General features: G+C 44.4%; 98 protein-coding genes and 2 tRNA genes (1 of these 100 only partly in view). 40 read left to right on the forward strand and 60 right to left on the reverse strand.

The features are described from left to right. Window positions 1–76 precede the first annotated feature (76 nt). Window positions 77–985 (reverse strand): N-acetylglucosamine kinase, encoded by a 909-nt coding sequence (nagK, locus tag L1D31_RS10125; RefSeq protein WP_239836989.1) that lies wholly within the window; start codon window positions 983–985, stop codon window positions 77–79. 142 nt (window positions 986–1127) lie between these two features. Next, window positions 1128–1868: a tRNA-uridine aminocarboxypropyltransferase gene (locus L1D31_RS10130; RefSeq protein WP_239837370.1), complete on the reverse strand. Its 741-nt coding sequence runs from the start codon at window positions 1866–1868 to the stop codon at window positions 1128–1130. An 84-nt stretch (window positions 1869–1952) separates the two neighbouring features. On the opposite strand from L1D31_RS10130, the gene L1D31_RS10135 reads away from it, so the two are divergent. Beyond that, on the forward strand, window positions 1953–2741 hold the full coding sequence (locus L1D31_RS10135) for a sterol desaturase family protein (protein WP_239836995.1): 789 nt from the start codon (window positions 1953–1955) through the stop codon (window positions 2739–2741). A 24-nt stretch (window positions 2742–2765) separates the two neighbouring features. Here the strand turns inward: L1D31_RS10135 and L1D31_RS10140 are convergent, their stop codons facing one another. Next, window positions 2766–4793 carry a methyl-accepting chemotaxis protein gene (locus L1D31_RS10140; RefSeq protein ID WP_239836996.1) on the reverse strand — a complete coding sequence of 676 codons (2028 nt, stop codon included), beginning with the start codon at window positions 4791–4793 and terminating at the stop codon, window positions 2766–2768. 95 nt (window positions 4794–4888) lie between these two features. Between L1D31_RS10140 and L1D31_RS10145 the strand changes: the two genes are divergently transcribed. Further along, window positions 4889–5401, forward strand: coding sequence for an NlpC/P60 family protein (locus tag L1D31_RS10145; protein ID WP_239836998.1), 513 nt, complete (start codon window positions 4889–4891; stop codon window positions 5399–5401). A gap of 2 nt (window positions 5402–5403) precedes the next feature. Here the strand turns inward: L1D31_RS10145 and L1D31_RS10150 are convergent, their stop codons facing one another. After that, entirely contained in the window at window positions 5404–5748 is a 345-nt protein-coding gene (locus tag L1D31_RS10150) for a DUF3802 family protein (protein WP_239837000.1), read from the reverse strand. A 353-nt stretch (window positions 5749–6101) separates the two neighbouring features. Between L1D31_RS10150 and L1D31_RS10155 the strand changes: the two genes are divergently transcribed. Together L1D31_RS10155 and L1D31_RS10160 are read left to right on the forward strand one after the other, a co-directional pair. After that, the gene (locus L1D31_RS10155) at window positions 6102–6968 is read left to right on the forward strand and encodes a fructosamine kinase family protein (RefSeq protein ID WP_239837002.1); all 867 of its coding nucleotides are present in this window, start codon (window positions 6102–6104) and stop codon (window positions 6966–6968) included. Between the two features lie 279 nt (window positions 6969–7247). Then, on the forward strand, window positions 7248–7451 hold the full coding sequence (locus L1D31_RS10160) for a CPXCG motif-containing cysteine-rich protein (RefSeq protein WP_019276122.1): 204 nt from the start codon (window positions 7248–7250) through the stop codon (window positions 7449–7451). A gap of 33 nt (window positions 7452–7484) precedes the next feature. On the opposite strand, the gene L1D31_RS10165 is transcribed toward L1D31_RS10160, so the two are convergent. Further along, window positions 7485–8099 (reverse strand): riboflavin synthase subunit alpha, encoded by a 615-nt coding sequence (locus L1D31_RS10165; protein ID WP_239837005.1) that lies wholly within the window; start codon window positions 8097–8099, stop codon window positions 7485–7487. Between the two features lie 178 nt (window positions 8100–8277). Between L1D31_RS10165 and L1D31_RS10170 the strand changes: the two genes are divergently transcribed. Then, window positions 8278–9648, forward strand: a complete 1371-nt coding sequence (locus tag L1D31_RS10170) for an MATE family efflux transporter (RefSeq protein WP_239837006.1) — start codon at window positions 8278–8280, stop codon at window positions 9646–9648. Between the two features lie 88 nt (window positions 9649–9736). Then, complete coding sequence (locus L1D31_RS10175) at window positions 9737–10732, forward strand: DUF3080 domain-containing protein (protein WP_239837007.1); 996 nt, start codon at window positions 9737–9739, stop codon at window positions 10730–10732. Here the strand turns inward: L1D31_RS10175 and L1D31_RS10180 are convergent. Next, window positions 10722–11582, reverse strand: a complete 861-nt coding sequence (locus L1D31_RS10180) for a DNA ligase (RefSeq protein ID WP_239837008.1) — start codon at window positions 11580–11582, stop codon at window positions 10722–10724. The two genes, L1D31_RS10175 and L1D31_RS10180, sit on opposite strands and share 11 nt — an antisense overlap. Before the next feature lie 290 nt (window positions 11583–11872). On the opposite strand from L1D31_RS10180, the gene L1D31_RS10185 reads away from it, so the two are divergent. From L1D31_RS10185 to L1D31_RS10280, 20 genes are all read left to right on the forward strand, one after another. Continuing rightward, a complete protein-coding gene (locus L1D31_RS10185; RefSeq protein WP_239837009.1) occupies window positions 11873–12190 on the forward strand; it encodes an STAS domain-containing protein in 318 nt (105 codons plus the stop codon). Between the two features lie 41 nt (window positions 12191–12231). Beyond that, window positions 12232–13071 (forward strand): OmpA family protein, encoded by an 840-nt coding sequence (locus tag L1D31_RS10190; RefSeq protein WP_239837010.1) that lies wholly within the window; start codon window positions 12232–12234, stop codon window positions 13069–13071. Beyond that, window positions 13061–15151, forward strand: a complete 2091-nt coding sequence (locus tag L1D31_RS10195; RefSeq protein ID WP_239837011.1) for an SLBB domain-containing protein — start codon at window positions 13061–13063, stop codon at window positions 15149–15151. Before L1D31_RS10190 ends, L1D31_RS10195 begins: the two co-directional genes overlap by 11 nt. Next, window positions 15151–15846, forward strand: coding sequence for a chromosome partitioning protein ParA (locus L1D31_RS10200; protein ID WP_239837012.1), 696 nt, complete (start codon window positions 15151–15153; stop codon window positions 15844–15846). The genes L1D31_RS10195 and L1D31_RS10200 overlap by 1 nt, the downstream gene beginning before the upstream one ends. 9 nt (window positions 15847–15855) lie before the next feature. Further along, the gene (locus tag L1D31_RS10205) at window positions 15856–16656 is read left to right on the forward strand and encodes a phosphate/phosphite/phosphonate ABC transporter substrate-binding protein (RefSeq protein ID WP_239837014.1); all 801 of its coding nucleotides are present in this window, start codon (window positions 15856–15858) and stop codon (window positions 16654–16656) included. A 22-nt stretch (window positions 16657–16678) separates the two neighbouring features. Further along, on the forward strand, window positions 16679–18973 hold the full coding sequence (locus L1D31_RS10210) for a response regulator (RefSeq protein WP_239837016.1): 2295 nt from the start codon (window positions 16679–16681) through the stop codon (window positions 18971–18973). Between the two features lie 21 nt (window positions 18974–18994). Continuing rightward, window positions 18995–20482, forward strand: a complete 1488-nt coding sequence (locus L1D31_RS10215) for a sigma-54 dependent transcriptional regulator (RefSeq protein WP_239837018.1) — start codon at window positions 18995–18997, stop codon at window positions 20480–20482. After that, a complete protein-coding gene (locus L1D31_RS10220; protein ID WP_239837022.1) occupies window positions 20460–21527 on the forward strand; it encodes a glycosyltransferase family 4 protein in 1068 nt (355 codons plus the stop codon). The genes L1D31_RS10215 and L1D31_RS10220 overlap by 23 nt, the downstream gene beginning before the upstream one ends. Before the next feature lie 99 nt (window positions 21528–21626). Beyond that, window positions 21627–22829, forward strand: a complete 1203-nt coding sequence (locus tag L1D31_RS10225) for a glycosyltransferase (protein ID WP_239837024.1) — start codon at window positions 21627–21629, stop codon at window positions 22827–22829. Further along, window positions 22822–24018: a glycosyltransferase gene (locus L1D31_RS10230; protein WP_239837025.1), complete on the forward strand. Its 1197-nt coding sequence runs from the start codon at window positions 22822–22824 to the stop codon at window positions 24016–24018. The genes L1D31_RS10225 and L1D31_RS10230 overlap by 8 nt, the downstream gene beginning before the upstream one ends. Window positions 24019–24028: 10 nt before the next feature. Beyond that, window positions 24029–25480, forward strand: coding sequence for a lipopolysaccharide biosynthesis protein (locus tag L1D31_RS10235; RefSeq protein WP_239837026.1), 1452 nt, complete (start codon window positions 24029–24031; stop codon window positions 25478–25480). Continuing rightward, entirely contained in the window at window positions 25477–26868 is a 1392-nt protein-coding gene (locus L1D31_RS10240) for an O-antigen ligase family protein (protein ID WP_239837030.1), read from the forward strand. The genes L1D31_RS10235 and L1D31_RS10240 overlap by 4 nt, the downstream gene beginning before the upstream one ends. A gap of 80 nt (window positions 26869–26948) precedes the next feature. Beyond that, window positions 26949–27674 carry an acyltransferase gene (locus L1D31_RS10245; protein ID WP_239837031.1) on the forward strand — a complete coding sequence of 242 codons (726 nt, stop codon included), beginning with the start codon at window positions 26949–26951 and terminating at the stop codon, window positions 27672–27674. Further along, window positions 27674–28789, forward strand: coding sequence for a glycosyltransferase (locus L1D31_RS10250; protein ID WP_239837033.1), 1116 nt, complete (start codon window positions 27674–27676; stop codon window positions 28787–28789). The genes L1D31_RS10245 and L1D31_RS10250 overlap by 1 nt, the downstream gene beginning before the upstream one ends. After that, entirely contained in the window at window positions 28786–30222 is a 1437-nt protein-coding gene (locus L1D31_RS10255; protein WP_239837034.1) for a chain-length determining protein, read from the forward strand. Before L1D31_RS10250 ends, L1D31_RS10255 begins: the two co-directional genes overlap by 4 nt. 118 nt (window positions 30223–30340) lie before the next feature. After that, the gene (locus tag L1D31_RS10260; protein WP_239837036.1) at window positions 30341–31432 is read left to right on the forward strand and encodes a glycosyltransferase; all 1092 of its coding nucleotides are present in this window, start codon (window positions 30341–30343) and stop codon (window positions 31430–31432) included. Beyond that, the gene (locus L1D31_RS10265) at window positions 31429–32613 is read left to right on the forward strand and encodes a glycosyltransferase family 2 protein (RefSeq protein WP_239837037.1); all 1185 of its coding nucleotides are present in this window, start codon (window positions 31429–31431) and stop codon (window positions 32611–32613) included. Before L1D31_RS10260 ends, L1D31_RS10265 begins: the two co-directional genes overlap by 4 nt. Before the next feature lie 13 nt (window positions 32614–32626). Continuing rightward, entirely contained in the window at window positions 32627–33265 is a 639-nt protein-coding gene (locus L1D31_RS10270; protein WP_239837038.1) for a sugar transferase, read from the forward strand. A gap of 158 nt (window positions 33266–33423) precedes the next feature. Further along, window positions 33424–33500: transfer RNA gene (locus L1D31_RS10275), tRNA-Val, on the forward strand. Window positions 33501–33533: 33 nt separating this feature from the next. Next, window positions 33534–33610, forward strand: a tRNA-Val gene (locus L1D31_RS10280). A 70-nt stretch (window positions 33611–33680) separates the two neighbouring features. On the opposite strand, the gene L1D31_RS10285 is transcribed toward L1D31_RS10280, so the two are convergent. The 12 genes from L1D31_RS10285 to L1D31_RS10340 form a co-directional block, all read right to left on the reverse strand. After that, the gene (locus L1D31_RS10285; RefSeq protein ID WP_143696923.1) at window positions 33681–33899 is read right to left on the reverse strand and encodes a hypothetical protein; all 219 of its coding nucleotides are present in this window, start codon (window positions 33897–33899) and stop codon (window positions 33681–33683) included. A gap of 159 nt (window positions 33900–34058) precedes the next feature. Then, on the reverse strand, window positions 34059–34184 hold the full coding sequence (locus L1D31_RS10290) for a hypothetical protein (protein WP_345772837.1): 126 nt from the start codon (window positions 34182–34184) through the stop codon (window positions 34059–34061). Window positions 34185–34354: 170 nt separating this feature from the next. Continuing rightward, window positions 34355–35647, reverse strand: a complete 1293-nt coding sequence (locus L1D31_RS10295; RefSeq protein ID WP_239837040.1) for a SidA/IucD/PvdA family monooxygenase — start codon at window positions 35645–35647, stop codon at window positions 34355–34357. Window positions 35648–35721: 74 nt separating this feature from the next. Continuing rightward, window positions 35722–36690, reverse strand: coding sequence for a GNAT family N-acetyltransferase (locus L1D31_RS10300; protein ID WP_239837043.1), 969 nt, complete (start codon window positions 36688–36690; stop codon window positions 35722–35724). After that, window positions 36680–38902, reverse strand: a complete 2223-nt coding sequence (locus L1D31_RS10305; RefSeq protein ID WP_239837045.1) for a TonB-dependent siderophore receptor — start codon at window positions 38900–38902, stop codon at window positions 36680–36682. The genes L1D31_RS10300 and L1D31_RS10305 overlap by 11 nt, the downstream gene beginning before the upstream one ends. Window positions 38903–39039: 137 nt before the next feature. Then, window positions 39040–44460, reverse strand: coding sequence for a non-ribosomal peptide synthetase (locus L1D31_RS10310; RefSeq protein WP_239837046.1), 5421 nt, complete (start codon window positions 44458–44460; stop codon window positions 39040–39042). Beyond that, window positions 44457–55355 carry a non-ribosomal peptide synthetase gene (locus L1D31_RS10315; protein WP_239837048.1) on the reverse strand — a complete coding sequence of 3633 codons (10899 nt, stop codon included), beginning with the start codon at window positions 55353–55355 and terminating at the stop codon, window positions 44457–44459. Before L1D31_RS10315 ends, L1D31_RS10310 begins: the two co-directional genes overlap by 4 nt. A gap of 73 nt (window positions 55356–55428) precedes the next feature. Continuing rightward, window positions 55429–55632 carry an MbtH family NRPS accessory protein gene (locus tag L1D31_RS10320; protein WP_006962378.1) on the reverse strand — a complete coding sequence of 68 codons (204 nt, stop codon included), beginning with the start codon at window positions 55630–55632 and terminating at the stop codon, window positions 55429–55431. 57 nt (window positions 55633–55689) lie between these two features. Continuing rightward, window positions 55690–57345 (reverse strand): multidrug ABC transporter permease/ATP-binding protein, encoded by a 1656-nt coding sequence (locus tag L1D31_RS10325; RefSeq protein ID WP_239837049.1) that lies wholly within the window; start codon window positions 57343–57345, stop codon window positions 55690–55692. Between the two features lie 99 nt (window positions 57346–57444). After that, window positions 57445–59421, reverse strand: coding sequence for a Fe(3+)-hydroxamate ABC transporter permease FhuB (fhuB, locus tag L1D31_RS10330; protein WP_275666113.1), 1977 nt, complete (start codon window positions 59419–59421; stop codon window positions 57445–57447). Further along, complete coding sequence (locus L1D31_RS10335; RefSeq protein WP_239837050.1) at window positions 59418–60299, reverse strand: ABC transporter substrate-binding protein; 882 nt, start codon at window positions 60297–60299, stop codon at window positions 59418–59420. Before L1D31_RS10335 ends, fhuB begins: the two co-directional genes overlap by 4 nt. Further along, the gene (locus tag L1D31_RS10340; RefSeq protein WP_239837051.1) at window positions 60293–61057 is read right to left on the reverse strand and encodes an ABC transporter ATP-binding protein; all 765 of its coding nucleotides are present in this window, start codon (window positions 61055–61057) and stop codon (window positions 60293–60295) included. Before L1D31_RS10340 ends, L1D31_RS10335 begins: the two co-directional genes overlap by 7 nt. A 176-nt stretch (window positions 61058–61233) precedes the next feature. Between L1D31_RS10340 and L1D31_RS10345 the strand changes: the two genes are divergently transcribed. Next, a complete protein-coding gene (locus L1D31_RS10345; RefSeq protein WP_239837052.1) occupies window positions 61234–61947 on the forward strand; it encodes a 4'-phosphopantetheinyl transferase superfamily protein in 714 nt (237 codons plus the stop codon). A 36-nt stretch (window positions 61948–61983) separates the two neighbouring features. Here L1D31_RS10345 and L1D31_RS10350 read toward each other — a convergent pair whose 3' ends face one another. The 7 genes from L1D31_RS10350 to L1D31_RS10380 form a co-directional block, all read right to left on the reverse strand. Further along, window positions 61984–63120, reverse strand: coding sequence for a glycerate kinase (locus tag L1D31_RS10350; protein WP_239837053.1), 1137 nt, complete (start codon window positions 63118–63120; stop codon window positions 61984–61986). 121 nt (window positions 63121–63241) lie between these two features. After that, a complete protein-coding gene (locus L1D31_RS10355; protein ID WP_239837054.1) occupies window positions 63242–64345 on the reverse strand; it encodes a sugar diacid recognition domain-containing protein in 1104 nt (367 codons plus the stop codon). Window positions 64346–64491: 146 nt separating this feature from the next. Beyond that, a complete protein-coding gene (locus tag L1D31_RS10360) occupies window positions 64492–65424 on the reverse strand; it encodes a LysR family transcriptional regulator (RefSeq protein ID WP_239837055.1) in 933 nt (310 codons plus the stop codon). A gap of 165 nt (window positions 65425–65589) precedes the next feature. After that, window positions 65590–66501: a VirK/YbjX family protein gene (locus tag L1D31_RS10365; RefSeq protein WP_239837056.1), complete on the reverse strand. Its 912-nt coding sequence runs from the start codon at window positions 66499–66501 to the stop codon at window positions 65590–65592. A 91-nt stretch (window positions 66502–66592) separates the two neighbouring features. Next, window positions 66593–67369: an outer membrane protein OmpV gene (gene ompV, locus L1D31_RS10370; protein ID WP_239837373.1), complete on the reverse strand. Its 777-nt coding sequence runs from the start codon at window positions 67367–67369 to the stop codon at window positions 66593–66595. 82 nt (window positions 67370–67451) lie between these two features. Next, a complete protein-coding gene (locus L1D31_RS10375) occupies window positions 67452–68759 on the reverse strand; it encodes an ATP-binding protein (protein WP_239837057.1) in 1308 nt (435 codons plus the stop codon). Window positions 68760–68777: 18 nt separating this feature from the next. Then, window positions 68778–69497: a response regulator gene (locus L1D31_RS10380; protein WP_239837058.1), complete on the reverse strand. Its 720-nt coding sequence runs from the start codon at window positions 69495–69497 to the stop codon at window positions 68778–68780. 602 nt (window positions 69498–70099) lie between these two features. On the opposite strand from L1D31_RS10380, the gene L1D31_RS10385 reads away from it, so the two are divergent. After that, the gene (locus tag L1D31_RS10385; protein WP_239837059.1) at window positions 70100–70297 is read left to right on the forward strand and encodes a DUF2986 domain-containing protein; all 198 of its coding nucleotides are present in this window, start codon (window positions 70100–70102) and stop codon (window positions 70295–70297) included. Here the strand turns inward: L1D31_RS10385 and L1D31_RS10390 are convergent. From L1D31_RS10390 to nirB, 5 genes are all read right to left on the reverse strand, one after another. Then, window positions 70277–70759 (reverse strand): NYN domain-containing protein, encoded by a 483-nt coding sequence (locus tag L1D31_RS10390; RefSeq protein WP_239837060.1) that lies wholly within the window; start codon window positions 70757–70759, stop codon window positions 70277–70279. The genes L1D31_RS10385 and L1D31_RS10390 overlap by 21 nt on opposite strands. A 97-nt stretch (window positions 70760–70856) precedes the next feature. Then, window positions 70857–71615 carry a uroporphyrinogen-III C-methyltransferase gene (gene cobA / locus L1D31_RS10395; protein WP_239837061.1) on the reverse strand — a complete coding sequence of 253 codons (759 nt, stop codon included), beginning with the start codon at window positions 71613–71615 and terminating at the stop codon, window positions 70857–70859. Between the two features lie 124 nt (window positions 71616–71739). Next, window positions 71740–72588, reverse strand: a complete 849-nt coding sequence (locus L1D31_RS10400) for a formate/nitrite transporter family protein (RefSeq protein WP_239837062.1) — start codon at window positions 72586–72588, stop codon at window positions 71740–71742. Between the two features lie 118 nt (window positions 72589–72706). After that, window positions 72707–73030: a nitrite reductase small subunit NirD gene (gene nirD, locus L1D31_RS10405; protein ID WP_239837063.1), complete on the reverse strand. Its 324-nt coding sequence runs from the start codon at window positions 73028–73030 to the stop codon at window positions 72707–72709. A 13-nt stretch (window positions 73031–73043) separates the two neighbouring features. Then, a complete protein-coding gene (gene nirB, locus L1D31_RS10410; protein WP_239837064.1) occupies window positions 73044–75599 on the reverse strand; it encodes a nitrite reductase large subunit NirB in 2556 nt (851 codons plus the stop codon). Between the two features lie 673 nt (window positions 75600–76272). On the opposite strand from nirB, the gene L1D31_RS10415 reads away from it, so the two are divergent. From L1D31_RS10415 to L1D31_RS10425, 3 genes are all read left to right on the forward strand, one after another. Next, on the forward strand, window positions 76273–77316 hold the full coding sequence (locus L1D31_RS10415) for a diguanylate cyclase (protein WP_239837065.1): 1044 nt from the start codon (window positions 76273–76275) through the stop codon (window positions 77314–77316). 195 nt (window positions 77317–77511) lie between these two features. Continuing rightward, the gene (locus tag L1D31_RS10420) at window positions 77512–78618 is read left to right on the forward strand and encodes a M20/M25/M40 family metallo-hydrolase (protein WP_239837066.1); all 1107 of its coding nucleotides are present in this window, start codon (window positions 77512–77514) and stop codon (window positions 78616–78618) included. Between the two features lie 197 nt (window positions 78619–78815). Continuing rightward, the gene (locus tag L1D31_RS10425; protein ID WP_239837067.1) at window positions 78816–79337 is read left to right on the forward strand and encodes a hypothetical protein; all 522 of its coding nucleotides are present in this window, start codon (window positions 78816–78818) and stop codon (window positions 79335–79337) included. A gap of 232 nt (window positions 79338–79569) precedes the next feature. Here the strand turns inward: L1D31_RS10425 and L1D31_RS10430 are convergent, their stop codons facing one another. The 12 genes from L1D31_RS10430 to L1D31_RS10485 all read right to left on the reverse strand — a co-directional run bounded on the left by L1D31_RS10430 (window position 79570) and on the right by L1D31_RS10485 (window position 85818). Further along, entirely contained in the window at window positions 79570–80091 is a 522-nt protein-coding gene (locus L1D31_RS10430; protein ID WP_239837068.1) for a GNAT family N-acetyltransferase, read from the reverse strand. A gap of 5 nt (window positions 80092–80096) precedes the next feature. Next, window positions 80097–80606: a GNAT family N-acetyltransferase gene (locus L1D31_RS10435; protein WP_239837069.1), complete on the reverse strand. Its 510-nt coding sequence runs from the start codon at window positions 80604–80606 to the stop codon at window positions 80097–80099. A 23-nt stretch (window positions 80607–80629) separates the two neighbouring features. Next, window positions 80630–80854, reverse strand: a complete 225-nt coding sequence (locus L1D31_RS10440; protein ID WP_021456438.1) for a hypothetical protein — start codon at window positions 80852–80854, stop codon at window positions 80630–80632. Window position 80855: 1 nt separating this feature from the next. Continuing rightward, the gene (locus L1D31_RS10445; protein ID WP_239837070.1) at window positions 80856–81626 is read right to left on the reverse strand and encodes a nucleotidyltransferase domain-containing protein; all 771 of its coding nucleotides are present in this window, start codon (window positions 81624–81626) and stop codon (window positions 80856–80858) included. Further along, window positions 81619–82173: a GNAT family protein gene (locus tag L1D31_RS10450; RefSeq protein ID WP_239837071.1), complete on the reverse strand. Its 555-nt coding sequence runs from the start codon at window positions 82171–82173 to the stop codon at window positions 81619–81621. Before L1D31_RS10450 ends, L1D31_RS10445 begins: the two co-directional genes overlap by 8 nt. 9 nt (window positions 82174–82182) lie before the next feature. Continuing rightward, window positions 82183–82647 carry a GNAT family N-acetyltransferase gene (locus L1D31_RS10455; protein WP_171353406.1) on the reverse strand — a complete coding sequence of 155 codons (465 nt, stop codon included), beginning with the start codon at window positions 82645–82647 and terminating at the stop codon, window positions 82183–82185. A gap of 72 nt (window positions 82648–82719) precedes the next feature. After that, window positions 82720–83142: a DUF6232 family protein gene (locus tag L1D31_RS10460; protein ID WP_239837072.1), complete on the reverse strand. Its 423-nt coding sequence runs from the start codon at window positions 83140–83142 to the stop codon at window positions 82720–82722. A gap of 157 nt (window positions 83143–83299) precedes the next feature. Then, window positions 83300–83818 carry an NAD(P)H-dependent oxidoreductase gene (locus L1D31_RS10465; protein WP_239837073.1) on the reverse strand — a complete coding sequence of 173 codons (519 nt, stop codon included), beginning with the start codon at window positions 83816–83818 and terminating at the stop codon, window positions 83300–83302. Window positions 83819–83842: 24 nt separating this feature from the next. Further along, a complete protein-coding gene (locus L1D31_RS10470) occupies window positions 83843–84244 on the reverse strand; it encodes a DUF2007 domain-containing protein (protein WP_021456444.1) in 402 nt (133 codons plus the stop codon). A gap of 23 nt (window positions 84245–84267) precedes the next feature. Further along, window positions 84268–84831, reverse strand: coding sequence for a DUF6817 domain-containing protein (locus L1D31_RS10475; protein WP_239837074.1), 564 nt, complete (start codon window positions 84829–84831; stop codon window positions 84268–84270). An 18-nt stretch (window positions 84832–84849) separates the two neighbouring features. Continuing rightward, window positions 84850–85326, reverse strand: a complete 477-nt coding sequence (locus L1D31_RS10480) for a GNAT family N-acetyltransferase (protein WP_239837075.1) — start codon at window positions 85324–85326, stop codon at window positions 84850–84852. Between the two features lie 9 nt (window positions 85327–85335). Next, entirely contained in the window at window positions 85336–85818 is a 483-nt protein-coding gene (locus tag L1D31_RS10485; RefSeq protein WP_239837076.1) for a GNAT family N-acetyltransferase, read from the reverse strand. A 330-nt stretch (window positions 85819–86148) separates the two neighbouring features. Between L1D31_RS10485 and L1D31_RS10490 the strand changes: the two genes are divergently transcribed. Then, entirely contained in the window at window positions 86149–86670 is a 522-nt protein-coding gene (locus tag L1D31_RS10490; protein WP_239837077.1) for a DUF2058 domain-containing protein, read from the forward strand. Window positions 86671–86769: 99 nt separating this feature from the next. Here L1D31_RS10490 and L1D31_RS10495 read toward each other — a convergent pair whose 3' ends face one another. The 5 genes from L1D31_RS10495 to L1D31_RS10515 all read right to left on the reverse strand — a co-directional run bounded on the left by L1D31_RS10495 (window position 86770) and on the right by L1D31_RS10515 (window position 91528). After that, window positions 86770–87435 (reverse strand): DUF2726 domain-containing protein, encoded by a 666-nt coding sequence (locus tag L1D31_RS10495; protein WP_239837078.1) that lies wholly within the window; start codon window positions 87433–87435, stop codon window positions 86770–86772. Window positions 87436–87533: 98 nt separating this feature from the next. Next, complete coding sequence (locus L1D31_RS10500; protein WP_239837079.1) at window positions 87534–88340, reverse strand: hypothetical protein; 807 nt, start codon at window positions 88338–88340, stop codon at window positions 87534–87536. 36 nt (window positions 88341–88376) lie between these two features. Then, entirely contained in the window at window positions 88377–89138 is a 762-nt protein-coding gene (locus L1D31_RS10505; RefSeq protein ID WP_239837080.1) for a transporter substrate-binding domain-containing protein, read from the reverse strand. Between the two features lie 87 nt (window positions 89139–89225). After that, window positions 89226–89912 (reverse strand): response regulator, encoded by a 687-nt coding sequence (locus L1D31_RS10510; RefSeq protein WP_239837081.1) that lies wholly within the window; start codon window positions 89910–89912, stop codon window positions 89226–89228. Beyond that, the gene (locus L1D31_RS10515) at window positions 89909–91528 is read right to left on the reverse strand and encodes a sensor histidine kinase (RefSeq protein WP_239837082.1); all 1620 of its coding nucleotides are present in this window, start codon (window positions 91526–91528) and stop codon (window positions 89909–89911) included. The genes L1D31_RS10510 and L1D31_RS10515 overlap by 4 nt, the downstream gene beginning before the upstream one ends. Before the next feature lie 346 nt (window positions 91529–91874). Between L1D31_RS10515 and L1D31_RS10520 the strand changes: the two genes are divergently transcribed. Then, on the forward strand, window positions 91875–92099 hold the full coding sequence (locus tag L1D31_RS10520; protein WP_239837083.1) for a hypothetical protein: 225 nt from the start codon (window positions 91875–91877) through the stop codon (window positions 92097–92099). Window positions 92100–92148: 49 nt separating this feature from the next. Here L1D31_RS10520 and L1D31_RS10525 read toward each other — a convergent pair whose 3' ends face one another. The 8 genes from L1D31_RS10525 to L1D31_RS10560 form a co-directional block, all read right to left on the reverse strand. Then, window positions 92149–93324: a tetratricopeptide repeat protein gene (locus L1D31_RS10525; protein WP_239837084.1), complete on the reverse strand. Its 1176-nt coding sequence runs from the start codon at window positions 93322–93324 to the stop codon at window positions 92149–92151. Next, the gene (locus L1D31_RS10530; RefSeq protein ID WP_239837085.1) at window positions 93321–93938 is read right to left on the reverse strand and encodes an energy transducer TonB; all 618 of its coding nucleotides are present in this window, start codon (window positions 93936–93938) and stop codon (window positions 93321–93323) included. Before L1D31_RS10530 ends, L1D31_RS10525 begins: the two co-directional genes overlap by 4 nt. Further along, window positions 93938–94342: a biopolymer transporter ExbD gene (locus L1D31_RS10535; RefSeq protein ID WP_239837086.1), complete on the reverse strand. Its 405-nt coding sequence runs from the start codon at window positions 94340–94342 to the stop codon at window positions 93938–93940. The genes L1D31_RS10530 and L1D31_RS10535 overlap by 1 nt, the downstream gene beginning before the upstream one ends. Continuing rightward, complete coding sequence (locus L1D31_RS10540; RefSeq protein WP_239837087.1) at window positions 94339–94896, reverse strand: MotA/TolQ/ExbB proton channel family protein; 558 nt, start codon at window positions 94894–94896, stop codon at window positions 94339–94341. The genes L1D31_RS10535 and L1D31_RS10540 overlap by 4 nt, the downstream gene beginning before the upstream one ends. After that, on the reverse strand, window positions 94896–96254 hold the full coding sequence (locus tag L1D31_RS10545) for a MotA/TolQ/ExbB proton channel family protein (protein ID WP_239837088.1): 1359 nt from the start codon (window positions 96252–96254) through the stop codon (window positions 94896–94898). Before L1D31_RS10545 ends, L1D31_RS10540 begins: the two co-directional genes overlap by 1 nt. Then, window positions 96255–97019, reverse strand: coding sequence for a DUF3450 domain-containing protein (locus L1D31_RS10550; RefSeq protein ID WP_239837089.1), 765 nt, complete (start codon window positions 97017–97019; stop codon window positions 96255–96257). It lies immediately after the preceding gene. A 163-nt stretch (window positions 97020–97182) separates the two neighbouring features. Continuing rightward, window positions 97183–97959, reverse strand: a complete 777-nt coding sequence (locus L1D31_RS10555; protein ID WP_239837090.1) for an MBL fold metallo-hydrolase — start codon at window positions 97957–97959, stop codon at window positions 97183–97185. Window positions 97960–98073: 114 nt separating this feature from the next. Beyond that, on the reverse strand, window positions 98074–98946 hold the full coding sequence (locus tag L1D31_RS10560) for a DMT family transporter (protein WP_239837091.1): 873 nt from the start codon (window positions 98944–98946) through the stop codon (window positions 98074–98076). A 460-nt stretch (window positions 98947–99406) separates the two neighbouring features. Here L1D31_RS10560 and L1D31_RS10565 point away from each other — a divergent pair, with 460 nt between their 5' ends. Beyond that, the gene (locus L1D31_RS10565) at window positions 99407–99802 is read left to right on the forward strand and encodes a hypothetical protein (RefSeq protein ID WP_239837092.1); all 396 of its coding nucleotides are present in this window, start codon (window positions 99407–99409) and stop codon (window positions 99800–99802) included. Between the two features lie 194 nt (window positions 99803–99996). Then, entirely contained in the window at window positions 99997–101100 is a 1104-nt protein-coding gene (locus L1D31_RS10570) for a phosphoribosylaminoimidazolesuccinocarboxamide synthase (protein WP_239837093.1), read from the forward strand. A gap of 68 nt (window positions 101101–101168) precedes the next feature. Here the strand turns inward: L1D31_RS10570 and L1D31_RS10575 are convergent, their stop codons facing one another. After that, window positions 101169–101651 carry an EF-hand domain-containing protein gene (locus L1D31_RS10575; protein ID WP_239837094.1) on the reverse strand — a complete coding sequence of 161 codons (483 nt, stop codon included), beginning with the start codon at window positions 101649–101651 and terminating at the stop codon, window positions 101169–101171. A gap of 160 nt (window positions 101652–101811) precedes the next feature. Here L1D31_RS10575 and L1D31_RS10580 point away from each other — a divergent pair, with 160 nt between their 5' ends. After that, entirely contained in the window at window positions 101812–102723 is a 912-nt protein-coding gene (locus tag L1D31_RS10580) for a LysR family transcriptional regulator (RefSeq protein WP_239837095.1), read from the forward strand. On the opposite strand, the gene L1D31_RS10585 is transcribed toward L1D31_RS10580, so the two are convergent. The 4 genes from L1D31_RS10585 to gyrA form a co-directional block, all read right to left on the reverse strand. Continuing rightward, window positions 102720–103589 carry a YjjW family glycine radical enzyme activase gene (locus L1D31_RS10585; RefSeq protein WP_239837096.1) on the reverse strand — a complete coding sequence of 290 codons (870 nt, stop codon included), beginning with the start codon at window positions 103587–103589 and terminating at the stop codon, window positions 102720–102722. The genes L1D31_RS10580 and L1D31_RS10585 overlap by 4 nt on opposite strands. Window positions 103590–103598: 9 nt before the next feature. Next, window positions 103599–105140, reverse strand: coding sequence for a YjjI family glycine radical enzyme (locus L1D31_RS10590; protein ID WP_239837097.1), 1542 nt, complete (start codon window positions 105138–105140; stop codon window positions 103599–103601). Between the two features lie 151 nt (window positions 105141–105291). After that, a complete protein-coding gene (locus L1D31_RS10595) occupies window positions 105292–107175 on the reverse strand; it encodes a methyl-accepting chemotaxis protein (RefSeq protein ID WP_239837098.1) in 1884 nt (627 codons plus the stop codon). Between the two features lie 308 nt (window positions 107176–107483). Next, a complete protein-coding gene (gene gyrA, locus L1D31_RS10600) occupies window positions 107484–110189 on the reverse strand; it encodes a DNA topoisomerase (ATP-hydrolyzing) subunit A (protein ID WP_239837099.1) in 2706 nt (901 codons plus the stop codon). Window positions 110190–110476: 287 nt separating this feature from the next. On the opposite strand from gyrA, the gene ubiG reads away from it, so the two are divergent. The 4 genes from ubiG to yfaE all read left to right on the forward strand — a co-directional run. After that, window positions 110477–111184, forward strand: a complete 708-nt coding sequence (gene ubiG, locus L1D31_RS10605) for a bifunctional 2-polyprenyl-6-hydroxyphenol methylase/3-demethylubiquinol 3-O-methyltransferase UbiG (RefSeq protein ID WP_239837100.1) — start codon at window positions 110477–110479, stop codon at window positions 111182–111184. A 467-nt stretch (window positions 111185–111651) separates the two neighbouring features. Beyond that, on the forward strand, window positions 111652–113934 hold the full coding sequence (gene nrdA / locus L1D31_RS10610; protein WP_239837101.1) for a class 1a ribonucleoside-diphosphate reductase subunit alpha: 2283 nt from the start codon (window positions 111652–111654) through the stop codon (window positions 113932–113934). A gap of 81 nt (window positions 113935–114015) precedes the next feature. After that, window positions 114016–115149 carry a class Ia ribonucleoside-diphosphate reductase subunit beta gene (gene nrdB / locus L1D31_RS10615; protein WP_239837102.1) on the forward strand — a complete coding sequence of 378 codons (1134 nt, stop codon included), beginning with the start codon at window positions 114016–114018 and terminating at the stop codon, window positions 115147–115149. Continuing rightward, window positions 115149–115343, forward strand: the 5' portion of a protein-coding gene (gene yfaE / locus L1D31_RS10620; protein WP_239837103.1) for a class I ribonucleotide reductase maintenance protein YfaE. It continues 84 nt past the right edge of the window; the window shows 195 of its 279 coding nt (coding positions 1–195); the start codon lies at window positions 115149–115151; its stop codon lies beyond the right edge, outside the window. Before nrdB ends, yfaE begins: the two co-directional genes overlap by 1 nt.

Here is a 115343-nt window from a genome sequence, read left to right on the forward strand (position 1 = left end):
CGTGCAAAGTCATTGTGATTACCATAAAAAAGAGCCTGCCTAAGCAAGCTCTCAAATTTATGCAATCAAATCAAGACTATTTGATGTTGAGGAAGGCAGCCCCACGTACACCACCAGAATCGCCATGTTTTGCTTTGATAATCTTCGGACACTTAGCAACAGATAGTAAATACTTAGGCACACGCTTTGGCATCTCTTCGTAAATGAGTTCAAAATTAGACAACCCACCACCTAGTGCAACAACATGTGGGTCATTAGCAGTAAAGATATTAGCAAAGCAAATTGCCAACAACTCCATAAAGCGCTCAACATGCTCAGCAGCTTTAGCTTCGCCTTCCTTATAAGCATTGATGATATCAATCGCTTTCTTCGCTTCGCCGTAATAGTGCTCGTATATTAACTCGAAGCCACGACCCGATAAGTAGCTGTCCAAGCAGCCTTTTTTACCACAGCCACAACCTAGTAGTGGCGCGTTGTCTCCTAAGTGGAACCAAGCATCAATCGGTAAACGCATATGTCCAAGCTCACCCGCAACGTGGTTACGACCGGAAAATACTTTGCCGTCGTAAATCAATCCACCACCAAAGCCAGTGCCAAGAATCAGCCCCATAACCGAAGGCTCATCTTTAAGCTCTTCATCCCACGCTTCAGAAAGTGCAAAGCAGTTCGCATCGTTTTCAATTTTAACGCTACGGCCTATTTTGGCTTCAAGATCAGCACGAAGTGGCTTACCTTTGGCCGCAGGCACATTGACCGTCAGAACGGTAGCATCATCGGCATCTTCCATTCCAGGTAGACCTAGACCGATCTTTCCTTCGCAGCCGAACTGTGTGTCATACTTATTCACCAGTTCAGCTATCGTGCTCACTAATAAAGAATAGTCTTCCGTTGGCGTTGGTACGCGCTCTGTGGCAACACGCTCTAATTGTTCATTAAACGCACCAAATTCAATCTTAGTGCCTCCAACGTCAAAGCCGTAGTACATCGTATCTCTCCCAGAAACAAATATCAAAAAGTCAAAATCGGTTCATTATCCACATTGGTACGCCTACAATCCGTGACGTGGAACGAATTTAACCACTACCTAGACTTAACTGTGCAGACTATCGCCGACAAACCGATTATTTTCAGACTGAATTCTCGTTTTTCACCTTCTGAAGATAATGTTGCAGCAGTGGTCGGTCGAAATTTGGCTTAATTCTGGTCTTACTTAACAGGTAGCTTTCTTTAAATACGTCAAACCACAGTTTAAGCGTTTGACCCGTCTGTTCTTCACCTAGCTGTTCAAGTACCAATGTGGCGACTTCCGCCGTAGCAAGGTGTTGTTCATTGTCGGAACGCCTCATAACATACTGAGAAATTGATTCTGGCGACACTGACAAAACAGGAAGCGCGTTCAGATATGGCGACTTTCGAAAAATGCGCCTAGCTTCTCTCCAGCTTCCATCAAGAAAAATGAGTAGTGGTTTTTTATCACCACACTGCTGACGGGCGTCTTCTCCAAGCAAGCGAGACTTATCTTCAACATATTCATCAGGAAACACGACGATGGGCTGGTAATCTTGATGATTGAGCAACGACAGCATCGCCTGATCAGGCTCTGTGCGACTCCATTGATACACATAACCTTCTTTTACCGTATCAAGGATAAGCCGCCCAGTGTTGCTTGGCTTGAAGACTTCGTTTTCAGACACTAGCAGCATCACCGCCACTGAACTGGAGACATCTGGCTGATATGCACAGATACAAAAGTGTTCAGCTACCTGACAGTACTGACAACGCTGGACTTTACAGCCTCTTGCATTGAACGGCTTAGTCGAGTGCTCTAGGCGATGTTGATAGAGACGGTGAAAAGCGTGGATTCTCATGTAAGTTGATGGATAATGATAAAGGGTGCAGAGTTTACCTTGAGACAAATCCGTTGCAAGTTCCATGTGGGAGAAAAACATCGTATGCAGAATCCAGATCTTATTCGCTTAAGCTTTTTTCTTTCTGTGCTAATACTGTGTGGATTGTGGGAGTGGCTAACTCCACGAAAAAAGCTGACCCAGAATAAGCTCTATCGCTGGATCAACAACCTTGGCTTGGTCGGCTTTAACTCGCTTTTTCTTAGCCTATTTATGCCAGTATTGGCATTCGAAGCCGCAAACGTTGCTCTCAAACAGCAATGGGGCTTACTCAATCACCTAGACTTCCCGTTATTAGTAGAACTCATCATGTGTGTCATCTTTCTCGATCTGGCGATCTACCTCCAACATCTGGTCTTTCATAAAGTCTCTTGGCTATGGCGATTACACAGAATGCATCATGCGGATCAGGATATTGACGTAACGACAGGCAGCCGCTTCCACCCGATTGAAATCGTGTTGTCCATGTGGGTCAAAATTGCACTGGTGGTTTCACTTGGGATCCCACCAATAGCAATTCTAGTATTTGAAATCGTTCTCAATGCAAGTGCGATGTTTAATCACAGTAACGCCAAGCTACCAATCAAAGTGGATGCTGTTCTACGCAAAGTCATTGTCACACCAGACATGCATCGCGTGCACCACTCAGTAATACCGCGAGAAACCCATTCTAACTTTGGCTTTTCTCTCTCTATCTGGGATCGCTGGTTCGGTACTTACATCGATCAACCTGAGCGTGGACACAACGATGTAAAGATTGGCATTCCACTTTTCCAGACGCCAAACGAACAAAGGCTAGATAAGATGCTTACCCAGCCTTTTAGAGAAGAATAATAAACCTAATACCTATCTTAATAGTTAATGCAGCAGTTTATATTTATGAAGCATTGACTGTTGATGCCCTGCAATGTCTGCCACTTGCTCTGAGTTTTCGACCATAGATTCGAGCTGAAGCTTGGTTTGCTCTCCCTGATCCGATACATGAGTGATAGACTGGCTTACATCCGCTGTTGCCCTCTCCTGTTCTTCTGTCGCTACAGTAATTTGCTCCACTCGAAGACGTATCTGATCCACCGCTTGCTCGATATCTACAAAGGTATTTTTCACTTGCTCACTAGATTCCAACGCATAAGTCATTTCTTCACGACTAGCTGATACTGCTGTACGTGACTTTTCAGCTGCTGCTACTAACTCATTCATTCGATCACGTATGTTTGATGTTTGCTGGGAAGTATCACTGGCAAGCTTACGAACTTCGTCGGCGACAACCGCAAACCCTCTACCCTGTTCACCGGCTCTGGCGGCTTCAATAGCGGCATTTAACGCCAATAAGTTGGTGTTTTCAGCAATACCAGAAATCATATCAACCATTTCACGAATCTGTTTAACTCGGCTATCCAATTCCACCATAGAGTCTTCATTGACATTGAGTGTCCCTTCTAAAGATTGCAGCCTACTCTGGTTCTGTTCAATGACGCTGACACCATTACTCGACAGTGCAGCAGCTTGCTGAGATTCTGTGTAAGACTCATTCGTTACAGTCGCTATTTCTTTGATCGATGCTTCGAGTTGAGTAACAGTCGCCACCATACTGGCTAAAGATTCATTTTGTCGAGCTAAGCTCAGGTTTGATTGTTCGGCCGCATCATGGCTAATTTCAGCGGTCTGATAAAGCGTTTCGCAATTTCGAGTAACTGTCGATATAGAATCTCGAGTTGACTCAATAACCTGATTAAGTTTTCGGGCAACTTCCTTCATTTCAAAAGGTCCGATCAATTGCACAGCACTCGTTAAATCGTGTTCTGTCAGCTTATTCAAGCTTTCTTTAATATTATTAAGACCGCGATTTATCCAAGTGCGTAAAGAGGCCCACGACACTACGATGATGCCAACCAGAACCAAACTACTCACAATAAGTATTGTCGTCATTGAAGAAATAGTGCCATTAACAACAGCTTTACTGTCATCAATTAAGTCTTCCGCAGTATGAGAAATATTGTTAAGCAATGTAATCGTCTCATTTGCTAAGATTGCGGCTTGAGCAATTTGAGCTCTTTGTTTTTTTACCAACTCTAACTTGGTTAATATTTTTTTCAGTACCCCGGATTCAGAAAAACCAGCTTGTACCATATCGTAGGGGGCAATTAAGCTCGCAAACTCTTTAACATCCGGATGCCACTCCGCAAAGTCATCAAACGCCAGATTGATCCCTGCAATTCGACTTCGCATTTCTTTGTATTCAGACATCGCTTTGTTTAAGTCTGTTTGCATCATAAGCACTAAAAATGTGCTCTCCATTGAGCTCGCACTGGCAATGAACCGATTCGCCGCATCCGATGACTCGGGGTTATCCACGGCAAGAAATGAGCTAATACGATTCATTTCTGGGCCAATCGAACTGAGCCCGTATCGAAACTCTGTCACTTGAGCATCAATACTTGACTGCATTGTGAGTAGCGACGACTGTGTCATCAATATATTGCTGGTTAATTTAGACAGCGCGTCAACATTTCCTCTCAGAGCCAACTCCTGATGTTGGGATATCGCTTGGTTAAAATTTGACGATATTTCAAATACTTGCTCTGCGAGCCCCAAGGTCTCATCTACGCTGTTTTCGGCTTTAGCCTTTATCGCGTTGAGCTCTTCAATGTCACTGGCTTGAGAACCATAACCTAACTGTTTGACCTGCTCCAAAATACTCTGTGTCAACTTTGCGTTTGTCATGGCTAAAGGCAGGGCTTGATCTGAAAGAGTGTTAAATTGGGCACCGACTCTCTCAATGCCTCTTAAGCTAGTGACAGATAAACCAATGACCAGTAAGGTAATCGTTAAAAAAACGACACTGATAGTTTGAATGAGTGAGTAACTCGTCTTTTGTTTGGGCATAAATTTGAACCAACATCATACAAAAGTTTAATCAGTGTGCGATTTTATGTAGACAATATGACAGGCAAATGTCATCAACAAATGGAATAAGCACCATGAATAGAGTTGCTTCGCAATTTTTGAAGGCTTTTTTAATTGTCCTCTTATCGGGTTGCTCAAGCCCACCACCCTCTGAAAGTTTTAATGACTTAGGAGCGACTCAAGCACTCAGCTCTTACGAAAAAAATGTTCAACAAGAATTTCTTGATGTCTATCGCGGTTGGAAAGGTGTCCCTTACCGGTTAGGAGGAAATAGCTACAACGGCATTGACTGTTCAGCCTTTGTTCAAATCGCTTACAAAGAAGCACTTAACATTCATTTACCACGTACAACATTAGCTCAAGTCAATATTGGTAATGAACTGAATTACGATCAAGTCAAGGTGGGAGATTTGGCTTTCTTTAAAACTTCAAGCAAAGTTCGTCATGTCGGTGTTTACATAGGCAACAAGCAGTTTATGCATGCTTCGACTTCGAAAGGTGTCATTATTTCAAGATTGGATAACCCTTATTGGGCATCAAAGTTTTGGCATTTCAGACGGGTTGCCACGCCGTCTGCAATTGATTGAAATTAGTCGTATTTAGCGACTGCGGAATCAAATAAGTTTTTCACCAGAGCGATATACTCATCAAGGAAAGCAATCTGCTCGTTTGTTGCAGGTTTAGCCCATACACCAGCTAACACTTCGCTCAAATCTTCAACCACCGAATCGGCCTCTTTAAGCAGTTGGAAGCGAACGCTTGAGTGTAGCTCTGGGTTTTGCTCAAAAATGGCCATGATGTTACTTGCTACCATATCGGTAACCACATCTTCGACACTTTCAGCACCTACGTCTCCATCTTCAGATGAGAAGACATCAAGATTAAATGCCAGATGCTCAATAAGTGCTAGGTAGCCATCGGTTTCAACAACCACTGTCGTTCTCCATTCGTTATTCTGTTTTGCGAGTCACTTTCTAATACTAAGACATATCAATGAGTTTTCACAACTCAACTCGACTCGGATACTCATAAAATTCGAACGTTGGTTATACCTCAGTTCACGGATTTGACTTAATTCGCGACTGATGGCTTTGAACTAGGATCAAGTTTTATCGAGCGAAACCATTTTACTCACTAACCCTCACCATATGGATATGACCAAGCTCACAAATTAATAAGCTTAATGAAAACCTCAACTAAATGATTGAATTTTTTGCAGTCTGATTCAGAATTAACCAGCGCCTTATTCTACAATGTTAATACTCAACTGCGAAAACGGATCGAGATATGTGGCAAGCCATCACTAAACAACTGTCTGAAACTCTCTTGTTTTCTTTTGATATTGTCGAAAAAAACCGTCTCAGTGGCGGAGATATCAGTGACTGTTACATGATTAGCGATGGTGAGCAGCGCTATTTCGTTAAGATCAATCAGAGAGACTTTTACCCTAAATTCGAAATAGAAGCCGAAAATATCCGCATATTAAGAGAAAGCTCCAGCGTTTTCGTTCCTGAGCATATACTCACAGGTAAGTGTAAAGAACATGCCTTTATTATCTTAAATTATTTACCGACTAAACCGCTCGACGATAGCAGTAACAGCTTCAAGTTCGGTCAACAACTTGCCAAACTTCATCAATGGGGTGAACAAAGAGAGTACGGTTTTGACCAAGATAATTTCATTGGTTCTACCTTGCAACCCAACAAGTGGGATAGAAAATGGGGGCGTTTTTTTGCTGAGCAACGGATTGGCTGGCAACTTCAACTTATGAAAGAAAAAGGCGTTACTTTAGTCGATATTGGTGATTTCACTCGCCTGGTTCAAGATAGGTTATGCAATCATCATCCTCGTCCTTCTTTACTGCATGGCGATCTTTGGCACGGTAACGTTGCAAACTCGGTTTTTGGGCCTATTTGTTATGACCCAGCTTGTTATTGGGGAGATAGAGAATGCGATATCGCAATGACGGAACTGTTTGAAGGTTTTCAACCCGAATTTTACCAAGGTTATGAGAGCATCCTGCCATTGGATTTAGCCTATAACGAACGCAAAGATATATACAATTTGTATCACCTACTCAACCACTACAATCAGTTTGGTGGGCATTATCTGGATCAGTGTGAAAGGACAATCAATAAAATACTGACCTATTAATCATGGTAGTTCCTTATTTAACAATTAGTTAAATACATCCATTAGCGAAACTGTTAATACTTATTCCAACACCGAGCTCTATCTTGGTGTTTTTTATTAGCCACCTCAAACTTTGAACTTAATTTACGTCTATTACTAACTTAACGACTTAAGATTAATGTGTCGGAGCCACAAAGAATGGATTGCCATACCCCAACAAAATCGACAAACACCAATATTACACCCACGGGTATGGATGGCTTGGGCATTGATCTCATCAAAGACGTAAGGAAGAGAACTATGCGAAAATACACTGAAAAAAGAGTTACCTGCCCTCACTGTGGGCACTCGATTGGTATCACTTTAGATGCGACCAACGGAAGTCAAAACTTTTATGATGACTGCCCTGCTTGCTGTAATGCCATTCATCTCAGCATGATGGTTAACGAACAGTTGGACGAAATAGAACTCTCAATAGACGCTGACGACGAGCAAATTTTTTAAAAAAGCGCCGTTAGGCGCTTTTGTACATCTCAACTAAAGGTGTTTCTTAGCCGCTAGAACACGTTCTACCGAATCCACAATAGCCTGTGTTTGCGGGTCAAACTCAACATTCACTTTATCGCCTTTTTGGCGCTGACCAAATAGCGTTCTTTGCAAAGTTTCTGGAATCAAGTGAACTGAAAAGCGATTCCCTTCCACTTCACCAATCGTTAACGAGCAACCATCAAGCCCAATAAACCCTTTAGGCAAAATATATCGCATGTTTTCTTCAGGAAGTTCAAACCACACGGTACGGTTATTTGGTGTATCGATCACATCTGACACTTCAGCAGCTAAAGCAATATGCCCAGACATAGTGTGGCCACCAATTTCATCACCAAACCTCGCCGCACGTTCGATATTAACAACATGACCAACATCTAATTCACCTAGGTTAGTTAACCTCAGAGTCGACTGAATCAAATCAAAAGACACATTTTCGCCTTCGATTTTCGTCACTGTCAGGCAACAGCCATTATGAGCAACCGAAGCACCAATAGATAAGCCTTGGCTCATTGATGAATCTAATCGAATAACATGAGTTTGAAACGACTCTTTCTTTTCAATGGCAATCACTTCTGCCATTCCCTGAACAATTCCAGTAAACATTGCAAATTCCAGCAGTTTTTCGTGGAGGTTAGTGTGACATTTAATTATCATTTAGCACAACAGCACCATGTATAAATTATCGATAATAATCTGGTGCTCTCCTCTTTGATTTTCGAGTTGATTCCATAGTTTGATTCTGCAGAAATCAAAACACTTTTGCTTTCATTGGAGTTTTTACGTGCATCGATACAAACAAGAAGCGAATACGTTGGTCAAACTGGCAACACCGGTATTGATCGCCTCTGTCGCCCAAACGGGCATGAGCTTTGTTGATACCGTCATGGCTGGTGGCGTCAGTGCCATAGATATGGCTGCCGTATCCATTGCTTCAAGCATCTGGCTACCTTCTATACTTTTTGGTGTAGGCTTACTGATGGCGTTGGTTCCGGTCGTCGCCCAGCTCAATGGCTCTGGTCGTCAGATTAAAATTCCATTCGAAATACAACAAGGCATCGCGATGGCTCTACTCATCTCGATTCCAATCATTGGCGTATTATTTCAAACCAAAGCCATCATGGGTTTGATGGATGTCGAACAGCTTATGGCAGAAAAGACCAATGGCTACATGCATGCAGTTATGTACGCCGTACCTGCCTTTCTCTTGTTCCAAACACTGAGAAGCTTTACAGACGGTATGTCGCTGACCAAGCCCGCAATGGTTATCGGATTCATTGGTCTACTGTTTAACATTCCACTTAACTGGATCTTTGTTTACGGTAAATTTGGCGCACCAGCACTTGGCGGTGTAGGCTGTGGTGTTGCGACAGCCATCGTTTACTGGCTGATGTTCTTTATGCTGTTGTTTTATGTCATTACATCAAAACGCGTTGCACACATTAATCTTTTCGGACAGTTCCACAAACCTCAACTGAAACCCCTTACGCGCTTGTTCAAACTCGGTTTTCCAGTGGCTGCAGCGCTCTTTTTTGAAGTTACCCTATTCGCTGTCGTTGCCCTACTGGTTGCTCCGCTTGGATCATTGATTGTTGCAGCACACCAAGTCGCCATTAATTTCTCTTCGTTAGTGTTTATGTTGCCAATGAGTATTGGCGCAGCAACCAGTATTCGTGTCGGCCATAGCCTTGGGGAAAACAATGTTGAAGGGGCAGCTATTGCGTCTCGCGTTGGCATCATTGTGTCGGTCGCTTTGGCTCTTTCTACCGCGCTCTTAACCGTGCTGTTCCGAGAACAAGTTGCGTTACTTTATACTGACAATCGAGCGGTCATTGATATTGCTTTGCAATTGTTATTGTTTGCTGCAATTTATCAGGTCACAGATGCCGTTCAAGTTGTCGCGGCAGGTGCATTGCGCGGTTACAAAGACATGGCTGCTATATTCAATCGTACTTTTATCGCTTACTGGATCTTGGGCTTACCTATTGGTTACATCTTAGCTATGACGGATTGGATTGTTCAACCTATGGGCGCGCATGGCTTTTGGATAGGTTTCATCATTGGTCTATCTTCCGCTGCACTTATGCTCGGTCTTCGCCTTCGGTGGATGCATAGGCAACCCGATAACATTCAGCTGGAGTTTGCCTCCAAATAACAGTGAAAGGTCAGCCATGCTGACCTTTTTTGCATTTTACAGGTAGACTAATAGCAGACCTTGATTATTTTTACTACACAACCAACGTATGCGTTTCTTATTTGTTTTTATATTGACTCTATCCCTGACAGCATGTGATTGGCTAAAAGATCCAATAGAGGTAAGTCTAGATACCTACCTAGAGCGTATTGCTAATATCCAAAACCGCGACGCGCCCTCAATGCCAGCCAACATCAATATTCTGCTCCCTGAGAAGCGAGAGTTACTCATTACTATACCCAGTATCAGCATTGGCTTACTAGACAGTTATGAACTGCGCAAATGTGGGCTATTTAATCTGGTCGCGGAGAAAAATTCAGTTCTTGGTAAGGTACAAGACCAATTTCGTAACTTCGATTATCAAATCAAACTCGGCTACGGTATAGAACGTTGCTTGATGAGCCCTGATATTTCACAAGCACTGAAAGCACAATTAACCCCAATCAAACAGCAAAAACTCGATCAATTGCCCGAACATTTTGCAAACTTAGCCTTTACTAGCGAAGCAATGCGTCATCAACTGGAAGCGACGGAATGGCTTTCGATTGAACATGGCAGAAGTAGCACTCAAATAATGCAAGCCATTAATCATATTGATTGGGGCCATGCTGCCAGTAAAGCTTTAAGTGACGGTGACACCCTAAACGCACTCACACCTTATCAAGAAGCGTTAGAGAAACATCCTGTTCTCGGCCCACTCAGTTATTCAATGCTTAACGCCAGTAATAAACTTAATATTGTCACTCAACAGCTTAAAAATCACGACGGGACCATTCTCTGTAGCCGAGGAAGAAACACTACGAAATTCCGTTATTTAAGAAATGTATTTAATCAATTCTATATTGGTGAAATACAGCCATATCTTGCCAAAATTGACAGTATGTATAACGAACTCAACCCTATGATTGATTTTGTCGAAAGCGGCCATCCCAATTATCAATACCCTATTAGGCAATATCACCAAACGTTCAGGCGCGCGACTAAAGAGCATGTTCAATATTGGCAAGGCTTATTCAAACGTTGTGGAGCGCCACCTACTCGCTGACGTAATCAGGCCTCTCTCTCATATAGCGAGCAAACTTTGGAATACCATTTTGTGTATAACCGTTGTACCTAAATGTAATGGTTGAACCGAGTTTTGGTGGATGGCGGCGCTGCTCATCAGTAAAGCCACTGCCGATATAAAATTCCACGCCTGAGTTCAATTGAATGAGTAAGGCACCCATCTTACCGCTGTACTTCCCCTTACCCACCTTATAACCCACTACAATGCCTTCGGCATCCTGATGCTTCTTCATTTTGAGTAAATCACTGCTGCGGCCAGCTTGATAACGACTAGTGATTTTCCTTAACATTAGCCCTTCACCCTTTTGCTCACTGACATTGTCGAGAAAGTGAAACAGTTCTTGCTCTGAGTGAATTGGAGTATGTTCAACGAGTTTAATGTGTGAAGTCTTCAGCGTATGGACTAAATGGCGAATATTGTAGTAACGCTTTTGATAGTCACCAGCAGCATAAGGCATATCAAACAACATGAAATCAATCTTCTGCCAGGCTACATCTGACGGCTGTTCATCTAATACCGTTTTTTGAACAATATGAAAATTCCCGCGCCCAGCCCAAAGCTCGCCTTCTACTGCATAATCCGGTAGTGGCTTGATGAACCAGTCAGGCGCATGAATGATCTTACCATTTCGAGTCGTAAGCTGAGTGCCATTCCAAATCGCTCTGATACCATCTAGTTTTTCACTTTTCCAATAATCTTCGACATTAGTACCATATTCATAAGCATTTGCTTGAGTGACAGGAATAAAGCCGTGTGAATAGTGAGCATCCGCCAGAGCATTAAAAGAAAGCGCCACTCCTATCGCTATACAGGTCAATTTTATTTGCATCCTTACCTCCAAAGTCTCCATTCAAAGTGATTCTCAGGGCTTGGGACATAAGTTCAATCAATGCCAACTGACATTACGAGCGACCTCAAAAGTTACTTAGACCTATAAATGTGTCAGTTACAACATCCAGTAAACCATTTTTACTTACAGGCATGATTCTCAGTCTGAGAAAACGTATTTCTCAAATTGAGAATCATTACAAGCCATATCATAGCTCATTGATTTTATTAGAGATATTTTCTGGCACATTACGTGCTCTTCTTAAGAAAACTGACTGAGGAGATATCGTCATGGAACTACGTAAAATTGAACTCACTAATGAAACTCTTACCCTTCAAATTGATGGCAACCTAGATGCTGAAGGCAGCCGATACGCTCAAAAGCACATTGATGAGATTATCGCCGATCAGCATGGCGAGGTTGAAATTGATTTTCGTAATGTTCGCTTTCTTGATTCTTCCGGTGTCGGCGCTCTGGTTTACCTTTACAAACGCTTAGTAGAGCGCGAGCGCCAGATGCGCATCGAGAATGTCACTGGTCAGCCACTGGAAATTATCAATCTACTTCGTATCGACAAAGCTATCCCAGTGAACTCTCAAACTCATTAAAACAACAATTGAGATCTCACCCACTAACTAAGGAAGTTGGCATGATTAACTACATAAAGCACATAGCCCTAATTGTACCCATCGTAAGCGTGATTGGCTGTAGCAGCCACCCTGAAGCCGGACGTGGAGGCATTGCTGAGCAATACATCCAATCAAACTTCACTCCTGTTATGCCAAACGAACCACTCGGCCCAGAGCATGGCTTGCGCTTTGACTGGCAACTGGCAAAACTTCATCTCGATGCACTCATCCGCGAGGGGGCTCGTTGGTGCTTCCCCGCTGCCGTCGTTCAAGCTATCGAAAAACAGAACAGAATCGCTAGAGAATTAGAAGGTGGTTTGTTGCTAGATGCCGCCAACGATATCGTCATTCAACGCAGACGATTGGACGAACTAGAGCGACAGCTAGATTACGTCACATCTCAATCTAAATGCGTTCCACCGCACAATGAATTCTCATTCCAACAACAATTGGCCATCATCGACAAACTCTACAATCTGTTAAACGTTGATAATCAATTTGCCTTCAACTCAACAGAAGTTAACCCGAAATACATGGGTCACCTTGCGCAAGCAGCCAACATTTTACGAGAGCATAAATCGCTACATTTGACCGTTACCGGCCATGCCGACTCGGTCGGGGACGAGCTAGAGAATCAGCAGCTTGCAATGGGTAGAGCAAAACAAGTGAAACGTTATCTAACCATTTTTGGCCTAGAGCCGAAAAGAATAGAAACGAAATCCCTCGGTGAATCCCTCCCGCTTTTTGAAGGTGAATCAGATGGCGTTCGACTCACTAATCGCAGAGTCAGCATCGAGGTTGTTGAAACCAACGAGCTTGCAGAGAACAAATTGAATGGAGGCTACTCTCATGTGGAATAAATTTATCTTAATCACCCTAGCTTGTTTGTTCGCAGCCTCTGTTAATGCCGAAATAGAACGCGTGCAGGTTGGCGATATGATTCAGGTTAACCTGCCAGGCGAAGAAACACTAAATAAAGGATTCCAAGTCGACAAGCGAGGCCGAATCAGCCTACCAGAAGTTGGCGCACTCTACGTCGCTGGATACACTGAAAGCCAGTTGCAGCAATCCGTGCTCAACGCGTTAAGCAAAGTCTATCGAGATCTTTCTACTGCATCGGTTTACATTTCAGAGCAACAAGTGCTTATCTCTATCCAGGGTTACGTAAACTCCCCCGGTGAGTATACTTTGTCGAAAAGCGCAGATGTTCAAATGGCAATTCACGCTGCCGGTGGATTACGTTCGGGGGCGCAGTTAAATAATCTGCTTCTTAAGCGCGGCAAAGACAAGTTTCCGTTTAACTACAAACGGTTTTTGGATACGGGCGATGAGTCTCTACTGCCTAAGCTTAAGTCTTTGGACACTATATTCGTTCCTGCCTCACCCTTGGTTGGCAACATTGAGCAACAGTTTGATGCCAGTAAGTTGGCCAACTCCGGTGATAGTGCAGACAACAGAACCGCGATTAAAGTGTTTGGTGAAGTCAATGCCCCCGGCTCCTTCACATTCAAAAATACTGCCGACTTAGTCGATATCCTGATGCGCGCTGGTGGTGTTACCCGGTACGCTTCTGTGGAACAGATTCGTGTTATCAGCAACAACAAGCCTCAAATTTTCAACCTGAAAGAGTATTTAGATAGCGGAGATACCTCTCTTCTTCCTAACCTTCAGCCTGGCACTACGATTTTCGTCCCTAAACAAGAAGAAGAAATTCGTGCAGGCTCAAACGTTATTTACATCATGGGAGAAGTCAAACACCCAGGCGCTTACGAAGGTAAGAAAGGCGCTTCTTTCATGGACATTCTGGCTAATGCAGGCGGTCCAACTCGTTATGCAGAATCTCGCCAGATTCGTCTTATTAAGGCAAATGGGCAGGTCATCAAGTTTGATCTAACCGCCTATACCGAAGGTTTAACGACTCAAACACCTCCTCAGATCCATGCTGGCGATGCGATTTTTGTCCCCGAAAAGACCGATATGAACGAGAAGTCATGGCTCAAAATCTCGCCAGATCGTGCTGTTAATGTCATTGGTGAAGTAGTTCGCCCCGGACGTATCGAATGGTCAGACGAAATGGATATGATGCACCTACTTGCACACGTTGGTGGACCGACTCTTCGAGCAGACACGTCCAAAATAGAAGTAGTGACACCTAACGGAAAAATGGAAACGTTCAACCTTGACGAGTTTATCTTGAATGGTGCGCAAATGGCTGAGCTGCCTGTCATCAGCGCTGGCACCATCATTCGCGTTCATGACTTACCCCAAGATCCATCTGACAACAAATCCCAATGGGTACGTCAGAGCTCAGATGCATCTATATACGTCTTCGGCCAAGTCAATGCTCCGGGTCGCTACCGCTTTACCAAAGAGATGCATTTTCTGGATATCTTGTCTGCGGCAGATGGCCCAACCAAAGATGCCGACATTCATAACATCAAAATTACCCACAGAGACAAAACGTATTCAAAGGTTAGCAAGCTTAACTTGTCACTGTATTTCGAAACTGGCGATGAAAGCCTGCTGCCCAAAGTCACTATGGGTGACACGATTTATATCCCAGAAAAAGACAAGATCTGGCTGGACACAAGCAAAGAGTCGACAGTACGAGTCTTGGGTGCTGTCAATAGCCCGGGTCGCTATGTATTTGACGACAACATGACAATCCTAGACATTCTGGCGGAGGCAGGCGGCCCCTCTGACAGAGCCTATTTAGAGAAAATATCCATTGTCAATATGTCTTGCTGCCAAGGGCAGGCACGTACTTTTGACTTAATCGACTTCAGTAAAACCGCCAATATTTACAAGCTTCCAGTGCTTCGTGCAGGTGACACGATTTACATCCCAGACCGCAGCGAGAGCATTCTTGAAAGAGCACGAGTAGGCCTTGAAGACATCCTACGCTTGACGACCACCATCGTATTGATAGGAGCGCTGTAATGATGATTCCTGCTACATTAACCGAGGTAGAGCAAATCTACCTCGCGGCCGAATTGGCCGAGGCGCGTTCAGTTTGTCTCACAGGCTGCAATTCAGGTGACGGCGTCACGTCAATTGCATCTGCTTTGGCGGAAAGATACTTACTCGGTGGGCATAAAACCCTTCTGGTGGATCTGAACTTATTCCATCCTGCGTTTGAACCTGCACTAGTCAACGCTGACCAGGGTGATGACATAGGTGTGTTACTGGAACATAAATCATCCCACCAGCTTTTCACGGGCTTACCTGCACCGGAACAGACTTCGACGCTTCTAGCTTATAAAGATCCAAGTGTTTTGAGCAACTCAGTAGATAAATGGTTACAGCACTACGATAGAGTCATTTGCGACACCTCGCCTCTGCTTCATGTAAACCGAGGGAATATACCCGCTCAGGTCGTCGCCAGCGCATGTGATCAAACAGTATTAGTGGTCATGGGAGGGAAAACATCAACCGGTCAAATCCAGAAATCGCAAGAGCTCCTCCAAAGCCCGAAAATCTCACTACTAGGCTCCATTTTGAACTTGAAGAACCAAGCAACACTGGGGCAGGAAATGGCGAGAGAGATAAGAAGACTGAGATTTCTTCCTCAATCATGGAGAGAAAAATGGGCACAAAAACTCCTTACTAACGAGTTTCTGGCTCATTCAGCCTAAGAATTGATTATGAAAAAATTTACTTATCTTGTTCTGCTTACACTCCTCTCGGCGTCCTTACATGCTGAATCCATCACTTTTGGTGTTGTTCCCCAGCACTCTGCGAGCAAGCTTGCCAAACAATGGGCCCCTATCATTGAGTATCTCTCAGAGAAAACAGGGCAAAAGATCGTATTCAGTACAGCGCCTGACATACCCATGTTTGAACAGCGTTTAAGAAATGGAGAATACGATCTCGCTTATATGAACCCCTATCACTACACGATCTTCAGCGTATCTCCCGGTTATGATGCTATTGCAAAAGCCAGAAACAATCGACTTAAAGGCATTATTGTCGTACGCAAGGACAGTGGCTTTTCAGCGCCTAAGCAACTCAACAATGCAGAAATAGCTTTTCCTTCACCTGCAGCCTTTGCCGCCACCGTACTCACTCAAACCTATCTAAAACAAAATGAGGTTAACTTTCAACCATCTTATGTGTCGTCTCATGACTCCGTTTACCTATCTGTCGCCAAGGGGTTCTTCCCTGCGGGAGGCGGCATATTAAGAACGTACCTGTCTCTATCGGATGAGATACGTCAGCAACTGACGCCAATATGGACCACCAAAGGATATACCCCTCATGCAATCGCGGTTCATCCCGAACTTGATGGGAAGTTAAAAAATAAAGTTCAGCAAGCGCTTATCGAGTTTGACCTTTCCCCTGAAGGACTAGCGCACCTAGATAAACTCAAGCTCAAAGGTTTTGTTACAGCCCAAGATAGTGACTGGAACGACGTTCGAGCACTCAAGATTACAGTATTGGAATAATCAGCAACGGGAGTGCCATGCTATGTCATTAAGAATGAAAACCATACTTGGGATCGCCTTTATTGAGATCGTTATGCTCGTAGCGCTTACATTGAGTGCAATGAGTTTTCTCTCCAACTCAAATGAAAAGCAACTCATCCAGCGCGCAAACTCGACGGCTTCGATGTTCGCACACGCTGCTAAGGACGCAATGATTACCACCGACATTGCGACTTTAGATGATTTGGTCAAAGAGTTCATGACCATTGAAGATATTGCTTATATCAGGGTAATGCGCGATGAAAAAGAGCTGTCATGCGATGGAGATAAAGCATTATTGCAACGTACTATGTCGATTGATGACGACTTAAATTCTGTCAATGATGGGATTTTCGACACTCAGGTACAAGTCAAAAGTGGCAATGTAAGTTACGGCACTATAGACATAGGTTTCGAAGTATCTGATATCAACTCTATGCTTACCAGCGCTCAAAAAACAATAATAGGAATAGCTTCCATTGAGGTCGTTCTGGTCGCTATATTCTCTTTTTTCCTCGGAACCTACTTGACCAAAAGCTTAGTAAAACTCATCGAGGCAGCCAATACGGTCAGTCAACACGGCCCGGGATTTCAGCTCAACGATCACTCCAAAGGCGAGCTGGGAGAGGTGGCTAGAGCGTTTGACGACATGTCGATGAAACTCGAAAAAAGCTATCAAGATCTGAAACACGCACGTTTCGAAGCCGAACAAGCAAATGACTCAAAAAGCCGCTTTTTAGCCTCGATGTCACACGAAATCCGCACACCAATGAACGGCGTTTTGGGTATTTTAAATATTCTTGAAGAGTCAAAACTCACTCGCGAGCAGAAAAAATTGGTCAATACCGCCACCGAGTCAGGACAATTTCTACTCAGCATTATCAATGACATTCTGGATTTCACCAGAATGGAATCCAACACGCTGCGACTTGAGCATAAACCATTTAATTTGCGTCATTGCATTAAAAATGTCGTTGAGACCTTTCAACCATCAGCGAAAGTACGTTCTCTTGATTTGAACTGCCTCATTGATGGTTCTGTTCCCACAAATGTTCAGGGCGATGAAAACCGCGTTAAGCAAATCCTGCATAACTTGCTCGGTAATGCGATGAAATTCACCAAAGAAGGCAGCGTAACTATTCAGGTGGTAGCTGAGATTGATGAAGGTCATAAAGCCAAGATCGTTTGCAGTGTCATAGATACGGGTGTCGGCATTAACCACAACGCAGTGGAATATCTGTTTGATGAATTCACTATGGTTGACCAGACCTATTCAAGAAGCCAGGAAGGCTCTGGGCTGGGTCTTGCAATATGCAAACGCTTATGTGAGTTGATGGACGGTAACATTGAGGTGGAGAGTACACCTTCTATTGGTAGCACCTTCTCCTTCTCAATCAAATTGGAACTCGCAGACCAGTTGATCAGTGCATCTCATCAGAGCCCAAACAATAATGAGTTACGGGTATCGGATGTCAGCATATTAGTGGCTGAGGACAACAAAGCCAATCAGCTGGTCATAAGCGAGATGTTTAAGCGCATGGGGATTGCAATGGACATCGCTGAAAATGGCCGCCGTGCTTTAGAAATGGTTGAGCAATACCATTACGACCTTATCTTTATGGATATCTCTATGCCAGAACTTGATGGTATGGAAACCTGCAAAGCTATTCGCTCGATGACGGATGAAACAGCTCGGCAAATCCCTATCGTTGCATTGACCGCCCACTCATTGTCAGGTGATAAGGAGCAGTTCCTCGATGCAGGGATGAACGACTATTTGTCAAAACCGATTCGCTTGTCACAACTAATTGAAAAAATTAATCTATTCTTAAGTGGTGATGCGAACATCTCTGCTGAAAAATCTGATAATTTAAAGATTGAATCGCATACGCAGGGTATTAACAACCATTCTATAAGTCAGGACATACAAGTGGATTTAGAACTCGTCGACGAACAAGTGCTAGAGCAAATGATAGAAGACACCAGTGCTGATGTTCTTCCTATGCTAATTGATCATTACATCGAAGAATCCAATGAGCGCTTGAGTAAGATTTACCAAGCCATGGAAGACCGAGACAAAGAAACGCTTGAGTTTGAAAGCCACACGTTAGGCAGCTCCTCTCTGGCTTTAGGAAATAGAGTGTTATCCAACCTTGCGAGAAAGATTGAGCGCATGTGCTTAGAAAATCATGAACAGCAAGCCTTTGAACTTTCTGAAGAACTAAAAGAACTGGCTGAGAAGTCACTTGCCGCTCTTGAATATAGAAAAACGCTGGGCTTCATCGAACCAGCAGGCTAGATATTACAAGGATGACGTCACATGAGAGCAAAAGTACTACTGATTGAAGACTCCACTTCTCTGGCAGTCCTTTACAAACAGTATGTAAAAGATGAAGCGTTTGATCTGTTTCATGTAGAAACAGGTCGTGATGCCAAAGCATTCATAGAGCGCAATGTGCCACAGCTTGTGATTTTAGATCTCAAGCTTCCGGACATGAACGGTGAAGATATCTTAGACTGGCTCAACGAGAACCAAGTACCTACCGCCGTGGTCGTCGCGACTGCCCATGGTTCAGTGGATGTTGCAGTCAGCTTGTTGCAAAAAGGAGCTAAAGACTTCCTCGAAAAGCCAATTCAGGCAGACCGACTCAAAACATCGATAAATCTCCACTTACAGCAAGCTAAACTCGAACACTTAGTCGAAGATATCGAAGCGAAATTCGACAGAAATCGCTTCCACGGATTCATCGGCTCGTGCCTGCCTATGCAGGGCGTTTACAAGATCATTGACTCTGTTGCTCCGACTACCGCGAGCGTTTTCATTATCGGAGAAAGCGGCACAGGTAAAGAAGTGTGCGCGGAAGCCATCCATAAAGAAAGTAAACGAAGCGACAAGCCTTTCATAGCTATCAACTGTGGTGCTATTCCCAAAGATCTTATGGAAAGCGAAATTTTTGGCCATGTAAAAGGTGCATTCACGGGTGCGACTACGGACAGAAAAGGCGCGGCATCTTTAGCTCATGGAGGAACCCTTTTCCTTGACGAGTTATGTGAGATGGAGCTGGAAATGCAGAAAAAACTGCTACGTTTCCTACAGGCAGGGACTTTCACCCCACTCGGGGGCTCGAAAGAAATGAAGGTCGATGTGAGAATAATCTGCGCGACCAACCGTGACCCATTGCTAGAAGTTGAAGAAGGCCGATTCCGAGAAGACTTGTACTACCGCGTTCATGTTGTGCCGATTGAAATGCCGCCTCTAAGAGAACGCGGAAATGACATCACAACGCTAGCGACTCATTTCCTTAAGCTGTTCGCTAAAGAAGATAGGAAGAAATTTAATGGCATCAACCGAGATGCCGAATCGTTGCTCAAGCGTTACTCATGGCCGGGGAACGTAAGACAACTGCAGAATGTCATTCGTAACATTGTCGTTCTTAATGATGAACCCAAACTTTCTGTGTCTCAACTACCCGAACAAATTTCAAAAAATAGTAAACCTTCAAGGCCTAAAGTCACACAATCAACAGTCAACCATGAAGTATCAGCTCAAACAGACCCCATCACGCCAGTCGAAATGCCAGCACAAGAGACCGGTCGAATGATTGAGAGTGAGAGTCCACAAAATACTATACCAGCTACGATACGCCCGATGTGGCAGGTTGAAAGAGAAACCATTCAACAAGCCATTGATTTTTGCGATGGTAATGTCCTCAACGCAGCAGTATTACTCGAGTTGAGTCCATCAACCGTTTATCGTAAAAAACAGGCTTGGGAAGCCGAAGAAGATGAGCAGCAATACGCGGATTGATGTTTGGCTAGTCATCGATAGCCTGACGTTTGGCGGCATTGAAACCTACGTACTTGAGCTCGCTAAAGGGCTCAAGCATCACAACACAAGTGTTGAGGTGTTGCTGATAAAACGTTATCAACAGCGTTCTCCCCTCGTAGAAAAACTGGAAAAAGAAGCGATCCCTTACCAGTACTTATCTGACCTGGCCACTCAACCTTTGTTCGCACTTATCCAGAAAATTAAACATTCACCAACAACTCTTATCCATGCTCATGGGTACAAAGCTAGTCTGCTGTCTAAATGTGCACGTGTTTTGACTGGAGCCAAACAAATAACCACCTATCACGCTGGCGAAACACCAACAGGTAAAGTCTGGGCTTATGATTTTGTCGATCGCTACACGGCGTTTATTTCTACGCTCTCACTTGCCGTCAGTGAGAAAGTGAGCCAAAAGATCCCAGCGACCACCCTTAGGTTGAATAATTTCATTGATGATTCAAAAGCCTGTGCGAGCACCGGAGAGCAGATCGCCTTTGTTGGTCGCCTAAGCCATGAAAAAGGACCAGACAGGTTCATTCGATGCGCTAAGAGCTGCCCCGATTTATCTTTTCACATCTATGGCTCAGGTCCGTTAGAGCCAGAAATTTCTCAATTAGCGCCGCAAAATGTGCAACTCCACGGTCATCAAAGCAACATGGATGTGGTTTGGAAACACATAGGTGTACTTATCATTTGCTCTCGATTTGAAGGCTTGCCTATGGCGGCACTTGAAGCCATGTCCAGAGGGTGTATTGTCATCGCGTTAAGGGTTGGAGACCTTCCTAAACTGATTACCAGTGGTCAGAATGGATATTTAGTTGATACGGCTGCTCAGATTGCTAATGTTTTACGAACTCTAGAACAGTTAACAGACGACGAAAGACAAAAGATATCTCAGCAAGCGATTGGCACAGTTCGAGAACAATTTTCCTCTTCTGCAATCATTCCTAAATTGCTACAACTCTACAAAAAATCTGGTCGTCAATCTGCTTCTCATATTGAGAAAAACACTCTCATAAAATAGTTAAATTATTTTTTATATATTTTTCATAAAGTTAGTCAACCTTAAATCTTGGCATCTCAATTGCGTTGTTCCTCGTATAAATGGCAAAGGGGAATAACAATGAAGAAAAAAATACTGTTTGTTCACTACGGAAATGACTGGATTCGCGGAAGCGAGCAGTGCCTCATTGACCTAATGGAACAGTGCTCTGACCAAGGGTTCTCTGTACATCTATGGACCAATAACTCTTCTTTGCACCGTTACGCCTTACGCAACAACATCTCATCCGAAGCTGACGCATTCCCTCTCCTACTTGGCTGGCTCGCCCCCAGATTCGATTTTCTAGGTTGGGGCTACCTGGTCCGTAAAGCTTGTAAAATCCTCCAAAGAGAAAGCATTGACGTCGTTCATGTCAACAGTGGTGCTCCATGTCAATGGATGGTACTCGCAGCCCGAATCAAACAGGTTCCAATGGTGACTCAGCTACACAGCCCCTATCCTGCCAGAGACCGATTAACACTAGGCCTGCATTTATCCCCACACATCATCTCTGTCAGTGAATATGTTGCCAGCCAGCTCAAATCTGAGGGGTATCCTCGTGAGCACTTGTCAGTCATTCATAATGGATTGCATGTTTCTAAACTCAACGAGCAACAGACTGTCGAAACGAAAAAAGTACTCGGAATAAACGACGAAGACTTCCTTTATGCGACAGTCGGTTCTCTAATCCACCGCAAAGGTATCGATCGGCTTATCGTAGCGTTAAGACATTTGAACTTTGAATATCCGAATACACACCTTTTAGTCATTGGCGACGGTCCACTCAGAAACGAGCTAGAGAAGCACGCCAAGAAGTTGTACTTGGAAAACAGGGTTCACTTTGTCGGTGAACAAAGCAATGCTGTAGGTTGGTTGAAAGGCTGTGATGCCTTTGTAAGCGGTGCTAGAAGCGAAGCTTTTGGACTCGTTATTGCTGAAGCCGCTGTCGCTAAGATTCCAGTTGTAGCACCGTTCGAAGGCGGTATCCCAGAGTTTGTTCAACATGGTGAGACCGGTATTCTCTACCCCAACAGGGGTGTAGGTCCATTAAGCAAGGCCATGAAAGTATTAGTCGACAACCCTGACTTTGGGCGACAACTCGCCAGTAATGCCAGTGAACACATCGGTACCAAATTCAATGTTTCGCTATCAAGCCATCGTATCATCGGTGTTTACAAGAGAATTATGGTATCCCACCAACCCTCCGTCTCTTTCTGGCGTACATTTATCCCGCTAAAAACCTATTTGGCAAAGCGCATTGCTATGGGAGGTCAGCATGGTTAATTCAAACGTGACAAAAACACTGGTCTTCGATCCAATAACATTCAAAGGTGGATCAAAAATCGCCACTGTCGAAGCGTTAAGTTTGTGCCGGGCCGATATCAACTACTTTGTTATCGCCACAGCTGATGTGGAATTCTGGAAGAGCTGTAAGCTTACAGCATCACACTCAGTAGATATAGTTGCACTGCCTCTTATAAAACCATTGGCTAAGCAGCATTACGGCCTCCTATATTGGCTAAGCCAGTGTTATACCGCCCTATGCCTTCTATTTTTCTTGATCAAGTACAAGAGCATTGACAGAGCTATCGGTGCATCTGGGCCCGGTATGGACATGCCACTTTACATTGTAAAGTTATTAAAAAACATTGAATTAGTTCAGTTCATTCATGGACACGTTGGAAACTCAAGGTCTATCGGTTACTGCTTAACTGTTGCTGACAAAGTGTTTTATCTGCCCTCCTGCAGACCAAGTATTTCTGTCGCGCTGAGAACATATCTGGAGCGCAAAACGTCCATAGAAGACTCAGGTTCCCTTGTGGAGATGTATTTGACGTCTCGCAAATACCATACCTTCGTTAACGGTTTACCCGAGGACAGATGGCCAACACGCTGCCAAACAGATTTCCCCGTCGGCTTTTGGGCTGCATCTTTATTAAAATGGAAAGGACTGGACTTGTTTGTCGAGGCACTTAAACATGCTGCACATATCAAACCAATCGCATCTAACATCTGTTACATCAGGCCCGTTGATACAGCCATTCCGACAAGTACCGCACCCGTTGTAATTAAATACACGAATTGGTACCAAGACCCGCAAGAATTAGACACGATTAGAAGCCAATCCAATATCTTTGTTTCCACCAGCCACAAAGAACCGTTTGGTTTGTCCATTTTAGAAGCCCTAGCTGCAGGGATGTGCGTTGTTATCCCTCAGGATGGTTCTTACTGGGATAAACGCCTGACACACAATCTGAACTGCATCAAATATTTACCTGACGATGCTAACTCGTTGTGTGATGCCCTGCTATATGCCGTTAAAGATCGCACCAACTTCAAACGCTGTATTGATAATGGAATGATGATTGCTGAAGAGTATAGAGCAGAACATCGCTACTTAGACTTCGTCAAAACAATAGACCCTAATCCATACCTAAAGCTATCTCGTGAGCCTAAACCTCAGAGCCACTAAGGAACATGTTATGCGACATAGAATATTGCAGTGGTTTAAACAAGACAACATCACCAGTATGGCGCTTTATGCTCTGAGCCTGCTTATGATGAAAGGGACATCACTACTCATGCTCCCCTTCATGGCAAGTTACTTAACGCCATCACAATTTGGCCACCTTGAATTACTTTCTATCACCACTGTTTTTTTCAGCCTGATGGTCGGTTTAGCAATGCACGAAAATCTTTATCGCTTCATCGGTACGATAAAGGATGCATCAACTCGCTTTGCTCGAGTATGCGAATTGTACTCCAGTTCTTTTTCGACATCCTTGCTACTCGCAGGGGTATTATTCGCAGGTTATTTTGCCGTGTCTAATGCAACGTTAACCATCAACACTGAACAAATGGCATTGATAACAATCGTAGTAATAGTTGAGGCCCCTCTCGCAATTTGCTTAGCTTGGTTAAGACTAAACAACAAGGCGGTGACTTTTTTCAAAATCAGTTTTGTTACTTTGCTCATTCAGGTCTCTCTGGTCATTTTGATACTCACCAACAATCCAGATGTTACTTTATTATTTAGCGTTGGCGTTCTGTGTGCCGTACTTCAGGTAACGTATCTCCATTTCCACAACAAGCTTTCTTTCAAACTGCCTACCCTTGTTCACTACAAACGCTACATCCAATACTCGTTCCCTTTGATGTTATCAGCCGTAGTCGCATTTGGACTTTCTGGTGCCGAGCGATGGATCATTGCCGAAGCGCACACATTAGAAACCTTAGGTATATACGCAGTGGCCGCCAAATTTGCCCTTGCGTTGGGGATTCTGATTCAACCCTTCCATATGTGGTGGATGCCAAAGCGCTTCGAAGTACTTGAAACTCTCGGTAAAGAAAAAGTCGCGCTTAACACTCAACACGGCATTATCACTTTGTGTTTCCTGAGTGTCATTGTTATGTGGATGAGCCAATGTTTTATCAGCCTTGCGCTACCCAGTGACTACCAATCTGCTGGTCAGCTTGTTGTTCTGTGTATTGTAATAATGTTACTCAAAGAAATGGTAGAAATGCTCAATATCGGAGTGTTGTATGCAAAGCAGACAAGCAAGCTTTTTGTCATCAATATTGTTGCGACAGTAGTGGCACTCGTCAGTGCTTGGCTGACTAAAGAAACAGGCGTGACAGCTATCCTACTCTGCCTGTGTATGGGCCAATTTATTCGCCTTACTTTGATATACCACTTAAGCCAGTCACTATGCCATATTCCCTATAGATATGGCGCATTGTTGGCGTTTGTCCTTATTAGTTCACTATTCACGATCAGTGGGTGGTTCAATCATTCATTAGAAACGGCTGGAGTAATGCTTGTATTGCAACCTATGGCGCTAATCGCATTGCTGCACAAACTAAGATTTATTTCGCTTTCTGCAAATTCTGTCCAAAAAGCTCATCGTCATAATCATGTGGAGCGCACACTATGATGCATGCAGATAAGCTTTATCCAGCCGTCATTACCTCTGGCGTGTGTATCTTCATTGCACTGGTTTGGAAGCTCGTCCCTCATCCTGCTGTTGCCATTGTGCTTAGCATGATGCCGCTTGGGATACTTTTCGTGCTAAACCAAACTTTTTGGTTGGTCAGCTTATTTGTCCTGTTTTCATTTTTCAGAATTCACGAAGCAATCCCTGCTCTTTACTCGCTAAAAATCCCTTTGTTACTTTCAGTCGGAGCCTTAAGTGCTCTGCTGTGGCATAGTTTAATCAGCAAAAATCTTCAGATGTTCTGGCATCAGAGCCTGACTTGGTTCGCAGTGTTTTGGCTGTTGGTGCTTGTTGGAGCCGTATTATCATCCAATCCCGGTTTAGCTATTACCTACTTCAAGTCGATCTATTGGAAGATCATCGTCATGACTCTGGCAATCGCATGGCTCGTAAATAGCGTTCAAAATGTCAAACGCATTAGTATTCTAATCGTATTAGCAGGAAGCCTGATTGCATTTGTAGCCTTATCCAACTCCATTAATGGCATTGGCCTAGTAGAAGGAACACGTGTCACCATTGGCCGTCAACTTGGTTCAGTTTTGGGTGACCCAAATGATTTGTCACTAGTGCTTATGTTCCCCCTTGCCTTTGCCATCAGTTTGATGACCACAAAAAATCTTGGCAGCGTTCGACCTCTAGGTTTAGTCGCTACGATATTGGCGTTGAGTGCTGTTATCGCAACCCAAAGCCGAGGTGGGTTACTCGGATCAATCGCGGTATTCGGAATATTCGGCTTGCGTATTATACGTTCCAAGTTTCTACTCGCGTTGATTGGAACTATCGGTTTACTTGTTCTGTTTGCAGCTGCGGGGATTTCTGACAGACAATCAGGAGGCGCCGCTGAAGAAGGCATTGATGCTTCGGCGATGGGCCGGCTCTATGCTTGGGAAGCGGCTTTTGGTATGGCTGTCGCCAATCCTTTAACAGGCGTTGGACTGAACAACTTCTACGCCAATTACTTTTTCTATAGCCCTCACTGGGATGGACTAAACCATGCCGTACATTCGACCTGGTTTGGTGTGCTTGCAGAAACAGGTTTCCTTGGCCTGTTAGTATTCATTGGGTGTATCTACTCACTGGTCAAAACCAGCAAACAAACGCTGTCACTTCTAGATGCAGTGCCAGATAATTACTCTCCTTACCTTCATGCAACAGCCGCAGCAGTATACGCTGGCATTATGGGGACAATCGTGTCGGGCACATTCCTCACTCAAGGCTTTACCTGGCCTATTTATATCCTTGCCGCTCTATGTATCGCCCTGAATCGTATTGTTCAAAACCATTCTCAAAATGAGAATACGCAGAATAACGACAAGATTTATACATAAATAATTGTTTTTAATGAATTTAATTTTTGGCACGTTACGTGTAACACCTCCTATTGAAATATAAAAATGCGGAGGCGCTTATGCTGGCTACACACATTAACGAGGTCAAGATTTGGCTAAAAGAGAACCCGAACCCTGTTTATCGCAAATTGTTTATCATTTTGAAAAACATTCGCGCTTGCGACCTTCCAACTCCAAGTATCTTCAATAAAACAACTGCTTTTCTGTACAACGGAAGCAAAGCCCTCTTTGCCAATATGGTTAGAATTCTGATTCACACGCCAGCCTTTAAAGGCCGCCTCACTCAATTTGGCAAACGACTTTATCTATTTGGTGGTGTTCCACTCGTAACCGGCCCCCTTAAAATTTATTTGGGAGACGACTGCAGGATCTCAGGACAAAGCACATTCAGCGGTCGAACCCAATCATTAGAAACAGAGCTTATCGTTGGCAATAACGTCGACATCGGATGGCAAACCACAATAGCGGTTGGTAAACGCATTGTTATTGGCGACAACGTAAGAATGGCCGGTAGAGCGTTTCTCTTTGGTTATTCAGGCCATTCTTTACACGCGGGGAAAAGAGCCTTGGGGGCTGGCGACAGCGAAAGAGACATTGGCAACATCACCTTAGAAAGAGACGTTTGGTTAGGTACAAATGTTACCGTCTGCCCGAACGTTACTATCGGTCAAGGTACCATTGTAGGGGCTGGCAGTGTCGTAACGAAGAGTCTCCCTTCCCTTGTCGTCGCTGCAGGAAATCCCGCCAAAGTAGTTCGTAAACTAACGAGTAAGGAGATGGAATAATGCGTGACCTCATCGTATTTGGCGAAGACTTCGGAGGCTTACCTTCAAGCACACAGCACATCGTTTCTCGACTAGCTGCGAATAGAAAAGTGCTTTGGGTTAACTCAATCGGCCTACGTCAGCCTAAGCTCAATAAGAAAGATTTTGCTCGGGCTTTCGCCAAGCTACTAGGCCAAAGCAAAAAAGGCTACTCATCGAAGAATGAGCAACTGAGTACAAATATCACTGTCGTAAATTTAAAAACCATCCCTGCTCCAAAATCTTCGTGGGCAAGGGAAATAGCAAAGTCCATGCTATTAGCTCAACTCAAGCCCATCATCGAAAAGCTGGGGCTAACAAAACCGATTTTGTGGACTTCTCTTCCGACTGCTGCGGATTTATGTGGCAACCTAGATGAAGCTGCGGTTGTTTATTACTGTGGAGACGATTTCAACTCGCTTGCTGGTGTTGATCATGAAACAGTGAGTAATCATGAGAGAAGGCTGGCTGAGAAAGCTCACCTTATCTTGGGTGCAAGCGAGGAAATCTGCAAAAAGTTTGACGGATTAAAAACCGCGCACATCCCTCATGGCGTAGACTATGAATTATTTAACACCTCAGTAAGCCGTGCTCGAGACCTTCCCTTAGACGGTAAGCCCATTGCTGGTTTTTACGGCAGCATATCCCAATGGCTGGACTATAAATTGATAGCTCAAGTCTGTTTGGATAATCCTCACTGGAACTTCGTTTTTATCGGGCCATTGGAACTAGATCATAATCCTTTGCCGAATTTTCCAAATGTATTTTACTTGGGCCCCAAACCACACCGAGAGTTGCCTCGATACAGTCAGCACTGGGATGCGAGCATGCTGCCTTTCTTGTTCAATGATCAGATTCAAGCCTGTAGCCCTTTAAAACTGATGGAGTATCTAGCAGCCGGAACACCTGTTGTTACAACGCCGTTTCCAGCACTTGCTCCTTATCGATCACACGTCAGTATTGCCAACGATGCGAGACAGTTTAGCCAATCACTCAATCAGGTTCTCAGTAAAGAAAACACTGATACTGAGATTGTTCGTCGCGACAGCTGGGATGCTCGAAGTCGAGTTGTCAATCAGCTTCTGGAGTCACTATGAATGAACTGAAACTGCGCTTTATCATTATCCTTAATGCAGCTTGGAGGCAGAGGTACGTAATTGTTCTACCAATGCTGATCATGCCTTTTGCTGGATACTTCGTCGGGAAAATGGCTCCGGAGAAATACGTTTCCCATACCAGTATGCTGATTCAGGAAACAGCAAAAATGAACCCGTTTCTGGAAGATATCGCAGTTTCAACCATGCTCAAGGAACGTTTGGCAGCTCTGAGTACCTTGCTCAAGAGTCGGCATATTTTAAGATCCGTTGCCAAAGAGCGTGGACTGATTGACGATTCAATGTCCCCTTTTCAAGTGGATCAAGTCATCGCAGAGCTCGCAGCAAGCTTAACGGTTACCCAGCCTGGAAAGGATTTTCTTAAAATCCAGCTATCTTCTACTCAACCTCAAGGCATGAAAGAACTATTAGAATCTGTCAGCGAGCACTTTATAGAGCAAATGCTGGCCCCAGAACGCTCTTCAATCAAAGATTCAAGTGAGTTTCTCACCATGCATATTGATAAGCGAAGAGAGGAGCTCGATTTAGCGGAAACAGCACTTGCTGACTTTAAGAACAAAAACGCCTCTGTTACACCTGAAATGCAGAGTCAGAGTCTTGCGAGGCTTGCTAGCCTGAAGCAAAACTTAGCCGAGAAAGAGGCGGAACTTGCTGGGGTTGAGCGGAGTCTGGGCTCACTCGATCAGCAACTGTCTAAAACCAACCCCGTCGTTGGTAAAATTGAAGATCAAATTATAGAAATTCGCAGTGAGCTAACTTTACTAAGAGCTAAATATACTGATAATCATAGCGCTGTACTCGGCAAACAGCGGGAACTTCGTCGACTTGAAAACGAACGTTCGGAACTTCTTAAAGTTGAGCAGCCAAATATCAGCAGCGACCAGCTTTGGGATATCGCGAGTAGCAACACTTTGTCTGACATCAGCCAAATTCAACCTTTGCTCGTTACCCAGTTACACAGCCTTCAGCTAGTGCGGGGAAGATTTGAATCCCTGAGTGAAGAAACCAAAAGCTTGCGTAAAATGATTGAAGATCTTGAGCAACAAGCGAACCGCTTCGGCGACAACGCAAAAGACATGTTCCAGTTGCAGAGAGATGTTCAAATCAAAAGACAACTCTACGATGAGTTGATTCAAAGGTATGAGATGGCTCAACTTACAGGATCACTAGGTATTTTTGAGCAAAACAAGCGGGTCAAGATCATTGATTTACCTTATACGCCAAGTTCACCAGCTAACCTACCCATAGTCATATTCATTATCGCAGGGTTCGTCGCAGGTATTGGCCTAGGCTGTGGTATCGCTACGCTCATTGAGCTTTTTGATACTTCGGTTCGAAGCGCGAGTGAGTTGCAATCTCTAACAGGCAAACAGGTGATCACTGCAATTCCTAAAATAAAACCGTTTCAATCATAAAGAATCTCAAAATAAAACACCTCACACATGGAAACTTAAGACACTGTTATATAGGGACTTTTTTTTGGCACAGGTTATGCTATTTCTAATTTAAACCATCGAACACCAAGGAAATCGCATGACCAGTCAACCGAAAACAACCATACATGTTGTTCAGCATTTGGCACCAGGTGGATTAGAAACATTAGCCATCAACATGCTCAAGTTTGCTAAACCAGACGAGAACGTTTTCCTTATCAGTCTCGAAGGAAGTCGCTGCGAAACATTGGCAAACTGGCCTAGCTTAAAGAACGTTGAAGATAAACTTATCTTTCTAACCAAGAAGCCCGGTTTTGATTTTGAGGCGATATCTAAACTGCGTAAACTATTCAAACAAATTAAACCTAGAGTCGTTCACACTCACCACATTGGACCTCTAATTTACGGAGCGACTGCAGCTAAACTGGCAGGTGTTCAACACATAGTCCACACAGAACACGACGCTTGGCACCTTAACAACCAAAAACATCTTCTGTTGCAAAGCCTTGCCTTAAAGCTATCCCGTCCTAATCTGGTGGCAGATGCTGGGCTAGTTAAAGAGCAATTAGATGAGAAGCTCAACTATGCCAATATCACTGTAATAAAAAACGGCATAGACTGTGAAAGATTCAAACCGGGATCTCAGGCACAGGCACGCTGTGAGCTTGACCTACCTACGCATGGAAAAATCATAGGTTCCGCTGGACGCCTCGAAAAAGTAAAAGGTCACGATATCCTTCTCAAGGCCCTCCCTCTCATTAATAGCAATGTGACTCTCGCTATTGCAGGCATAGGAAGCCAAAAGGACGCATTAGCACGACTGGCTGAAGACTTATCTATCTCTCATCAAGTACGGTTTCTCGATTTAGTTGAGGACATGCCAACCTTTTATCGTGCTCTCGATGTATTTTGCATGCCATCAAGATGCGAGGGTTTCCCCCTTGCTCCACTGGAAGCTCAAGCGTGTGGCGTTCCTACAGTCGCGACAAACGTTGGTGGCACCAATGAAACGTTATGTCCTATAACAAGTCAACTCGCCGAAGCAGAAAATAGTAGTGAGCTTGCTTTAAAGCTATCCCAAATGTTGCTTGAGTCCCCTCAATCCTCACCACGCCAGTTTGTTGTCAACAATAACGACATTCGAAAAATGGTGGATGCCTATAGCGCAATAACACAGGAGGAATACGCATGATTGATCTGACCATTGGAATTTTCATCACAATTTGTGCTGGGCTCATCGTCTATCACCATGTCGGCTACCCTCTTGTGCTTGCTTGGTATTCTAAGCGCCACCCTGTGGAAGAAGTAAAGCCAATCGAACGTGGTTACAGGATCGCTCATTCAGATAGACAATGTGCTGACATCACCATTCTTATCCCTGCATATAACGAAGAACAGTGGATCGCAGACAAAATTCGCAACTTAGCCTGTCTGGATTACCCGAAAGAACATTATAACGTCATCGTCGCTTGTGATGGTTGTACCGACAATACTGCTCAAGTGGCTCAGAACACGATTCAAGAAGCCATTTGCTGTGATACACATTTTGAAATTCGAGTCTTTGAAGAGAACCGCGGAAAGGTTGCACTAGTGAATGAGCAGATGCTAACGATATCAAGTGACATTACAGCATTGAGCGATGTATCAGCTCTGATTTCTGTCGATGCCCTGCTGGTCGCCAACCAGCACTTCAAAGATAAAACTGTAGGTGCTGTTAACGGACATTACCAATTGCTTTCTAGTGGTAGTGAAGGTGAAAGCAAATACTGGCAATACCAAAGCAGAATGAAACTACATGAGGCCAGTTTGGGTAGCACACTTGGCGCTCATGGGGCTTTCTATTTGTTCAGAACTCACTTGTTTGAACCGCTCAAGCAAAACGTTATCAACGACGATTTCATCATTCCGATGGAGATTATTCGTAAAGGATATAGAGTGAACTACGACAAGGACATGATTGCGTTAGAGCTTGAAGCGACCAACACCGACAACGATTTCAAACGTCGACTCAGAATTTCTGCTGGCAACATGCAGCAAGCCCTGCAATTGGCGGAATTGTTTTTGCCACGATACAAAGGCGTCGCATTTGCTTTCTTTTCAGGCAAAGGTTTAAGACTGATAACACCATACCTCATGATTCTGTGTCTGGCGCTTTCTGTCGTACTTATTCACCACCCAATATTTTTCATCGGGAGCATTGCACAACTCGCTGTTTACTCAATTGCGATTCTTGGGCATGTGTTCCCACACTTATTTAGCCATAAATACTGTCAGTTAATCACATACATAGTAGCAGGACACTTTGCCAACCTAATTGGTGGCTTACGCTATTTGTTCGGTTTCGAAGCCACTCGTTGGACAAGAATTCAATGATAAGGAGCATCTTATGAGCAACGTATCTTCTTTATATTCAATCTGGTTAGCAAAACGTATCTTCGATTTTCTATGCGCTGTAATCGGGCTTTTGATGCTGTCACCTATCTTGCCCGCGATTGCCTTAGCCATAAAAATCGACTCCAAAGGCCCCATTTTCTATAAGCAGCTGCGTGTGGGTAAATCGACACCAGAACAAATGATGTTCTTTGAAATCATTAAGTTTCGTACCATGTATGTCGATGCCGAAACACGTACAGGCGCAGTCTGGGCGACAGAGAACGACCCAAGAATTACTCCAGTCGGTCGCTTCCTGAGAAAGACACGCCTAGATGAGATCCCGCAGTTGTTTAATGTCATCCAAGGCGATATGTCATTGATTGGCCCACGCCCTGAACGCCCTAGCTTTTATAACAAGCTAGAAACGGCCATCCCTTACTTTGCTGACCGTACCTATGGAGTAATGCCAGGCATCACAGGGTTAGCGCAAGTTAATCAAGGCTATGACACCTGTATCGATGACGTTCGCAGAAAGGTCGGCTTTGACCATAGTTATGCCTTATCACTGCGTTCGCTAAAATCTTGGATTCTGATGGATATCAGCATCATTACCAAAACACTCATCGTCATGGTCGACGGGCGAGGACGATAAAATAATCACTTAGAGGAGAGCAATCCCGCTCTCCTTTTCTAATTTGGTATAAAAAAACGCCAATTCGATTAGTTGTGAAGCAAACAGTTTAAAAACCAATAATTTGCTCTTGCACGACCCAAAAAGTCTCGGTAATATCCATCTCGTTCTTAAGGAATGGGTCCGTAGCTCAGTTGGTTAGAGTACTACCTTGACATGGTAGGGGTCGGCGATTCGAGTTCGCCCGGACCCACCACTCCTTGCTTAAATGCACTAAGAACAAAAATTTGGGTCCGTAGCTCAGTTGGTTAGAGTACTACCTTGACATGGTAGGGGTCGGCGATTCGAGTTCGCCCGGACCCACCAAATTTTATAACAAAGCCCGCTTATAGCGGGCTTTGTTGTTTTTGGAGATATCTCATTAGATTGAGTTAATCTAATGCGCTTCCTCTAGCCGTTTTTCATTACCGAGTATCGTGTACTCTTGGCTAGCCTGCTCTAGCGTGTTCTGATACCCATCATAAGAACACTCTCCAATATCGTTTCGCGGACATATGGAAACATGATTCTTGTCGATCATCTCTATTCCACAGTTCGGGCAATATCTATCCATGGCAACCTCCTGACGTTGTCTGCCTTGTACATACAGGTTCATACCCTGCACTAGTCACTCTAGCCTTTTTCCGCTTCGAAACCAGCGATACTGCTCTCAGGTTTTCATCTTTTTACACTCTATTACAGTATTTGCTGTACCCATGTTCAGGTTTGCATAACAAATATGATTTTCAGCACAAGCTAACTTTGTATAACTAATTCAGGCTTGGCTTGTAACGTTCTTGCAATAACAGGCAATGATCAAGTGATTAACGATAAGTATCACAGCTCCAATTATACCCGGGTGATGAATCAGGCCATGCATTTCGAAAGGCACGTAGATCACACAACCGATCAGTGCTAGCCACTCCGCCCAACGAAGCCCTTTCCATAAGCCTCACCCCATCGAACAACTGTGTATGCCAATGCCCCAGCATAAGCCCTTGGACAAATAATCCCAAAAAACAAAAAGGCCGTAACACTTTATGTTACGGCCCTCATAGTCTGTTTGATGCTTTAAGCTTCTTCTGCGACTTTTTCTGTTTCAAAGTTGGCGAATAACGAGTCCACAATCTCTTTCGAACGTACTGCCAGAACAGAAAGCAAAGTATCACTCAGGCCATGGGATGATTCACAGCAACCTTGAAGGAATACGTTCACTTTGCAAGATTCCTGCATTGGTAGACGATAATGACGCTCAACCTGCTTGTCCGACATTAGTGGTTCTAGTTTGTTCAACATTTGGTTGAACTGGTCGTAACGATAGCCAGTAGCAAGGACAACCGCATCGTAGTCGTGCCAGTTTTGCTCACTATGAATGCGATCATTATAACGAAGCGCAATCTTACCTTCTTTCTGCCCTACTTCTTGAATATCATGACAGCGTAGATGTTGGTGCTTGCCTTCGCCAGTCACGCGCTGAAGGTATAGACGCTCATAAATAGCGCTAAGCTCTTCTGTATCTACAACGGAATAGTTTGTGCCATTGAAGCGAGAAAGGATGGTTTTACGCTCTTCATCAGTGCTCTTGTATACGTGATCCGTGAACTCAGGATCGAAGATCTCGTTAACGAATGCACTGTCATCTGCTGGGTGTAGAGCAAAATTACGGTTGACGAGGTGAACTTCACCTTCTTCATAACGGTTTGTCAGGTCAACGAAGATCTCGGCAGCACTTTGACCTGCACCGACAACCGCAATCTTAGGCGTTTCCGTACCAGCATTAAACTGTTCACGCCACACCTTGTATTTCGATGAGTGGATCACCTTCTCGTCATTCAGGCCGCTAAACAGCTCTGGAAGTTTCGGCATACCACCCATACCAATCAATAGGTTTTTCGCAATACGTACTGTTTGGTTGCCATTGATATCCGTTGAAATAACGCGAACTTTGGTAATTTCGCCATCAACTTCAATCGGTTCGATGTCGATAACGCGTTGTCCATAAGTCACGACAGAATCAAACTGGTTTGCAACCCAAGTCAGGTAGTCATTGAATTCGACGCGTGAAGGGTGCAAAGAGCCCAAGTTGATGAATGAACTTAAGCGGTCATGTGAATGTAGGTAGTTCACAAAGGAATAAGGGCTGATTGGATTGCGCAGCGTCACCAAATCTTTTAAACAAGAAATCTGCATTCGAGTGCCATCTAGCAACATGCCACCATGCCATTCGAAATGAGATTTTTGCTCTAGGAAGCAGTAACTTAATTCTTGGTTCTGCGCCGTTTCTTCTAACGCAATCGCAATTGATAAGTTAGCAGGGCCAAAGCCCACGCCAAGCACATCGTATTCCTTAATCTGGTCTGTCATTTTTGTAACCTCATGTTTTCCGTTGAGCTCTTTGGCTCTCTATCCCCGAGACACCCTAAAACTGGGTTGCGATACTAAAAGCAATCGCTAAAGAAGGTATCTCTCAACTGACACATTAGAGCTGCCCTCTTATGAGGGAAGTCGAATTCTTTTAATTTGGCGAAACCGAATTTCTGCAGATAACCAATCATCTTGGCATTATCTGCTCTTGGTTCGCTGACGATTTTCTCTGTCCTTGGATCGGACAGATAAAGGAAGTGGCATACTGAAGGAAGCCAAGCGGCGACCTTGTGACTGCCACGGTGATGCTCTTCACCAACAAGCATGTGAATACCGCGATCGTAATCGCCTGCTGCATAATACGGCGCGATGCGATCTTCTTTTGTCCAATAGGCTTCAATGTAGGCAAAGGGTTCGTTAGTAAGGCACACAATCAATAGCTGGTTTTTATCATTGACCAACTGCTCCTCTAGATAAGCTTTATGCTCTTCTAAAGTGCCTGTCTGCTCCCAAAACGCGGCCACTCGTTCACTGTTTTGCCATTTGGAAAACAGCTCTGCGTGTTGCTCTACATCAAGCCCAACCAGAGACAGCGTCTGCTCTAATTCTGGAATATAGCGGCTGTATAGCTCACCTTTTTGAGGTCTTGGGCGAAGAGGATGGTAGCCATTAGAAGCGAGAATCTGCTTATGTGGAATAGCGCGACGCTGCTGTTTTAGCCAAAGCTCTGGCAACTGCAGTAAAGCTTCTCGCCAAACCAGACGAATACCTTCATCTGTGACATGAGTGATGTCGTTTAATGATGAGAAAGTAAACTCGCCGAGATCAATACAGCGAATATCCGTACGGTGCTCAAGCATAAGCACAAAAGCTTGAACCACTTCCTTATCATTGATGGCACTGCTGGTCACACGCCAATAACCGCCACTTTCCTTGCTAAGTGTTAACTGACCACTTGGCATCTCAACGCAACATGTATCCCCTTGTTGCTGAACACTCTGCCCAAAGGGCAGAGTGTTGTGGGTATCACGGTTACCAGTCATAGCTCAGACTCGCGATCACATTGCGGCGGTCACCGTAGAAACAGTTGCTACTTGTACAAGTAGCTATATATTCCTTATCAAAGATGTTCTTTGCTGCAACTTGGAATTTATAGTCATCAAATCGGTAACTAACTGTTGCATCGTACAGTGTGTAAGATGGCACTGTATTGGCGTTGTTGTTACCAGCGTATGTATCATCTGTATAGCGGAAGCCTCCACCGATACTCATACCGTCAAATGTGCCACCAAAGAATTGATACTTTGCCCAAGCGGACGCTAAGCTGTCTGCTACTTGTTGAGGTTGATTACCTATAATAGAAGTGTCCGTATCATCTTTGATTTCAGAGTCAACATAAGATAGGTTACCGATTAACGTTAAGGCCTGCGTTACATTGGCAACCGCTTCTAGTTCCATGCCTCGGTTGCGAATCTCACCTACTTGCTTGACTGCAGCACCATCAATTTGAACAACGTCTTTCTTAGTGGCTTCATAAACAGATACGTTAAAGTAGCCATCAAAGCCTCGAGGCTGAAACTTAACACCTGCTTCGAAAGCTTCACCACGCTCTGGTTTCGATGCTTGATTGTCGACAGTTTTAACTTGAGGTTCAAAGGATTGAGAGTAGTTTGCATATGGAGTAAAGCCGTTACTCATTACATAAGCCACACCTACGTTAGATGTCCACTCTTCATAGTCTGCTTGATACGTATTGCCTGTCGTCTGATTACTTTGCTTATTCGAAGTATCATCGTAACGAACACCAGCTTGTACTACCCAGTCATTGAATCGCACTTGATCTTGTAGGTAAAAACCAATCTGTCGATTTTTGGTAACCGTAGTTTGAAGATCAGCGTCTGTTAATTGTTGAAATGATGTAGGATGAAGCAGGACCACATTACTGCTATAACTTGGATTAAAGATATTGAACCTTGGCTCTGCAATCGTACCAGCTAACGGAATAGTGAAAGAACCATTGCCATCAGCGACAGTAGGATCGGCTGCATAATCCTGACTATCTATTTCAATTTGTTGATAATCAAAACCCGCTAGTAATGTGTGCTCAACATCCCCAGTTTGGAATTGATACACTAAGCGGTTGTCCACATTAAATGCATCAGACTGCCCTTTATCAGTTGATGCCCTTCTCACAATTGTTTGTCTTGAGCCAGTAGGATCTAGCAACGGCCCCAATTGATCCACATCAGCCGCATACGCCGCGAAATACATCTGACGAAGTTCAATATCCATACGGCTATAACGAGCAGATTGACCAAAGCTCAAAGCGCTATTGAACTGATGCTCAAACTCGTAACCAAAGGAAAGTTGCTCGCGTTCAAACTTTTCCCAATCGGTATTACCAACTGCTACATCATCACTAATCTGGCCGTTAGGGTTGCTGGTCAATGTACCTTCGACTGGCAAAAACTGTAGATAAGGGTTGGAATCGTCTTTTTGGTAACTTGTCAGAAATGTAATACTGTTCTTATCGTTAATATTCCACGCTAATGATGGTGCAACTAGAATACGCTCTGCATCAACATTGTCGACTTTGGTACCATTCTTACGTCCCATAGCGACAAGACGGAAAGCAACATCTTCACTCAGTTCACGGTTGACGTCCAAGCTAATCTGAGTCCTGTCATATGAACCATATTCAACTGATACTTGACCTGAACCACCATCAAACTGAGGACGTTTGCTTACCGTGTTGATGACGCCGCCCGGTGGGTTTTGTCCATATAAAACAGATGCTGGGCCACGCAGAATTTCTACACGCTCCAAACCAAACGGGTCAATCTGCCAGCTGTAGAAGCCTGCCGAATATAGGCGCGTCCCATCTTGGTAAAGCCCGTTATTAGCTTGCTGAAATCCGCGTATAACAAACCAATCTTGCTTATTGTCATCGCCGTAGAAGTTGGTCTGGATACCCGGTGTGTACTGAAGTGCGTCTGAGATGCTGATTGACGCGCGATCATCCATTTGTTCGCGAGTAACCACTGAAACCGCTCGTGGTGTTTCATGGATTGCTAAATCTGTTTTAGTCGCTGTACGACTTTTTTGGCCTAGGTAACTAAAGTCTGGGCCTACAGCACTGTCGTGCTCTTGACCGATTACCACGACTGTTTCGTCTTCTGCTGCGTTTACTGCACCAGCAGATAGAGCGAACGCGACTGCCAAACAAGCTGGGCTCAGCAAAAACTGCCGATTCATGTCTCTCTCCTTAACTTTCGGTTTTACCGAATATTATATTAATAATTATGATAACCATTATCATTAGCATTTCGAATGCGAATGGAGTTTAACGAGTTTTATAGAAAAATGGAATCTATAAATTAGTCGTTATGGATCTATAATGTATTGATTATTAATAAGTGGCGTAATTTCTCGATCAGTGCACTTTCTTGCACTATTCCTAAATGATCCGTATCCAGCACTTCACTGCTTAGCTGGGTGTTAACTTTTGACAGCTCCGAACTCAACAGCTTGTGTCGACCTTCAGGTTGCCCAGCCCAATATGCGGTTGGTTTGGTATTAATTTCAGGTAACTGATACTCATGACACAGCGCTCTCATGTGCTGCTCTACCGCCCAGCTATACAGCATTTGCTGTGCACTTTCAGATAGATAGTGATCGAAGTTTTGTTCAGCCAACCAAGATGAGAATACGTTTGGCCATTTATCTGGTGTCGATTGGTCAAATCCTGCAAGGCAGGTTTGCTTTTGCCCTTCCGACAACTTACCCAAGAGCAATTCTAGATGCTCAATCAGCTTAGCTTTTGCTTTCGGTGATTCCCATTGATCTTCGGCAATTTCAGTGCCCGGCACATAGCAGTCCAATAACCCGAGGAAAGCGACACTTTCGCCGGCTGCTTCAAGGCGAGCTGCGACTTCCTGACTGAGCGCGCCGCCGAGCGACCAACCAATCAATGTGTAAGGCCCTGATGGCTGTATTTGACGAATAGTCGCGCAATAAGTATCAGCCATTGCGCTAAACGAAATGTCAAAGCGATTTGGATAGACGAAGCTCTGAGACTGAACACCATAAACGGTGCGTTTGCCCGCTAATGCTTGAGCCAGTTTCTGATAGCCAACTGTTCTGCCTGTCACTGGGTGAATGCAGAATACAGGTGCAATCCCGTCAACATCGGTATTAAGCTTTTCGATCAATTTGAGGTCAGCTTTGGCTGCTATCGCCTCACCTTTTTGCGATTTAGATGCCGAGTGTGTTAATTCAAGTTTTTCTTTCCATGCATTGGCTTTGGTCTCGATATCTGATTGCGAATAATGACTCGTTGCATATTCAAAATCAGCGCTCAATACACCATCCACAACTTGAGCATTAATGACCAAAGGCGTCAACATGATGTTTTCATCTGCTTGATCACGCGAGTTTGACGACACTGGTTGGCACCAATGAGCAAAACTATTGCCTTGATACTGCCCTAGGTAATTGAATGTTAGCTCCGCAGTTTGTTCTTGAGGCTCAGCGTCTAAGAAGCGCAGCCCGTAGCCAATGCCTGAATCTTGGTTCAATAGCGCCATACGCTCAGCGATATCGTCTCGAGAATCTGTGGTATTCAAAGTCATCGGATATAGGCTCGTCATCCAGCCCACCATGCGACTGAGATCTAGCCCTCCAAAGACAAACTCGTCACGACCATGACTTTCTAAATACACGCTTTGAGTCTCTTGGTTTCTGTCCGCAATCGCAGATAAAGCAGAGACAAGTTCAGCTGTGATATTTTCACAGCTCAGTAAAGCTGACGTCACCCCACGGCTTAGCTCAACCTTTTGTGAGCGCTTGTTGCCATAGATTGCTTTAGCGTGTGTATTTTCCGCATGCAAAGCTTGTCGATCCCAAACTGCTTTTCTAGCTTTGCCTTGTTCTGTTAATGCCCATGTGTTGAGGCTATCCACAGCCATATCCAAAGAGGTGTAAACAGGCGGTAGCTCAACTGTTTTCGTTGAACTTTCGTCACTAGAAAGCGTTTGCTGATAAGCACGCCATAAGTCATCCATCAGGACTCGCCACGAAACGCCATCTACAGCTAGGTGATGAATTACAATCATCAAGCGAGATTTCTGCCCCTCAATTCGAGCGTAGCCTGCCTGAATCAGTCGGCCTGCTTCGATATCAAGGCTTGTTTGCAACTCGTGAGCAAACACTTCGAATGCTTCTAAGCTATTTAGCTGAGTTTTCCATAGAAGATCATGAGAAACATTCTCGACGTATTGCTGCTGCCATTTACCTTCAGTTTGAGAAAACGACAATCTCAACGCGGGATGGTGCTCCACTAACCCTTTAAGCGCAGTATCCAGTGCCTGAATATCCATATCCTGCTTCAACTCAACACACACATGCTGGTTCCAGTGATTTGGCTGAGCAAAGTTTTGCGCCATGAAATGAGCCTGAATTGGCATCAGACCAAATGGTTCTTTTGGTAACTCTCTTTGCTCTTGCTCAACCGCTGCTTCAAGTACTTGTGCTAACTCGCTCAGTACTGGCGCTTGGAATACTTGTTTTGGAGATACGTTTAGACCTGCCAGTTTCAATTTACTCACTAGCTGAAGGCTCAATATAGAGTCTCCACCTAACGCAAAGAAGCTATCTTCTCGGCTGACAGAATTAATACCCAATAGCTCTTGCCAAAGCTCAGCAAGGAGAGTTTCTTTCTCACCTTCTGGTGGCAAGCCTTGCGACAACTCAGATTTGAATTCTGGTTCGGGCAACGCTTTTCTATCCACCTTACCTGCTGGAGTTAACGGCAACTCTTCTAGCACCACGAGATGCGCTGGCACCATATACTCAGGCAGATGCTCAGCAAGCTCAGATAATATCGAAACGCTATCAGCCTTGTTTGCATCAGCACCATGCAGGTACCCCACAAGGTGGGTCATAGAGCCATGACGATGCGCCGCAACCACGCAAGTCTCTACACCGGATATTTGCTGAAGCCTTGATTCGATCTCACCCAGCTCGATTCTGAATCCACGGATTTTTATCTGTTGGTCAACACGGCCAAAATATTCCATGACACCGTCTTCTCGCCAACGAACTAAGTCACCAGTGCGATACATACGCTCGCCATTATTGGTAAATGGATCCGGAATAAATCTTTCTGAGGTCATATCCGGCTTGCCCAGATACCCGCGTGCCAAGCCGACTTCTTCACCAATGTACAACTCCCCGACTGCGCCTTCGGCAACTTGGTTAAGCAAACCATCCAACACATAAAGTCTACGAGCCCCAACAGGTTGACCGATAGGTGCATAGGCACTGGTCAGCTTATCGTGTGGGTAAGCACGCCAGATCATTGGTGTCACCACGGTTTCTGTAGGCCCATAGCCATTGATAATACGTGGTGGGTTTACGACCGACTGAAGGCGGTCATAGGTTTCACGAGTAAAGGCTTCACCACCCAAAGTCCAAGAACGTACATTCAACCGAGGCTGAGTCGTCTCTATCCAATCCAGCAACGGGCCAACATAACTTGGAGGGAAACAGGCTACCGTAATCCCTTCTTGCTTGAGTACATCACAGGTTTTCTCCGCACTCCACAGTTGTTGGTCGCGAATCACCAAGCGAGAACCAAACGCCAATGGCACTGTCCAGCGCTCTACTGCCCCATCAAAACTGATTGACGCAAAGTGAAGCTCAACGTCATCTTGCGTCATTCCATATTGAGTACCAATCGTCTGCACATGCATACTCAGGCCATCGTGGGCAATCGCGACACCTTTAGGTTTACCCGTCGACCCTGATGTGTAGATGATGTAAGCCAACTGCTCTGGCAAGAGTTCTACTTCTGGCTTGGCTTTTGATAGGCCTTGCCAATCTAACGTATCCATATAAAGCGGTGAAACTGAAGCCGCCTGATCCGAATGTGAGAGGACGTGTGAATCAATCTCTTCCCAACGTGAGCGCAATGATTGATCACTGATTACTAGACTCGCAGCAGAATCCTCGATCATGTAAGCCAGTCGGTCAGTAGGATAATCAGGGTCAAGCGGTAGAAACGCCCCACCAGCCTTCATAATGGCGATCATCGCTATGATCATATCGTTGCCGCGATCAAAAAGAACGCCCACAGCTTGATCGCGAACGACACCCTGTTCTACTAACTGGTTCGCCAGCTGGTTCGATTTTTCTTCCAGCTGTTTAAACGTGACACTTTGCTGGCCATGTTTTAATGCAATAGCTGACGGTTGCTCAATACCCTGAAGGTCGAACAACTCAGTGACGGGTTGATAACGCCACTCACCTTCTGGCTGCGACAGTTGCGATAATCTGGCGAGTTGATCCTCATCCAGTGAGTTAAGCGCTGCCAATGGTGTATTCAGGTTTTGCTCTGCTTGCGAGACTAACAGGTTCAGAGTGCTAGTAAGCGAAACCATCATCTCGGGGTCGATACGGTCTTTGGCATAGGTCAGCGTTACCTGAGTACCGCTCGAAGATTCCAACACATCCAAAGCAACATCAAACAGTGCGAAGTTACCTTTAAGCGCCAGCGGCTTTACCGCTATACCCGGAGCAAACTCAATCGACTCGGTTTGATTGACCTGATGGTTAAACAACACTTGAAAGTAAGGCGTTTCTCCAACCAACCTTTCCCTCAACAATGACGAAACCACACGATCAAACGGCAATAGTTGATGTTCCTGAATCTCCAGCACTTTGCTGTGAGCTCTAGTCATGATTTGACCAAAGCTCTGTTCAGGTTGTACGTCTTGAGCAACCACATTAGTGTTTACAAAAAAGCCAATAACGTCAGATACTTCTGGTCGGGCGCGGTTAGCCATTGGCATACCAATGTTGATATCGTTACGTCCTGTCAACTTGAACAGCGCAGCCTGCCAAATGGCTAGCCAGAAGCTCGAAGTGGTGACGTTATTTTGCCTTGCAAGGCGTGCAATGCGTTCAGAAACATTACCACCAAATTTTAGGCTTACCTGCTGTGCTTCTCGACGCTGATTAGGTTCAATATCGCCCGTCCACTCAAACAGTTTTTGCGGCTGCTTCTCACCCAGCTCTTGCTGCCAGAATTGAAGTTCCTCATCCCCTTTACCCGCTTTTAGCAGTGCATCCTGCCAGACAGAAAAGTCACTGTACTGGATACTCAATGGCTCTAGAGACTCTCCCTGATAAGCGGTGACCAGATCCCGCATAAATAATCCGATAGACCAGCCATCAGACACAATATGATGCATCACGATGATCACATGGGTTTTGTCTTCAGATGTACGAATACACGCCATTCGTACTGGCATCTCATGAAGCAAATCAAACGGCTTGGCAATAAATTTTGATGTCCATTCGCCCAGCTGATTTTCCGTTAAGTGTCTAGCATCTTTAAGCTCAACGTGAGCAATACAGTGTTGGTCAACATGTTGCTTCGGCTCACCTTGGCCCGAAACAACAAAGCGTGTTCTCAAGGCGTGGTGCTTGCTCATGACTTCAGCAAGCGCCAGTTCCATTTTATCGGTAGATAAATCACCAGTGAGCTCAAAACCACCACTGATATGGTAAGCACTATTACCAGCATCAAGCTGGTAGATGTCCCAAAGTCGTTTCTGCGCCGGAGAAAGAGGCACATCGCGCACCTCTTCTGCTGGGACTATCGGTAGCTTTTCAAAGCTCATTCCTTTGGCGTCAAGCAGAGCGATAAATTTCGCCTGCTCCTGCTCACCAAGGTTTAGAAAACGTTTTGCTAATGCAAATTTGTCTATTTTTGGTTTTTGTTGCGCTTTTGAATTTGATTCTTGGGTCATAACAATTCCAACTCGTCCATTAGTGCTGCCATGGCGTCGAGTTCATCCTGTTCTTGTTCATTGTTTGCCTGATACTGAGCTTGAAGTGCATCCGTTAATGCCTGTAACGTCCCAGCGGCAAAGAAGTCTTTTAATGAAATCGCTAAGTCGAGCTCTTTTTGTGCTTGAGCGACGATACGTGTAGCCAACAGAGAATGGCCTCCGAGCGCAAAGAAGTTATCGTCTAAGCCCACTTTTTCTGAGCCAAGGACTTGCTGCCAAGTGTTGGCAAACCAAATTTCCAGTTCACTCTCTGGGGCGCGATATTCCACCTTACTCCACTCTGGAGAAGGCAACGCTTTGCGATCACGCTTACCATTTGGTGAAAGAGGCATTTCATCCAGTGCAACGTAGATAGCGGGAACCATGTAGTCTGGAAGGTGGTCATTCAAGTGCGCTTTAACAGCGGTTTCTTTTTCTGATTCCCACTCACCACACACCACGTAGGCAACAAGCTGCGTACCTGTTTGATGCTCATAAGCAATGACTGCCGATTCATCGACGTCATCGTACTGGTTGAGAACATTTTCAATTTCTTCCAGCTCAATACGAAGCCCACGAATTTTTACCTGATGATCTAATCGGCCCAGATATTCAAGTCTGCCATCTGGCATGCGGACCACTTGGTCACCGGTGCGGTACATACGAGAACCGATGTTTCCATCTTGCTCGCACGCAAACGGATTTGGCACAAAGCGATCGGCGGTCAAATCCGGTCTGGATAGGTACTCACGCGCGAGGCCATCCCCCGCAAGGTATAGCTCACCAGGCACACCGACTGGGACGGGATTCCAACAATCATCCAATACATGAAGCTGAGTGTTGCTAATCGCATGACCAATCGGGATGCGCTTACCGACAGGTAAATCACATTGCCAGTAAGTCACGTCAATAGCCGCTTCAGTCGGACCATAAAGGTTATGTAGCTGGCAACCTGGCGCGCCCGTCAACACTTTTTCAGTCAACTCAGCAGGTAAAGCTTCACCGCTACAAATAATGCGGCGCAGGCTGCTGCACTCTCCAATATCCGTTTCACTTTCAAAAGCATGAAGCATCGAAGGAACGAAATGGATCGTCGTTACGCCCTGCTCGCGAATGGTGTTGTGCAATAACTCAGGTTGTCGGTGATGATCTGGCTCAGCAATCGCTAGTCTTGCACCATACATAAGCGGCCAGAAGAACTCCCATACAGAGACATCAAAGCTAAACGGTGTTTTCTGGAGGACACAGTCACTGGCATCTAACTGATACTCGTTCTGCATCCAAGCCAAGCGGTTGTGTAGTGCCGACTGGGTATTTACCACACCTTTTGGTAGTCCTGTAGAACCAGAAGTAAAGATGACATACAGCGACTGGTCAGCCTGCCAATTTACTACCGGAGCCTCAGTGCTCTGCTCGTTGACTTGCTTTAAGATCTCAGCCTGATTTAACGCCACATACTGACATTGAGGGTTTTCCGGCCATTGTGGCAAGGTGTCACTATCGGTCAGTAAAATGGATACGTCCGCAGACTCAAGAATGTAATTCAAACGTTCTGCTGGATAACTTGGATCCAATGGCACATAAGCACCACCAGCACGAGTAATCGCATGTAAGCCAATCACTAGTTCAAACGAACGTGGTAAACCAAGGCCAACTCTGGTTTCTTCGCCCACACCTTGTTGACGTAGCCACTGAGCCAACTGATTCACTCTGCGGTCGAATTCAGCGTAAGTCATCGACTGCTGCCCCATTGACAAAGCAATCGCCTCTGGGGTGCGCTGTGCTTGAGCTTCAACAGCGACTGGTGGAGGAAGCATGTCACCCCATGATTTCTTCGTCGCGTTGAATGCTTCAATTTGTGCGAACTCGTCAGAATCAACCAACCTCAGTTCAGACAACGTCGCGTTGGGATTCAAGGCAACTTGTTCAAGCAGCTTAAACCAGTGACCAAGTAATGTTTTGACAAACGTTTGATCGAATACTGGTGCTGCATAGTTAACAAAACCACTCCATTCGCCGTCATCATAGGCCTGAACATCTAAGCTCAACTCTAACTGAGCCGCGACCACGCCCGGATCAAACGCTTCTGCTTGTAATCCTCCCCATTCAGCGAGAATTGAGCGCTCAATACGTTGGAAGTTGAAACTCGTCTGGTACAACGGATGGTGCTGCAAATTACCCGTCACACCAAGAGACTCTACCAATACCTCAAATGGCACATCTTGATGGGTCAACGCCTGCTCAGTAAAACGTTTTGTCTCTAGGAGCAGATTGTCGTAACTCATTGCCGCGTCTAACTGCGCAGGGATCACCAAGTTGTTAATGAAGCAGCCTTGCATCTGCTGAGTGTCTGGCTGTGTTCTGCCTGCGACAGGGATACCGACTCGAATTTCATCACGCCCAGAATACTTGTGAAGCAATAAGTGCCACAGGCTTAACATAACGTTAAACGGAGTCGTTGCGCTTTGTGCAGCAAGAGTCTCAATCGCGTTGACCTGCTGCTTGGTCAGAGTGAAGTGATGACGCTGGCCGGTGGTTTCGAGCTGGTCTCTCGCGACATCGCTATGGAGAACAAGCGGCTCAATATCTTTCGCTAACGCCGCTTTCCACCATGACAGTGATTCTTTGGCGCTATCTGACTTTAACCACTCCTGCTGCCAGCTAGCGTAATCGGCGTAATCCAGCGCGTCAGTCTCTACGCTTGACTCAAAGTGTCCAGAATGACTGTACGACGAATAAACAGCCGACAACTCTCGCATTAGGTTTTGAATCGAAATGCCATCAGAGACGATGTGATGGACAACCAGAAGTAATTCAAATTCCTGTTCTGAATGCTTGATTAAGTAAGCTCTCAACAATGAAGGCGATGACAAATCAAAGGTTTCACCGATCCAGTTGAGGCGCTGAGCCTCTATGTCGGAGAACTCATCAGCTGAGTATTCTGCTAATGCAAATTGACTTACATCGTCATCAGAATGGATAGACTGCATCAGCTCGCCATCTACCTGATCGAAGCTGGTACGCAGAGCCTCATGGCGGCCTATCACAGTGCGCAACGACTGCTCTAACCACTCTCTATTCACTTCGCCTTTTAACTTAAGTCCAAGCGGCATGTGATAAGCAGAACTTTCAGGCATCAGCTGTTGAACAAACCATAAACGCTTTTGCGAAGCGCTCACTGGCATGTATTCCATGCGCGGCACTGCTTTGATCGTGACTGCGGGTTCTTTGAGTGATGTACACTGAGTTGCCATCACATCTAGTCTTGGAGAATCAAAGACACTCTGAAGTAAAAGACGAATCTGGTGTTTTTGCTGCAAACGTCCAACAAGCTGTGTAGCAAGTAATGACTGACCACCCAGAGCAAAGAAGTCGTCATTACGACTCACCTTCTCTAGCCCGAACAAGGCTTGCCATTCTTGTGCAAGAAGCTGTTCAATCTCACCTTCTGGCGCTTCATAGGCTTTGTGCTGAACATGGTTATCAGGCTGCGGCAGTTTTTTCTTGTCGACTTTACTTGCTGGCGTCAACGGCATTGACTCCATGACTACAAGCTGTGAAGGCACCATATAGTCAGGCAGTACTTTCGCCATTTGAGCGAGAATATCATCGCCGTTTATTAGGTCAGCGTGACCTTCTGCGTAGCCGACCAAGTACTTTCCAGCTGAACCTTCAAAGGCGGTTACAGCACTCAGTTTACTGCCACTGATACTCTGTAATCGTGACTCGATTTCACCTAATTCGACACGGAAGCCTCGAATTTTTATTTGGTCATCTGCCCGCCCCAGATACTCCATCACGCCATCTTCGCGCCAGCGAACTAAGTCGCCAGTGCGATACATACGCTCTCCGTTATTTGCGAATGGATCGGGAACAAAACGCTCGGCCGTTAAGTCTGGACGATCTAGATAACCGCGAGCTAAGCCAACTTCTTCACCAATGTACAATTCGCCACTGACACCAGACGGAACCGGACGAAGGTCGCCGTCCAATACATAGAGACTACGTGCACCGACAGCAGTACCGATAGGTGCGTAAGCACTTTCTAACGGCGTTTCAGGATAAGCCTGCCAGATCATTGGCGTCACGACTGTTTCCGTCGGGCCGTATCCATTGATAATGCGCTTCGGATTCAGTACCTGCTGAAGCTTGAAATAGGTCTCTCGTGTAAAGGCTTCACCGCCCAGAGTCCAAGAACGTACCGCTAATGTTGGCTGTTCAACCTCTATCCACTCTAGCAGTGGTCCAACATAGCTTGGCGGGAAACACGCGACGGTCACCGCTTCACGCTCGAGTACTTCACATGTTTCTTGTGCACTCCAAAGCTGCTGGTCTCGAATCACCAACTTTGAGCCGAAGGCTAGAGGGACAGTCCATCTCTCAACGGCACCATCAAAACTGATCGAAGCAAAATGCAGCTCGATGTCTTGTGGTGTCATGCCATATCGTTGACCAATGGTTTGAACGTGCATGCTCAGACCTGAATGAGAAACACACACACCTTTAGGTTTACCCGTTGAGCCCGAGGTATAGATCACATACGCCAGCTGCTCTTCCAAAATTTCAGGGCGATTTAAAAGAGGTTGCTGAAGGTCGATTTCAGAATACGCAATGATGTTATCTCGCAGACAAATCTCACGTGCCAATTGTTGCGAACTACCGTCAGAAATCAGCCATTGAGCATCGCTATCTTCAACCATATAAGCCAGTCGGTCTTGAGGGTATGAAGGATCTAAAGGTAGGAATGCAGCTCCGGCTTTCAACACACCGATCATTGCCACCAGCATGTCGGATCCACGGGCAAACATCACACCAACCCGTTGGTCTCGTTGAATTCCACGTGCGATTAGCTCAGCGGCCACACCATCACTGAAGTCATCTAGCTGTTGGTATGACAAAGCAAGCCGTTCCGAACCATTAGTTGATAAGGCCGTTCCCCCAAGAGGATTCGCCACAAGCGCTTCACTATCTGGTTGAGCAAGCACCTGCTCTTTTAATAGTTCAGTGAAAGGTTTGTAAGTCCACGGTTCAGACGCTTTTACATGATCAGATAAGCGAGCCTGTTGTTCGGCGTCCAATACATCAATATCACACAGGTTTTGCGTCAGCTTATCGACAAGCTGCTCAAGATAATGAGACGTCGTTGCTGACAGCGCATCAATATCTGACTGTGAGAATTTCGCTGAGTCGTACGCAAAAACAATACGTAATGATTCACCTGGCAATACCGCCAGCGTTAACGGGTAATGCGTAAACTCATAGCTGTCAGGCTCGCCAATCTTAAGGCCAGTTTCACTAAACAGACTCTCATCCAATGGGTAGTTTTCAAACACCACCAACGAATCAAACAGATTCTCACCAGCAAGTGGAGATTGTGCTTGTACCTCTGACAGAGAGACATGGCTGAATTCACGCTGTGCGCTCGCCTGCTCTTGTATCTCGGCAAGCCATTGATTGGTTTTCGCCTGCCAGTCCACCATCGCTGTAACAGGCAAGGTATTAATGAAAAGCCCAACCATGGCTTCACTGTTTGCTAGTGACGATGGTCGACCCGCAACCGTATTGCCAAAAACAGGCTGAGACTGACCCGTGTAACGTTGAAGCGTCAGTAGCCATGCGCCCTGAATGAGAGTGTTTAGCGTGATGCCAGATGACTTCAGTTGAGACTGCCAACTGCCTAGTACCTCAGCACTGTAATCCACGTTGTGACGCACATGCCCTAGTTTATCTGTGTTCGAACCGTATTGTTCAACCAACATTGTTGGTGCTTCAACACCATTCAGATAACCACGCCAGTACTCTTGAGCACTTTCTGGTTCTTGCTGTACAACCCATTCTAAATAGTCAGCAAAATCATGGCTGACAACAGGCAGGCTCATATTTTGGTAGTGAGCAAATAGTTCGCTGAGTAAAACGCCGGTGCTCCAGCCATCCATCAGAATGTGGTGAATCGTGAAAATACAGGCGATCTCATTGTCGCCCGTTGTCACTAGATCTACTCGCCACAAAGGTTTTAGCTGCTGGACGCTCGCATCTTGTTCCAGTTCGAAACCTTGTTCAATGAGCGAACGTTTATACGACTCTAACTCAAAGCCTACTTCCTCTCGCCCATCAAAGGCTCTGCTAGTGATTCGCAGGTCATCCCATACATACAGGTGCGCCTTACCTTCAACTTGATGCAGCGTACTACGTAGAATCGAATGACGCTTCATCAAGGCTTTCCAACCCTCTTCTAACTGGCCAGCATCAGCACCAGATATTGGTAAGGTAATTTGGTTGACGTAGGTGCTTGTGTCTTGCGATAGCTGAGCGTGGAAGTACAAACCTTGCTGTAGCGTAGACAACGGTAGAATTTGATTCGGAAGTTGATGAGCGTTACCACTTACATGGCTTAGCGTCGCGAGACTCAGGTGAGTATTTGGCGCATCCGCTTGTGTCAAAACGGCGGAGTTAGACGTACAATGTTCCGTCACTACTTTGATTGCCGACTCCAAGTGACGAACATAGGCATCACACTCAGATTGCGACAGAGCAGAAAGTGAAAACTCAAATTCGACATCAAAGCCATCATTAGTTTCACTGATATTCAATGCAATTGCGGCATCAGCTTTGGCATTTTCTGATCGCCATAAGCCAAACTCACCCAGTTCAGCCCCTTTCACATCAGCCTGCGTTGCTCGGCCTAGGAAGTTAAATAGCACATCAACATTGTCTTGATACTGCCATTGCTGCTGAACTACACCCGCTGAATAACTCAAACCACCATCGGTGATTGCATGAGAGCCATCTTTTACACTCGCTAATAGTTCACTGATGCTGTTACTTAGCACAACTTTTTGCGGGAACAGCGCAGTATGCCAGTTAACACTGCGTGAAAGATCCAATCCAAACGACTCACTGAAGCGACCATGGCTTTCGCGATGAATGACAATCTCATTTGCAGACGTTATTTCTTTCACTGCAAGTGCAGACAATGCCATTAACGTCTGCTCCTTGCTCATTCTGGCAAAAGCCTGAGTCGATGCAAATAGAGGTTCAGCGAGTTCTTTAGCAATGTGGTAGCTGTACTTATGAATTTCTTTACTTTCGCTTTCTTGATCTTTACCTTCAGTTAGCGCCGTTGGGAAAGCAGGTTCTGCTCGCTGAGCATTCCAGAATTCGGACTGTTTATGACTGATATGAAGATTCTCTAATGCCTCATACCAGTCAGCCTGATTGTGAGTTTTAGAGGCGAAAACATAAGAGTCGGCTCCCATTTCTTGCTGGTAACTCCCCAGCAAATCTTGAATAAGCACAGGCCAAGAAAGCGCATCAATGACAAGGTGGTGAACGGCAACCAGCATTTCACCCGTCTCAGTATTCAAGCCGACCGACAATGGCTTACCAACAGCAGGATTAATCGCTCTCTGCACAGCATCGATGTCTATCTGCTCTGCATAAAGGTGGAATGCAAAATCTGCGGTTGTCACATATTCAGCTAGATACTTTGCTGCGTCAGATGTTGTTGTATTAGGAGCCTCGAAAGAAAGGCGCAAACTATCGTGATGTTGCACCACTTGCTTAAGTGCTCGAACAATCGCGTCTGCATTGACCGGAGCTAGCAAGTTGAGTTTTGCGTACTGGTTACATAGTTCTAGCTGACCATTCTTATCCAGATAGTTCTCAATGAATCGCTTCTGCATTGGCAGCAAGGATACTTTGCCTTTAAGCTCACCTTGTTCAGCTGGTTTGATTTGGCTATCGAGAACACATAACGCCATTTCACCAAGCACAGGGTAGTCAAACACTTGCTTTGGTGTCAGCATCAAACCTCGTTGACGAAGCTTTCCTACCATTTGCAAAGCGGTAATTGAATCTCCACCAAGTGCAAAGAAATGGCTGTCAGAGCCAATAGACTCTAGTTTAAGGAGCTCACGCCATATTTCAGCCAGCTGATGTTGGATGTCCCCTTCCAGCGGTGCTCCCGCTTTCTGTTCTTCTTCCCAATCCGGTGCGGCAAGTTGCTTGCGATCCACCTTACCAGCAGGTGTCAAAGGGAGTGTCTGGCTAACAATGATACGTGACGGCACCATATAATCTGGCAACTGGGTGGCTAACTCTATACGCCATTGAGATTCAGATTTTTGCTCTGTTTCACTCAATTGAACATAACCGACTAGGCGCTTCCCTGTCGGCGACTCGTGTGCGACAACCGCACAAAACTCAGCATTAGCAAGCGTCTGTAGGCGAGATTCAATCTCTCCAAGCTCAATACGGAAGCCGCGAATTTTTACTTGTTGATCGGCACGGCCAAGGTATTCAACAACACCATCTTGTCTAAATCGAACCAAATCACCAGTGCGATACATACGCTCGCCGTTAGCGGCAAATGGATCCGGAATAAAACGTTCAGCGGTCAAGTCAGGTCGTTTCAAGTAACCGCGAGCAAGGCCAGATTCCATGCCAATGTATAGTTCGCCAACCGTTCCAAATGGTACCTGCTTAAGGTTCTCATCCAGCACATACAACTTACGGTCACCCACAGGCTGACCAATCGGCGCGTACGAGCTTTCCAGTTTATCTTCGGGATAAGCACGCCAAATCATCGGAGTGACGACGGTTTCTGTCGGACCATAACCATTGACGATGCGAGGTGGATTGACCACCCGTTGAATTCGTTCAAACGTTTCTCGGGTAAATGCTTCACCACCTAGAGTCAATGAGCGAAGAGCCAAATCTGGCTGAGTTTGTTCAACCCAATCTAGCCAAGGTCCTGCATAACTTGGCGGGAAACAAGCGATGGTGACTTTCTCGTCTACCAATACTTGAGTCGTTTTTTCTGGTGTCCACAACTGTTGGTCTCGAATGATCAGCGTTGAGCCAAACGCCAGTGGAACAGTCCAACGCTCAACAGCACCATCAAAACTGATAGAAGCAAAATGCAGCTCTGTGTCTTCAGGCGTCATGCCATACTGCTCGCCAATCGTCTGGACGTGCATTGTCAGTCCGCGATGACTCACTGCCACGCCTTTAGGCTTACCTGTTGAACCAGAGGTGTAAATCAAATACGCCAGCTGGTCCAAGTGGATATCTTGATATGAACACTCAGCAAGCTCAGATGCTGCAACCTCAGCTGCTAACAAAGATTCAATAGCAATGCACTCTTGAGCACAATCGGATTGGATGAAAAGACCTTGAGCCTTATCCATCAAGTGTTGCTGAGTCAGTAACTGCTGAGCTTCGCTGTCTTCAAGCATAAAGCTAATGCGCTCAGCAGGATAATCCGGATCAAGCGGCAGGAATGCGCAGCCTGCTCTCATAATGCCCAACATGGCGACCAGCATATCGGTGCCACGCTCCATCATCACACCGACAACACCTTCTGATTGAACCTTTCTTTGACGCAGTGAATCTGCAACTAAATTCGATTGAACATCTAACTCTGCGTAAGTCAGCGTTTTATCGCCATGTTTCAAGGCAATTTTTTCAGGACGCAGTTTTGCTTGCTCAGCCACCAGTGCCATAAAGGTCACTGGATTCCATGTTTGTTGTACCGCTGAGTGCGCTTCCAAGGCCACTGTATCTGAGCTAGATAGCGCGTTAGTCTGTGCTAGAGACTGTTGGGGAGATTGGCAGATCTGGTTCAGAACGTTCTTGTATGTACTTAAAATGCTGTCAATTTGAGCTTGAGTGAACTTCTCTCGTGCATAAACAAGTCGCAGCGATAGCTGCTCTCCTGCAATAGCGTCAAGGACAAGTTCAAAGGGTGTTTCGGTCACCGGGAATTCTTCAAAAAAACCTTTAATTGTGTTGCCATCCTCGCCGGTGCTTTTCACAGCGAGCTTATGCCCGTGACTACGGTAATTGAATGCAGCAGTAGGAAGAGGCGTCTGGCCTAAAAGTTTCTCAATGGGTAGGTGAGAGAACTTCAATGAGTCGCGCAGATTACTTTTCACCTGCTGCACAACTTCTCTCAAGTTCAACTCTGGATTTGCCTGAACACCCAAGACCACATTATTAACGTAAAAACCGATATTCCTTCTATTCGCAGAGTCTCGATTCAATGCTGGTACGGTGATCGACGGATGAGAATTGTTGGCATATGAAGATAGAGTTAACAACAATGCACAAGACAACACCTCGAATTTGGTCACACCAAAATGTTTGGCAGCCTTTTCGACCAAGACTGATTCATCAATACCCAATGACTCTTCTATATGCCCGGCGGTATAAGCGCTCTGCTCCTGAGTCGTCTTGCCTTGAAGAATACAGGGCTCCTCGCCCACTAACTTCAGAGCTTCCCAATCCGCCTTCTCTTTTACAGGATCGAAGTCATTTTGACTTTCAGAAAAATCAAAGTAACTGACCCCTTTTGGGCTTTTGGGTGGCTTTCCTGATACAAATTGAACAATGGAGCTTACAAACAACTGTAATGACCAAGCATCGGTAATTAAATGATGCGCAGCAATGCTCAAAGCAAATTTATCTTCAGCTAGCTGGTATAAGTGAAATCTACACAGTAGCTCATTTCCTAAGTCATACGTCTGGTAAGTCTTAGCTTTGGCTTCTCGCTTTACAATGTCAGCAGAGTCAGCTTCATCGGTCAAATCGACAAAAGCCACTGGGATTCGGTCATAATGCGCAGACTGCTGAGGTTGTCCATCCCTTTGTTCGATCTTAATACGAAAGACTGGGTGCATTTCTAATATCTTAGAAAGTGCGCCTAGGACTTTTTCTTTAGTGATCCCCTCACCCGATAACCATGCAACACCGCCTAAGTTATACGCAATACTTTCTGGCATGAGTTGATGGAACAACCATAGACGTTGCTGAGAATGAGAAAGTGGACTCCAACCACCATTGGCCGGAGTCATCGTGATATCATCCACTGACATACATATACCTAAAAACTGTTAAATGTCAGGTACCTAAACAGCAGGTACCAAAATTAAGCAAAAGCGAGTGATGTTACTCTGCTAAAGCTTCTCGCAGGCTTTTCGGACGCATGTCAGTCCACACTTCATTTATGTGGGCAAGGCAAGTTTCCTTATTGCCAGTAACACCAACGGCTTTCCATCCATTTGGAATTGGATGATAAGTAGGCCAAATGCTGTACTGTTCTTGTGGGTTAATAACGACGGTAAATTCTGTGTTTGGGCTGTCAATACTCATAATATCCTCAACTAGATCGTTGTTGTTATTGTTTTGATTTTCTGGATGGTTGTTTCGTTAAGCGACGACACTTTCTACTGCTTGTTGAGCTTGTGATTTATCCGCAGTATCCAGTTCCGTCAGTTGCCCACTGTCCATTTTGAAAATGCGATCTGCCGCATCGAAGTAACGGTCATCGTGGGTAATAGCAATTACAGTCACACCACGCTCTTTAAGCAGAGGCAGTAGCTGTTGGTAAAAGACTTTTCTAAAGCGAGGGTCCTGATCTGCCGCCCATTCGTCGAGAAGCATGCAACCTCGCTGTTCAGCAACGGCCATCAGTAGCGCAAGACGCTTACGCTGCCCCTGTGAATAACGAACATCCGACAAGCGACCATTCTCTTGAGTCACTTTGTGGCTCATTTCTAGACGCTCCATCCACTCTTTGATATCGGCCTCTGGAACATCCTGACCTTGTCCATTGGTTATCTGATGGAACAAGTAGAAGTCACTGAACACCGTAGAAAACTGCTGGCGATAGTGAGGCCAGTTGAGCTCAGTCATAGGTTGACCGTTCAAGAAAACATTACCTGTATGCGGGCGATAAAGGCCGGTCAGTAAACGAGCAAACGTTGATTTTCCGCTGCCATTACCACCAATGATGAAGATCATCTCACCTTTCGAAGCTTTAAAATTGATCGGGCCAACTTTAAACGGACGGTCATCGCCATCGGCGCGGTATTCATACGTCACTTGCTGGAGATCGATGCCTTCAAAGACTTCTGGTTGTTCATTAGCCTCAACAAGGTTTTCATTGTCACTTAAATCGAGCGATTCAAGCTTGCGCATAGAAATATTGGCGCTAATAAGACCTGGCAGCGCACCGACTGCCGCCATAAGCGGCATGCGCATAAACAAAATGACCAGAGCAAAGGTAGAGGCGACGTCAAAACTTGCCCAACCTAAACCCAACGCCAGATAAAAGTTGAGACCAATCAGTGCCAGTACAATCGTGTTAGCCATGTTGGCTGCAAAACCATTGTAGATGTCCGCTCTTGTGACTTCGTCTCTATAACCCTTAGCATTTGGGCTGAACTCATCCTCGAAATAACGACGAGCACGATTTGGGTTAAGTGATAGCTCTTTGCGACCGTCAATCAATGCCTGATAATCGTGATAAAGCTTGTCTTCAAAGTCACGAACTTGACGTACATGGAAAGTGATTCGAGTCACCAGTCCATAACCAATAATACCAGTCGCGCCTAACATCAGCAGGCTTACACCAAATAATGGTAGTGAGAGGAACGCGAGATAGGATAATGCCACTACGGTAAGTACCAAGCCATAAATCATTTCCGGCAAAGTAACGAAGGCAATAGTAATATTACGAATGTCAGTGTTCAGTGATGCCAGAACCCCGGCACTACCGACATCTTCTATTTGTTCAATATCCGTGTTGATCAATTGCTTAACCAATTGACAGCGCTTCGAATAAACGAACTGGTGACCTAACTTGTGCAGTGACACCTGCGCAACGGTTGCGGTGATCAACAAAAGTACCAGTAAACCAGCAAATTGCCAGATAGCACTATGAACACTGGTTGTCTGACTCAATAGTTCATATTGAATAAAAGCAATCACGCCAATACTGAGAAAGGCACTTGCTACACTCAACAAGATAACCAAAGCGAGCGCTTTATGTTGTTTATGGGCCAACTGAAAAAGTAATTTCATCTCAAATCCATATATTGATTATTATTGTGATTATCATTATCAACAAATTTTAAAACAGCATTGAGGAAAGCTGAGCATTGCCTCCCTCATGACTAAAAATTAAAGTCTGCGAAGTCCCCACATCAGGTACATACCGCCAATCAAAGACGCAACCAAACCGGCTGGGATTTCTTGTGGGTACAACATTTGGCGCCCTAGCCAATCTGCCAATAGCATTAATCCCATACCGACAAGCGCCGAACAAATCAGATGTTCTCGAGCTCGGCTAAAGCCAAACAAACGAGCGAGATGCGGCGCCATCAAACCGATAAAACTCAATGGGCCAACAACGAGAGTGGCACTAACTGTCAGCAATGCCACCAGCAGTAATAGCAAACCTCTCGCCTGCCCTACTTTCACTCCAAGTGCGCGAGAACTGGCCTCTCCCAAAGGTAATATGTCCAGCCAACGAGCCGTTAAGAAACTGAACCCAACAAGCACGAAAGTCGCAACCGCTAAAGGAAGTAAAGTCGCCTGTGTAACAAAGTAAGTAGAGCCAGAAAGCCAGGCTAGAACTTGATAGCTCCTAGGGTCACCGCCCGCCAATACGAAGCTTTGTACCGCGTTCATAAGAGCTGTGATAGCCACACCAGTCAGCAGTACTCGTTCCGGTTGGAAGCCAGACTTACGGTTCAAGAGCACAATCACCGAAAGTGACGCCATCGCGCCCACTAGTCCACCTAGATACAAGCCAACGAGACTAACGCCAATGCCAGAGAACATGGCAATGATCAAACCCAAAGCGGTACCCGAACTGATTCCGATCACTTCAGGACTCGCCATTGGGTTGCCACTTAGACGCTGGATCACAGTACCTGCGGTAGCCAACATCACACCAGCCAAGGCGGCGGCAACAAGCCTAGGCCAACGCCACTCAAGCAGGTTCCACTCGCCTGAGAACACTAGCCACTGCCAACCAGAGCTTTGGATTGAAATGGTACTAAAGATAAATAAAGCGGCTGGGATGACGAGCGCAACCAATGCAATGGCATGACGATTCAGGCTCTTCACCTGCTCACTATGACGTGTCATGACCGTTTGCGTCTGGGTTTGACTGCGCATCGACAACCTTGGCAGTAACCACAATAAAAGAGGAGCACCTAATGCAGCAGTAGCAGCGCCCGTTGGCACAATCATAGCGGCAATACCTGGGAGCTGCTGGATAAGCAGATCCGTAAGCGTTAGTAGTAAGCCACCTAACAGCATGGAGACGATTAACTTAGGCACAAGGCGATGTACACCGGTTGCACGAGCAATCGCTGGAGCAGCGAGGCCAACGAAGCCAATCACTCCAACTTTAGCAACCACCCAAGATGTCAGTAACACTGCAAGACCAAGACATATTACGCGCAGCTTTGCCAGAGACACGCCGAGACTCTTTGCGCCTTCTTCAGATAATTCCAACAAGGTTAATGGTTTAACGAATAGGAATGAAACACCAATCGCTAAAGCAAGTCTTGGGGTGAGATAAGCAATATCAGACCATCCGGTTTGGACAAGTGAGCCCGCACCCCAAATCATTAAGCCTGCCAGCTTATCCTGATTCATCATCAACAGAACTGTGCTGACAGCGCCGAAATAAAGGTTAATCACCAGACCCGACACCACCACAACTGTCGGTGAAAGTGCGCGACGCCATGACAGTGCAAACACCAGTGCCATTGTCGCTACGCCACCTAGCAAAGCAATCAGTGATTTAGAAAACGCCAGTAACCAAGGGGCATACAAGGTCGCCATCATAAGAGCAAAACTGGCACCACTTGCCACACCCAAAGTGGAAGGTGACGCCAAAGGGTTACGCAATACTTGCTGCATCAGTACACCAGCAGCAGCCAAAGCCGCACCTGCTATCAGTGTCGTGAAAAATCTAGGCCACCAAGTTAGATGCAATCTAACCGATTCTGGCGACATCCAGTCTGCTTGGAAAAGGCTATTCACGCCTGCTAAGAAATTGCCAGAAGCATTTAATTGAAAGCCTGCAATGGTCAGCATAAATGCCGCGAGTGTCGCGACAAGACTCAAAGATAAGATTCTCATCGGGTGAACTCCTCAGTCAGTGCAGAGGTGACCAAATTAGCGAAACGCATCGCTGATGGTAAACCACCAAAACTCCATGTCGCTTTTACGGTGATTACCGGACGACCCGTTTGCTCAATCAAGTACTGCCAATACTGATCTTGCGTTAAATGTTCCTTAACACCCGCCGGGAGAGGCTCAATGACAATAAACTGCGCATCGATACCCTGTAACTTATCAACGCCTGTGAGGGCAAAACCCCACGCGCTAGTCGCTTTGTCCCAAGCATTCTGAATGCCTAACTGATCCAATGCCACTTTATAGATGCTGTTCTCACCAAATACTCGAACATGTTTGGTATCCATAAACTGTACTAAAAGCACTGGATCTATGTTGTCAGGCAGTGTTGCTTTTAGGTCATTCAATTCAGCTTCACTATTGGCTATAAGCTGTTCAGCTTGCTTATCAGCGTTAACCTCTTTTGCCATGCGGCGTGTGAAATCAGTGACGGCATCCCAGTTAACCTCACCCACTTTATACAGACCAAGGATTTTTACGGGTGCAATACGAGATAACTGAGTCTCCAGCGAAGCAAAACGAGGAGAAAGGAAAATGGTGTCGAGGTTTAGCTCAGATAACCTTTCTAGGTTAGGCTGAGTTCGCAGGCCAACGTCCACAGTCTCATCCGGTATTTTCGGACTTCTGACCCAGTCGTTGTAATCCGATTGTTGAGCCGATGCCACAGGCGTAACGCCAAGAGCGATCATGGTTTCCGTCTGAGACCAGTCAATAGACATCACTCGCAGTTTATCTTGTAAAACCTCTGCTCCAGCCATGGCAGGCATTACTGCGGTCAACGTAGTAAGACAGGCGATTGTCATTCGTTTAATGTTTAACATGGCATTGCTACCGGGTAACCTGCAGCGTGGTCGGTGATCTGCATTTCGATACCATATATATCGTTTAGCTGCTGTTCGTTAAACACTTCAGAAACAGAGCCCTGAGCGATCATTTTCCCGCTATGAAGTGCCACTATGTGGTCGCAAAAACGAGCGGCCATGTTGATATCGTGTATCACGATAAGAACGCCTAATTCGAGTTCAGTTGCCAGTTTCTTTATTAGTTCAAGCATTTCTACTTGGTGAGCGATATCCAGAGCAGATAAGGGCTCATCCAAAAGCAGATATTGAGTTCTCTGAGCCAGAAGCATGGCTAGCCACACTCGCTGACGTTCACCACCTGACAAAGTATCAACCAAGCGGTCTGCATACTTTTCTGTATCTGTCATCTGCATCGCTTGTTGAATGAACTCTTTATCTTTCGCACCTAAACGCCCAAGTAAGCCGTGCCATGGGTAGCGACCAAAACTCACTAGGTCTTTTCCTGAAAGGCTATCGGTCGATGGTAAATGCTGAGGAAGATAGGCAATTTGCTGAGCGAATTTCTTATCTGACCAATCGGAAACTGATTTGCCTTGTAGCAAGACATCTCCGCTGGTGGCATTTTGCTGCTGTGCGAGAAGTTTAAGTAACGTTGATTTACCTGAGCCGTTGTGACCGACAAGCGCATAAATCTTGCCAGGCTCAAAATTCATATCAAAATCTGACAACAAGTTTCTGTTGCCAACGCTAAATGCTAGTTTTCTAGCTTCGAGCATATTATTTCCCTTAAACTCTCTTTTTACATAGGGTTAATCAATAAAAACTATCAATTAACAAGGTGGGATTTATATAACAGTAAATAGATAAATGCAAACCATTTTCATTTGCAATACTGTTCACAAATGATATTGTACCCCCTGTTTTATAAGGGTTAAGCTTAAAGATTTAAGAAATGAACACTCTGCTTAAAAGCGAACAAAATTGGCTTCAAAGTCTTCCACACCTGCCATTTACTGTTAATAAAATGAAACTGGTTGTTTGCATGGTTTCATACGATAAGTCTCTGTTTCCCAAATCACTTTATTCAATTTGTGTTCAGCCCAATTCAATACGAAAGGCACATTTTTCACGTCAGGCTGAATTTGTTGCAGGTCGCACTGCAGCTGAAAACGCCATGGCCCTCCTTGGTGAGTCGCACAAGGTAGGCATAAATTTAGATCGCTCTCCCAATTTCCCATCTCACTTGACTGGCTCAATTTCTCACTGTGAAAACTACGCGCTTGCCGTCGTAGAGAGGAAGACAAAACTAGCGGATCATCACCTAGGCGTGGATATCCAACGTGTTCTTTCAGATCAGGAAGTACAAGATACTCAGGCTTTTATTGCGAGAGAAGAGGAAATAGACTTGCTTGTTCAAACAGGTCTAAGTCGAAATGAAGCGGTCACATTATTGTTTTCAGCGAAAGAGTCACTCTACAAAGCTATCTACCCTCAAGTTCAGGAGATCCTTGAGTTCGATGTCGTTCGTTTAGTGAAAAGTGGTGAAAATAGTTTAAGGTTCGAATCGAGCCAATATCTGATTTCGAAGGGAATTTCTAGGACTTTGGAGAGTCACTATACATGGTATCAACAGTGTGTGATTTGTCTCTCTAAAGTGGCAGTATAAAGACGGCAGTGCTATCCACTGCCGTATTCGCTGAACCTAATGACTTATCTGATAAGTTCGAGCTACGTTTTCTGCAACGTTTGCTATGTTAGTAGCGGCTTCATCAAATGCTTCTTGCAGCGACATTGGCCTAGGTAAACAGGCATAGACAGCATCAATACCGTGCTCATAGACCGCTTGGAAATTATTCCCTGTGCAGCCCGCAATCGCAATGACAGGAAGATTAAATTGCTTAGCTAGCTTTGACACCCCTACGGGAGTCTTGCCATGAACCGTTTGGTCATCAATTTTACCTTCACCAGTGATCACTAAATTCGCACCCATCAGTTTCGACTCTAGCTCAACCGTATCCAGAACAATCTCTATACCCGGCTTTAACACTGCATTAGCGTAGCCAAGTAAAGCCGCACCCATTCCACCAGCCGCACCAGCACCAGCCGCAGTAAGCACATCAACGCCAGCATTTTTTTCTGTTACTTGGCCAAAAATCTCTAGAGATTTATCCAGCAGGGCCACATCTTGCTCAGTTGCCCCTTTTTGTGGTCCAAATACAGCGGATGCACCTTTATCACCACAAAGAGGGTTATCTACATCACATGCGACGATTACTTCACATTGTCGTAGCCGCGGATCCAGCTTGGAAGTATCAACACTTTCTAGGTTTGCTAGACTTGCACCGCCAACAGGCACAAACTCTTCGCCTGTTTTATCTAAGAAAGTAACACCTAATGCGGCAAGCATCCCAGCGCCAGCGTCATTAGTCGCGCTGCCCCCCAACCCAACAATCAGCTTGGTTACACCTTGATTTAATGCGTGCTTAATCAGCTCACCAGTTCCGAAGCTGATTGTGATCTTAGGGTCTCGTTTTTCTGCTGGGACAAGATGTAAACCACTTGCTTCAGCCATTTCGATCACAGCGGTTTTGCCGTCACCCAAAACGCCATAGAAAGCTTGCACTGGTTGACCTAATGGTCCTGTTACCTCAGTGAATACTTTTTGTCCTGAAGTGGCGTCAATTAAAGACTGAACCGTCCCTTCACCACCATCTGCCACTGGCACTTTGACAAACTCAGCATTAGGCCATACTTTTTCCAACCCTGTCTGGATTGACTGAGCAACTTCTATTGCGGATAAACTTTCTTTAAATGAGTCTGGAGCGATAACAATCTTCATATTGGCCTATTCCTTTCCACTGATCACTGTAGACATTATGGAACAAAACAAGAGCCACAGCATTGTGCAAACCAACAAAATTAAAGCTATATAAAACTTAATCATGGTAACTATGCACAATTCAACTAAGTTTACCAAGCTGAATAGCCAGATAAAGCTGTGCCATATGAGAGAAATCTGTTGTCTCAAATCCGGTGATTTCAGTGATCTTGTCCAAACGGTATTTAAGAGTATTTCGATGGATAAACAATTTGGAAGCCGTATCATTTGCGCTGCCATTAGCATCAAAGTAGGCCTCCAAGGTCGCGACAAGCTGGCCTGATTTATCATGCTCGGTCAAGGTTGCTATCATTTGTGACAGTTGCTCTCCCTGCCAAGTACCATGCAACGGTGCTAATAAAACTGGCAACTGATACTCTTCAAGAAGATAAACCGCATTCTTAGGGCGAGCCGCTTTGCCTATTTTCATTACCTGAAGTGCTGAGTGGTACGCGGTTTGCCATTCATCTAGACTGTGGGCAAACTTTCCCGTTGAGATCTTTAGATTTCGACATGGTATTTGCTCTAACCAATGAAGCCACTCGTTCACTTTGCCTACGCTCAAAGGCTGTTCAGTTGGAACAAATATAACTAAATGGCGAGCAGACAAGTGAGCGCAGAGATGATGTCCCGACTTTTGGTACAGATGCTCCGTAAGAGTTGTGGTTGAGCTATCTTGATTTGGCATCTCGACCAGCAGTAGCTCCCATGAATCACTCGGATTCACTGATATTTGTTCAGCACCATCGCGCATTTCCGATGGAGTCAAACGCCCTGTTAAACAGGCTAGGATAAATTCATCTTTATATCGCCTGTCACGTTGAACTTTTTCCAGCAGGTCAGCTTGATCAATAATCAGCTCAGCCGTCATTGCCACAAGTTCAGCTACACCACGAATCTCACTAGGCTCCCCTGTAATCCCCACCACACCAAGGATCGCATTCTTATGCTTCAGTAACAGGTTAACACCGGGTTTAACCCCAGATAAGAGTTTGCAGTCTTCTGAAGAGACTTCAACTGACGCTTTTCGGTTTAACGCTAGCAATGCCCCGTCATGGGTCTGGCCAATGCGTGATTTCTCTCCACTCGCGACGACCATTCCAGCATTGTTCATTACGTTAATGTTGTGACCAATAATTGGCATTGTGCGATCAACAATTCGTTGAGCAAGCTGAGCATCTAACATGATCTTCCCTGAACTCTTTGATTTTTAAACTTTAGAGAGTCTGACAGATCTCTACTCCTGCTCCTACAAGATTTTCATTGTTTTGCATAAAAGTGACAATAGAAGAAAATGAAACATATACCAGTGGCATCAATTTAACCAATGGCTCATGAAGCATCCACTTCAGCAGAAAAAGCAGCGATCAAGTGCTCCAAAAACAGTTTGAGACGTTTAGGTTGATATTTACGGTCACGGTAGACGGCATAAAGCTCAGAGTCATTCATTGAAGAAATGGGCTTAAAGTCGACGCGAAAATCTGGTAATAACACCTGCAATGCACCCATTTTTATATCAGTCTCAACATCTAACCTTGATTTAAGCGCAATTCCCATTCCTTCCCTAGCCCAATGACGTATTACCTCACCATCATCTGAACAGCGAAAACTCCACACTTGCTGGGATGAATTACTCTTAGACTCTCTGTGCTGAAAGTACCAAAGCTTCATCTCTTGCTCATTTCTCAGCAGAGATAAGCATTGGTGTGTTTGGAGTTGTTCAGGAAAATTGGGCCGACCATGGCAGTCAATATAGGCGGGTGATGCGACCAAAACACGTTCACTCACTGCTAGCTTTCTGGCAATCATGCCACTGTCGGGAGGAGAACCATAACGTATCTGAAGATCAAGGTTACTTTCCGACAAGCTAGATAAATTATCATGCAGTAATAGATGAGGCACAACTTTGGGATATAGCCGCTGAAAGGTATCGATAGCAGGCATAACGAACTGCTTCCCAATATCTTTAGGTGCTGAAATTCGTATTTGCCCCTCTATTTGAACAGCGGTGTTCTGCAATTTCGCTTCTGCTTCACGGACGCTTTCTAAAATCTGTACACACGACTCGTAATAGCTGAGGCCTGAATCTGTCAGCGCGATATGTCGCGTACTGCGATTGAGGAGTTTAACGCCGTGTCGCTCTTCAAGCCCTTGTAACCTTGCTGTTACAGTGGCAGGTGATAATCCAAGCTCTCTACCGGCACTTGCCAACCCTTGATGTTTGACGATCAGAGTGAACAATTCCATATCAGCTAGTTTATCCATATACCTTTTCACACCATTGTTCGGGGTAGCTAAATTATAAATTTTACTTTCACTCAATTATCAATTAATAGCAAACAAATAAAATGCACTCATCGCCCGATAAAGTGAAAAAACGAATGATAGCCAAACTCTTAAGCCACGTGAAAACACTTTCTATATCGATGTTCAGCCCAACAATTCATCTAGGCGTATTCGAATTGTTTTTTGCATCTCTTCAAGCCAGGCGTAACGTTTTGTGTAAAGGCGTCGCTTGGCTTTTTTCAATGAACTTGGATCTTTACGAGCAGGACAAAGAGGTATTTGATACAAATATTTTGATACCTCTACACCACCATATTCTGCCCACAATTCAGAATAGTTATACGTGATGCTTGAGCGCTTAGAGCCCGTATACCTTAGTGCTTGGTAGACATGGCCTTTGTTGGTAATACCATAAACCGATTCAACACCCCACTCACGTGCAAGTATCAGAAGTACCTCTAGCATAAGCGCTTTGGGGCGAAGCCCGTGCATTCCGCGCGTCAGGCTTTTAATAATTTCACCACGACCAGTGATATGATCGCCTGGACCTTGCAAGGCTCCAATGTGGATTTCGCGTTTTGGTGACGAAGAAATATTGAAGGCTAAAGTAAATAAATCCTGTTTATTTTCATCGACCAACTTCAAAGCCAAAGACCCTTCCCTTTCTGGACCCGCACACAGTATAAGACTGCAACCCTGAACATCCAGCAACCACCACCCTGCTTCCGAGTAAAAATCGAGGAATGCGCGTCCGTACATTTGGTGTAGTGTCTGAAAATGCTCATATATTTTTATGGCGCGTTGCTTAGGGCGCCACTGTAGACAAACAAATGGCTTTAGAGGCTTTTCAAACATCCTTGGATTTGTCTCTGTAATTGGACGAAAGTCAGGGTGTTCAAATAACCGCTGCATTTGTTTAAGCGCATTGGGTTTTAACATTGACCACAAACAGAAACGAACGTTATATCGGACTTTCTTTAAACCATGGATTTCAGGATAAACCCTCTGTGCGACAAGCGGCAGAGATCGTATAAAAGTAAAATAATCGGACAGCATGGTTTCACTTAAATTCAGAATGGTGTGGAACTTGAAGAACGAAGGTATGTGAGCCTGACTAATACAGTCAGGCTTCGAGCGGAACTTTTTATTAGAAGTGATAAGCGACGGTTGCACCCACCATCCATTGATTAGCACTATCAACAATCGGAGAGTCTGAGATATTGTCACCTAGGCGAGTGTAAGCTGTCGTTTGGGTAACTTCCCAACTGTCATTAATTGGCATGATCAGTTTATAACCTAGGTTATAAGAGACATCGCCACTTCCTTTATACGCCTTACGTGTTTGAGTCGCTTCTTTATCTTTAACACCAAAATAGTAATCGACGTAGTCTTTGCTCTGATAAGTTAAGCCCGCAAATGGAACAAGGTCCATGCGTCCTACACTCATAGGTAAGAAGTAAGTGACACCTGCAAGGTAACCATCATAAGTATCCGTCACGTCATGCTGAGCGTAAGTAGAGATGGTACCTTGAGATAAGTGGAAATCAGCATTAATACCCAAATCCAAACTCGCTTTGCGCTTATCCATCCCCTTTAGGAAGTCAGAGGTGTCATGGTCATACATCAAGCCAGAAGTACCCAAGTAACCACTCATATTGAACATGTCACCGGTATTCCCAAGGAATCGGTAGTTGACCCCTTGCAGGCTCGCATTGAAGTCTTCGCCTTGGTAACCAAAGTTACCAAGAAGCGCCGCATTATGTTTTTGGTCCTTGTAAAGGTCACTAACGCCAGCAACACCTAACTCAGCAATCCAACTATTTTCCTTGGTATAGATATTACCGTTGCGAATGTAAGTATCGCCTGCTGCATGTACCGCAGTCGCAGCAACAAGCGTAGAGATTAGAATGGTCAATTTTTTCATCATTTTGTCCTTGTGTTAACTTGTTATGAACACTGTACAAAACAATTCAAACTGACAATATATTGACTTTGTCACTCGTTTGTCATCGTTTGTCAGATTCCTCTGACAAACGATGTAAACGTAATACAAACTTGGCTCCACCTAACATACTAGCCCCCACTTCTGCGTGTCCACCATGGCGTTCAGTGATCAATTTTACGATCGCTAACCCCAAGCCAAACCCTGTATTGGTCTTATTTCGAGAAGGGTCCGCACTATAAAATGGATCAAAGATGAAATTCCAATGATCAGTAGGAATACCTGGACCGTCATCTTCGACAATGATCAAAACGGCATCGTTCTCTAACATGGCGGAAAGGCGTATCTTCTGTTCGGCATAGCGCAGCGCATTAGACAACAGGTTATTAATAGCACGCTTAAGCAACGCACTATCGCCTTCAATGAATAAGCTGTGCTCAACTTCTACTTTAACCATCTCAGCTTTTACATCGGGCAGTTTATTGGTCAGCGCATGCATAAATTGGTTGAGATCAATTGCTTCAATGTTAAGCACTGAGTCCGGACGCTCAACTTTAGCGAAGTAGAGAAGCTCATCAACCATTTGCTCCATCTCTTCCGTGTCTTCAATAATACTGGCAACCTTTTCATGTTGATCTTGAGTGAGGCTCTCGTCTTGAAGCATTTCAGCCTGCCATTGAATACGAAAAACGGGAGTTCTTAAGTCATGAGCAACAGAATTTGTCAGTGAACGGTTACTGGTAATCAGATCGGATATTTTATCGGCCATATAGTTGAAACTGTCGTTCAACGATCCTACTCGATATCGACTGCCTGTTGGCGCTCTTGAGTTAAAGTCCCCTTGTGCGAACTTCATCGTCGCCTCCTCAAGAGTACGGACTCGCCGGCTTAGGAACCAGATCAATCCAGAGGTGTAGATAAAAAAGCCGCCTAAAATAAACCCCCAGAGAATGTCATCGTCAAATTCAATGGCTTTACGAAGATCGGACTCCACATCAGGTTGAACTCTATAAATAACATCAGGAGACGACAGCATGAACCAAAAGTCACGCTCACCATCGTAGAAAGTGAATGGGTGAATACGATCATTGTCGAAGTAGTTTTTTACTTCGTCAGGCACATCAGAGCTAGGAAAAACAGTCAAAGTTTTTGCGGTATTATCGATGAATTCTTTCAAAACGGCCAAGGCTTTCTCCTTGCCCTGATGGTCTGAAATCGTCATCAACACCTCTCTAAATGCAGCTCCTTCTAGGTCTTCTAAAACAAAGTCATAATCTGTGTTCAATTGATAGATGATGATTTCATACGCAAACAAACTTAGGGTGAACAGCACCAATAATCCGAAAAATGCCTCAATGTAAATTCGGCGCATACACCCTTACCCTCAAATTTATAACCAGCTATCTGGTACGAACAAGTAACCTTTGCCTCTAACAGTGATGATGCGTTTCGGTGTGGCAGAGTTATCACCGAGTTTTTTTCTTAAACTCACCACTTTGTTGTCAACCGTACGATCTAAACCATCATACTCAATACCACGTAATCTCTGAGTCAGGACATCACGTGATAGCACTTCGTCTGGTGAGCTGGCCAATATCCACAACAGATCAAAATCACTGTCTGACATACTGACTTGGCTGCCTGCTAACGTGCAGATCTTACGCGCATGATTCAGGCTTAACTGACCATAAGTCAAGGTATTCGCCAGTTTTGACTCATTCTCTGTTGTTGATTCTCCAACAGGGGCTCGTCGCAGTAACATACGCATTCGGGCAAGTAAGACACGTGGCTTGATTGGTTTACTCACAAAGTCATCCGCACCGATTTCAAGCGCCGCAACATGGTCAAAATCATCATCACTGGCTGTCAACATTAAGACTTTACCGGAGTATTTCGCTCGAATCTGTCTACAAATTGTCAGGCCGTCCATTCCCGGCAGCATCAGATCAAGCAATAATAAATCAGGTTGTCGCTCGACAATTGCATCAATAGCGCTACTTCCATCTTCAAAAGTCGTGACATCAAAATCTTGTTTAACGAAGTATTCTTCCAACATAGAACGTAGCTTTACATCGTCTTCAACTATAAATAGGGATTGCAAAGAGCTCATCAACCATTTACCAGAATTCTGAAATTTGAGGTGAGATAATATTAGCGCAAGGCTATCAAAGTTGCCTTATCAAAAGTGCGCTTAACAAACTTATTTTGAACACAGTTCAATTATGAGACAGGCCTTGATTCATATAGACAGATACAACATAAGCCATACGTTTGAAATTAGGTTAGTGGAAGCTTAAATGAAGGCTAATTTTCCTTCTAAACAGCGCTACTTTGAGTTTAATTTTAAAGCGCTAATTTGCTAAAAAGCATAAATCATCCTTAATGACTAATATTCATCGCAACAAATCGGTAGAGTGAATTGTGCGAAGTAACAGTAAATTGCTCACTTACGGCGTCCTGTAGTTTGTTGTTACTTCATTCCCTACAGAGCTAGCTTGGACATTAAGACGTGATTAGCTGTGTGTTTTTTTTGGGGGGCCCTTCTCGCCCCCGTTTTTTTGAGCTTTCATTCCCTTTCCCCACCTATTTTAATAACCCCCCATGCCAAAACAGATCAGATGAACCAGTAGGGCCACGTATCCAAATAGGAAAGATGAAGAGTCAAACAAAGTCTGTTACTATGCGCGCCCCTCTGAATACTGGGCGACAGTGATGAACCGTAAGAAGAAAATTAACCAGATCCTAAAATCGAAACAGATGAAGCAAAACGCGAAGCTACATAAAAGCAACAAACCTCGCTACATTTCTAAAGCGGAACGAGCGAAGCTTGAAGCAGAAGAAAAAGAGCAGCAAGCCGCTGCACAAGCGGAAAATCAACAAAGCGCAGACTCAGGTTCGTCTGAGCAATAATTCTTCTTCAATCGGGATGAACTTATCGCACACGTCGATTAGTGACTGTGCGCTAAGGCTCGGCACACCAAACACATCCACTTTGGTACCAAACCTTTCCTGGACTCGTTTGACTAACACGTCAAAGTCACCATCTCCTGATAACAAAATGACTCGGTCAACCTTGCTGGCAGCTTCATACACATCCAGAGCAATACCCACATCCCAATCGCCTTTGGCGCTGCCATCTTGTCGTTGAATAAATGGCTTTAATTTCACGTTAAAGCCAATACCGCGCAGGATATGATGAAACTGTCTTTGTTTCGGGTCATGTGAAGCAATCGCATACGCATGAGCCTCAGTGACGTCTCGACCTTCCGTTGCAACGTACCAAAACTCATTGTAGTCAAAGTTTGCGCGGTACTTTTCTCGTGTTGTGTAGTAGATGTTCTGGACATCAACGAAAATGGCGACTTTTTCCATCAGGAATCCTGTTTAATCAATAACGCAGGCATAGTAACAGTTATTGAACTCAAGCTGTTGGTTTTCTATGGATTCTGATGCGAAAGGCAAAGACTCTTTAATTAAACCATTTCAGCTTATCGTGCAGCGAGGTCACGCTACCAACAACAATAAGTGCAGGACTGACTGCTCCCTCTGCTAGCTTGGGTAAATCTTTTAGTGGCCCAGTGAATACACGCTGTTCGCTGCGTGTTCCATTTTCAATAATGGCGCAAGATATCTGTTCATCCAGACCATTTTCGATAAGCTTGGTGGTAATTCGCTGGCTCTGCTTTAGACCCATATAAAATACCAGTGTGTTGTTAGATTGGGCCAGTGATTGCCACTCAATTTCCCGACCATCTTTCTGCACATGACCAGTAATAAACTGAACGCTCTGAGCGTGGTCACGGTGTGTCAACGGAATGCCTGCATATGCAGTTGCGCCAGCTGCCGCTGTTATTCCCGGTACCACTTCAAAGTGAATTCCGTGGACAGCCAACTCTTCCAGCTCTTCACCACCACGACCAAAAATAAATGAGTCCCCACCCTTGAGCCGAACAACACGTTTTCCTGCCAGTGCTTTTTCCACCAAAATCTGGTTGATTTGATCCTGAGGAACGCAATGAAAATCAAGCTTCTTGCCGACATAAACCATCTCAGCTTGAGGATTGGCTAACGCCAATATTTCTTTAGAGACAAGGCGATCATAAACAATCACTTCTGCTTGCTGTATTACTCGATAGCCTTTCACGGTCAGTAAATCTGGGTCTCCAGGGCCTGCGCCCACAAGAGAAACAAAACCGCATTTTGGAGAAGAAGTGGGATGAGTAGTCATAGCTGGGCCTGTTGATTCAAATTTGGATATAAGAAGTAGCACTCAATCATCAATCGCGACTTTTTATTGCCAAACTCACAATAGCTCTAAAAAGCCCCACGGTATGTCATGGGGCCATATCGATTTATTTCGCCATAACTGGCTTAGCTTTAACTTCCTGCTCAGAATCAATGGCAGGGGCAGTTTTCGCGTGAGTCAGGTAAAGAGGAATACAAGTGAACAACAAGCCACCGACAATGTTACCCAGAATCGTTGGAATAAGGTTGAAGTTCAGCCAAGTTGTAATACCAAAATCCGCCCCAAGAATCATACCCAGTGGGAACAAGAACATGTTCACAACAGTATGCTCAAACACCAAGGCAAAGAAGATGAAAATCGGTAACCACATGGCTGCGATCTTGCCAGCCACACTGCGAGCCGTCATATTACCAATCACACCAAGGCAAACCATCAGGTTACAGAAAATGCCACGGACAAAACAGGTAATCCATCCGTCCATTCCCATATTTTCAAAGCCAACAGTACGTGCTGTTGATATCGCGATAAATTTCTTAACTACTGCATTCGGGTCCAACGTGAAGTTGCCTGTTAGAGAAATAGCAACCAGATAAGCGACAATCAGAGAGCCGATCAAATTACCTAGGCCAACCCAGCCCCAACAACGGAAAACGCGGTGCCAAGTAATACCTGGTCGGTTGTCAAACTTGGCAAGAGGTGCGAGGCCAAAAACACCAGTGACCAAATCGTAGCCCATCAGGCTGAGAATACAGAAACCAACTGGAAACACTAGCGCACCGACAATACCAAGACCTGTCTGTACAATAGTTGTAATGGCAACCACAACGGCCAAAGATAAGATGATACCCGCCATTGTGCCGCGTAAAACCAAATCACGTGTACTGGTTTTAGTTTTCGCTTCGCCAACATCGATCATAGTTTGTACGAATTCGGCAGGTTTTAATGCAGAAGACATAGCTGCGTCCTTATTAAAATTGAAAGTTAAAATTGAATAGTGAAAGGTTCGTTGCTTTACCTGTTCCCAAAAGGAAAGCAACAAACCTTTAAGCTATTAAATCTCGCTTAATGCCTTACTAAGCCGACACTTCAACCTGCCCTTTAACAACACGTGTTTTGTATGCTTTAACACTGAACTGTTCATCTTCCATGCATACACCCGTTGATAGGTTAAAACGCTGCTTTTTCAGTGGGCTAGCGACCCACAACTCTTGGTTGTGCTCGACGATCAATCCACGGGAAAGCACATTCGACTGATAGAATGGATCGGTGTTGCTAATTGCCATCACTTCTTCAGTAGGGGAAGGGCGAAAAATGGCAATCTGCTCCCCAGAAACCAACGCACACACGCCAGTGCCCGGGATGATATCTTCAATACTGCATACTTTTGTAAATGCCATGATGTCGTCTCCCTTAGACTAACTCGACATGAAGGATGTCACCCTTCTCTTCTGGATGTTTTTCTGTGTACGTCGCCGGACGGTGCTGTTCACGCTCTTGGACAAAGACAACGTTGTCATCCCGCTCATCACTGTTAATGAAATGTGCGAAGCGTTTTAGCTGGGCTTCATCGTTGATGGTATCAGTCCATTCGCAACGGAACTCTTCTACTAGCTTGGCAACATCAGCTTCCAGTTGAGCATTGATACCGAGTTTGTCATTGACGATGACTTCTCTCAGGTAATCAACACCACCTTCCAGATTTTCCATCCACACAGAAGTGCGTTGCAGTGGCGCTGCCGTACGAATGTAGAACATCATGAAACGGTCGATGTATTTGATGAGGGTGTCCTTATCGAGGTCGCTCGCTAGAAGGTCAGCGTGTCTTGGCTTCATTCCGCCATTACCACACACGTACATGTTCCAGCCGGCGTCTGTCGCGATAATACCTAAGTCTTTACCTTGAGCTTCTGCACATTCACGCGTACAACCCGATACACCAAACTTCATCTTGTGCGGAGTACGAATGCCCTTGTAGCGGTTTTCGATCATCACACCAAGACCAACAGAATCTTGAACGCCATAACGACACCAAGCTGAGCCTACACAAGTCTTTGCCATGCGAAGCGCTTTGGCATAGGCCTGCCCTGTTTCATAGCCTGCGGCGATTAGCTTCTTCCAAATCGCAGGTAGGTCGTCTTTTTGAGCGCCAAACAAGCCGATACGCTGAGCACCGGTAACTTTAGTATAAAGGTTGTACTCCGCAGCAACTTCAGCCAATACCTTAAGTGCCTCAGGCGTCACTTCACCACCCGCCATACGAGGGATCACAGAGTAAGTACCGTCTTTCTGCATGTTGCCGAGGAAGTTATCGTTGGTGTCGTGAAGCTTGACCAGTTCAGGCTTTAGAATGTGCTCACCCCAGCAAGACGCGAGGATTGAGCCTACCAGTGGCTTGCACACTTCACAGCCGTAGCCCTTGCCATATTTTTCCAACAGCTCATCAAACGTTTTGATTTCTTCAATACGGATAAGGTGGAACAACTCCTGACGAGAATAAGCAAAGTGCTCACACACATCATTTTTTACTTCGACACCCGCTTTGGCTAATTCAGCGTTGAGTACAGAAGTCACCAGTGGAATACAACCACCACAACCCGTGCCTGCACCAGTTACCGCTTTGATATCGCCAATAGTGTGATGACCTTGTGCCACGGCTTCAGCAATCTTGCCTTTTGTCACATCAAAGCAAGAACAGATAACCGCTGATTCTGGAAGCGCATCAGCGCCTAACGTTGGCTTTTCTGCCCCAGCGTGAGCCGGAAGAATTAACGTATCAGGATGCTCTGGAAGCTCGATTTCATTGAGTTTAAGTTGCAGCAAATCACCGTAATCTGACGTGTCCCCGACCATAACAGCGCCAAGCAGCTTTTTACCATCTTCGGAAACGATAATTCGCTTGTACACTTCCTGCTCTTCGTTTTGATAGACGTAGCTCTTGCATCCCGGTGTACGCCCATTTGCATCACCAATTGAGCCAACTTTCACACCAAGCAGTTTGAGTTTCGCAGACATATCTGCGCCTTCAAACTTGCTGTCGTTTCCTAATAGGTGATCAACGGCGACTGTCGCCATCTTATAACCTGGAGCGACAAGGCCGTAAAACGTGCGATTCCAAGATGCACATTCACCGATAGCGTAGACATTTTCGTCAGTTGTCTGACAGAAATCATTAATCTCAACACCGCCACGTGGTGCTATGCCTAACCCCATTTGGCGAGCAAGTTTATCTTGGGGGCGAATGCCGGCAGAAAACACAATAAAGTCCGTCTCCAACTCGCTACCATCAGCGAATCGCATGACGTTTCTTGCTGTTTTGCCTTCTGGTGCAATCTCTAGGGTGTTTTTGCTAACGTGCACCGTTACGCCCATACGTTCAATTTTCTGACGTAATTGATCACCACCAGCCTGATCTAACTGTTCAGCCATCAATTTCGGAGCAAACTCCACCACATGGGTTTGCACACCTAGTGCTTTCAGTGCACCTGCGGCTTCAAGGCCAAGTAAACCGCCACCAATAACGACACCAACTTTGCTGTTCTTGGCACATGCTTCGATCGCTTTGAGATCTTCGATGGTACGGTAGACAAAACAGTCTTTGCTTTCGTGGCCTTTAATTGGTGGAACGAAAGGAAACGACCCTGTGGCCATGACAAGTTTGTCATACTGAATTTCACGCCCAGTGCTTGAATAAACCGTCTGCTTTTCTCGGTTAATATTGATGGCACGCTCACCAATCAGCATGTTGATATTATGCTTTTCGTAAAAGCCTTCTTTTACAAGAGAAAGCTCATCAGCAGTATGATGGGAAAAGTAAGAAGAGAGATGGACACGGTCATAAGCGACGCGAGGTTCTTCACAGAAGACAGATATTTCATATTGAGAAACATCCGTCTTCTCAACAAGGTCTTCTATGTAACGGTGCCCGACCATGCCGTTACCTATAATGACCAGCTTCAACTTGCTCATAGTACTTCCTAAGGGTTAGGTTTTTATCACTATGTGCATTGTTAAATGTGAAAGAAAATTAATACATGATGTAAATCAATTACAAAATCAAACTACCCTAAAGGGGTAGATTAAAGACTAAACCCATAAAAATGTGTATATAAATTACATTAATGAATTAATGTTCCCATAGAAAATCAAGTAATATCTCTTTCTGCTAACACGGCTTTACAAGCCGCTGCTTGTCTATCCAAAGCAAAGAATAGACTTGTTACTCTTTATTACCAGGAGTTAACGACAAAGAAATCACGAAAAACTGGTCTATTTGGCCTATAAATCTTATTAATGATACAGACTTCGCCTCAATCTAGCTCACAATTAGTATTTATTCACACTTTGTCGCATTTTTGTGACTTCAGTAAGAAAATAAAACCATTAACAACAGTGATATTAGTTCCACTATTTAACAATTTCTTGATTGAGTTTAGAATGGGAAAATAAAGATGAAAACTGATTATTTTACCGGCAATACATTTACTTGCGCACATTGTACTCGCATAGTTTTAATAAACAGTGTCATCCACAGTCTTAAAAGTGTGATCCTTGTTCAATATTATGCTTGATTCCACATGTGAAAAGCATACTATTGTTTGATATTCATACTTGGGCATATTCCTAGACAAGGCTACTCAGAATGGAGCTAGACATATTTAACCCTTCCAGACAGTTACGTCGTGCAGTCTTGTTCTGGCTGAGTATGCTTCTAGCCCTAATATCGCTGATTATTGCCACTATAAATGTGTTTTTTGGCATTTATCACCTTCTTGCCATCGTTCAGAGTCTTTTTTGTAGCTTTTCTCTTTATATCGCATTTAACAGTTATCGGAGTTCTGCATCTCTCCTGCTCTCTAACTGTTATGTTTACTGTATTATCGGTTTGATTTATTTCACCACACTGGTGTATCCCATTGAGCACGGCTTGTTTGTTTGGAGCTTTCTTTATCCCGTTCTGTTTTATCTCATTTTAGGTAAACGCTATGGATTCCTAGCCACCTTAGTAGGCTTTATCAGCCAGCTGTTTTTGGTCGCGGATAAATCCATCTCTGGCCATGTGACCGCTCACTATGAACTAATCATCAACTTTGCCCTCGCCTACCTTAGCGTCTGGTTAGCAAGCCACATTCTAGAGGTCAAAAGAAAAACATCGGAAGCCTCTCTTGGCCAACTCGCTTCTCGTGATGCGCTAACTAGTGTGTACAACCGCCATGCCCTCATCCACAACTTCGATCGATATCGCCAAGAGAGTGAAACATTGCCTTTGTCACTATTGGTTCTCGATTTGGATTATTTTAAGCAGGTGAATGATGAGTTTGGTCACGATATTGGCGACAAGGTCTTAGTACAAACAGCCGCCTTGATCGATGGGTTAACTGACGAACATTTGGTCTATCGTATTGGCGGTGAAGAATTCTGCATTGCTCTACACAACACGAATATCCAACATGCGATGATCAAAGCTGAACAGATCAGAATGGCGATTGAACGCTATCGATTTAACAGCAATGACCAACCTATCTCCCTTACAGCAAGCATTGGAATTTATCAGTGTGATCTGTACAACGACCTAGAAAGCGTGCTTAAAGAAGCGGATAAAGAATTGTATAAAGCCAAAAAGAACGGGCGCAATCAAGTTATGGTCTGTAATCAAAAAAATCAAACCGTCGCGACTTACTCTTAATATCGATCATAATAAAGCCTAGATTCATCGGCAAAGTGAATCTGTAAATGACAGAGTCATAACCCAAAAAAATCCTATCCTAAACAAGGCAGCATTTTACGTCATAAGCCTTGCATTTATTGATTTAACTCAGAGAACCATGCCATATGGCAAAGATATGGTAACGACCCCTGTTCCCGAAAAGGTCATACAATAATGAGTGAAATTAACCGCGAACGTCTGATTGAGCATTTTTGCCAACTCATCAAAATCGACAGTGAATCACGTAACGAAAAACAAATAGCTGAAGCACTTTCAGAACAACTGGGTAATATGGGGTTTACTGTACATAAACTACCAGTTCCCGATAAGGTGTCGAATGGTTTTAACCTCTATGCCCGACTCGATGGCAGCATAGAGGACAGTGTTGTTTTGAGCAGTCATATGGATACAGTCACACCCGGTATAGGTGTCGAGCCTGTTATTCAAGACGGCATTATTCGATCCAAAGGCGATACTATTCTTGGCGGGGATGACAAATCTGGCATCGCTGCCATTATGGAGGCTGTACGCTGTATCCAATCTTCTGGTTCAGCCCACAAAACCATTGAGCTTGCATTTACTGTCCATGAAGAAGGTGGGCTATTTGGCTCCCAACATTTTGATATGTCATTCATTACTTCAGATAAAGCCATTGTGCTGGACACAGGAGGCCCTATCGGCACAATTGTCAATGCCGCACCAGGTCAACAGAAGATAATCGCGACAATCAAAGGCAAGCCTGCTCATGCTGGATTAGCCCCAGAAGAAGGGATAAGTGCTATCCAAGTTGCAGCAGAAGCCATCAACAATATGAAATTACTCCGCATTGACAAAGAAACAACTGCAAACATTGGCATTGTAGAAGGAGGAAATGCGACTAACATCGTTATGCCAGAACTCAAAATTGTAGCTGAAGCACGTTCACTTAATGATAATAAGTTGACGCAGCAAGTTTCTCATATGATTGAAACATTTGAGCAAGCCTGTCAGCAACACGGTGCTGACGTAGAGATTAAATCCACTCGCGCATACAATGCATTTGTTATCGCAGACGATCATCCGCATATTGAGTCCGTTAAAGCATCATTCGAAGCCATCGGCGCCACCCCTTACACCAAAGGCACAGGCGGTGGCAGCGATGCGAATAACTTTAACGCGAAAGGGTTAACAACAATCAACGTTTCAACAGGTATGGCAAAAGTGCATACTACTGAAGAATATATCGCAGTTGATGATATGGTAAAGATATCTCAATTTGTCAAACACTATCTCACTCATTAAACATCACTAAATTAGAGCCAGCTTATATTACTGGCTCTTAACACACCTTTCTTGAGTAAATATCGATCAGTAAAGTAGCCATTAATATCTGATTACTTTATCTCTACTATTTCTCCGATATTTTATAGTCAATAATATTGATAGCATAAATATAGCTTGCTAAACTGCATCGTCTTAATAACAATACATGCATAATAATGTTTATAAGAACTGCATTACTCACCGTCATTTGTGCTTTTTCTCCGTTGTCATTCGCAGAATCCTCAGAAAAAGGAATAACTGAGCAAATCTATCACTCTGGGAGCAATTACTTATCTGAAAGCTATGATGCCTTCTCACCCAATAACAGAACTTTTGAACTTGTTTTGAAAGATCAAGGTTCCGATAAAACCGTGGTATTTCAGAAAAACGAAAAGTCCGATTTAGTGCGGATATACGCGACTAACTTAAACAAAAGTCATTACGTTACTAGGCCTATATCAGGCAAGATTCAGATTCGTTTTAGCCAAGACCCAGACGTCTATGATCTGACCACCAATCGTCACTACATCAGGCCCACGCTAACTCGTCTAAGTAAAGAAAGAGATGCCAAGCTGTTCGCGAGTTTAAAATCTCGTAAGGTAATGTTCGTAAAGCTCGACGTGTTAGGTAAAGAGCACGTATTAAAAATTAATATTGATAACCTAGAAGAACTCTTAAGAATGGGAACTTTTATCTAATATCTATATTCAATAATTTATTAATGAGCTTATGTTAAAGTTAAAAATTAATATAAGCTCACTAATGGCTATTTTTTAAATAGTCTGTTCTCTACCAGTAATTACTCAAAAATTAATTGATAGATTAGAAAATTAAAAAACTAGAAAATAACCGTGTAACGAATAGCCTGATAAACAATATGCACCCGAAAATATTGATAAAACAATCAGTTTATTCTCTAAAGCCAACCATTTACTCCCTACACGGTATCCAGTACCTTGCCAAAAGGTTGGGAAACACTTTACCCATAACAATGTTTTCTAATTGACCACCATTCGCTTCAATCACTTTTCGGGATGGCCAATTATCATCATCTGCAGTCACAAGTGCGTTGGATATCCCCAGCTTGCGGGCTTCCACCAAGGCTAACTTCAGCATCAGCTTACCGTTACCTTGACCTCGGAAACTAGGGGCGATGTCATACCCGATATGACCGGCCTCAAAAGAAAGGAATTCATTTTCAATATGATGACGAACCCGAATAGCTCCGCGAATGCTCTTATTTTCATCAATCAACCAGAAATGACTACAAGGGACGTAACCCGGTTTTAAATCGATACCCAAGGATTCATTGGAAAGTCGACTTACATAGCGTTCAATATCATTCTCACCTTCCTCATAGTAATCTGCGTTCTCAGGATCATTGTGCTTGAAATCTTGGTAGAATCGAGAAAATGCCTCTTTGAATTGCAATGAAGGGGGGATTAATCTCATCAATTCTATTCCTCACTCTCAGAATTATTTTTTAGATCATATTGATAGAAAACCACTCGATGTTCATTCGTGGACTGTTTTACAAAGCCAAGTTTTTCTAAAAGTTTCAACAATGCAATGTTTGACTCATCAACACCAGCTACGAGCTCTCTCCAGCCACTTTTGTTCGCAATAGAATCAATAAACCCAGTGAGCAGCTCACTAGCCAACCCTTGCCCCCAGTACTCTTCTGCGAGTAAATAGCCGATATGAGCACTACCGCTGTCTTGATAGACAAATACGAACCCTGCTAACGCACCATCGTTAGCTCTCACTACGTACAGCACGCTTTCATCATTCATTTTGCTTAACCAGCTCTCTGCTGATTCATTAGACCTGACTTGCTGAAAGTACGGTGGTAAATTCTCAACAACCTTTTCTGTCAAGGTTGCTTGAATTTCAGATAGAAAATGAGCATTGCGGTCACCATCTTTAAACTGCTTTATGGTTAATCTGTTTGTACGATATGCTTCCACCGGAACCTCCCTTACTATTAAACTCATCTGTGTTTACGGTGCTTTTTAGCTAGCCTTTCGTTGCCCCGTTTGTAATTGCCAGTAACTCTCGCCATCAGTTGCTGTTGGTCATGATTTGAGAGCGCACTAACCTTAGAAACGAATTCAGATGCCTGTTTTCCACGCAATATGGTAACAATCTTACCGTTACGCAAAATCCTTAGTTCAGCCCGATTCTCTTCAAAGGAAAAACCTAGGTCAGATCCCATATTAGTACTCCTCAACTTCAAACTGGTAAGCGACTCGTCTACCCCACCCGTTTGCCAATTGCTGAATATCCTCAATACCATAGGGTTGACCTTCAATCATGCGTAGCGCAAGTTCAACACTCTGTGATTCTTTTGGATAATGGCGTAACACGGCTTTTGCACACGATGTTATCTCCACGTGCCAACTGTTGTCCTTTTCTGCGATCAAGGTGTAAGCGCTACGGAGGGTCTTCTTAGCCAACATTTTACCAATATACTTATGGTTAAACTCATTAAGCTCATCACATGCTTGAGTAATGAAAGATGAGAGATCACCGTTGAGAGCAAAACCGATTTTTCGGTTTGGTTTCAACAGATTGAATTTCAGGGACAAATCATCACCTGACACGCAACAACAGCAGTGCTTTAACCAAAACTGCCAATGATGAATTTCATTTGGAGAAAGGATTGCTTCTAAATGGCCAGGATCGAAGTCTATCTTGCTGAAAATCGTTAACTCTTGCTCTAATTTTAATTTGGTGGCCTGAAGTTTTCGTCCGGTTTCAAGATCCAAAGGCTTAGTGAAAACAATGGATAAGTCTAAATCTGACTCAAACTCAACCGCAGTTCCCCTAGCTACACTCCCGTATAGATAAAGGCTATGAATTTTGCCTGCAAAAGTGTCACGTAAACAGCTAACCACACGATCAACAGACCTTCTAAACGCGGGCTGAATATAGGCGACTGAACAATGATTGAGAATGTAACCTTGCTCGTCCAACCCGTTATTCATTGGTTTCATCAAGTTTGTCACGCCACTCATGTTGTAATATTGCCATAACTACCGTGTCCCACCAGCGCCCTTTAAAATATCTGTTCTCTTTGAACACCGCTTCTCTGCGCATACCCAAGTCAGAGCAAAGCTTAAGAGCCGCGCGGTTTTCCTTAATCGTTTCGGCGTATATCCGATGCATATTAAGCTCACGAAACCCATAATTTGCCAAAGCCGTCGCAGCTTCATAAATCAAACCGCTTCCCTGAAATGAACGGGCTATTCCACACCCCATTGATGCATTATGCTCATCTTCCAATCTCAAGCATACCGTACCAATAAATATGCCTTGCTGTTTATACTCTATTGCAAGTTGGTAACTCCTTCTTGGTATTTCGGCAGCCTGTTGAATAAACAATTTGGTCAATTGACGGTATTTTTCTGCTTTGCTGTCCGCTTCGTCATAGAAACGTTGATACTTTTCGTCTTGAGATATCGCCACAAACGCGGCTTCATCTTCTAGCGACATGTCTCTGATAACAAGTCTTGGTGTTTCTAGCCTAAACAATTGCTTTCCCTAAAGGTGCTTTTCCATAACAAAATTTGTCAGTACCTGACCACGCATCTCAACCTGTTGCTCTTTCACTACTTTAAACCCCATCCGCTCATAGAAAGGACGAGCAGTAATGCTCACCTCCGAGTAGAGGCGGCTGATACCCTTGTCGTTCGCAACCTTTAGCACATGTTCCATAAGCGCCCGACCAACGCCCTTACCCTGGAAAGCGTGATGACAAAAGAAATGATCAACTAATCCGGAATCTTGCAAATCAGTATACCCCGCGACTTGACCGTTCATTTCAGCGATGTAAGGGTTAATTTGGCACATTTTGTTTTTCCACCTTTCAATGTCCCATCCTTCTGGCGCCCACGCTTCAACCTGATCCTGACTGTAATGCTGGCGATTTACATTTCGGACTGTATGGAAAAACACTTCCCAAAGCGCTTTAGCATCTTCTGGCTGATATTGACGAATAGTGATCATAACGCTCCCCTTAGATTGCAGGTCTTTGTTATAACATAAAAAAAGCTCGCTAATCATTAGCGAGCTTTACCTTTAAATAGCAGTCTGTAGCTTTTCTTCAACCTGTTTTAAAACTTGGTATTCTTCTTTATCACAGCCACGAACAATCGACACCCAGTGATCACCCGTTTCATCAGTTCCTTTAAACTCCGCACGCAATTCATACTTGCGCCACGTAACAAAAGCCATAACGAGGGTTAACGCTAAAGTATACAGTCCAAATTGAGGAACAAATGCCCATGTAGCTGCAGACAACACCAATGCCAAAGATAACACTCGAACAATATTTTCTTTGATACCTAATCGACGAACTTCAAAACGTTTGATTTTGCTCAACTTATAAGCGTCAGACTTAACCACTAACTCGTTAGAAGTAAGCATGAAGTCTTGCTCGCTTACCGTTCTGCGAAAACGAAACAAATCCACTAGTTTTTTACTATGAGTGATTTTACTCATCACTTTTCTCCATGTTATGAAAAATGTACAAAAACTACGATACACATGGAGTTACTTATGAATACGATTAGATTCATAAATCAAGAAAATACAAAGGGCAAGTATAATTGTGCGAACCTGCTAAAGATAAGTACTATTTTACAAAGAGTTAGCCACATCAGACCTTAGAGGGCTCTCGACAAATACTCTCACTAAACCATTCAGCAATGGCACGAGCTCGCCCAAGGTCTTCTTCTTCACTCACAGGAAGATAAGCAAAGCCTCTAAACTCAAGCTGCATGTAGCGAGCAGTAAGCTTAAAAGGTTCAACAAAACAATCCGGTAATTCATGATTGTAGCCAGTCGAGATAACAGATATTTCCTTACCTTTCAGCTGACGTCCAAGTGGCTTTTCTATAGTCAACAGATCGGACAAGCGATCGAAGAACACTTTCAGTTGTGCCGACATGGAATACCAATAAACAGGCGAAGCGAACACAATGTGATCATAGGTGGTAAGCATGCGAATCAAAGGAATAAAATCATCGCTGCGATTTTCGTGTAGGTAGTCATAATAAGAGAGTTGGTAATCCGCTAAATCAAACACCGCAGCATTTGTCATCTCAACAAATTTATTCACTAAGTGACGCGTATTACCATCTGTTTTTGACGTACCCAAGACCACAGCTACCTTCATTAGAATTCCCTCTAGTTTAGTAAGCTAGGCCGTTTTTTCGGTGAAATGTCCGCAATCGCTACATTTATAACCGTGTTTATAGAAAAACAGCGGAAAGCCTAAAAGAATAAAGACTAAAAAAGCGGGTCGCTTACCTTTGGTAAACGGCTCTAGTTTTAGGCTACCACAGTTAGGGCAATGATCTTGTGAAGTGGAACTTTCTTCAGAGCATAAAGCATCAGAATAGTCGGTATTAAGGATAATGGTCGCTTGCTCAGCATCCTCTTCCTGAACCATTAAACGAACTCCGCCAATCGCATTTGAATAGAGCCACTGGGTGTTAACGGTATGTTCGTCAGCAATATTACTTTCAATTCCAGCGGCTTCCAAGCTCGCTTTCGCAATATGAGCCTCATGAGGGAAAGAAAAACGAGCTACAACTACCATACGACCTCTCCTGTGCTAAACCATCACTCTTCGCATGCCATTTTTTCGGACGTATCATAGTCAGCTAACGCCAACTTGTACTCCGCTCTGGCACTTTCACTCAAATAGACCGCCATACCTTCAAATAGGTTCCATAGCTCTTGGCCATATTTCAACTTAAACTCTTCGCTTGCTAATACCAACTCAAGTTCATTGGCAACGGTCAACTCACAAAACTGGTGTAACTGCTCTTCCGCCATCTCGAATACCGAGCCCGTAAATCGGTCACGAAACTCGATGAACGGTTTAGAATCAAACTGAGGAAACACATAGTCTCTGTCGCAAGAGCAATAGAGATAAACCAGATCTTCTGCTTCTCGACCAATAACCGCGGCGATTTCGCTTCGCATTTCCAGTGAGACCATGCTCTCATCAAATCCAGCGGTTCCGTATGCCGCATGGAAGAGGCCAGCGCTCCTGACCATATCACTCGCATGCCATTTTGCCAGCAAGGACTCTGTTCCAACCAAGTGGGATTCAAGCGAACCGTTTAAGTGCTGAAAGTCACCCGCTCCTAGAGATTTCAAGCGTTCAAAGTGTGTATTCATAATTGATTTCTTTTTAGTTTAACCAGTAATGACCTTAGACATGTTGTAACCAGTGACCACAAATCCCAACTCTTCATATAGATTCCGAGTCCGCTCATTGTTGAAGGCAACGCGCAATTTAATCTGCTTAATACCGACATCTTTCATTTTCGCTTCCAAAAGCTTGATAGCCTTACTACCCAAACCTTGCCCTCGAAAGGCTTCCATAACGTAAAAGTCGTAGATAAATGTCGACCCTTCTTTTTGATTAACGCAATGCCACAAGTAACCTGCCAGTATTGATTCGCCATCTTTTTCAGCATCGATACACATCAGTGACTGCCCTTTCGATTCAACACCATCGGGAAAACAACGCTTCAAAGCCTGATGAGCGAGTTCAAGAGATTTTTCAGCAGCGTGGCCTTGATTCTCTGCAATATCCTGCGCATAGGCCTCGGCAGCATAGTGATAAAAATCCGCAAACTCTTCCGTTCGCATTTCTCTTAGCTTAACCATACTTATCTTTTAACCTCGACCACAAACTGATGTCATCATGATATGTTGAGGGCCAACAGGACCACCTAAATACAACTCATCCGTATCAGTGAAACCACTACTTAAATAACATCGATAGGCGGGCTCGTTTCGACAGTTTACTGTGAGATAAAGCGAGTTGACTTGTGGATAGACTTCACCAACATACTGGGGAAGCAATTTAAGTGCATCACGTGCAATACCTTGCCCCTGTAGATTACGATCGATCAACAATGCTCTGATTCCAATACCGTCTTCTGGGCAGAAACTGAATTTCTCAGCGTACCCTATATCAAGAAGAAAGAAACCCACGGGCTGATCGCCTTTCATAATCACGTAGGGATGTTCACTTTCTTTCAGTTTGGGGATCATTTCGCCAATGTTATCAACGGTAAACTGAGCTTGTTCAGGTGTAACGCTTAATGCATGTATAAGGTGTGCTTTTTCAGCACTGAACTTTTCTATAGAAATCATAATTATCCGATTAATTTTTCCAGCCAAACGGAGCTTATATAGAGTCCGTTTTTCTTTGCATGCGAATTAAAAATACCTACATCAACCGGCATCAATATTAATCATTCCATGAGCAACATACTCCTTAACCCGAAATAATTAATTCGAGAAAAGAGTAAATTCTGCGTGATATATACTTAGCGAAGTAGATAGACTGAAGATTATCACTCCCGACTGCCATATGAAACGCGTCGATTGATAAAGAAAACTTAACGCACATTCTTCACATATCTTTATTTGCAGGCCCCGTCCCTATAAAATACGCAAAACATTTATCAACACGGATACCCCATGGCAAAACTTACTCTGCAAGAACAAATGCTGAAAGCTGGTTTAGTGAATGAAAAAAAACTAAAGAAGGCCAAAAAAGGTTCAAAAAAATCACGCGTACAAGCTCGTGAAGTAAAAACCGCGGTCGAAGAACAAAAACGTCAACAGCAAGAGCGTGATAAAGAGCTAAGCAACCAACAAAACGAGCAGCGTCTGAACAAAGAAATTCAGTCGCAAATCAAACAGTTGATTGAGATGAACAAAATCGATCAGAAAGATGGTGATATTAAATACAACTTCACCGATGGAACACTCGTCAAATCCCTTTACGTTGAATCGATTATCCGCGAACAACTTATCAAAGGTATCCTTGCTATTGCCCGTCATGAAGATGGTTATGCGGTGATCCCCGGGGTTGTTGCAAACAAAATTGCACAGCGTGATGACCAGGTCATCATTGAGCTCAAAGAACCGGAATCAGACGTGCCAGCTGAAGACGATCCATATGCAGACTATGTAGTCCCAGATGATCTGATGTGGTAATGATGAAAGCCATTCGAGTATCGAATGGCTTTTTATTTTAAAGTCAGTTAACTGGGTGGTTGGAGAGTTTTCCCTTTAGCATCAGCTATATATACCTAGTTACTCGCTCATGTCTTCTTCATCAAATATAACGTTGTAGTTTTCTGTATAAGTACACTGTGGCTGACGACTACAAGTAAAGAAACGTCGACCTTTAAACTCTCCTTGTGATGCGGTTTTAATCACCATCGGGCTCCCACAACGTTTGCAGAAACGCACCTCTTTATCAGGTTCGATAAGATCAATATGGGAGGCCAAAAGACGTCTAAGTTTCCCTACTTGATAGCTATGCTTAACGGATGTACCAATCAAAGGAATCCCAGACGATTTACAGACATGCATTAAAAGCTTCTGGCGCTCTATTTTGCCTTTGTCCAATGCCCGACCATCATCGAGCTCAATAGCGACACGAACTTGCAATGTGCGTGGATCACAAACAACATAATCAAAATAGCTTTTAGCAATCCGATTATTGGCGATAAACCATTGTTTTTTATCCGTAGCCAACGGTGTCACAACATTAGCCATATTCACCTTTGACATCACTACACCATGCTGGCCAACTGCAGTAATCAAAGCGTTGTAAAACGCCGATTCCTGCATATTCATTAATGACCCTTTTTTCTTATAAGCACTGTCTTTCAGCTCGTCCTGTTTTAGATAACGCTTTTGAACAAAAACAAAAAATAAAACCAACAAGACGACAACGATGAAAACACTTTCCATTTCGCTTTAACTACTCCCACTGATGAGAAAACGCATGAAACTCTTAAAGAATTTATACGCTAACTTAAAGTATCTGTCAGTTTTTATATAGGAATAGGTTACTGTTTGTGGGATCCAGCCTCAGGTAAGCTCAAATTAATCACAACTCGATTTTCAGGCTTAATCTGCTCAAACGTCAATCGCCAGTATTTCTCTAACAAGCGATCCATAAGGCCACTCTCTCTTGCCCGAGTTAAAGCCTCTTCCAAAATGGGTTGGTAATGTGCTGCATCATCAGAAAGGTAGAAATAGAAGTCGTTTTCGTATGTTAATAGTAAACGTTGTTCTATCGCTAAGTGGGTATTCTGAGACGCCTCTCTAAGGATTTCTGTCATTCCTCTCGGAAAATAATTGACGCTCCCTTCAGGGGTTAGTTTGGAATACAAAGAGCGCCATTCACCGTCTTCCGTATAGACTGGCAATTGATTGGCTTTCCAGACCTCAACATCGTACCATTGCATCCCTAAACCAGCGACTAACCCTGACTCTTTTAGATCTTGTAGCGTATTAATTGTATCGAATTTATTTTGTAACTGAGGGGGAATAAGGAGCACTCTTTTACCGATCAATCCATTCGTTAACGGCACTCGAACAGGGATGTATTTTTTATTTCTCTCTTCAGTGGCAATCAACCAAGTTAAAGATAACTGATTTCTTGCCACCATTTTTGTCGACCTTTTTTGAGGAATATGCTCTTGAGGCACCTCAATTGTGACCTCGTAACCAAGTTCAGATAAAGATTTATGCAAAAGTTCATGATAGAAGACGTGCCCCCCATCAACTTGAGACGGCAATACAAGTTGCACTGCTTGATGAGCGAACGCTCCCTGGCAAAATATGAATAGAAAAAAACCGATTAGACGCATCTATACTTGTCCTGATACTACTGTAACTATTCCAAATCAGCGATAGATTTCAACAATCTCCTGATACCTTGATATACTGGCCTCATTGATCGTTTTCTTCATTTGATCGATACCGCGCTGCAGTTTCTCAGTCAATTTTTCATCAACCGCTAAATTAAAAGCATAGTAGAGTTCACCTTCGCTGAGCACAAAGACAGGTTCATAATCGTCCGTATCTTGGCCAATTTTCTTTAACCACCATTTAGCAACATTTTCTTCATATGCCCATAAATCAATACGCCCTTTCGCTAATTGTTTGGCCAGTGTTTCAGCGACAGAGTTTTCTTGCATAGAATCTCTTGGAACGCCAAGTTCCAACATTAACTGTTCACCGACATCATCGCGAATGACACCAATACGATATTGAGCAAAGTCCATCGCATTCTCAATACTAATATTTCGGGACTTCTTGGCCATAACCACAATTCGTGTGGTACTCAAAGGGCCAACCCATTGAAATAAGTGTTCACGAAGCCGAGTGCGGGTAGTGGCAAAAAGCACGGCATTAGGCTTAATCAAAGCCGTTCTATATGCTCGCGCCCATGGCTGAACCTTGATCTCTTCTTTATTGATTTCAACCCCTTGAGATCGTGCAGCCGCTATCAGCAAGTCAATCGAGATGCCTTTTGCTTCACCATCTTTAGTAAAGTTATATGGGGGGTACTCTTCGGTCAAAAAAACAAGTTCATCGAGCTCTACCGCTCCAATCGGTAGTGAGAAAACAAAGAGCGATAAAGACAGGCTGAGTATATATTTCATAGCCGCCTCTAGCAGTTTTAATATTTTATCTATCAATAAACTGTAGAGGCGGATAGTACATCCGTCTAGGCAGTTAGGAGAAGAAAGTTATCGTGATGCACGTTTATAGCAACGTTCTGGCCTTCCGACAGTCCCATAGTTAAGATCTGCCACCAACTCTCCAGCACTGATCAGGTACTCAAGGTAGCGTCTCGCGGTAGTCCGACTAGCGCCAATACGCTCTCCAGCTTCATCTGCTGTCATACTCTCACAGCCAGAAAACAATGCGCGTATTTTGTCCAGCGTCACGCCGTCGATACCTTTTGGCAGCCTCTGCACATTTGTGTCAGTGGGTGAAGCAGTTTGCATCATCTTATCCACTAAGTTTTGATCCAAATCTAGTGCACACGTTAGCTGATGCTTTTGAGCTACATACTTTTTCAAAGCCGCCTCAAGTCGAGGGAAAACTACAGGCTTTAATAAATAATCAACCACTCCACCACGCATCGCCTGTTGTAAAGTATCAACATCACGAGCTGCTGTGATAAGAATGACGTCACAGCTCTGATTTCGAGATCGAAGCGCCTGGAGAAGCTCTAATCCTGTACCATCGGGAAGATACACATCAAGCAGCAATAGATCTGGGCTAAGTACGTCTAGCTGAATTTCTGCTTCCACTTTGGTTGTGGCAATACCAATAACATCGTAGCCATCTATTTGTTCCAAATATCGCTGATGCAACTGAGCGATATTGAGATCATCTTCAATGATCATCACTCGTGTTACGGATGTCATATCTGTTCTTCCTTTGGTAGATATACCGTCATTCTAGCTCCATAGGGAGTGTTATTTGTGATTTCTAGAGCGCCGTGATAACGCATGGCGAATTCATTCACAAGATGTAAGCCTACTCCACGGGTGCTTTCATCTTTGGTAGAGACGCCACGCTCGACTAATTGTTCTGAAGAGAGTTGAGAAGGTAGCCCACAACCCTGGTCGGTAACTTCTAAAATCACTTCATTACCAAAGTCACTGATGGACACCTCTATCTGGCGTCGAGTAGGAGAAAAAACAGGATCAGTTGTGACGACACTGCGCGTGGCGTCAAAAGCGTTATCAATGAGATTACCTAATATCGTCACTACATCCTCTGCGTTGATGCGCTCAGGTAATGGCTCAAGCCGAGAACCATCTTCAACCACTAACTCAAGTCCCAGCTCTCTCGCTCTTTCTGTTTTTCCTAACAACATGCCTGCGATTAATGGTTCCTTAATCGTTTCTCGCAAGAATTCAATCAAAGATTGATAATGAGCCGTTTCCTGGCCAATAAGATGCTGCACCGCATCGAGTTCCCCCATCTGTACCATTCCACTGATGGTATTTAACTTATTACGATGTTCGTGGGTCTGGGAGCGAAGCATTTCTGCGTACTCTTTCGTTTTTGCCAGTTGCTCTGAGAGTTCATTCAACTCATCCCTTAATCGAAAACTCGACACTGCACCTACCACTTTACCATCGACAATAATTGGGCTTCGATTCGCGATCAGCCTTTGCTTATTCAGATAAAGATTTATATCGTGATCAGTCCTAGCACTCGTCAGAACACTATGCAAATCACTCTCTGGCAGCACATCGTTCAGCGGCTTATTCAAGCATTGATTCTTGTCGAGGCCAAGAATTTGGCAAGCACTCTTGTTGATCGAACGTAGTAGGCCAGATTGATCGATACTCAAGATCCCCTCTTTAAGAGTCTCCATTGTCACATCTAACTCGACATATAATCGGCCTATTTCTTCAGGCTCGAAACCAAGAATGGCTTTCTGGAAGCGACGAGAAGCGTAACTCGATATGATAGCGTTGGCGGCTACAACCAATAACGCCATCACTATCAAAAAAGCAAGAAATGGTTCAATACGATCCTGAAGGCGATCAATCAAATAGCCGACAGAAACCACACCAATAATATTTCCGTTTGAATCAAAAACTGCCGCTTTACCTCGAACAGAATAACCTAATGAGCCTTGAGCAAAAGAGATGTATTCCTTTCCTTCAACCAGAGCACGATTGTTATCGCCCCCTTTCATTGGTTTACCAATGCGATCGTCGATAGGGTGGATGATTCGGATACCCTCTTTATCACCTATGACGATAAAAGCGGCACCAATTAACTCGGTAAGATTACGATAACGGTGTTGATATTCTGAGCCTCCGCCCTCTTCGATCATATTGACCACAAAGGGAGACTTAGCTAGAAATGAAGCCACTCCTAAGGCTTTCATTCCTACTTCCTCTTCCTGTGCCTGCTTGACGTAAAAGAAGCCAGACGCTGTCAGCAACAATAACTCTATCAAGCCAGAAAGTGTCATGATAATCAGCATTCTTTTACGAAAGCTGATACTGCTCCATTGCATAAACTCTCCCTTATCGACCAACGAGGCTAACACCCAATTAACATTTATACGAGTTAATGAGCCTTATTTTGTGAGGCCTACAAAGCAAAGCATAGTTGGAGTGGATAGCCGGCATTTACCCATTCACTACAAGCGTGAGTTGAGAGTTTAAATGCCCATTCATATAAAACCAGTAGAATAAGTGATTTTGATCACAAGAGATTTAGAACATTTTTTGTACTGACAGCTCAATTTGACTGTATAATTATTGAGCATGAACGTGTAGGAACACTAGATGTAGACAGTAGGCAACAGACTAAAAAAATTATAACCCACTGTCTGCGATATAATGTCAGAAGGAAAGACAATGAAACGGGATATGTTTGGCATCTGCCTGTCAAAATCTATGCTGTCACACAATTTGTCCAGCACCTTTACTCATGTAAGGGCTTACGAGCAGTCCAGTCATGATAACGAAGTGAAAGTGATGCACGCCTTTCCACAACTATCAGGGCAAGAGCTGCTCACGACCATTAAGTCTTCCAAGCGGTTACTGTGGCGAGCTGAGTATGTCTGCTTAAGCCAAAAGTAATAAGCTAGACAAATCAAAGGGAAGCAAATCGCTTCCCTTTTTTAATGGCTCAGCCTGTAGTCTGCTGTTGTTGACTGACTTCCCTTAATTGAGAGAGGTATTTAATCCAACTTTTCGCTTGGCTTGAAGGTTCAATATTGTTTGCTCGTTTTGCTTGAACCAACGCTTTATCCAACTGGTTCAGTTTATACAGCGCCCTCGTTTTTGCCAGTGCGACGTCTGCATCGCGGCCTTTCACTTTGTCCAACACTGATAATGAATCTTTGTAATAGCCTTGCTGAACCATCAGTTGAGCGACGCTCCAGTGATACTTAGCATCTTTCTTAGCCGCCAACTTCCAAATAGATAAAGACTTATCCCACTCTTTTGCCAATTGCCAGTAAGTCGCTTGCTCTGATAATAGCTGTACATCCGTATCTGCCTCATCCAATTCGCTAATCTCTATCGCTGCTTTTTCGGGGATGCCACGTTTAGCGTACATCTGAGCCAACATGCGCCTATCACTTTGACTTAAAGGCAAATCATTAAGCTTTGCTAGTGCTAATGTGTCCAGTGCCTCTTTGTCTTTACCAATGCGCATTTGCAAACCAACCAGTTGACGCCACCAGCTTAGCTTGTCGGGCTGAATGGTAATCATTTGCTCCAGCGTTGGAATGGCTGCACTCCAGCGTTTCAGTTCCAACTGAGCCCCCAGCTTGAGAGATAAAGACTGAAGGAGCCTTTTCTTTTCCACTTTCATGTACTGGTCAGCAGCAGAGACAACTTTCTCCCATTGCGACAACTGATAATGAGATTGCGCGATTCGCAGCCATAAGTCCTGCGCTTTTTGAGTTTCCGGTACCGACTTAACCAATGGGTAATAGTGCTCAAGCGCTTTGGCAAACTTTTGATCATTTAGATAAAGGTCTGCCAGCATACGCTGGCTTACCCACGCTTGCTCATCTCGAAGCAAACCACTTTCAACGGCATACTCCATTTTGGAAATCGCTTGTTTGGTATTTCCATCCTGCCAATAAAAAACTGCCAGCATACGAGCGACGAATGCTTTGTCATAATCACGTGAGGTCTCGATGTCTTTAAGCACAGCAATCGCCTCTTTCAATTGTTCTTGCTGCGCCAATTCATTTGCTTTTTGAACACGAACAGCTGTGTATTGAGTCAACTCCTGTGCCAAAAGCATTGGCGAAGCAAGAAGCAAAACAGTAAGGACGAATCGTTTCATCATTTGTCTAACTTAAACTCCACTCTAGCCGTTTTATTCGGTTGAGAAACGGCCGCTCCATCAACTACTTTAGGTTGATACTTCCACTTCTTAAGCGCTTGAATCGCATTGCGTTCAAACATGCGCTTCGGGCTGGCTTCCACAACCTCAATATCTGTCGGACGACCTGTAGGATCGATGGTAAATTTCAGCACTACGTACCCTTCCGCTTGGCGCTTCATGGCTTTCGTCGGATACTTTGGCTCAACACGGTATAGAGGCATCGCCTCCTGATTCACGCCAAAATCACCAAACGTTGGCGCACTGATCGCCACACCTTCTATGCTCGTATTTAAGCCAAGAGATGGCTGAGCGATAGGCGAGATTTTCGACAGCTCTGTGTTGGCTTGCGATGTAGGCATCTGTTCAGGGACTTCTGGTGCTTTAGGTTGCTCAGGTACCGTGCGCTGACGACGCTGAACATCTTGCTCGTTTTCCACCATCACCATATTGAAACTCAACGACTCATTAGACTCATTTATTTTTCGGTGTTCGCTATCAACCATCCAAGCCATAAAACTGAAGATAGCTAAAGCACAAGTGATAGCAAAAGGAGTAGCAATGAACAAACGTCCCACTACCTTTTCTCCGCAGCTAATGCAATGTTCTTAACGCCCGCACCTTTTGCCGCATCCATCACTTTCACCACTGTGCCACTATAAGCATGCTCATCGGCCTGGATAACAAGGGATGCGTCTGGCTTATCAAGTAACAAGTGCTCAAGTGTGGCTTGTACACGTTCAACATCAACATTGCGCTTATCAATATAAATATCGTTTGCCGAAGTAACCGCGACAAAGATGCCAGCGTCTTTTGGGCTAACCACATTCGATGCCTGAGGACGATTAACTTCCACACCAGATTCACGAACGAACGAACTGGTGACGATGAAGAAGATCAACATGATAAAAACGATATCAAGCATAGAAGTCAGATCGACCTGAGCTTCATCTTGTTTATGGTGGCGTCGACCGAGTCTCATCGCTGACTCCTTAAAGATTTTTCTAGTTTAATTTCTCTTAATTGACAGGCTTTGATCAACCGCGCATGAAAAAACATTCCAGTCAACGCTGCAACCATACCTGCCATTGTGGGCAAGGTGGCGAGTGAGATACCTGAAGCCATCAATTTAGGATTGCTGCTACCTTGGTTAGCCATCACATCAAAAACAGAGATCATCCCCGTTACCGTACCGAGTAAACCCAGCATTGGGCATATCACAACTAGAACCTTAATGATGTTCAGGTTTTGATAAAGCTGACTGTGTGCTTGTGAAAGCCAGCCCTCGCGGATAGAACGAGCGTACCAAGAGGTTTGGTCACTCCTCTCGCGCCAAGCTTCAATCCAACTCACTCTCTGCTTTGGAAACTCAACAAGCAGATAAAGGATACGCTCCAGAATCAATAACCAACACAAGGTAACCACACCCAACAACAACCACAGCACCTGACCACCCTTCTGCATAAAATTTTGCAGTGTGAGTAGCCAGTCACTACTAGCCAAGGATTCAGGTAACAATGCGAATAGTGCATCCATTACGCAACATTCCCCAACGCATCCTGAGTCGGTTTCAGATCTTTCTCTGCTTGTTCAGCGACAAGTGAAATCCCCTGCTTCTCAAGAATGTTGCGAATCGCTTCTGCTTGCGAGTTCAGAATATTGTGAGCTAGCAGCAATGGCATCGCTGCAATCAAGCCAAGTACAGTGGTTACGAGCGCCATTGAGATACCACCCGCCATCACTTTCGGATCACCGTTACCAAATTGAGTGATCACTTGGAATGTTTCAATCATGCCTGTCACAGTGCCAAGAAGGCCTAACATCGGTGCCAAAGCCGCGAGTAGCTTAAGCATGGACAAGCCTTTTTCTAGCGTTGCTTGTTCATCAACGACCGCTTCAAGTAGACGCAACTCCAACGCTTCAACGCTGCGGTTTTTCTCTTTGCAGTAAACAGATAAAACACGTCCGAGTGGATTGTTACCTGGGTTTTGCGGTGATTTAAGCTGGGCACGAATCTTCTGACGTGCAATAGATAGGCTTACACCGCGAACAACGGCAATGATCAAACCAATCGCGAGCAGCCCAAGAATGATTTTACCCACGACACCGCCTGCTTGCAGTCTATCCACAAGGCTTGGGTTGTGAGCAAGTTGTTCAAGCATGACACCACGAGATGGGTCAAGAACCACAGTCTCAACCTTACCATTTATGAGAGAAGATAAAGAGGAAATCGTCGGCGCCTTTTCAGGTTGCTTGATATAAGCCTGCGCTTCACCTTTTAGCGCATTCCAGTTCAGATACCCTTGCTCTCCAACCAAACCGATAGAACCGAGTCGAAGTGCAGATTCAGTCTGGGCAATACCATCACCATTCACAAAACGAACTTTCGTGAGAGCCACTTCACCACTAGCAGTGATTTGCTCTTCCAGCGCTTTCCAAAAACCATTTAACTGAACCATGGAAGGCAATGTCGTGGCTGCGACAATCTCTTTAACAACGTCAGTGTGAGTCTGTGCATCAACCGACGTGACTGAGTATTGCAACTCAGATTCAAGCTCTTTCGCGTTCTGACGAACAACACCAAACACTTCCCCTAAGCTGCCTGTTTCTAAGCGAAGTTTTTCTTCCAACCGAGCTAGGGTGTTCTCATTGTCACTGAATGTGGCAGCTAGCTTGTCATTTTGCTTTTGTAAATCGTCGCGCTGTTTGATTAACTGTGATTTCAGGGCTTTGAGCTCTTGTTCCGTTTGTTTAAAATCGGACTCTCTTTCGATGTTGTGCTGCGCTTGCTGCTTGTTCTCTGCTTGTGCTTTATTGACTAACTCAGACGAGGCTTGTGCATTGCACGCTAATCCAGATAACGCAATCAAGGTAGCAATTAATGTACGTTTCATTTATTTCGCCTCCGCAACGTTAAGAGAAACCGGAAGCGTAATCAGGCTTGGTGCCACTTGTTTCGCCGCAACGTTAAAAGCCTTGTCTAGCTCTGACTTCATTGAACTGTCAACACTCTGCCATTGCTTTTGTGATTGATTCCATGACCAAAATTTCGTGCCATTTAAACTGCGTGCAACCAGTGAAACTCGACCCAGATGAAGAATATCGACCTCACGCTCGCCATCATTCACTGCAATCTGATCTTGATACAAGCCAAGCTTAGTGCCGTAATCGAGTTCTATCTGATACGCCTCTAAAATACGACGATACTTCTCTGCGTCACTAACATCCGCACGGGTCATCATTTTTTCTAACTTGGCGACACGCTCCTGACGTTGTGCTTGTTTGATCGGCACATCATCAGCGATTAAAGCTTGTAAGCCAGATAGCATTTGATACATCAATGGGACGACTCCCTGACGAGTTGTTTTTATCTCATCTATCTGACTTTCAAGACGATTTGCTTCTTGCTGCTGGCTTTCTACCAATGCAGTTAAGTGAAATCGATAAACATCAAGATTCTTGACTTCTTCTTGAAGTTGCTCGATTTCAGCTTGAAGGCTAAGCGTATTTTCAGCACTGACATCAATGCGCTTCTGGCTCGCTGCGGATGAAGAGTGGGTTTTACTTTGAATAGATTGAGCACGGTCAAGGCTCGAGGCCGCAGCACTGAAGCCTACAGCCGTAACCATCACCGCCAAACTGGTTTTAAATAGATTCATAAAGGGTATTTTTCAATGATGTCAAACAGATTAGTGAGAAGCAATCTCATTTTCACTCGACCGACATAGTAACGCGATTAGATAAAATTTCAATAAACCATATGCTCAATATGCATTTAGAGGTAAGTTGAGCCTTCTGCACTAAATACTATACAGGGGATACTCAACGCTTTTTCTTCAATCCAAACGCCCAAATCGCCCCCAACAGTCCCCGTAATTTAACTTTGGTCGCTCTCCAATGAGTTGCAGGGGTACGTGGAGCCACCTTGAGTAGGTGATCATAAGCGTTTTGGTCAAATTGGACTTGCCCACCATGGGCGAGTAACAAAGTTTGAGGCGCCATCTGGTATACACGATGTAAAGATTCACGGTATTTATTTGGATGAAAGATCGGGAATGGAGCAACCAAACGTTTTTTAACTTCTACCATTAAGTCCGCGACATAAAGAATATCTTGCTGCTCATGGTGAAGGGATAAATCGCGATCAGTATGACCTGGCGTTTCCAGTACTTTCCAGTCTTCAAAACTGGGAATAGCTTGCCCGTCAGTAAGCATGATATCGGGGTGCAGATGTCTCGAATACCATAATTTACGCTTAGGGCGTTTCATTCTTCCCGCAACCCAACCAGCTAACGCAAGATCCGTCCAGTGCATTAGGACGCCATCTAATCCAGCATACCACTGCACTTCCTTCTTAGCAGAAACGATTTTACATCCTGTCAGTTTCCTTAGTTTATGTGCCGCACCCGCATGGTCTGGGTGCATATGAGTCACAACAACAACTTTCAATGTATGAAAAGGCTGCCCAATCGTTTCGGTGATGTAACGCTCTAAATAAGGGATGTCTGCCCTACTCGCTCCGTCCAGTAACATTAACTTATCCGGGTATTCAGCGAGATACATTTTCTGAATATAACCATCAATAGTATGTAGCTTCATTTCACTGCCATTCTTAACAATGCATTTACATCTGCCAATGTAGCAACAAGCCTAAGAATAAACAGAGTGAGCACTTATAGGTGTGAAGTCGGACCAGTTACTGAGTTATACGGATTAGCGTTTTAGTCTGAAAAGACGACCGTCTGTCCGATAGAAGAGCAGAGCAAGCAAAATAAGACTGCACCCTAATAACTTATTAGAAGATAGCTGCTCACCATACCAAAGGATACTCAAGATAACAGTCCATATAGGCTCAAGTAACATGATCAATGCGGCATTGCCCGGATTACTGTGCTTTTGACCCAGCGTCTGCATCACGTAACGCAGACTCGTCGCCAAAATAGCGCTAGCCGCAAACCATGCCCAAATACTCGAATTAACACTAACCGGAACCGTTTCAAATATTGCCGAAGCAACCAAAGCAATAACTCCAGTGGTCAAGAGTTGGAGACAAGTCAGCATCAGCACTGGCATACTTTGCGCTAAGCGACTATTTACATTGAAATGTAGCGCGAGCAAGCACGCATTAGCCAAAAACCACAATTGCCCAGCGGAACTGTTCCATTCCCCTTTGAGTGACAAGAATGCCAAGCCTGATACCGCAATCGGCATCGCAATCCAAAAAGCACGCTTTGGGCGTTCTTTATACAAAGCCCAAGCAACAATTGGCACAATGATCATAGATAGACTAACGATAAATGCGCCTTCCCCAAGGGTTTCACTAACGGCAATAGCGTGTACCCAAGCCAAAAGAGCCAAAGCAAGAATACAGCCACCACCCATTGCTTGAGCAAGTAGTCTGAGATTAAGTTGTTTGAATGATTTAAAACAGAACGGGAGTAAACATACAGAAGCAACCAAAAAGCGTAAGCCGACAAAGCCAAATGGTGGTAGCCCCTGAATCGTTTCTTTCGAAAAAATCCAGCCCAACCCGGCCAGTGCAGTGGTAACAACAAGAATCCAAGCAGCTTTGCTTTCTGAGTTCAAAATAAATTCTCTTAATTATTATTCTGTTAATTCATGAATTTCCGATAGTCTCAGATTTATTCAACAATTACCAAGAAAAGTCTTATTACATTTTTGCAGCCAATAACATGCACCTTTAAACTATTCATAATACCTATCAGAACCGTCTATGAGACTAATGTTAGGCAGAATTAACGTGTATTTTCACCATTGCATCACCGCAAGCAGACGACCTGACATTTAGAAAAACACTGTATAACACTGTATAGAAAATGATGTTTCAGATCACATTTTCTCATCCTTCCCTTACATCTGGACTCCACACCAAAAAGAAAAAATACTCTTATAAAACAGACACATAAAACAATTCAATCAAAAAAACAACGTTGTTAACGTACAAAAACACAGCAAATATTGCTTGATCAGTTCACTTAACCAAACTACTGTATACACATACAGTATGTATGTAAGGACAGTAATTATGTTTCAGATACACACAACAAATCGCTCAGTTTCTAAATTCAATGTTTTGGCTCAACCTACTCAGCCAATGAACATTGCAGACTCGACACTCAGCCGTTTAGCAGGGCTGTCTAACCAGAAGCAATGGATACTGTTCACCGCTGAGTGCCCTCGACCAGACTATGATCAGTTTTCTTCATACAATGTCAGCTGTAAAAAAATCATTCAGATGAAGCCTTCACAGACCCAATCCGAATTTGAGATCGTAATGAAAGCAATCAAATCCGGTAACGCTAGCGCTGTTGTCGCATCAGATAACATTGAACCCGTAGAACAATCTCTGCTCCGCGATTTAGCTGCTCAGCACCGCTGCGAAGTCTTCTTTGTTGCAAGTAAACTCTCTCGATTTCACTAATTACATTGCACTGCTTTCTACCTCTCTTCATTGAGAGGCTTTTTGTTTTACGCTATTTTTAAGTTTCCGATAAGATTTAAAAGCAAACGTTTGCTTTTTCTCTGGAAGGTTCATCTAGTTCTGGTATCATGCCTTGCAAATTGATTGCCTCTCACGCGCAATCCCCCATTTTTGACAAAGATAGGAATGTCTAAATGAGTCTTGCTGATCAAGTTCTTGCTGTTAATGATGATCTTCCCATTCGTACCAACAAGCCAGTTCACAGTGGCAAAGTACGCTCTGTATACTGGTTAACAGAGGAAGACAGTAAACGCCTAATCAAAGAAAAAGGCTACGATGTTGCTGAAGATGCGCCGCTCGCCATCATGGTCATCAGCGATCGTATTTCTGCATTCGACTGCATCTGGCACGGACAGGGGGGACTGAAAGGTGTTCCCGGTAAAGGCGCTGCACTCAACGCGATCTCCAACCACTGGTTTAAACTCTTCAAAGAGAATGGCCTAGCTGACAGCCATATCTTAGATATCCCTCACCCCTTAGTGTGGATTGTGCAAAAAGCCAAACCTATCATGATTGAGGCCATTTGCCGACAGTACATCACAGGCTCAATGTGGCGCGCTTATGAGAAAGGTGAACGCGAGTTCTGTGGTATTGAGTTACCAGAAGGACTCGAAAAAGATAAAGCCCTCCCTCAATTGCTAATGACCCCGTCTACCAAGGGGATCTTAAAAGGTATTCCCGGCGTTCCTGAAGCAGATGACGTCAATATCACTCGCCAAGACATTGTTGATAACTTCGCTGCATTCAATTTTTCTAAAGCGGATGATATTGCCCAATATGAAAAGTTACTCCGTGAAGGTTTTGTGGTAATTAGTAACGCTCTAGCCGAAATAGAGCAAATCTTCGTCGACACTAAATTTGAATTTGGCTACGTACATGATGCGGCTGGAAATGAAAAGCTCATCTATATGGATGAAGTAGGCACACCAGATTCTTCACGCATTTGGGACGAACGCGAGTATGATGCTGGAAGGATCATTGAAAACTCAAAAGAAGGTTTCCGTCAGTTTTTGCTTAATCATTTTCCTGACCCTGACATTCTCCTTAACAAAGAGCGTATGGATGAACGTGAAGCATTAGCTCGCGATAATGAGCTTCCACTAGAAGCTCTTATGGATATTTCCACGACTTATACCGGGATTGCAGAAAAAATCACAGGAAAACCAGTCAGAATGGGCGATAACCCCAAACAAGAAATCATCAAGGTACTGAGTGAAGAATACGGCTTGATCGACTAAATGGAATACGCCCAAACATAAGCTTGGGCGTATTTCTCAACGGTTTGAGTTCCGATTAAATCTGGCACTTATTTATCTTTACCTTTACCTCCTTTATCACTTCCCCCTTTGTTACCTCCTCCTTTATTTCCGCCACTATTGCCTTTACCACCGCTGTTTCCTTTGCCATTACCACTATTACCTCGAGCTTCAGAGTCAGCGTTATCTGGTTTATTTTTTAAGTCACCTGTACCATTACCGGGGTTTGAGTACTTCGCATGGGCAGCCAGCTCATCTTCTGAAACAAAACCATCCTTGTTTTTGTCAAACGATGCAAAGGCACTCAAGCCACTTTCGTTCTCAGATTCCTCATCACCTTCAGAGTCCTCCGACTTACGAAATTGATCGAATTCTTCTTTAGAAACTTGACCATCTCCATCGGTATCCATCGCTGATAACTCAGGAGGTGACTTCGTTGCATTATTTCCTTCATCTTGCTCATTTTCCTGCGCTAAGACAGAGGGGGATAAAAATAGCAAAGCCGCTAATATTATGTTCAAAGAATGCTGCATGATTGACTCCTTATATCTCACTCTTCTCAGCTAATAGTTTAGCCCAGCGATTGAAACTTCGAATTAGAGATGTAAGTTCAAGAAGAAGTTTTGATCAGGCTCGTATCTAATTGGGGCCATCAAAGGTATAACTACTCCATCTTGTTTATTTGGTCTTTTCATGGATTACCTTGCCCTTTCTCGAATTAGCTTAAAGCACCTGACGGTATTACAAGTGTTATTGAGCACACACAGTGTCAGTGGTACCGCCCAAATTTTATGTGTTACCCCTTCCAGCGTAAGTAAAACGCTCAGTCAACTGCGAACACAGCTTAAGGATGAACTGTTTTATCGAGAGAAAACTTCGTTAGTTCCCACACCGTTTGCATTATCTATTGCCACAGACGTACATAAAATTCTTGCTTGTATGAACGGAATCCTCCACCAAGGTGAATTCGAGCCTAAGAATTTTATTGGAACAATAGCGCTTTCGATGCGTGAGAGTACCTTCGAGCTATTTTCTGGGAGAATTACTGAGATCAACGCTCAGTTGACGTCAGCTAACATACAGATTTTCGCCAAGGAGCAACTTAGCTTTGATGCCCTGCTGCGTGGACAAGTTGATTTTATGATTTTACCTCACGATATCAGCCAACCACCAACGAGAAGCCGAGACCTTGTCTGGGAACAGATTCAAGAAGATGAAATGGTCTGCCTGATGAGTCCACAACATCCTCTGGCTAACCAATCGCTGAACACTGAAGAATATCTCGCTTACCAGCACATTGGTATTTTAGATAAAGACCTCTCTACGCCGTACTTTGAACAAAACCTTACTCAGCAATACTCGTCGAGAAACATCGCCATCTCCGTCGCTGATTTTGGTTCTGCAGCAGTCATCTGCCATCAGACTGAATTCTTGCTTACCTGTTCAAAAATGTGGGCTGAGAAATCATTGCAAGCACAGTCTCTGATCCAAAAGCCTCTGCCATTTTCCTATGGGAAAGTGGCTTATAGCTTGGTCTGGAATCAAGCCAGCTCGAATGACCCTGCCCTAAAATGGCTGCATTCTCAACTGATTAAACCTATTTAGACATACACGCTAGGTAGCTGAATGTTTTGGTGAATCAGTGGCCGTAAAGCATCATGAAACTGCAACATTTGCGATTCAGTGCATTTCGACCACTCAAGCGCTTTACCCATTACTCCATGATGCTGAAACGCATTAAGCCGCACATTAACGCTATCAGGCAGCGTATTAATAAGACGTGCGACTTCTTTGACTTCTTTGTCCAGATCGCTTCGGTTCGGGATATGGAGTAAGCGAAGCTCGTGCAATTTCTGCTTCTCAGCCAAATAACGTATTGATTGAACCACCTTGTGATTATCACGGCCAACCAACCAGTGATGTGTCTCTTCCTGCCATGACTTCAAGTCAATCATTGCGCCATCAAGATAAGGAAGCACTCGATCCCAGCCCGACTGACTTAAGTACCCATTACTGTCTATAAAGCACGTAAGATGGCTAAGTTCCGAGTCGGCTTTGATGCATTTGAATAATTCTATGATGAAAGGTAACTGCATTGTTGCTTCGCCACCCGAGATCGTGATACCGCTGATAAACCATTTTTGCTCATTTGTCAGCTCGATGATTTCTGATACCGAGTAGTGACTTACTTTAGGGCTAGAACGATGTGTGCACACATCAATGCACTGATCGCAATGCGTACATTTACTCTCATCCCATACGACTTTCTGGTTCGTGTCGAACGACAGAGCATTTTCCGGACACCCTTCGACACAATCCCCACAATGATTACAATAATTAATCGTATGGGGATTATGGCAGTTAATGCAGTTAAAATTGCACCCCTGTAGGAAAAGGACCAGTCGGTTACCTGGCCCATCCACGCACGAGAACTTGAGGATACGGCTAACGATGGCCTGCCTTTCGCTCATATGCTTACCCTATTTGTAAACAGGCTGACTTTCCATACTCACTACTCGTGGAGCCCGATCTAGGATCCCAGTATTGTTGGCGGCTTCTGCGCCAAGGAAAGTCGTATTCTTGCGCGATCCCTGGTCTGAGAACTTCTCTATATCTGACAGCTTCATCATATAGCCAGTAACTCGCACCAAGTCATTCGAAGCAACATTAGCCGTGAATTCCCTAAACCCTAAATTCAATGCTCCCTTACACAGATTAAACATGGCTTCTGGGTTTGACTTCACCGTTTCGTCTATTGTCAGGATGTCACTTATACCTGAGATGTAATGCTGATGGTGCTTTGCGGTCGCTTGTACATAAGCGACAGGGTCTGGCTCGGTGCCATATGGAATGCGAACTCCCGGAGTCACTCCTTCATCAAGGCTTATTCCCCCTTGAGCATGTAGAAGCGCCTTGCCTTCAAGGCCGTATTTCACCTCTGAGCCTTGCACGATTTCAGCCAGTTTCTCAGAAATTAGATGGCCTAGCTGGTTCGCTTCTAAATCATGCCCATAGCAACCCTTTTCTCCCGACTTCTCCATAAGAAGATTCACCGCTTCAGCCATGCCGTAGATACCAAACATTGGCGCAAAACGCGCTTCGTCAATCAAACCTTCTTTGGTTAAGAAACCTTTAAAGAAATTCGATTTCTCATGCAAATGTGAACTTCGTGAGTCCATCAACTCGACCATTAATTCACTGTAATAAGGCAACAGTTGGTTGAGAAAGTCGTCAGTGTCTGATGCTAGGTTCGCCAACAGCTTAAGGTTCATTCTGACTAGAGTGTTCGACCCACCAGCCAAAGGCAGAGAATTGTAACAACTCACAATACCAAATCGCTTCTCGCCGTAGCTACTCGCGTGCATTGGGTAGTTCGCAATATGAGGTTTACTACACTTACAAATGTTACTGGTTGCCTGACGTAACAAGTCATCCGGTGTCACGTTCGGGTCATACATAAAGGTCAGATTTGGCGCGATTTGCTTGAGCTCAGCGTCTATCTTCAAGATCGTCCGACAAATAATATTATCCGAGGGGCCAATATTAACGTGCATAAAAGCATCAGGCAGAGTTCGGTCTAGCATGATCCAAAATCGTTTGAGCTTCTGATAAATCGCCTGCTCACTTAATTCACCCACATAAGGTAGCAATACATCATCAAGCTGGCCTAGATATACCGGGATATTGGTCACTGACGGCACATGATGATAAATGATGGTCAGCAAGTTGATTGCATCGTCAAAATCACTCGCAGGTTCAAGCTCTAAGTACTCAGAGCCTTGCTGAAGAAACTTGGCATAATCAGGCAAGACATAGCGTGGTTTAAAAGGTGCGTGACCTTCAAACATATCGCACAGAACACCCTCTTCCAATGCTAGCCGAACCGGATCCGAAACAGGCATATAAGGGAGGCTTGCCTCTGCTTCTAAGGCTAAGAATTGATTCTTCTGTTTAGGGTTTAATTTGGCATCAGTGACAATTTCTTGTACACGTTGTTGGAAAGAGTTGAGAGCTTCAGACATTGTCTATTCCTTATTGTTTTTAAGGATTTTAGACGTCTACTCTCCATGTCGACAATTGAAATATCTTTAAACCTTCTTTTCCATTTTGGAAATCAAAGCAAATAAAAAAAGACTCAGTAGCAACCGAGTCTTTTGTTTTTTAATTAGGCACTTAAAGCTTAAAGCGACCAATTTCCTGTTCAAGCTCGTACGAAAGCTCTGAAAGCTGAGCGGCTTGAGCTGCAGCATCATGAGCTTCATCCGCAAGCTCATTTGATACGTCTCGGATACCCACTGTGTTACGTGTAATTTCAGACGTTACCGATGCTTGCTCTTCTGCTGCCGACGCAATCTGTGTGGCCATATCGCTGATTTGCTCAACCGCTGATTGAATTTGAGTTAAGCTGACCGCTGCTGAATCCGCATCAGTCACACTGGTGTCTGCAAGCTGGCGGCTATCACCCATAATGCTTACCGCTTTACCAGTGGTACTTTGGAGTGTTTCAATCATCTGTTGAATTTCTTGCGTCGAGGCATGTGTGCGCTGGCTTAGAACTCGAACTTCATCAGCAACGACTGCGAAACCACGACCTTGTTCACCAGCACGCGCCGCCTCAATCGCCGCATTCAGAGCAAGCAGGTTCGTTTGCTCAGCGATATCTTGGATGGTCGAAAGAATCGTACTGATGCTGTTACCGTGAGCTTCCAACTCTTGGATCACATCCGTTGCAACTTGTACTTCTTGTGCCAGATTCTGAATTGAAGACTGAGTCTGCACAACCTGCTTACCACCATGAACACACGCCGTCACCGCCTCCGTTGAGTTTTGTGCGGTATTGTCTGCATTGCCTGCGATTTCTTGGGTTGCAGCGGCCATTTCATTAATCGCAGTCGCAACCATGTTAATTTCGTCTTGCTGGAGGCGAATACGTGCGCTGCGCTCTTCGGCGTGCTCTGCCGTCTGCTTAGCTTGTTCAGACAGTGACGCTGATACATGACTTAGCTTAGAGACCATGACATGCATATTGCCAACAAAGGTGTTGAAGTTCGTCGCTAGCTGGCCGACTTCATCATCGCTGCGTGGCTCAAGGCGCTGTGTGAGATCTCCTTCACCAGAGGCAATTTCTTCAAGTGCTTGAGAGACGCGTCCAAGATCGCGGAACAAGAAACTCACTAGCCAAGACACAACAGCGATAACAATGATTGTGATAATCGTTGCCGTCAGCAGTAAGTTTTTCAGTAATGCGGTGTGCGCTGCTTCTTCTGTTTGACGGTCCATTTCAATAGCAAAAATCCACTGTGTGCCCGGAACCTTTTTGAAGAAGTAGAACTTTTCTTGCCCTTTACGTTCAATAATTTCCATGACACCAGAATTCGCCGCTTGCTCGATAGCATTCATGGTTAGCTTTTTAGACAGCGTATTCACTGGCTTTAGGGAAAGATCTTTGTTCGGGTGCGCGAGGAATGTACCGTTTTGCGTGTCAATCAACATCGCATAGGCATTTTCGCCGGCATCTAAGTTGATAACGTCGTCGATCAGCTGGTCAATCAATACATCCGCACCAACAACACCCACCAATTGGCCATTGCGACGAACGGGCTCGGCAATGGTGACTAAGAGTGCATTGGTAATCGCATCTTGATACGCTGTAGTTATGATCTGGCGACCAGCTGCATTCGCATCTTTATACCAAGGGCGAACTCGCGGATCGTAGTCGGCACGGTTACGCTCAGGGTGAGAGCGGAACATCTCACCTTGTGGCGTACCTAGGAAAATATCGTCAAATCCGCCCGCTTTACGAGCTTGTTGAAGAAAAGGCACAACCTCTTGCTCTTGGCTGTAATCATTGAACGCTTTGGCAATATCTTTACGAATGGCAATCCAGTCAGAAATTCCTTCCGAAGCAGCAGTCGCTAGACTCTCTGCTCGGGCATTAACGCCGTTACGAGTTTGTTGAAAAAGTTGGTCGGCAGAAAGCCAAGTAAGTGCACTCGCCATTAGCACAACGGCTAATAAGCTGGCACCGATGAGTTTTTGTTTCAGTGACAGTTTCATAATAGTTAATAATATTTGTGGAACAGACAGAGACTGCGAATTTTATAGACTATTTATCATTCATGCACGTAATATTATTGAAATATTATTTAGCTGTAACTGACTGTATTAACGCTATTTTTTTGGCGTCATACCTTTGTCACTAATGGTGTTATCAATAATTTATAAACAGCCTATTTGCTCTCTAAGTTTGGCTGTATATTTTAAATAATGAGAGGTCCATTTCACCTTTACTATTGGTTACTTAACTAAAACTCTAGATATAAAAAAGCCGGGTCACTGCCCGGCTTTGAAGATAATATCAGCGATTATTCTTGTTCGTCTGTATCCGTCTCTGAGGTTGATTCTGGTGCAGCTTGGGCCGTTTCCCCTTCCTGACCTTCCATTTCCTCACCTTCTGGTAAGTCCACTTCTTCAACTTCATCGATACGCTGCAGACCTACAACGTTCTCGTCTTCGGCAGTTCGGATAAGAGTAACACCTTGCGTATTACGACCAACCTGGCTAACTTCACCCACACGAGTACGTACTAACGTGCCAGCGTCGGTGATCATCATCATTTCATCACCTTCAACAACCTGGATAGCACCAACTACCGGGCCGTTTCGCTCAGAGACTTTAATAGAAACTACACCTTGAGTGCCACGACCTTTTGTCGGGTACTCGCTAAGTGCTGTACGTTTACCATAACCGTTTTGTGTAACAGTCAGAATATCACCTTCGCGCGAAGGAACAATAAGTGATACAACTTGGTCATTTTCAGCCAGTTTCATACCACGGACACCAGAGGCGGTACGGCCCATAGGACGAACACCTTTAAACTTAATCTCTGGCTGACCATTCTCATCAAGAACTGGTTTACCATTTTCGTCAAGTACTGGAATCTCTTCAGCTTCTTTAAAGCGAACCACTTTACCCGCTTTAGAGAACAGCATGATTTCGTTTTCGCCGTTAGTGATATCTACACCAATTAACGAATCATCTTCTCGTAGGTTGACCGCAATCAGACCATTAGAACGTACGTTCGCAAACTGATCTAAAGACGTCTTCTTAACCGTTCCATCACCGGTGGCCATGAAGATGAACTTCTCTGGGCTAAATTCTGAAACAGGTAGAATCGCGGTAATACGTTCGCCTTCTTCAAGAGGAAGAATATTGACGATTGGCTTACCACGCGCTGTACGACTTGCTAACGGTAATTGGTAGACTTTCAGACGGTAAGTTTTACCGCGAGTGGAAAAACATAAGATGTTGTCGTGAGTATTCGCAACGAGAAGACGTTCGATATAATCTTCGTCTTTCATCTTAGTTGCACTCTTACCTTTACCACCACGACGCTGAGCCTCATAATCGCTTAGGATTTGGTACTTAACGTAACCTGCGTTCGAAAGGGTCACAACCACATCTTCGCGCGCAATCAGCTCTTCCATGTCAATGTCATGGCTTGCTGCTGTAATTTCAGTACGGCGTGCATCACCAAAACTGTCACGAACGGCTTCTAGCTCTTCACGGATGACTTCCATCAAACGCTCAGTGCTTGCAAGAATGTGCATTAGCTCTGCAATTTCATCTAGTAGCGCTTTGTACTCATCAAGAATCTTCTCGTGCTCAAGACCGGTCAATTTGTGTAGACGTAGGTCAAGAATTGCTTGCGCTTGCTGCTCAGTTAAGAAGTACTGACCATCACGAATACCATATTGGTCTTCTAGCCATTCAGGGCGAGCTGCATCGGTACCTGCTCGTTCAAGCATTGCTGCAACATTACCCAAATCCCATCCACGAGCAACAAGGCCAGCCTTCGCTTCTGCCGGTGTTGGCGCTTTACGGATAAGGTCAATGATCTCATCAATGTTGGCCAGTGCTAAAGCAAGACCTTCAAGGATGTGTGCACGCTCACGTGCTTTACGCAATTCATAGATAGTACGACGAGTCACCACTTCACGGCGGTGATCAACGAAGCACTTCAACATGTCTTTCAGATTGAATAGCTGCGGCTGACCATTGTTCAGTGCAACCATGTTGATGCCGAAAGTCGTTTGTAATTGAGTGTTAGCGTATAGGTTGTTTAGAACCACTTCACCTACCGCATCACGCTTACACTCGATAACAATTCGCATACCGTCTTTATCAGACTCGTCACGCAGTGCGCTGATGCCTTCAACTTTCTTATCTTTTACAAGCTCTGCGATCTTCTCAATCAAACGAGCTTTGTTCACTTGATATGGAATCTCGGTAACAATAATGGTCTCTTTGCCATTCTTGTCTGCTTCAACTTCCGCTTTAGATCGCATGTAAATTTTACCGCGACCAGTCTTGTACGCGTCTACGATACCTTTACGGCCACTGATAAGCGCCGCTGTCGGGAAGTCAGGACCCGGAATGTAGTCCATAAGCTCATCAATAGTGATATCTTCATTATTGATGTATGCAAGACAGCCATCAATCACCTCAGTTAAATTGTGAGGAGGAATGTTGGTTGCCATACCTACTGCGATACCAGAAGCACCGTTAACCAGCAGGTTAGGAATTTTTGTCGGAAGAACCGCAGGGATTTGCTCTGTACCGTCATAGTTAGGTACATAATCAACGGTTTCTTTATCTAAGTCAGCCAGAAGCTCATGGGCGATCTTCGCCATGCGAACTTCGGTATAACGCATTGCCGCCGCTGAGTCACCATCAATGGAACCAAAGTTACCTTGGCCATCAACAAGCATATAACGTAATGAGAACGGCTGAGCCATACGTACGATAGTATCGTACACAGCGCTATCACCGTGCGGGTGATATTTACCGATTACGTCGCCAACAACACGGGCAGATTTTTTGTATGGTTTATTCCAGTCATTACCTAGCACATTCATCGCGAACAAAACGCGGCGGTGTACAGGCTTTAGGCCATCACGCACATCAGGAAGAGCACGACCAACGATAACGGACATCGCATAGTCAAGGTACGAACCACGAAGCTCATCTTCAATGTTTACGGGCGTGATCTCTTTAGCTAGATCGCTCATAGAGCCAATATCCCTCTATTTATAGATCGTATGTACAATACGTTTAAGGTGCAAAAATATAACACACAAATCAACAGTTCGGCATTACTTTCCCTCTCCTTTTATCAGGTTGTGAGCTTGGTTGTGAATCAAATGCTGAGAAATTGCACACTCTAGTTTTATCTTGCTGATTAATGGTTATATTTTCACCACCTCAAGAGAAAAGTGATCCTGTCTATGGAGTGTTGAGAGTTAGGAGTTATAATGCCTTCCAGTTTCAAGGAAGCCGGTTGCTAAGTAGAGTAGTTATGACCCAGTCACAAAATGTCGATCCAAACGAAATTAAGAAGTTTGAAGAAATGGCCTCTCGATGGTGGGATTTGGAGGGAGAATTCAAGCCACTCCATCAAATTAACCCGCTACGTCTCAATTACGTTCTGGATAATGCCGATGGTTTGTTTGGCAAAACCGTCCTCGATGTTGGCTGTGGTGGAGGTATTCTTGCTGAGAGTATGGCGAAAGAAGGCGCAACAGTGACTGGACTTGATATGGGTAAGGAGCCGCTTGAGGTGGCTCGATTGCATGCACTGGAAACCGGTACTGAGCTGACTTATATTCAGAGCACAATTGAAGATCACGCTGATGCACACCCAGGAAAATATGATGTCGTGACTTGCATGGAAATGCTGGAGCATGTTCCAAACCCTCAGTCGGTCATCAGCGCATGTGCAGCTTTGGTTAAACCCGGCGGCCATGTTTTTTTCTCAACATTGAATCGCAATTTTAAATCGTACCTATTTGCTATCGTTGGCGCAGAAAAGCTATTGCGCATTGTTCCCGAAGGTACCCACGATCATGAGAAGTTTATCCGCCCAGCGGAGTTGATAAAAATGATTGACCATACCGACCTAACCGAAATGGGAATTACTGGATTACACTATAATCCCATCACGGATACCTATAAACTCGGTAACAAAGTTGACGTCAACTATATCGTTCATACGCAAAAGTTTTAATATTTAGACATACTATTCATGTGACTAACCTATAGAGAGCGGTGGTATATATACCCCGCTTTTTTTGTTGTTTTTCGCCCATTTTTGGGGCTCTGATTCCAAAATATACAGACTCAAAATCACGCTCAGAATGACTGAAAGATCAAGGAATTTTTTTTTGTTTGTGGTTACTTATAAACCGATCCTAAAACGGTAATTTTATACAATCAATTAGACTCTAATCCCATCGGTTAGTATTCACTTACTGAAATTTTCAATTTTGTTAGTTATCCACAAGTCATCCAAGATCTGTAACTTGAAAAGCACCATAGATAGCACTATCTTGTAACTCGCACAGCAATGCACCCCTATATGTTGTGTTTGGACTACAATATATAGATAGACTTTGATCACAAAGCCGGAACAATTTTTACAAGAATTACACGAAAACACGGCTTTTATCAGTTTTGTTAGGGAAATTAAGCAGAATGAACCAACAACTAACCGTTACCAAACGTGACGGCCGCAAAGAAAATATTGATCTAGAAAAGATCCACAGAGTCATTACTTGGGCTGCGGAAGGTCTAGATAATGTGTCTGTCTCTCAAGTAGAACTTCGCGCTCACATTCAGTTCTACGATGGAATCACAACAACAGATATCCATGAGACTATCATCAAATCAGCGGCCGATTTGATCTCTGAAGAAACACCAGACTATCAATATCTAGCGGCTCGACTGGCCGTTTTCCACCTGCGTAAAAAAGCATACGGCCAGTACGAGCCACCAACGCTTTATGACCATGTGGCGAAGCTCGTCGATAAAGGCAAATACGATCAGCACATTTTGGAAGACTATACAAAAGCTGAGCTGGATGAACTCGATGCGTACATAGATCATAAACGTGACCTAGATTTCTCATACGCTGCGGTGAAACAGCTGGAAGGTAAGTACTTCGTCCAGAACCGTGTATCAGGCGAAATCTACGAAAGCGCTCAGTTCCTGTATATCCTTGTAGCTGCCTGTCTGTTTGCTAAGTATCCAAAAGAAACTCGTCTTGATTACATCAAGCGTTTCTATGATGCAACGTCAACGTTCAAGATTTCCCTACCGACACCGATCATGTCTGGTGTACGTACTCCGACCCGCCAATTCAGTTCGTGTGTCTTGATTGAGTGTGGAGACAGCCTAGATTCCATCAATGCGACAGCAAGCTCTATTGTGCGCTACGTTTCACAACGTGCAGGTATTGGTATCAACGCTGGTCGTATTCGTGCGCTAGGCTCAGAGATCCGTAACGGTGAAGCTTTCCATACAGGCTGTATCCCTTTCTACAAGTACTTCCAAACAGCAGTAAAATGTTGTTCTCAAGGTGGTGTTCGTGGTGGCGCAGCAACCGTATTCTACCCTCTATGGCATGGTGAATCTCAGGCATTGATGGTGCTTAAGAATAACCGTGGTGTAGAAGAGAACCGTGTTCGTCATATGGATTACGGTGTACAGCTAAACCGCCTGATGTATCAGCGTTTGGTTGAAGGCGGAAATATTACCTTATTCTCTCCGTCAGACGTGCCGGGCCTATACGATGCGTTCTTTGAGAATCAAGACGAGTTTGAACGTCTGTACGTTAAGTACGAAAACGATCCGTCAATCAAGAAAGAAACCGTTAAAGCTATCGAGATGTTCTCTATCTTGATGCAAGAGCGCGCTTCAACTGGTCGTATCTACATTCAAAACGTAGACCACTGTAATACGCACAGCCCATTTGATTCAGAGGTGGCGCCTGTTCGTCAGTCGAATCTATGTTTGGAAATTGCTCTTCCAACCAAGCCACTGACTAACGTAGAAGATGACTCTGGTGAAATTGCTCTATGTACGCTTTCAGCGTTCAACTTGGGGGCCATCAAGTCTCTGGATGATTTCGAAGAGCTGTCTGAGTTGGTTGTTCGAGCACTTGATGCTCTGCTGGATTATCAAGACTACCCACTTCCAGCGGCATACAAATCAACGATGAACCGCCGTACTCTGGGTGTAGGTGTGATTAACTACGCTTACTACCTAGCTAAGAATGGCGTGAAGTACTCTGACGGCAGTGCAAACGGCCTAACACACCGTACTTTTGAAGCGATGCAATACTACCTGCTCAAAGCATCTGTTGCTCTGGCAAAAGAACAAGGTAAATGCCCTTCTTTCCACGAGACCAACTACGCGAAAGGCTTGCTTCCAATTGATACGTACAAAAAAGATGTTGACCTAGTTTGTGATGAAACTCTTCATTACGATTGGGACGGTTTGCGAGAAGAGATCATGACTCATGGTCTACGTAACTCAACACTGACTGCTTTGATGCCTTCTGAAACGTCTTCTCAGATCTCGAACGCAACAAACGGCATCGAGCCACCACGCGGCTACGTGTCAGTTAAAGCATCGAAAGACGGTATTTTGAAACAGGTTGTGCCTGAATTCACTGAATACAAAGATAACTACGAGCTTCTTTGGAACATTGGTTCTAACGATGGTTATCTACATCTGGTTGGTATCATGCAGAAGTTTGTCGATCAGGCAATTTCAGCTAACACTAACTATGACCCTAGCCGTTTTGAAAGTGGCAAAGTGCCAATGAAGAAACTGCTACAAGATCTTTTGACTGCGTATAAATATGGTGTGAAGACACTTTACTACCATAACACTCGTGATGGCGCGAGTGATGACCAGAAAGACGCAGTACAACCACAAGATGACGATTGTGCAGGCGGCGGTTGTAAGATCTAATCACTAATCCAACGATTGGATTAGCAAGGCTTAACAGATTATTTGCCCCTCTGAGAGGGGCTTAAAAGGAATTGAGGCATCATGGCTTACAGTACTTTTAACCGAAACAAAAATGACCAACTAAAAGAGCCAATGTTCTTAGGTCAATCCGTAAACGTAGCTCGATATGACCAGCAAAAATTCGAAATCTTCGAAAAGCTGATCGAAAAGCAGCTGTCTTTCTTCTGGCGCCCAGAAGAAGTTGACGTATCAAGCGATCGCATCGACTACAACAAACTTCCAGAGCATGAGAAGCATATCTTCATCTCAAACTTGAAGTACCAAACTCTTCTGGATTCTATCCAAGGCCGTAGTCCAAACGTCGCGCTACTTCCATTAGTCTCACTACCTGAAGTAGAGACGTGGATCGAAACTTGGTCGTTCTCTGAAACAATCCACTCGCGTTCTTACACACACATCATACGTAATATCGTAAACGACCCAGGCTTAGTATTTGATGATATCGTCGAAAACGAGCACATCCTAAAGCGTGCAGAAGACATTTCGCAATACTACGACGACCTGATCCAAATGACGAATGACTACCATCGTTACGGCGAAGGTACACATACTATCAATGGTGAAGACGTTAAAATCAGCCTTCACGAATTGAAAAAGAAGCTGTACGTATGTTTGATGTCTGTAAATGCGCTAGAGGCCATCCGTTTCTACGTCAGCTTTGCTTGTTCATTTGCATTTGCAGAACGTGAACTGATGGAAGGTAACGCGAAGATCATTAAGCTTATCGCACGTGATGAAGCCCTTCACCTAACAGGTACACAGCACATGATTAACTTGCTGCGTAACGGCCAGGATGATTTCTCCTTCATGCAGATAGCTGAAGAATGTAAGCAGGAATGTTTTGATCTATTTAAAGCAGCCGCAGAGCAAGAGAAGGAATGGGCAGAGTACCTTTTCAAAGATGGCTCTATGATTGGTCTAAACAAGGACATTCTTTGTCAGTACGTTGAGTACATCACCAACATCCGTATGCAAGCAGTAGGGCTGGATGCCGCATATCCAGAAGCGACCTCCAACCCTATCCCATGGATTAATGCGTGGTTATCTTCCGATAACGTACAGGTAGCTCCACAAGAAGCAGAGATATCCTCTTACCTAGTCGGTCAGATTGATAGTGATGTGCGCGCAGACGACTTTAAGGATTTCGAGCTGTAATGCCCAACATAAAAATCAATGGGATCACTGCGATTCAGTCTAATCCTTCTAACACCATTCTCGAAACAATGGAAAAGGCAGGAATTGAACCTGAATACAACTGCCGAGACGGGCATTGTGGCGCTTGCCGCTGCAAGCTAGTCAAAGGTGCAGTGGAATACGTTGGTTTTGCAATGGCATATACGCAAAGTGAT

This window comes from Vibrio sp. Isolate23, assembly GCF_022398095.1.
GTDB lineage: Bacteria > Pseudomonadota > Gammaproteobacteria > Enterobacterales > Vibrionaceae > Vibrio > Vibrio coralliilyticus_A.

Coding starts and splice junctions, on each gene's coding strand:
- nagK (WP_239836989.1), bottom strand. CDS start 985: ATGTACTACGGCTTTGACGTTGGAGGCACTAAGATTGAATTTGGTGCG.
- L1D31_RS10130 (WP_239837370.1), bottom strand. CDS start 1,868: ATGAGAATCCACGCTTTTCACCGTCTCTATCAACATCGCCTAGAGCAC.
- L1D31_RS10135 (WP_239836995.1), top strand. CDS start 1,953: ATGCAGAATCCAGATCTTATTCGCTTAAGCTTTTTTCTTTCTGTGCTA.
- L1D31_RS10140 (WP_239836996.1), bottom strand. CDS start 4,793: ATGCCCAAACAAAAGACGAGTTACTCACTCATTCAAACTATCAGTGTC.
- L1D31_RS10145 (WP_239836998.1), top strand. CDS start 4,889: ATGAATAGAGTTGCTTCGCAATTTTTGAAGGCTTTTTTAATTGTCCTC.
- L1D31_RS10155 (WP_239837002.1), top strand. CDS start 6,102: ATGTGGCAAGCCATCACTAAACAACTGTCTGAAACTCTCTTGTTTTCT.
- L1D31_RS10160 (WP_019276122.1), top strand. CDS start 7,248: ATGCGAAAATACACTGAAAAAAGAGTTACCTGCCCTCACTGTGGGCAC.
- L1D31_RS10165 (WP_239837005.1), bottom strand. CDS start 8,099: ATGTTTACTGGAATTGTTCAGGGAATGGCAGAAGTGATTGCCATTGAA.
- L1D31_RS10175 (WP_239837007.1), top strand. CDS start 9,737: ATGCGTTTCTTATTTGTTTTTATATTGACTCTATCCCTGACAGCATGT.
- L1D31_RS10180 (WP_239837008.1), bottom strand. CDS start 11,582: ATGCAAATAAAATTGACCTGTATAGCGATAGGAGTGGCGCTTTCTTTT.
- L1D31_RS10185 (WP_239837009.1), top strand. CDS start 11,873: ATGGAACTACGTAAAATTGAACTCACTAATGAAACTCTTACCCTTCAA.
- L1D31_RS10190 (WP_239837010.1), top strand. CDS start 12,232: ATGATTAACTACATAAAGCACATAGCCCTAATTGTACCCATCGTAAGC.
- L1D31_RS10195 (WP_239837011.1), top strand. CDS start 13,061: ATGTGGAATAAATTTATCTTAATCACCCTAGCTTGTTTGTTCGCAGCC.
- L1D31_RS10200 (WP_239837012.1), top strand. CDS start 15,151: ATGATGATTCCTGCTACATTAACCGAGGTAGAGCAAATCTACCTCGCG.
- L1D31_RS10205 (WP_239837014.1), top strand. CDS start 15,856: ATGAAAAAATTTACTTATCTTGTTCTGCTTACACTCCTCTCGGCGTCC.
- L1D31_RS10210 (WP_239837016.1), top strand. CDS start 16,679: ATGTCATTAAGAATGAAAACCATACTTGGGATCGCCTTTATTGAGATC.
- L1D31_RS10215 (WP_239837018.1), top strand. CDS start 18,995: ATGAGAGCAAAAGTACTACTGATTGAAGACTCCACTTCTCTGGCAGTC.
- L1D31_RS10220 (WP_239837022.1), top strand. CDS start 20,460: ATGAGCAGCAATACGCGGATTGATGTTTGGCTAGTCATCGATAGCCTG.
- L1D31_RS10225 (WP_239837024.1), top strand. CDS start 21,627: ATGAAGAAAAAAATACTGTTTGTTCACTACGGAAATGACTGGATTCGC.
- L1D31_RS10230 (WP_239837025.1), top strand. CDS start 22,822: ATGGTTAATTCAAACGTGACAAAAACACTGGTCTTCGATCCAATAACA.
- L1D31_RS10235 (WP_239837026.1), top strand. CDS start 24,029: ATGCGACATAGAATATTGCAGTGGTTTAAACAAGACAACATCACCAGT.
- L1D31_RS10240 (WP_239837030.1), top strand. CDS start 25,477: ATGATGCATGCAGATAAGCTTTATCCAGCCGTCATTACCTCTGGCGTG.
- L1D31_RS10245 (WP_239837031.1), top strand. CDS start 26,949: ATGCTGGCTACACACATTAACGAGGTCAAGATTTGGCTAAAAGAGAAC.
- L1D31_RS10250 (WP_239837033.1), top strand. CDS start 27,674: ATGCGTGACCTCATCGTATTTGGCGAAGACTTCGGAGGCTTACCTTCA.
- L1D31_RS10255 (WP_239837034.1), top strand. CDS start 28,786: ATGAATGAACTGAAACTGCGCTTTATCATTATCCTTAATGCAGCTTGG.
- L1D31_RS10260 (WP_239837036.1), top strand. CDS start 30,341: ATGACCAGTCAACCGAAAACAACCATACATGTTGTTCAGCATTTGGCA.
- L1D31_RS10265 (WP_239837037.1), top strand. CDS start 31,429: ATGATTGATCTGACCATTGGAATTTTCATCACAATTTGTGCTGGGCTC.
- L1D31_RS10270 (WP_239837038.1), top strand. CDS start 32,627: ATGAGCAACGTATCTTCTTTATATTCAATCTGGTTAGCAAAACGTATC.
- L1D31_RS10285 (WP_143696923.1), bottom strand. CDS start 33,899: ATGAACCTGTATGTACAAGGCAGACAACGTCAGGAGGTTGCCATGGAT.
- L1D31_RS10295 (WP_239837040.1), bottom strand. CDS start 35,647: ATGACAGACCAGATTAAGGAATACGATGTGCTTGGCGTGGGCTTTGGC.
- L1D31_RS10300 (WP_239837043.1), bottom strand. CDS start 36,690: ATGACTGGTAACCGTGATACCCACAACACTCTGCCCTTTGGGCAGAGT.
- L1D31_RS10305 (WP_239837045.1), bottom strand. CDS start 38,902: ATGAATCGGCAGTTTTTGCTGAGCCCAGCTTGTTTGGCAGTCGCGTTC.
- L1D31_RS10310 (WP_239837046.1), bottom strand. CDS start 44,460: ATGACCCAAGAATCAAATTCAAAAGCGCAACAAAAACCAAAAATAGAC.
- L1D31_RS10315 (WP_239837048.1), bottom strand. CDS start 55,355: ATGTCAGTGGATGATATCACGATGACTCCGGCCAATGGTGGTTGGAGT.
- L1D31_RS10320 (WP_006962378.1), bottom strand. CDS start 55,632: ATGAGTATTGACAGCCCAAACACAGAATTTACCGTCGTTATTAACCCA.
- L1D31_RS10325 (WP_239837049.1), bottom strand. CDS start 57,345: ATGAAATTACTTTTTCAGTTGGCCCATAAACAACATAAAGCGCTCGCT.
- fhuB (WP_275666113.1), bottom strand. CDS start 59,421: ATGAGAATCTTATCTTTGAGTCTTGTCGCGACACTCGCGGCATTTATG.
- L1D31_RS10335 (WP_239837050.1), bottom strand. CDS start 60,299: ATGTTAAACATTAAACGAATGACAATCGCCTGTCTTACTACGTTGACC.
- L1D31_RS10340 (WP_239837051.1), bottom strand. CDS start 61,057: ATGCTCGAAGCTAGAAAACTAGCATTTAGCGTTGGCAACAGAAACTTG.
- L1D31_RS10345 (WP_239837052.1), top strand. CDS start 61,234: ATGAACACTCTGCTTAAAAGCGAACAAAATTGGCTTCAAAGTCTTCCA.
- L1D31_RS10350 (WP_239837053.1), bottom strand. CDS start 63,120: ATGAAGATTGTTATCGCTCCAGACTCATTTAAAGAAAGTTTATCCGCA.
- L1D31_RS10355 (WP_239837054.1), bottom strand. CDS start 64,345: ATGTTAGATGCTCAGCTTGCTCAACGAATTGTTGATCGCACAATGCCA.
- L1D31_RS10360 (WP_239837055.1), bottom strand. CDS start 65,424: ATGGATAAACTAGCTGATATGGAATTGTTCACTCTGATCGTCAAACAT.
- L1D31_RS10365 (WP_239837056.1), bottom strand. CDS start 66,501: ATGCTGTCCGATTATTTTACTTTTATACGATCTCTGCCGCTTGTCGCA.
- ompV (WP_239837373.1), bottom strand. CDS start 67,369: ATGAAAAAATTGACCATTCTAATCTCTACGCTTGTTGCTGCGACTGCG.
- L1D31_RS10375 (WP_239837057.1), bottom strand. CDS start 68,759: ATGCGCCGAATTTACATTGAGGCATTTTTCGGATTATTGGTGCTGTTC.
- L1D31_RS10380 (WP_239837058.1), bottom strand. CDS start 69,497: ATGAGCTCTTTGCAATCCCTATTTATAGTTGAAGACGATGTAAAGCTA.
- L1D31_RS10385 (WP_239837059.1), top strand. CDS start 70,100: ATGAACCGTAAGAAGAAAATTAACCAGATCCTAAAATCGAAACAGATG.
- L1D31_RS10390 (WP_239837060.1), bottom strand. CDS start 70,759: ATGGAAAAAGTCGCCATTTTCGTTGATGTCCAGAACATCTACTACACA.
- cobA (WP_239837061.1), bottom strand. CDS start 71,615: ATGACTACTCATCCCACTTCTTCTCCAAAATGCGGTTTTGTTTCTCTT.
- L1D31_RS10400 (WP_239837062.1), bottom strand. CDS start 72,588: ATGTCTTCTGCATTAAAACCTGCCGAATTCGTACAAACTATGATCGAT.
- nirD (WP_239837063.1), bottom strand. CDS start 73,030: ATGGCATTTACAAAAGTATGCAGTATTGAAGATATCATCCCGGGCACT.
- nirB (WP_239837064.1), bottom strand. CDS start 75,599: ATGAGCAAGTTGAAGCTGGTCATTATAGGTAACGGCATGGTCGGGCAC.
- L1D31_RS10415 (WP_239837065.1), top strand. CDS start 76,273: ATGGAGCTAGACATATTTAACCCTTCCAGACAGTTACGTCGTGCAGTC.
- L1D31_RS10420 (WP_239837066.1), top strand. CDS start 77,512: ATGAGTGAAATTAACCGCGAACGTCTGATTGAGCATTTTTGCCAACTC.
- L1D31_RS10425 (WP_239837067.1), top strand. CDS start 78,816: ATGTTTATAAGAACTGCATTACTCACCGTCATTTGTGCTTTTTCTCCG.
- L1D31_RS10430 (WP_239837068.1), bottom strand. CDS start 80,091: ATGAGATTAATCCCCCCTTCATTGCAATTCAAAGAGGCATTTTCTCGA.
- L1D31_RS10440 (WP_021456438.1), bottom strand. CDS start 80,854: ATGGGATCTGACCTAGGTTTTTCCTTTGAAGAGAATCGGGCTGAACTA.
- L1D31_RS10445 (WP_239837070.1), bottom strand. CDS start 81,626: ATGAATAACGGGTTGGACGAGCAAGGTTACATTCTCAATCATTGTTCA.
- L1D31_RS10455 (WP_171353406.1), bottom strand. CDS start 82,647: ATGATCACTATTCGTCAATATCAGCCAGAAGATGCTAAAGCGCTTTGG.
- L1D31_RS10460 (WP_239837072.1), bottom strand. CDS start 83,142: ATGAGTAAAATCACTCATAGTAAAAAACTAGTGGATTTGTTTCGTTTT.
- L1D31_RS10465 (WP_239837073.1), bottom strand. CDS start 83,818: ATGAAGGTAGCTGTGGTCTTGGGTACGTCAAAAACAGATGGTAATACG.
- L1D31_RS10470 (WP_021456444.1), bottom strand. CDS start 84,244: ATGGTAGTTGTAGCTCGTTTTTCTTTCCCTCATGAGGCTCATATTGCG.
- L1D31_RS10475 (WP_239837074.1), bottom strand. CDS start 84,831: ATGAATACACACTTTGAACGCTTGAAATCTCTAGGAGCGGGTGACTTT.
- L1D31_RS10480 (WP_239837075.1), bottom strand. CDS start 85,326: ATGGTTAAGCTAAGAGAAATGCGAACGGAAGAGTTTGCGGATTTTTAT.
- L1D31_RS10485 (WP_239837076.1), bottom strand. CDS start 85,818: ATGATTTCTATAGAAAAGTTCAGTGCTGAAAAAGCACACCTTATACAT.
- L1D31_RS10490 (WP_239837077.1), top strand. CDS start 86,149: ATGGCAAAACTTACTCTGCAAGAACAAATGCTGAAAGCTGGTTTAGTG.
- L1D31_RS10495 (WP_239837078.1), bottom strand. CDS start 87,435: ATGGAAAGTGTTTTCATCGTTGTCGTCTTGTTGGTTTTATTTTTTGTT.
- L1D31_RS10500 (WP_239837079.1), bottom strand. CDS start 88,340: ATGCGTCTAATCGGTTTTTTTCTATTCATATTTTGCCAGGGAGCGTTC.
- L1D31_RS10505 (WP_239837080.1), bottom strand. CDS start 89,138: ATGAAATATATACTCAGCCTGTCTTTATCGCTCTTTGTTTTCTCACTA.
- L1D31_RS10510 (WP_239837081.1), bottom strand. CDS start 89,912: ATGACATCCGTAACACGAGTGATGATCATTGAAGATGATCTCAATATC.
- L1D31_RS10515 (WP_239837082.1), bottom strand. CDS start 91,528: ATGCAATGGAGCAGTATCAGCTTTCGTAAAAGAATGCTGATTATCATG.
- L1D31_RS10520 (WP_239837083.1), top strand. CDS start 91,875: ATGAAACGGGATATGTTTGGCATCTGCCTGTCAAAATCTATGCTGTCA.
- L1D31_RS10525 (WP_239837084.1), bottom strand. CDS start 93,324: ATGATGAAACGATTCGTCCTTACTGTTTTGCTTCTTGCTTCGCCAATG.
- L1D31_RS10535 (WP_239837086.1), bottom strand. CDS start 94,342: ATGAGACTCGGTCGACGCCACCATAAACAAGATGAAGCTCAGGTCGAT.
- L1D31_RS10540 (WP_239837087.1), bottom strand. CDS start 94,896: ATGGATGCACTATTCGCATTGTTACCTGAATCCTTGGCTAGTAGTGAC.
- L1D31_RS10545 (WP_239837088.1), bottom strand. CDS start 96,254: ATGAAACGTACATTAATTGCTACCTTGATTGCGTTATCTGGATTAGCG.
- L1D31_RS10550 (WP_239837089.1), bottom strand. CDS start 97,019: ATGAATCTATTTAAAACCAGTTTGGCGGTGATGGTTACGGCTGTAGGC.
- L1D31_RS10555 (WP_239837090.1), bottom strand. CDS start 97,959: ATGAAGCTACATACTATTGATGGTTATATTCAGAAAATGTATCTCGCT.
- L1D31_RS10565 (WP_239837092.1), top strand. CDS start 99,407: ATGTTTCAGATACACACAACAAATCGCTCAGTTTCTAAATTCAATGTT.
- L1D31_RS10570 (WP_239837093.1), top strand. CDS start 99,997: ATGAGTCTTGCTGATCAAGTTCTTGCTGTTAATGATGATCTTCCCATT.
- L1D31_RS10575 (WP_239837094.1), bottom strand. CDS start 101,651: ATGCAGCATTCTTTGAACATAATATTAGCGGCTTTGCTATTTTTATCC.
- L1D31_RS10580 (WP_239837095.1), top strand. CDS start 101,812: ATGGATTACCTTGCCCTTTCTCGAATTAGCTTAAAGCACCTGACGGTA.
- L1D31_RS10585 (WP_239837096.1), bottom strand. CDS start 103,589: ATGAGCGAAAGGCAGGCCATCGTTAGCCGTATCCTCAAGTTCTCGTGC.
- L1D31_RS10590 (WP_239837097.1), bottom strand. CDS start 105,140: ATGTCTGAAGCTCTCAACTCTTTCCAACAACGTGTACAAGAAATTGTC.
- L1D31_RS10595 (WP_239837098.1), bottom strand. CDS start 107,175: ATGAAACTGTCACTGAAACAAAAACTCATCGGTGCCAGCTTATTAGCC.
- gyrA (WP_239837099.1), bottom strand. CDS start 110,189: ATGAGCGATCTAGCTAAAGAGATCACGCCCGTAAACATTGAAGATGAG.
- ubiG (WP_239837100.1), top strand. CDS start 110,477: ATGACCCAGTCACAAAATGTCGATCCAAACGAAATTAAGAAGTTTGAA.
- nrdA (WP_239837101.1), top strand. CDS start 111,652: ATGAACCAACAACTAACCGTTACCAAACGTGACGGCCGCAAAGAAAAT.
- nrdB (WP_239837102.1), top strand. CDS start 114,016: ATGGCTTACAGTACTTTTAACCGAAACAAAAATGACCAACTAAAAGAG.